The 115,343-nt window shown below is 39.3% G+C and carries 103 protein-coding genes, 6 tRNA genes, 3 rRNA genes and 8 pseudogenes (2 of these 120 cut by a window edge); 51 read left to right on the forward strand and 69 right to left on the reverse strand.

The window, feature by feature from the left end; genetic code table 11:
• The 3 genes from AB2N10_RS01025 to xylA form a co-directional block, all read left to right on the forward strand.
• Positions 1 to 262 carry the 3' end of a substrate-binding domain-containing protein gene (locus AB2N10_RS01025; protein WP_369434187.1) on the forward strand. 365 nt of this gene lie to the left of the window's left edge, so only the last 262 of its 627 coding nucleotides appear in the window; its start codon lies beyond the left edge, outside the window; the stop codon is at positions 260 to 262.
• Positions 223 to 699 carry a helix-turn-helix transcriptional regulator gene (locus tag AB2N10_RS01030; protein WP_369434188.1) on the forward strand — a complete coding sequence of 159 codons (477 nt, stop codon included), beginning with the start codon at positions 223 to 225 and terminating at the stop codon, positions 697 to 699. The genes AB2N10_RS01025 and AB2N10_RS01030 overlap by 40 nt, the downstream gene beginning before the upstream one ends.
• A 288-nt stretch (positions 700 to 987) precedes the next feature.
• Positions 988 to 2,307 carry a xylose isomerase gene (xylA, locus tag AB2N10_RS01035; RefSeq protein WP_369434189.1) on the forward strand — a complete coding sequence of 440 codons (1,320 nt, stop codon included), beginning with the start codon at positions 988 to 990 and terminating at the stop codon, positions 2,305 to 2,307.
• Positions 2,308 to 2,698: 391 nt separating this feature from the next.
• On the opposite strand, the gene AB2N10_RS01040 is transcribed toward xylA, so the two are convergent.
• The gene (locus AB2N10_RS01040; protein WP_354624707.1) at positions 2,699 to 5,893 is read right to left on the reverse strand and encodes an alpha-amylase family glycosyl hydrolase; all 3,195 of its coding nucleotides are present in this window, start codon (positions 5,891 to 5,893) and stop codon (positions 2,699 to 2,701) included.
• 575 nt (positions 5,894 to 6,468) lie between these two features.
• Positions 6,469 to 7,551 (reverse strand): beta-agarase, encoded by a 1,083-nt coding sequence (locus AB2N10_RS01045; RefSeq protein ID WP_369434190.1) that lies wholly within the window; start codon positions 7,549 to 7,551, stop codon positions 6,469 to 6,471.
• A 365-nt stretch (positions 7,552 to 7,916) separates the two neighbouring features.
• On the opposite strand from AB2N10_RS01045, the gene AB2N10_RS01050 reads away from it, so the two are divergent.
• The 3 genes from AB2N10_RS01050 (at position 7,917) to AB2N10_RS01060 (ending at position 10,211) form a co-directional block, all read left to right on the forward strand.
• A complete protein-coding gene (locus AB2N10_RS01050; protein ID WP_354624709.1) occupies positions 7,917 to 8,501 on the forward strand; it encodes an NAD(P)H-dependent oxidoreductase in 585 nt (194 codons plus the stop codon).
• Between the two features lie 196 nt (positions 8,502 to 8,697).
• Complete coding sequence (locus tag AB2N10_RS01055; RefSeq protein WP_369434191.1) at positions 8,698 to 9,315, forward strand: LysR substrate-binding domain-containing protein; 618 nt, start codon at positions 8,698 to 8,700, stop codon at positions 9,313 to 9,315.
• A 494-nt stretch (positions 9,316 to 9,809) separates the two neighbouring features.
• Positions 9,810 to 10,211, forward strand: a complete 402-nt coding sequence (locus AB2N10_RS01060) for a hypothetical protein (RefSeq protein WP_369434192.1) — start codon at positions 9,810 to 9,812, stop codon at positions 10,209 to 10,211.
• A 192-nt stretch (positions 10,212 to 10,403) separates the two neighbouring features.
• Here the strand turns inward: AB2N10_RS01060 and nth are convergent, their stop codons facing one another.
• From nth to rsxA, 8 genes are read right to left on the reverse strand one after another with little or no spacing between them, the layout of a single operon-like run.
• On the reverse strand, positions 10,404 to 11,039 hold the full coding sequence (nth, locus tag AB2N10_RS01065) for an endonuclease III (protein ID WP_354624713.1): 636 nt from the start codon (positions 11,037 to 11,039) through the stop codon (positions 10,404 to 10,406).
• Positions 11,040 to 11,048: 9 nt separating this feature from the next.
• Positions 11,049 to 11,732, reverse strand: a complete 684-nt coding sequence (locus tag AB2N10_RS01070) for an electron transport complex subunit E (protein ID WP_354624714.1) — start codon at positions 11,730 to 11,732, stop codon at positions 11,049 to 11,051.
• A gap of 2 nt (positions 11,733 to 11,734) precedes the next feature.
• The gene (gene rsxG / locus AB2N10_RS01075) at positions 11,735 to 12,361 is read right to left on the reverse strand and encodes an electron transport complex subunit RsxG (RefSeq protein ID WP_354624715.1); all 627 of its coding nucleotides are present in this window, start codon (positions 12,359 to 12,361) and stop codon (positions 11,735 to 11,737) included.
• Positions 12,361 to 13,413 carry an electron transport complex subunit RsxD gene (gene rsxD, locus AB2N10_RS01080; RefSeq protein ID WP_354624716.1) on the reverse strand — a complete coding sequence of 351 codons (1,053 nt, stop codon included), beginning with the start codon at positions 13,411 to 13,413 and terminating at the stop codon, positions 12,361 to 12,363. Before rsxD ends, rsxG begins: the two co-directional genes overlap by 1 nt.
• A 2-nt stretch (positions 13,414 to 13,415) precedes the next feature.
• A complete protein-coding gene (gene rsxC / locus AB2N10_RS01085) occupies positions 13,416 to 15,299 on the reverse strand; it encodes an electron transport complex subunit RsxC (RefSeq protein ID WP_369434193.1) in 1,884 nt (627 codons plus the stop codon).
• Positions 15,293 to 15,643, reverse strand: a complete 351-nt coding sequence (locus tag AB2N10_RS01090; RefSeq protein ID WP_369434194.1) for a hypothetical protein — start codon at positions 15,641 to 15,643, stop codon at positions 15,293 to 15,295. Before AB2N10_RS01090 ends, rsxC begins: the two co-directional genes overlap by 7 nt.
• Position 15,644: 1 nt before the next feature.
• Positions 15,645 to 16,202 carry an electron transport complex subunit RsxB gene (gene rsxB / locus AB2N10_RS01095; protein WP_354624718.1) on the reverse strand — a complete coding sequence of 186 codons (558 nt, stop codon included), beginning with the start codon at positions 16,200 to 16,202 and terminating at the stop codon, positions 15,645 to 15,647.
• Positions 16,203 to 16,216: 14 nt separating this feature from the next.
• Complete coding sequence (gene rsxA / locus AB2N10_RS01100; protein WP_354624719.1) at positions 16,217 to 16,795, reverse strand: electron transport complex subunit RsxA; 579 nt, start codon at positions 16,793 to 16,795, stop codon at positions 16,217 to 16,219.
• A gap of 358 nt (positions 16,796 to 17,153) precedes the next feature.
• Here rsxA and nrdD point away from each other — a divergent pair, with 358 nt between their 5' ends.
• From nrdD to AB2N10_RS01125, 5 genes are all read left to right on the forward strand, one after another.
• The gene (nrdD, locus tag AB2N10_RS01105) at positions 17,154 to 19,271 is read left to right on the forward strand and encodes an anaerobic ribonucleoside-triphosphate reductase (RefSeq protein ID WP_354624720.1); all 2,118 of its coding nucleotides are present in this window, start codon (positions 17,154 to 17,156) and stop codon (positions 19,269 to 19,271) included.
• A gap of 75 nt (positions 19,272 to 19,346) precedes the next feature.
• On the forward strand, positions 19,347 to 19,817 hold the full coding sequence (gene nrdG / locus AB2N10_RS01110; RefSeq protein WP_354624721.1) for an anaerobic ribonucleoside-triphosphate reductase-activating protein: 471 nt from the start codon (positions 19,347 to 19,349) through the stop codon (positions 19,815 to 19,817).
• 212 nt (positions 19,818 to 20,029) lie between these two features.
• Positions 20,030 to 21,646, forward strand: coding sequence for a methyl-accepting chemotaxis protein (locus AB2N10_RS01115; protein WP_354624722.1), 1,617 nt, complete (start codon positions 20,030 to 20,032; stop codon positions 21,644 to 21,646).
• 35 nt (positions 21,647 to 21,681) lie between these two features.
• Complete coding sequence (locus AB2N10_RS01120) at positions 21,682 to 22,848, forward strand: hypothetical protein (protein WP_369434195.1); 1,167 nt, start codon at positions 21,682 to 21,684, stop codon at positions 22,846 to 22,848.
• An 11-nt stretch (positions 22,849 to 22,859) separates the two neighbouring features.
• Positions 22,860 to 23,255, forward strand: a complete 396-nt coding sequence (locus tag AB2N10_RS01125; protein WP_354624725.1) for a phosphate ABC transporter substrate-binding protein — start codon at positions 22,860 to 22,862, stop codon at positions 23,253 to 23,255.
• A gap of 264 nt (positions 23,256 to 23,519) precedes the next feature.
• Here AB2N10_RS01125 and AB2N10_RS01130 read toward each other — a convergent pair whose 3' ends face one another.
• The 3 genes and pseudogenes from AB2N10_RS01130 to AB2N10_RS01140 all read right to left on the reverse strand — a co-directional run bounded on the left by AB2N10_RS01130 (position 23,520) and on the right by AB2N10_RS01140 (position 26,699).
• The gene (locus AB2N10_RS01130; RefSeq protein WP_354624726.1) at positions 23,520 to 24,170 is read right to left on the reverse strand and encodes a hypothetical protein; all 651 of its coding nucleotides are present in this window, start codon (positions 24,168 to 24,170) and stop codon (positions 23,520 to 23,522) included.
• Between the two features lie 18 nt (positions 24,171 to 24,188).
• Complete coding sequence (locus AB2N10_RS01135; protein ID WP_354624727.1) at positions 24,189 to 26,042, reverse strand: phosphate ABC transporter substrate-binding/OmpA family protein; 1,854 nt, start codon at positions 26,040 to 26,042, stop codon at positions 24,189 to 24,191.
• 226 nt (positions 26,043 to 26,268) lie between these two features.
• Positions 26,269 to 26,699: pseudogene (locus tag AB2N10_RS01140) on the reverse strand (Hsp20/alpha crystallin family protein).
• A 486-nt stretch (positions 26,700 to 27,185) separates the two neighbouring features.
• On the opposite strand from AB2N10_RS01140, the gene clpS reads away from it, so the two are divergent.
• The 3 genes and pseudogenes from clpS to AB2N10_RS01155 all read left to right on the forward strand — a co-directional run bounded on the left by clpS (position 27,186) and on the right by AB2N10_RS01155 (position 30,298).
• Positions 27,186 to 27,512, forward strand: coding sequence for an ATP-dependent Clp protease adapter ClpS (clpS, locus tag AB2N10_RS01145; protein WP_354624729.1), 327 nt, complete (start codon positions 27,186 to 27,188; stop codon positions 27,510 to 27,512).
• Between the two features lie 45 nt (positions 27,513 to 27,557).
• Positions 27,558 to 29,821: pseudogene (gene clpA / locus AB2N10_RS01150) on the forward strand (ATP-dependent Clp protease ATP-binding subunit ClpA).
• Between the two features lie 108 nt (positions 29,822 to 29,929).
• Positions 29,930 to 30,298: a YacL family protein gene (locus tag AB2N10_RS01155; RefSeq protein ID WP_354624731.1), complete on the forward strand. Its 369-nt coding sequence runs from the start codon at positions 29,930 to 29,932 to the stop codon at positions 30,296 to 30,298.
• A 129-nt stretch (positions 30,299 to 30,427) separates the two neighbouring features.
• Here the strand turns inward: AB2N10_RS01155 and AB2N10_RS01160 are convergent, their stop codons facing one another.
• From AB2N10_RS01160 to kdsC, 11 genes and pseudogenes are all read right to left on the reverse strand, one after another.
• Complete coding sequence (locus tag AB2N10_RS01160) at positions 30,428 to 31,159, reverse strand: sugar phosphate nucleotidyltransferase (RefSeq protein ID WP_369434196.1); 732 nt, start codon at positions 31,157 to 31,159, stop codon at positions 30,428 to 30,430.
• Complete coding sequence (locus tag AB2N10_RS01165; RefSeq protein WP_369434197.1) at positions 31,149 to 31,649, reverse strand: sugar phosphate nucleotidyltransferase; 501 nt, start codon at positions 31,647 to 31,649, stop codon at positions 31,149 to 31,151. Before AB2N10_RS01165 ends, AB2N10_RS01160 begins: the two co-directional genes overlap by 11 nt.
• Before the next feature lie 368 nt (positions 31,650 to 32,017).
• Positions 32,018 to 33,379: a magnesium transporter gene (gene mgtE, locus AB2N10_RS01170; RefSeq protein WP_354624733.1), complete on the reverse strand. Its 1,362-nt coding sequence runs from the start codon at positions 33,377 to 33,379 to the stop codon at positions 32,018 to 32,020.
• 12 nt (positions 33,380 to 33,391) lie between these two features.
• Positions 33,392 to 33,667, reverse strand: a complete 276-nt coding sequence (locus AB2N10_RS01175; protein ID WP_354624734.1) for an HPr family phosphocarrier protein — start codon at positions 33,665 to 33,667, stop codon at positions 33,392 to 33,394.
• The gene (rapZ, locus tag AB2N10_RS01180; protein ID WP_369434198.1) at positions 33,668 to 34,516 is read right to left on the reverse strand and encodes an RNase adapter RapZ; all 849 of its coding nucleotides are present in this window, start codon (positions 34,514 to 34,516) and stop codon (positions 33,668 to 33,670) included.
• Positions 34,517 to 34,554: 38 nt separating this feature from the next.
• Positions 34,555 to 35,001, reverse strand: a complete 447-nt coding sequence (gene ptsN / locus AB2N10_RS01185; protein WP_354624735.1) for a PTS IIA-like nitrogen regulatory protein PtsN — start codon at positions 34,999 to 35,001, stop codon at positions 34,555 to 34,557.
• Between the two features lie 101 nt (positions 35,002 to 35,102).
• Positions 35,103 to 36,550 (reverse strand): annotated as a pseudogene (locus AB2N10_RS01190) (RNA polymerase factor sigma-54).
• 38 nt (positions 36,551 to 36,588) lie between these two features.
• A complete protein-coding gene (gene lptB, locus AB2N10_RS01195) occupies positions 36,589 to 37,314 on the reverse strand; it encodes an LPS export ABC transporter ATP-binding protein (RefSeq protein WP_354624736.1) in 726 nt (241 codons plus the stop codon).
• A 5-nt stretch (positions 37,315 to 37,319) separates the two neighbouring features.
• On the reverse strand, positions 37,320 to 37,865 hold the full coding sequence (lptA, locus tag AB2N10_RS01200; protein WP_354624737.1) for a lipopolysaccharide transport periplasmic protein LptA: 546 nt from the start codon (positions 37,863 to 37,865) through the stop codon (positions 37,320 to 37,322).
• Positions 37,852 to 38,415, reverse strand: a complete 564-nt coding sequence (gene lptC, locus AB2N10_RS01205; protein ID WP_354624738.1) for an LPS export ABC transporter periplasmic protein LptC — start codon at positions 38,413 to 38,415, stop codon at positions 37,852 to 37,854. The genes lptA and lptC overlap by 14 nt, the downstream gene beginning before the upstream one ends.
• Positions 38,416 to 38,963, reverse strand: a pseudogene (gene kdsC / locus AB2N10_RS01210) (3-deoxy-manno-octulosonate-8-phosphatase KdsC). It lies immediately after the preceding gene.
• A 283-nt stretch (positions 38,964 to 39,246) separates the two neighbouring features.
• Between kdsC and AB2N10_RS01215 the strand changes: the two are divergent.
• From AB2N10_RS01215 to murA, 7 genes and pseudogenes are all read left to right on the forward strand, one after another.
• Positions 39,247 to 40,056, forward strand: coding sequence for an ATP-binding cassette domain-containing protein (locus tag AB2N10_RS01215; protein ID WP_369434199.1), 810 nt, complete (start codon positions 39,247 to 39,249; stop codon positions 40,054 to 40,056).
• Positions 40,053 to 40,833, forward strand: a pseudogene (gene mlaE / locus AB2N10_RS01220) (lipid asymmetry maintenance ABC transporter permease subunit MlaE). The gene AB2N10_RS01215 and the pseudogene mlaE overlap by 4 nt, the downstream one beginning before the upstream one ends.
• Positions 40,834 to 40,899: 66 nt before the next feature.
• Complete coding sequence (gene mlaD, locus AB2N10_RS01225; RefSeq protein ID WP_354624742.1) at positions 40,900 to 41,370, forward strand: outer membrane lipid asymmetry maintenance protein MlaD; 471 nt, start codon at positions 40,900 to 40,902, stop codon at positions 41,368 to 41,370.
• A gap of 2 nt (positions 41,371 to 41,372) precedes the next feature.
• The gene (locus AB2N10_RS01230; protein WP_369434200.1) at positions 41,373 to 41,987 is read left to right on the forward strand and encodes a phospholipid-binding protein MlaC; all 615 of its coding nucleotides are present in this window, start codon (positions 41,373 to 41,375) and stop codon (positions 41,985 to 41,987) included.
• Complete coding sequence (locus AB2N10_RS01235; protein WP_354624745.1) at positions 41,984 to 42,250, forward strand: hypothetical protein; 267 nt, start codon at positions 41,984 to 41,986, stop codon at positions 42,248 to 42,250. The genes AB2N10_RS01230 and AB2N10_RS01235 overlap by 4 nt, the downstream gene beginning before the upstream one ends.
• A gap of 8 nt (positions 42,251 to 42,258) precedes the next feature.
• On the forward strand, positions 42,259 to 42,507 hold the full coding sequence (locus tag AB2N10_RS01240; protein ID WP_354624746.1) for a BolA family protein: 249 nt from the start codon (positions 42,259 to 42,261) through the stop codon (positions 42,505 to 42,507).
• A 13-nt stretch (positions 42,508 to 42,520) separates the two neighbouring features.
• Positions 42,521 to 43,779 (forward strand): annotated as a pseudogene (gene murA, locus AB2N10_RS01245) (UDP-N-acetylglucosamine 1-carboxyvinyltransferase).
• Positions 43,780 to 43,868: 89 nt separating this feature from the next.
• Here the strand turns inward: murA and degS are convergent.
• Both degS and pykF read right to left on the reverse strand, forming a co-directional pair.
• On the reverse strand, positions 43,869 to 44,936 hold the full coding sequence (gene degS / locus AB2N10_RS01250; protein ID WP_354624748.1) for an outer membrane-stress sensor serine endopeptidase DegS: 1,068 nt from the start codon (positions 44,934 to 44,936) through the stop codon (positions 43,869 to 43,871).
• Between the two features lie 438 nt (positions 44,937 to 45,374).
• Positions 45,375 to 46,784 (reverse strand): pyruvate kinase PykF, encoded by a 1,410-nt coding sequence (gene pykF / locus AB2N10_RS01255; RefSeq protein ID WP_354624749.1) that lies wholly within the window; start codon positions 46,782 to 46,784, stop codon positions 45,375 to 45,377.
• Between the two features lie 358 nt (positions 46,785 to 47,142).
• Here pykF and zapE point away from each other — a divergent pair, with 358 nt between their 5' ends.
• The 8 genes and pseudogenes from zapE to AB2N10_RS01295 all read left to right on the forward strand — a co-directional run bounded on the left by zapE (position 47,143) and on the right by AB2N10_RS01295 (position 53,502).
• Positions 47,143 to 48,252 carry a cell division protein ZapE gene (gene zapE, locus AB2N10_RS01260; protein WP_354624750.1) on the forward strand — a complete coding sequence of 370 codons (1,110 nt, stop codon included), beginning with the start codon at positions 47,143 to 47,145 and terminating at the stop codon, positions 48,250 to 48,252.
• Positions 48,253 to 48,472: 220 nt separating this feature from the next.
• Entirely contained in the window at positions 48,473 to 48,901 is a 429-nt protein-coding gene (gene rplM, locus AB2N10_RS01265) for a 50S ribosomal protein L13 (protein WP_354624751.1), read from the forward strand.
• 13 nt (positions 48,902 to 48,914) lie between these two features.
• Complete coding sequence (rpsI, locus tag AB2N10_RS01270) at positions 48,915 to 49,304, forward strand: 30S ribosomal protein S9 (protein WP_354624752.1); 390 nt, start codon at positions 48,915 to 48,917, stop codon at positions 49,302 to 49,304.
• A gap of 327 nt (positions 49,305 to 49,631) precedes the next feature.
• Positions 49,632 to 50,223: pseudogene (gene petA / locus AB2N10_RS01275) on the forward strand (ubiquinol-cytochrome c reductase iron-sulfur subunit).
• The gene (locus AB2N10_RS01280; RefSeq protein ID WP_354624754.1) at positions 50,223 to 51,503 is read left to right on the forward strand and encodes a cytochrome bc complex cytochrome b subunit; all 1,281 of its coding nucleotides are present in this window, start codon (positions 50,223 to 50,225) and stop codon (positions 51,501 to 51,503) included. The pseudogene petA and the gene AB2N10_RS01280 overlap by 1 nt, the downstream one beginning before the upstream one ends.
• Entirely contained in the window at positions 51,500 to 52,234 is a 735-nt protein-coding gene (locus AB2N10_RS01285) for a cytochrome c1 (protein WP_354624755.1), read from the forward strand. Before AB2N10_RS01280 ends, AB2N10_RS01285 begins: the two co-directional genes overlap by 4 nt.
• A 104-nt stretch (positions 52,235 to 52,338) precedes the next feature.
• Positions 52,339 to 52,974 carry a stringent starvation protein SspA gene (gene sspA / locus AB2N10_RS01290; RefSeq protein ID WP_354624756.1) on the forward strand — a complete coding sequence of 212 codons (636 nt, stop codon included), beginning with the start codon at positions 52,339 to 52,341 and terminating at the stop codon, positions 52,972 to 52,974.
• Positions 52,975 to 53,088: 114 nt separating this feature from the next.
• Entirely contained in the window at positions 53,089 to 53,502 is a 414-nt protein-coding gene (locus AB2N10_RS01295; protein WP_369434642.1) for a ClpXP protease specificity-enhancing factor, read from the forward strand.
• Positions 53,503 to 53,610: 108 nt separating this feature from the next.
• Here the strand turns inward: AB2N10_RS01295 and yrfG are convergent, their stop codons facing one another.
• The 10 genes from yrfG to miaB form a co-directional block, all read right to left on the reverse strand.
• Positions 53,611 to 54,279 (reverse strand): GMP/IMP nucleotidase, encoded by a 669-nt coding sequence (gene yrfG / locus AB2N10_RS01300; protein WP_354624757.1) that lies wholly within the window; start codon positions 54,277 to 54,279, stop codon positions 53,611 to 53,613.
• Positions 54,280 to 54,565: 286 nt separating this feature from the next.
• A complete protein-coding gene (locus AB2N10_RS01305; RefSeq protein WP_354624758.1) occupies positions 54,566 to 54,742 on the reverse strand; it encodes a hypothetical protein in 177 nt (58 codons plus the stop codon).
• Positions 54,743 to 54,952: 210 nt separating this feature from the next.
• Positions 54,953 to 55,906 (reverse strand): alpha-L-glutamate ligase-like protein, encoded by a 954-nt coding sequence (locus AB2N10_RS01310; protein WP_354624759.1) that lies wholly within the window; start codon positions 55,904 to 55,906, stop codon positions 54,953 to 54,955.
• The gene (locus tag AB2N10_RS01315) at positions 55,906 to 57,435 is read right to left on the reverse strand and encodes an inactive transglutaminase family protein (protein WP_369434201.1); all 1,530 of its coding nucleotides are present in this window, start codon (positions 57,433 to 57,435) and stop codon (positions 55,906 to 55,908) included. Before AB2N10_RS01315 ends, AB2N10_RS01310 begins: the two co-directional genes overlap by 1 nt.
• An 8-nt stretch (positions 57,436 to 57,443) precedes the next feature.
• A complete protein-coding gene (locus AB2N10_RS01320; RefSeq protein ID WP_354624762.1) occupies positions 57,444 to 58,172 on the reverse strand; it encodes a RimK/LysX family protein in 729 nt (242 codons plus the stop codon).
• Between the two features lie 188 nt (positions 58,173 to 58,360).
• Entirely contained in the window at positions 58,361 to 59,803 is a 1,443-nt protein-coding gene (lnt, locus tag AB2N10_RS01325) for an apolipoprotein N-acyltransferase (RefSeq protein ID WP_354624763.1), read from the reverse strand.
• Positions 59,804 to 59,918: 115 nt separating this feature from the next.
• The gene (gene corC, locus AB2N10_RS01330; RefSeq protein WP_354624764.1) at positions 59,919 to 60,779 is read right to left on the reverse strand and encodes a CNNM family magnesium/cobalt transport protein CorC; all 861 of its coding nucleotides are present in this window, start codon (positions 60,777 to 60,779) and stop codon (positions 59,919 to 59,921) included.
• A gap of 5 nt (positions 60,780 to 60,784) precedes the next feature.
• Positions 60,785 to 61,264: an rRNA maturation RNase YbeY gene (ybeY, locus tag AB2N10_RS01335; RefSeq protein ID WP_354624765.1), complete on the reverse strand. Its 480-nt coding sequence runs from the start codon at positions 61,262 to 61,264 to the stop codon at positions 60,785 to 60,787.
• Entirely contained in the window at positions 61,264 to 62,298 is a 1,035-nt protein-coding gene (locus AB2N10_RS01340) for a PhoH family protein (RefSeq protein WP_354624766.1), read from the reverse strand. The genes ybeY and AB2N10_RS01340 overlap by 1 nt, the downstream gene beginning before the upstream one ends.
• A gap of 45 nt (positions 62,299 to 62,343) precedes the next feature.
• Positions 62,344 to 63,774: a tRNA (N6-isopentenyl adenosine(37)-C2)-methylthiotransferase MiaB gene (gene miaB / locus AB2N10_RS01345; RefSeq protein ID WP_369434202.1), complete on the reverse strand. Its 1,431-nt coding sequence runs from the start codon at positions 63,772 to 63,774 to the stop codon at positions 62,344 to 62,346.
• A 189-nt stretch (positions 63,775 to 63,963) separates the two neighbouring features.
• Between miaB and AB2N10_RS01350 the strand changes: the two genes are divergently transcribed.
• From AB2N10_RS01350 to AB2N10_RS01390, 9 genes are all read left to right on the forward strand, one after another.
• The gene (locus tag AB2N10_RS01350; protein WP_369434203.1) at positions 63,964 to 65,121 is read left to right on the forward strand and encodes an FAD-dependent monooxygenase; all 1,158 of its coding nucleotides are present in this window, start codon (positions 63,964 to 63,966) and stop codon (positions 65,119 to 65,121) included.
• Between the two features lie 182 nt (positions 65,122 to 65,303).
• The gene (locus AB2N10_RS01355) at positions 65,304 to 65,813 is read left to right on the forward strand and encodes a sigma-70 family RNA polymerase sigma factor (RefSeq protein ID WP_354625302.1); all 510 of its coding nucleotides are present in this window, start codon (positions 65,304 to 65,306) and stop codon (positions 65,811 to 65,813) included.
• Positions 65,806 to 66,519 (forward strand): DUF3379 family protein, encoded by a 714-nt coding sequence (locus tag AB2N10_RS01360; RefSeq protein ID WP_354624768.1) that lies wholly within the window; start codon positions 65,806 to 65,808, stop codon positions 66,517 to 66,519. The genes AB2N10_RS01355 and AB2N10_RS01360 overlap by 8 nt, the downstream gene beginning before the upstream one ends.
• Before the next feature lie 147 nt (positions 66,520 to 66,666).
• A tRNA-Asn gene (locus AB2N10_RS01365) sits at positions 66,667 to 66,742 on the forward strand.
• Positions 66,743 to 66,805: 63 nt separating this feature from the next.
• A tRNA-Asn gene (locus AB2N10_RS01370) sits at positions 66,806 to 66,881 on the forward strand.
• Between the two features lie 68 nt (positions 66,882 to 66,949).
• A tRNA-Asn gene (locus AB2N10_RS01375) sits at positions 66,950 to 67,025 on the forward strand.
• A gap of 68 nt (positions 67,026 to 67,093) precedes the next feature.
• A tRNA-Asn gene (locus AB2N10_RS01380) sits at positions 67,094 to 67,169 on the forward strand.
• A gap of 152 nt (positions 67,170 to 67,321) precedes the next feature.
• The gene (locus AB2N10_RS01385) at positions 67,322 to 67,735 is read left to right on the forward strand and encodes a CidA/LrgA family protein (protein ID WP_354624769.1); all 414 of its coding nucleotides are present in this window, start codon (positions 67,322 to 67,324) and stop codon (positions 67,733 to 67,735) included.
• Between the two features lies 1 nt (position 67,736).
• The gene (locus tag AB2N10_RS01390) at positions 67,737 to 68,414 is read left to right on the forward strand and encodes an LrgB family protein (RefSeq protein WP_354624770.1); all 678 of its coding nucleotides are present in this window, start codon (positions 67,737 to 67,739) and stop codon (positions 68,412 to 68,414) included.
• 73 nt (positions 68,415 to 68,487) lie between these two features.
• On the opposite strand, the gene purN is transcribed toward AB2N10_RS01390, so the two are convergent.
• The gene (gene purN / locus AB2N10_RS01395; protein ID WP_354624771.1) at positions 68,488 to 69,150 is read right to left on the reverse strand and encodes a phosphoribosylglycinamide formyltransferase; all 663 of its coding nucleotides are present in this window, start codon (positions 69,148 to 69,150) and stop codon (positions 68,488 to 68,490) included.
• A 6-nt stretch (positions 69,151 to 69,156) separates the two neighbouring features.
• Entirely contained in the window at positions 69,157 to 70,197 is a 1,041-nt protein-coding gene (purM, locus tag AB2N10_RS01400; RefSeq protein WP_354624772.1) for a phosphoribosylformylglycinamidine cyclo-ligase, read from the reverse strand.
• 283 nt (positions 70,198 to 70,480) lie between these two features.
• On the opposite strand from purM, the gene AB2N10_RS01405 reads away from it, so the two are divergent.
• Together AB2N10_RS01405 and hda are read left to right on the forward strand one after the other, a co-directional pair.
• Entirely contained in the window at positions 70,481 to 71,536 is a 1,056-nt protein-coding gene (locus tag AB2N10_RS01405; RefSeq protein ID WP_354624773.1) for a DUF2066 domain-containing protein, read from the forward strand.
• Between the two features lie 12 nt (positions 71,537 to 71,548).
• The gene (hda, locus tag AB2N10_RS01410; protein ID WP_369434204.1) at positions 71,549 to 72,277 is read left to right on the forward strand and encodes a DnaA inactivator Hda; all 729 of its coding nucleotides are present in this window, start codon (positions 71,549 to 71,551) and stop codon (positions 72,275 to 72,277) included.
• A gap of 2 nt (positions 72,278 to 72,279) precedes the next feature.
• Here the strand turns inward: hda and AB2N10_RS01415 are convergent, their stop codons facing one another.
• The 5 genes from AB2N10_RS01415 to AB2N10_RS01435 are packed head-to-tail and all read right to left on the reverse strand — an operon-like array spanning position 72,280 to position 74,864.
• On the reverse strand, positions 72,280 to 72,657 hold the full coding sequence (locus AB2N10_RS01415) for a DUF2069 domain-containing protein (protein ID WP_354624774.1): 378 nt from the start codon (positions 72,655 to 72,657) through the stop codon (positions 72,280 to 72,282).
• Positions 72,658 to 72,715: 58 nt separating this feature from the next.
• The gene (arsC, locus tag AB2N10_RS01420; RefSeq protein WP_354624775.1) at positions 72,716 to 73,066 is read right to left on the reverse strand and encodes an arsenate reductase (glutaredoxin); all 351 of its coding nucleotides are present in this window, start codon (positions 73,064 to 73,066) and stop codon (positions 72,716 to 72,718) included.
• 32 nt (positions 73,067 to 73,098) lie between these two features.
• A complete protein-coding gene (locus tag AB2N10_RS01425) occupies positions 73,099 to 73,539 on the reverse strand; it encodes a YcgN family cysteine cluster protein (RefSeq protein ID WP_354624776.1) in 441 nt (146 codons plus the stop codon).
• A 7-nt stretch (positions 73,540 to 73,546) separates the two neighbouring features.
• The gene (locus tag AB2N10_RS01430; RefSeq protein WP_354624777.1) at positions 73,547 to 74,578 is read right to left on the reverse strand and encodes a lytic murein transglycosylase; all 1,032 of its coding nucleotides are present in this window, start codon (positions 74,576 to 74,578) and stop codon (positions 73,547 to 73,549) included.
• Positions 74,565 to 74,864 (reverse strand): YcgL domain-containing protein, encoded by a 300-nt coding sequence (locus AB2N10_RS01435; protein ID WP_354624778.1) that lies wholly within the window; start codon positions 74,862 to 74,864, stop codon positions 74,565 to 74,567. The genes AB2N10_RS01430 and AB2N10_RS01435 overlap by 14 nt, the downstream gene beginning before the upstream one ends.
• 128 nt (positions 74,865 to 74,992) lie before the next feature.
• Here AB2N10_RS01435 and minC point away from each other — a divergent pair, with 128 nt between their 5' ends.
• The 3 genes from minC to minE are packed head-to-tail and all read left to right on the forward strand — an operon-like array spanning position 74,993 to position 76,831.
• Complete coding sequence (minC, locus tag AB2N10_RS01440) at positions 74,993 to 75,718, forward strand: septum site-determining protein MinC (RefSeq protein WP_369434205.1); 726 nt, start codon at positions 74,993 to 74,995, stop codon at positions 75,716 to 75,718.
• Between the two features lie 17 nt (positions 75,719 to 75,735).
• Entirely contained in the window at positions 75,736 to 76,548 is an 813-nt protein-coding gene (minD, locus tag AB2N10_RS01445; protein ID WP_354624780.1) for a septum site-determining protein MinD, read from the forward strand.
• A 1-nt stretch (position 76,549) separates the two neighbouring features.
• Positions 76,550 to 76,831 carry a cell division topological specificity factor MinE gene (gene minE, locus AB2N10_RS01450; RefSeq protein ID WP_354624781.1) on the forward strand — a complete coding sequence of 94 codons (282 nt, stop codon included), beginning with the start codon at positions 76,550 to 76,552 and terminating at the stop codon, positions 76,829 to 76,831.
• Between the two features lie 61 nt (positions 76,832 to 76,892).
• On the opposite strand, the gene AB2N10_RS01455 is transcribed toward minE, so the two are convergent.
• The 3 genes from AB2N10_RS01455 to AB2N10_RS01465 all read right to left on the reverse strand — a co-directional run bounded on the left by AB2N10_RS01455 (position 76,893) and on the right by AB2N10_RS01465 (position 80,240).
• Positions 76,893 to 77,945, reverse strand: coding sequence for an aldo/keto reductase (locus AB2N10_RS01455; protein ID WP_354624782.1), 1,053 nt, complete (start codon positions 77,943 to 77,945; stop codon positions 76,893 to 76,895).
• Positions 77,946 to 78,058: 113 nt separating this feature from the next.
• Complete coding sequence (locus tag AB2N10_RS01460; RefSeq protein WP_354624783.1) at positions 78,059 to 78,679, reverse strand: LysE family translocator; 621 nt, start codon at positions 78,677 to 78,679, stop codon at positions 78,059 to 78,061.
• Between the two features lie 115 nt (positions 78,680 to 78,794).
• Positions 78,795 to 80,240 carry a M48 family metalloprotease gene (locus tag AB2N10_RS01465; protein WP_354624784.1) on the reverse strand — a complete coding sequence of 482 codons (1,446 nt, stop codon included), beginning with the start codon at positions 80,238 to 80,240 and terminating at the stop codon, positions 78,795 to 78,797.
• A 124-nt stretch (positions 80,241 to 80,364) separates the two neighbouring features.
• Between AB2N10_RS01465 and AB2N10_RS01470 the strand changes: the two genes are divergently transcribed.
• Both AB2N10_RS01470 and AB2N10_RS01475 read left to right on the forward strand, forming a co-directional pair.
• Positions 80,365 to 80,598, forward strand: coding sequence for a sulfurtransferase TusA family protein (locus AB2N10_RS01470; protein ID WP_354624785.1), 234 nt, complete (start codon positions 80,365 to 80,367; stop codon positions 80,596 to 80,598).
• A 25-nt stretch (positions 80,599 to 80,623) separates the two neighbouring features.
• Complete coding sequence (locus AB2N10_RS01475) at positions 80,624 to 81,694, forward strand: AI-2E family transporter (RefSeq protein WP_369434206.1); 1,071 nt, start codon at positions 80,624 to 80,626, stop codon at positions 81,692 to 81,694.
• 59 nt (positions 81,695 to 81,753) lie between these two features.
• Here AB2N10_RS01475 and bcp read toward each other — a convergent pair whose 3' ends face one another.
• The 3 genes from bcp to AB2N10_RS01490 form a co-directional block, all read right to left on the reverse strand.
• Positions 81,754 to 82,218, reverse strand: a complete 465-nt coding sequence (gene bcp, locus AB2N10_RS01480) for a thioredoxin-dependent thiol peroxidase (RefSeq protein ID WP_354624788.1) — start codon at positions 82,216 to 82,218, stop codon at positions 81,754 to 81,756.
• 11 nt (positions 82,219 to 82,229) lie between these two features.
• The gene (gene uspE, locus AB2N10_RS01485) at positions 82,230 to 83,165 is read right to left on the reverse strand and encodes a universal stress protein UspE (RefSeq protein WP_354624789.1); all 936 of its coding nucleotides are present in this window, start codon (positions 83,163 to 83,165) and stop codon (positions 82,230 to 82,232) included.
• 121 nt (positions 83,166 to 83,286) lie between these two features.
• The gene (locus tag AB2N10_RS01490; RefSeq protein WP_369434207.1) at positions 83,287 to 84,036 is read right to left on the reverse strand and encodes an FNR family transcription factor; all 750 of its coding nucleotides are present in this window, start codon (positions 84,034 to 84,036) and stop codon (positions 83,287 to 83,289) included.
• A gap of 424 nt (positions 84,037 to 84,460) precedes the next feature.
• Between AB2N10_RS01490 and AB2N10_RS01495 the strand changes: the two genes are divergently transcribed.
• Complete coding sequence (locus AB2N10_RS01495) at positions 84,461 to 86,878, forward strand: hypothetical protein (protein ID WP_354624791.1); 2,418 nt, start codon at positions 84,461 to 84,463, stop codon at positions 86,876 to 86,878.
• 41 nt (positions 86,879 to 86,919) lie between these two features.
• Here AB2N10_RS01495 and AB2N10_RS01500 read toward each other — a convergent pair whose 3' ends face one another.
• From AB2N10_RS01500 to ccoN, 9 genes are all read right to left on the reverse strand, one after another.
• On the reverse strand, positions 86,920 to 87,606 hold the full coding sequence (locus tag AB2N10_RS01500) for a sulfite exporter TauE/SafE family protein (RefSeq protein WP_354624792.1): 687 nt from the start codon (positions 87,604 to 87,606) through the stop codon (positions 86,920 to 86,922).
• The gene (gene ccoS / locus AB2N10_RS01505; protein WP_354624793.1) at positions 87,596 to 87,811 is read right to left on the reverse strand and encodes a cbb3-type cytochrome oxidase assembly protein CcoS; all 216 of its coding nucleotides are present in this window, start codon (positions 87,809 to 87,811) and stop codon (positions 87,596 to 87,598) included. Before ccoS ends, AB2N10_RS01500 begins: the two co-directional genes overlap by 11 nt.
• The gene (locus AB2N10_RS01510) at positions 87,808 to 88,704 is read right to left on the reverse strand and encodes a heavy metal translocating P-type ATPase (protein ID WP_369434208.1); all 897 of its coding nucleotides are present in this window, start codon (positions 88,702 to 88,704) and stop codon (positions 87,808 to 87,810) included. The genes ccoS and AB2N10_RS01510 overlap by 4 nt, the downstream gene beginning before the upstream one ends.
• Complete coding sequence (locus AB2N10_RS01515; protein ID WP_369434209.1) at positions 88,685 to 90,199, reverse strand: heavy metal translocating P-type ATPase; 1,515 nt, start codon at positions 90,197 to 90,199, stop codon at positions 88,685 to 88,687. The genes AB2N10_RS01510 and AB2N10_RS01515 overlap by 20 nt, the downstream gene beginning before the upstream one ends.
• Positions 90,199 to 90,672 (reverse strand): FixH family protein, encoded by a 474-nt coding sequence (locus tag AB2N10_RS01520; protein ID WP_354624796.1) that lies wholly within the window; start codon positions 90,670 to 90,672, stop codon positions 90,199 to 90,201. The genes AB2N10_RS01515 and AB2N10_RS01520 overlap by 1 nt, the downstream gene beginning before the upstream one ends.
• Before the next feature lie 123 nt (positions 90,673 to 90,795).
• A complete protein-coding gene (ccoP, locus tag AB2N10_RS01525) occupies positions 90,796 to 91,752 on the reverse strand; it encodes a cytochrome-c oxidase, cbb3-type subunit III (RefSeq protein WP_354624797.1) in 957 nt (318 codons plus the stop codon).
• Positions 91,752 to 91,943 carry a cbb3-type cytochrome c oxidase subunit 3 gene (locus AB2N10_RS01530; protein WP_354624798.1) on the reverse strand — a complete coding sequence of 64 codons (192 nt, stop codon included), beginning with the start codon at positions 91,941 to 91,943 and terminating at the stop codon, positions 91,752 to 91,754. Before AB2N10_RS01530 ends, ccoP begins: the two co-directional genes overlap by 1 nt.
• A gap of 48 nt (positions 91,944 to 91,991) precedes the next feature.
• Complete coding sequence (gene ccoO / locus AB2N10_RS01535) at positions 91,992 to 92,594, reverse strand: cytochrome-c oxidase, cbb3-type subunit II (RefSeq protein ID WP_354624799.1); 603 nt, start codon at positions 92,592 to 92,594, stop codon at positions 91,992 to 91,994.
• A gap of 16 nt (positions 92,595 to 92,610) precedes the next feature.
• Complete coding sequence (gene ccoN / locus AB2N10_RS01540; protein ID WP_354624800.1) at positions 92,611 to 94,041, reverse strand: cytochrome-c oxidase, cbb3-type subunit I; 1,431 nt, start codon at positions 94,039 to 94,041, stop codon at positions 92,611 to 92,613.
• A gap of 233 nt (positions 94,042 to 94,274) precedes the next feature.
• On the opposite strand from ccoN, the gene AB2N10_RS01545 reads away from it, so the two are divergent.
• Positions 94,275 to 94,754 carry a hypothetical protein gene (locus AB2N10_RS01545; protein ID WP_354624801.1) on the forward strand — a complete coding sequence of 160 codons (480 nt, stop codon included), beginning with the start codon at positions 94,275 to 94,277 and terminating at the stop codon, positions 94,752 to 94,754.
• Between the two features lie 9 nt (positions 94,755 to 94,763).
• On the opposite strand, the gene AB2N10_RS01550 is transcribed toward AB2N10_RS01545, so the two are convergent.
• The 9 genes and pseudogenes from AB2N10_RS01550 to rapA all read right to left on the reverse strand — a co-directional run bounded on the left by AB2N10_RS01550 (position 94,764) and on the right by rapA (position 107,112).
• Positions 94,764 to 95,231, reverse strand: a complete 468-nt coding sequence (locus AB2N10_RS01550; protein WP_369434210.1) for a DoxX family protein — start codon at positions 95,229 to 95,231, stop codon at positions 94,764 to 94,766.
• Positions 95,228 to 95,977, reverse strand: coding sequence for a DNA-binding domain-containing protein (locus AB2N10_RS01555; RefSeq protein WP_354624803.1), 750 nt, complete (start codon positions 95,975 to 95,977; stop codon positions 95,228 to 95,230). Before AB2N10_RS01555 ends, AB2N10_RS01550 begins: the two co-directional genes overlap by 4 nt.
• Positions 95,977 to 96,875, reverse strand: a pseudogene (locus AB2N10_RS01560) (DUF692 domain-containing protein). The gene AB2N10_RS01555 and the pseudogene AB2N10_RS01560 overlap by 1 nt, the downstream one beginning before the upstream one ends.
• A 20-nt stretch (positions 96,876 to 96,895) precedes the next feature.
• Positions 96,896 to 97,156, reverse strand: coding sequence for a DUF2282 domain-containing protein (locus AB2N10_RS01565; RefSeq protein WP_354624805.1), 261 nt, complete (start codon positions 97,154 to 97,156; stop codon positions 96,896 to 96,898).
• 471 nt (positions 97,157 to 97,627) lie between these two features.
• Positions 97,628 to 99,751: an EAL domain-containing protein gene (locus tag AB2N10_RS01570; RefSeq protein WP_354624806.1), complete on the reverse strand. Its 2,124-nt coding sequence runs from the start codon at positions 99,749 to 99,751 to the stop codon at positions 97,628 to 97,630.
• A gap of 366 nt (positions 99,752 to 100,117) precedes the next feature.
• Positions 100,118 to 101,488: a Re/Si-specific NAD(P)(+) transhydrogenase subunit beta gene (pntB, locus tag AB2N10_RS01575; protein WP_354624807.1), complete on the reverse strand. Its 1,371-nt coding sequence runs from the start codon at positions 101,486 to 101,488 to the stop codon at positions 100,118 to 100,120.
• Positions 101,489 to 101,490: 2 nt separating this feature from the next.
• Complete coding sequence (locus AB2N10_RS01580; RefSeq protein WP_369434211.1) at positions 101,491 to 103,035, reverse strand: Re/Si-specific NAD(P)(+) transhydrogenase subunit alpha; 1,545 nt, start codon at positions 103,033 to 103,035, stop codon at positions 101,491 to 101,493.
• Positions 103,036 to 103,463: 428 nt separating this feature from the next.
• Positions 103,464 to 104,138, reverse strand: a complete 675-nt coding sequence (locus AB2N10_RS01585) for a pseudouridine synthase (RefSeq protein WP_354624808.1) — start codon at positions 104,136 to 104,138, stop codon at positions 103,464 to 103,466.
• A 61-nt stretch (positions 104,139 to 104,199) separates the two neighbouring features.
• Positions 104,200 to 107,112 (reverse strand): RNA polymerase-associated protein RapA, encoded by a 2,913-nt coding sequence (rapA, locus tag AB2N10_RS01590; protein WP_369434212.1) that lies wholly within the window; start codon positions 107,110 to 107,112, stop codon positions 104,200 to 104,202.
• A 651-nt stretch (positions 107,113 to 107,763) separates the two neighbouring features.
• Between rapA and AB2N10_RS01595 the strand changes: the two genes are divergently transcribed.
• The 4 genes from AB2N10_RS01595 (at position 107,764) to rrf (ending at position 113,119) form a co-directional block, all read left to right on the forward strand.
• Positions 107,764 to 109,308 (forward strand): 16S ribosomal RNA (locus tag AB2N10_RS01595).
• Positions 109,309 to 109,409: 101 nt separating this feature from the next.
• Positions 109,410 to 109,485, forward strand: a tRNA-Glu gene (locus AB2N10_RS01600).
• A gap of 518 nt (positions 109,486 to 110,003) precedes the next feature.
• Positions 110,004 to 112,892, forward strand: a 23S ribosomal RNA gene (locus AB2N10_RS01605).
• A 111-nt stretch (positions 112,893 to 113,003) separates the two neighbouring features.
• A 5S ribosomal RNA gene (rrf, locus tag AB2N10_RS01610) occupies positions 113,004 to 113,119 on the forward strand.
• The 16S, 23S and 5S rRNA genes sit together here with 1 tRNA gene alongside, the layout of an rRNA operon.
• 821 nt (positions 113,120 to 113,940) lie before the next feature.
• Here rrf and AB2N10_RS01615 read toward each other — a convergent pair.
• Together AB2N10_RS01615 and ilvD are read right to left on the reverse strand one after the other, a co-directional pair.
• Positions 113,941 to 114,015, reverse strand: a tRNA-Arg gene (locus AB2N10_RS01615).
• 106 nt (positions 114,016 to 114,121) lie between these two features.
• Positions 114,122 to 115,343, reverse strand: partial view of a dihydroxy-acid dehydratase gene (gene ilvD / locus AB2N10_RS01620; RefSeq protein WP_354624809.1) — the 3' portion only. It continues 617 nt past the right edge of the window; 1,222 of the gene's 1,839 nt are visible here — the last part of the coding sequence; the start codon falls outside the window, past its right edge; its stop codon occupies positions 114,122 to 114,124.

The raw sequence follows: 115,343 nt of genomic DNA on the forward strand, positions 1-115,343 counted from the left end.
GCAATATGATATGAATCGTTTAGCTGATTGGCTTCAGCGTTTACCATCACCGATTGGTATTATTGCAGTGACCGACGCTCGTGCTCGACATCTTCTTCAGGTGTGTGAGCATTTGCAATTAATCGTGCCTTATAAAATTGCGATTATAGGTATCGATAATGAAGAGCTAACACGGTATTTGACTCGTGTATCCCTTAGTTTGTCGGACAAGGGTGCAAGTCAATGGGCTATACGGCTGCAAAGATGCTACATAATCGGTTAACGAAGTTAGAGCAAGCAGCACTTAAGGGCAGTTTGGAAAACAGTTCTCCTCGTATCGTTGTCCCTGCTGTTAAGGTGTTTGAGCGACAAAGTAGTGATTTTCAAGCGATCAAAGATCCTTATGTAATTAGAGCCATGCATTATATTCGTAATAATGCTTATAACGGCATTAAAGTTGATCAGGTATTAAGTTATTTACGAATTTCTAGATCCAATTTAGAGTTGCGCTTTAAGGAAGAAAGAGGTCACTCGGTGCATTGTGAAATTCATAACGCTAAGCTCAAAAGGGCGTGTCAGTTACTGATTTCTACTACGATAACTATTGCAGACATACCAAGCCTATGTGGTTATCCATCATTGCAGTATATGTACACCGTTTTTAAAAAAGAGATAAAGATGACTCCGAAAGAATTCCGTTTAAAAAGCATGTTATCTTAATTCCATATTATTTTAAGGCACTTTACTTTGGAGGAACAAAAGTTATTTAAAATAAGAAGATGAATTCTTTGTGATTATCTGTTTAAAAATAAAGCGTACTGTTCGCGCGTTAAGTTTATTCGCATTAAATTTGACTTATATCAAGGAAATAAATGTGATATTGCGCACGTTAGTTAATTCCATGAACGCTCTTATCAAATTTCATAATTGAATGTATTACATAAAAAGAAAAAGATAGGTTGTATTGATAAACAACCGCTTTTTTAATCAAACAATGGAATCATCATTATGACTGAATTTTTTAAAAATGTATCCCCTATACAATTCGAAGGTATAACTTCGACAAATCCATTAGCATTTCGCCATTATGATGCTGACCGCATTATTATGGGTAAATCAATGAAAGATCACCTGCGTTTTGCTGCGTGTTATTGGCATAACTTCTGTTGGACTGGTTCAGATGTCTTTGGTGCAGGAACATTTGATCGTCCGTGGCATAAACCGGGTAATGTGATGGATATGGCGAAGATGAAAGCGGATGCCGCTTTTGAATTTTTTAAAAAACTGAATGTACCCTATTACTGTTTTCATGATACGGACGTAGCACCTGAAGGTAATTCTTTAAAAGAGTATCAAAATAACTTTGCTGAAATGGTTGATGTGCTAGAAGGCAAGCAAGAAGAAACAGGCCTCAAGCTCCTTTGGGGCACGGCTAATGCGTTCTCAAATCCACGTTATATGAACGGTGCAGCAACGAATCCTAATCCAGAAGTATTTGCCTATGCAGCAACGCAAATATTCAATGCAATGGCGGCAACAAAACGCCTTGGTGGGGAAAATTATGTTTTATGGGGCGGAAGAGAAGGGTATGAAACCCTGCTAAATACAGATCTACGTCAGGAAAGAGAGCAACTAGGTCGTATGATGCAAATGGTGGTTGAGCATAAACATAAGATAGGCTTTAAAGGCGCTATTCTTATTGAACCAAAACCACAAGAGCCTACTAAGCATCAATATGATTACGATACAGCAACCGTTTACGGCTTCTTAAAACAGTATGGTTTAGAGAATGAAGTAAAGGTCAATATTGAAGCGAATCATGCCACACTTGCTGGCCATAGTTTTCACCATGAAATTGCTACTGCAACATCCTTAGGCTTATTCGGATCTGTTGATGCTAATCGTGGCGATCCTCAACTAGGTTGGGATACAGACCAATTTCCAAATAGTGTAGAAGAAAATACTTTAGTAATGTATGAAATTCTTAAAGCAGGAGGCTTCAGCACTGGTGGCTTTAATTTTGACGCGCGTGTACGTCGCCCCTCTATTGATGGTGCTGATCTGTTCTTAGGGCATATCGGTGGTATGGATGTTATGGCATTATCGTTAGAACGCGCTGTTGCTATGATTGAGAATGATGTGCTTGGGAAAAATATCGCGAATCGTTATGCTGGTTGGAATAGTAAAATGGGCAAAGGTATCTTAAACGGTGACTTGTCTTTAGAATTAATCGCTAAGCAAGCCGTTGCCGATAATATTAATCCAGTGCCTGTAAGCGGTGCTCAAGAATATCTTGAAAACGTGGTTAATGGATTTATTTTTAAATAATATATTCGTTATTTTAGGGGCCGCTTAGCTTCACTATTTTTCCTGTTGAGAGTAAAAATAGTGAAGCTAAAACGGCCCTTAATATAAAATGTTAAAGTAAATGTTATTGCTAGATGAGATCATGTGAGTAACCTATTTTTAGCAATTTGACACTTCTAAATAGTATTACAAACGATCTCATTGATTCGTTTTTTCATTATGATTTCTGTAATGAGTTGGTGTTTGTTCCATTATCTCTTTGAACATTGAGTGAATTCAATTTGAAGTCATGACTGTCTTTTGCTTTTAATCCCCCTTCGGGCTTTTTATCATTAAATAAAAAAGCCCAATCGGTTTAATAACGATTGGGCTTCATCAATTAACCTTCTTATTTAATATCTTTACTTAACGATTAGTAAGTAACCGTTAATAGTGGCTCAGTTAATAAAGCCCCTTGCGTTAAGCTAAACTGGTAGCTACCATCTTCTTGATAAGTTAATGGATTATCTGTTCCCCAACCATTCATACCGCCACGAACGTATAAAGGAACTTGATAAGGGCCGAGTGGTGTAATTGTCATCAGAGGAACAGACTCTTCATTATTAGCATCAATGCTAAATTTGAAGTAACCCGTTGTCGCAACGGTTAAACTGAAGTTATTTGAGCTACCGTCATATAAAGGAAAAGCTTCTCCCCATACAATTGCATCACCATTACCACCAAAGTTAGTGCCCGCACTCCAAGCGCTATCAGCTACTTTAAACTCATGTGTTACTGGTGCGCCAGTTTCATTGTTAATAAGCATAATGACTTCATAAGTACCATTACCTAAATACTCAAATTGATCAATCGCTCCCCAACCATTCATGCCGCCACGAAGAAAGACAAGTTCAGCAAGTGGACCATTATCAGATTCAACACCCGTTGGTACCTCACAGTAGTCGATCCAACTATCAGCAACAAAACAACCAGCGCCTTCACGATAAAGGTTAGCAGTCTGGTTGCCGTTATTATCATTGAAGATTAAGTCACTTGCGTTAATTCCCGCTGGGAACGTATATGCAAACCAACCTTCACCACGGTTTTCAGCTGCATTGCCAGGCCAATCTGTATTTGATTCTCCCCAGTGATGTACATGGATATCATCAGCCCATGCCTCTGGTTTCTGGAAATAAACCGTCATTGGAGCTGCGCAGTTATCTGACCAGCTAGCATTGTCGTAGTCATAACAACCATCGCTATTGCGAGGCAGACTATCTGTTTGAGCACCATTGCCACCGTTATTAAAGATAACAGTTGCAGAAGAAACACCTTCAGGTAATGCGACACGGTACCAATCATCCCCAGCGGCTAGCATTGGTAAACCAGGCCAAGCAGGTGCTGCGATAGAAGAGTCATACCAATATGCGCTAGCTTCAGTCCAATTAGCAGGCTTCTTGAAGAATAAAGTTAAGCCTTCTACTGTATCAATAGTTAATGATTGCACAATTGAAACACTTTGACCTGCTTTATTGGTGGCTGTTGCGCGAACTTCTGCAGTCGTTCCATATTCAATGTTGCTGCTGTCCCAAAATACACGGTAATCAGGGTTTTTATCAGTTCCTAAAGAAGTCCACTCGCCATCGTCAACTTTGACTTCAAAACTCACATCGTATAAAGGTAAAACTTGTTCAACGTCACTGCTAACCGTTACTTTTAACTCAACTTGACCATTAACAATTGCGCCGTTAATTGGTGAAGCAAAGCTAAGTTGCAGTTTTTCTTCAACGACAGGCATTGCCGTTCTAGCTTTATAAATAACAAAACCAAGTGCGGGAACAGTCACATTTAAGTTACCTTGCAAATCTGTTTTTACGTAGCTCAAAGGACGATTAGGCCATATTGAGTCGTATGCTTTACTGGTTCCTGCAATCGTGAACTCTTTTTCCGTTGTTGCTGTATTAAATGCAACCAAGTATTCGCGGTTAGTGTCTGGATCAACTCGAGACATCGCATAGATACCATTACCTTCTTCTACAAAACGCTCAACTTGAACACCGCGACGTAATGCTTTGTGATACTTATAAATATGGCTGTAGTTTTTAAAGGTTTTATACAATGGATGACGACGGTCAAAGTTATTATCAGCCGTTGTTGCATCGGTACCAATTAAAGAGTCTGCATTATACTCCGCAACCAAACTTGGCATCATGTCTTGACGAGATCCTTCACCATCACCTTGGCCTGTGAAACCTTGTTCATCGCCAAAGTAAATAACAGGAATACCTCGAGCAAAATACATAATGGCATGCGCTAACTTAGTACGCGCTAATTTTTCTTCATCAGTCGCAGTAGGATTGCTAGTATTGATATGATGACCAATACGTCCCACATCATGGTTACTAACAAAGTTCATTAGCGTACTTGCATCAGAATCCGCATCGGTATAAAGGTCATCAAGGCCAAAGATATAGCTAAAGTCAGTATTGTTTGATGGCTGAGTGACACCTCGCATAGTTGGGTAATAAAGACCAAAATCTAGAACCGATTGCAATTTCCCAGTTGTAGTATAGGTAGATGTCTCATAGGCATTACCACTAAATACTTCACCAAAGATAAAGAAATCTTCTTTACCGACACTTGCTGCATATTTTTGTACTGCAGGTGACCATTGTTGCCAAAATTCCATACCCACGTGCTTAACTGTATCTACACGTAAACCGTCAATATTAAATTTATCAATCCACAATTTGCTCAGTTCAATCATGCCATCAACAACACGAGGATCTTCCGTATTCAAATCATCTAAACCATAAAAATCGCCATTGAGTGAGTTTTCACCAGAGAAGCTACTGTCACCTTGGTTATGATACATGCTTGGATCATTCAACCATGACGGTGTTTTATATTCTTCTTTTCCTGCGGGAATGAAAGGCGTGTAAGCATTGGTTAAGCTTTCTTCGATAGTTCGGTATGCGCAGTTTGATAGGCCATCCAACAGTGTGCCATCTGCGTTATGACATTCATCATATGCAATAACGTCAGCAGTGTGATTAAGCACCACATCTAAATACACTTTCATACCACGGCGATGTGCCGCTTTTACTAAACGTTCTAATGCTGCATTGCCACCTAAGTGTGCATCCACGTTAGTGTAATCAGTTATCCAGTAACCATGGTAACCAGCAGAAGCTGTCTCACCAGAGCCTTGTACAGGTTGATTTTCAAATACAGGCGTTAACCAAATAGAAGTGATACCCATACCTTGAAGATAACTTAACTGTTTACGTACCCCGTCTAAATCACCACCATGGTAATATTTACGGTTAGTTGGATCAAAACCATCTTCGCTGAATTTGCTATCTATGCTGGTGTCATTACCAGGGTTACCATTATAAAAACGGTCGGGTAAGACAAAATAAAAGACTTCATCTCTGACATCACTTTTACGTTTTGGAAGATGCCAGTGAAATGGTGGATTAGACGCTGAAAATTGCTCAAATTTTTGTTTAATATCATTTAAAAAATTTGAAAAGTCGTAGGGTTTTGCTTGTACAGCTTGAACATTTAATAAGCTACAGCAAAGTACACTACTTGTGAGAATGGCCTTTTTAAAGGTCGACTTCATTACTATGTTCCTTATAGTTATGTAGGGAGATGGAAAAAATAATACTAAATATATTAAGTATGCGGTCTAAAATTTGTGTAGAAAAAGCATCTAAATTCAATGCGTTAGTTACAGTAAGTGGTAATTTTCTTTACAAAACTGACAACGCAGAATTGAGCTGTTTTAACAAAGTTGGCAATCATACAATGCTAAATTTATAAATTTACTGTTTCACTTCAAACAATTGAAAAATATCAAATACAATGCAACTTAAAGTCAAGGTAGCTTTGTGAAGCCGTAAGAAAAGGAGCGATGCAATTATACTGAGAAGAATAGGTGTGTGATGAAGAGTTTGACAGGAGCTAACTAATGGATGGCCTTAATGGCACTTCTCAAAATAGATATTTTTCGACCATTTCCACGGGAAGTAATGTGATAAAGTGCACCAGCAAACTCTAATCGTAAAGGGCGGCTCATAAGATCCCTTGTCAATCATTGAACATATATAAAAGGTAGTCCAACGTCATTGGGAATCAGAATTAAAGACCTGCCCCTAATGGCACTATAGTCTGAGCTAATACACTTAAGTAACAACTTTATTCGTCAACTAACGTCCAAGTACGGATCCAGTCCACTTTCATTGTATTGTTATTATCATTTAATAAATCATTCTTCGCAGGTAGACCACCAATCCAATTTGAATCCTGTGTCCACAAATCCCAGATAATAGACTGTTCAAGTGAGAAAGCTGTGATTGTTTGCACACTACCAACAGGTTCGCCATTGAGGTAAAACTGTACATTGTGTTCATCTTTCCACCACATACCAAATACATGGTAATCATCGATCCAACGCACGCCATGTAATGTATTGTTAGCCGATAAGTCACTGTCATCAGGCTTGTTAATCGAGTTACCTTTATCACGTTCAGTATTTACTTCTCCACCTTGCACAATGAAATACTGAGAATGCATTTCCCATGGGTAGTCCGCATATACGTATTCACCTCGGGTGCCTGTATAGGTTGGCGCTGGATTAATTTCAATGATGTCAATCTCATCACGATTGTTAATGTCACCATTATTTAACCAGTAGGTGCTGTAAGCTGAAATATTTGCTACTTTAATGCGGCTTTCTGTATACATCGGGAACTTTATTTTAGCTTTAGAGCGCACTCGAGAGGATTCAAACCATTGATCAGCAGTTTTTCCGATTGCGTCATTACTTTCTTCGTTTAACGTAGCTTTAATCCAAAGATTACCGGCTGTCACTCCTGAATTTTGATTCTGCATAAATACAGGGGTATTACCATAATTCCAAGTTGTCTTTTGCCATTTTGATGCATCCCAAGATGCAAATTCATCGGATAAGTTTTCAACTTTTTGCCATTTTTTACCAGCAGGCGTTGTATCATTAAAGGTCGTAAAAGAAGGCCAAGCAGGATTGGCATTATTCACATTAATCTCGTCGCCTTCATATTCAAAGTCGCAACCGGTTTCATCTACGACTGTACCAGCAACTGTATCAGGACACTGATCAAGTGCATCACTGATTCCATCATTATCGGCATCAGGTCCCTTAACGACTTCAGAAGGACTTGACGTACCACCACTACCACATGCTGTTAAAACAGATCCAAATAGTAGAACGATGGATGTTTTTTTAAGGTTTGTTAACATATTAGCTGTATCCATGTATTAAATAACTGCTAATTCCATTTAATATTAGAAGTTATTTTGATTATTATAAAAATGAAAGAATGAAACGAACAGGATTATAGCATTTTAGTAGACAAAAAATTTCATTGTGTCAAATTTACAGTTGTAATGTGAGTCGAAGCACAGTAAAGGCTGTCAGTGCCCGTTAACTTTTGCTAGTAAAACGCTAACCCCCTTGACGCATCCTAATCAGTTAAGTTAGATTTTACTGAAGTCTACAGACAGATAAAAAAGTGATCGCATCAAATGTTATCCGAGCTGCATCATGTTAATACGCAGTCTTACCCTAAATTTGAAAATAACAAGCTTAAACAAGGTCGATAACAATGAAAAACATCTTAATTATAAATGGCGCTAAAACCTTTGAGCACTCGAAAGGTGCGCTCAACAAAACAATGGCAGATACCGCACACCAGCATCTCTCACAGCTAGGTCATAATATTCAAATAACGACAATTGAAGATGGTTATGATATTGAAGAGGAAATACAAAAGTGGGTTTGGGCAGATACTGTTATTCAACAAACACCCGCATGGTGGATGGGGGCTCCGTGGATTGTAAAAAAATATATCGACGAAGTATTCACTAATGGGCATGGTCGTTTGTACCAAAGTGATGGCAGAACACGTAAAAACAGTGATCACAAATATGGCTCTGGTGGTTTACTACAGGGGAAAGAGTATATGCTTTCAGTTACTTGGAATGCGCCCGCAGAATCATTTACTGATCCTAAGCAGTTTTTTGAAGGTGCTGGTGTCGATGGTGTTTATATGGCAATGCATAAAGCACATCAATTTTTAGGCATGTCACCGCTTGAAACTTTTATGAGCAATGATGTTATTAAAAACCCAAGCATCGAGGGCGACGTAGCGCGATATAAAGCGCATTTAGATACACAATTTATACGTTAAAAAGTAGCAGGAGATAATTTAATTGCAGTATATAAGTATGATAAAAAATAGATTGTTTAACGTCATACTTGTCACTGCAATTTAGACAAAACTGTATTAATTAAGCACATGGTTTGTAAATGCAACCAATGTGCTTATACAGAAGCTTTATTTTGAGTAGCGCTTCATATTCATTGTTGAAGCATCTATATGACCCATGAATTCAGCGGCAGCCGGAGCACTCATAAAGTGTATTAGTTCAGAAAGTAAATTACATATTCGCTTATTAAATAGAACGACACGTAAAGTCAGCTTAACTGAAGCGGGGATGGAGTATTACCACCGTTGCCAACAAATTTTAGATGATATTGAAGAGATGGAGGGGGCATTAACTAACCTACACCAAAATATTTCTGGTCTATTAACAATCAGTGCCCCTCCAGAATACCTCGCAAAAAATGGCACACCGAATACGGCAGCGGAACTTCAGGGACATAGCTACCTAAAATACAGTGGTTCAGACCAAGATATGATCTTTTCTAAATTTGATATTGAATATAAGAAACTGAGATTAAAAGAGAAGATAGTGACCAATAATGGGGATTTCTTAGTCAATGCCGCTATTTATGGGGGAGGCTTCATCATACAACCTACTTTTATTACAGGTGAAGCAATGGCAGAGGGTAAATTACAACAGATATTAATCGGTTACGAACCCCCACCTTTGGCACTTTATGCGCTTTATGCCAACAGAACTTTTCTAGCAGGGAAAGTACGTAGTTTTATTGATTTTGCCAGTCAATTTTATGGTGATACCCCCTATTGGGATGACTAACGGGCTTTGCATCTAATTACTATTTTTGGATTTCAGCTGATTAAAATATTCAGGCAAACTAATATTCTCACGGCCTGCTGCTTGGTAGTAGTGGCTAGTATAATCAGTAAGTTCATATTGCGATATTGTTTGTCCATGTAAACGGTCAGAGCTTGATCTTTAATTTTGATATTATTTTGGGCTGATACGCGCAGTACGGTCAGGGCATGATCCCGTTAACTTACAGTTGTACCATTAAATAAATCTTATAGAGAAAGAGTTTGGTTCAACGTGGGTTTTTCGTAAATGGTTATTCTCTTCACGAAAAATTTAATGAAAAAATAAATTATTTTAAACAAAAATAGATTAGCCTATTATTGTAATTGATATTAGGCTTCAGAAAGAAAGTGATAGAGGTCTCTTTTTATATATAGCGCTTTCCTTTTGTATAAGGCTGAGGTGGCAAATTGTCTTTGGGGTTATTTAAGAAGATGTTTTTGTATCGAAAAGGGTAAATGATGAAAGAGCATGGAAGTTATAAAATTGAGCTATATGAGCAAGTGATTATTGTCCGTTTTATATCGAGTTGGAATAGAGAAACCTCTGAAAATATGTGCAAGGAATTTATGCAAATTGCATCAACAATTACGGATAACCCCTGGGCCTGCTTAATTGACTTAACGCAGTGGGGATTAGGTGGTCCGGAAGTATGGGGACCCATTTTGGATACTAATCACTGGTGTGCAAAAAACAACCAAATGCACGAAGCCGTTGTTTGCTCTCAAGTTATCCAAGAGCATATTTTAAGAGAGTTACAAACGGCGCTTCCTACTACTAAGAGTGGGTTTTTTAAAACAGAAGCCGATGCCGAAATTTGGCTAAATAGTAAAGGTTATAAAATCCTCAAAGAAGCTTAAATTAAGTGATGTCTAGTAACATGGGTATAGTATAGGCTGCCCACAATAAGCAAAACAGTCAGGTTCAACTCTTCAATTTTTGATTTGAGATAGGCATGATACTCGCACTATGCGGATTGAAGTACAGCCCCTAATCCTCGACCTTACAACCATATTTCATCGCTTAATGCGATGTGGCAGGGGAGTTATTTTTTACTCTTCTGTTTTATCTTTGTATTCGCATAAATCTTCTATCAGGCAAGAACTACAACGCGGTTTACGCGCAATGCAGGTATAGCGCCCATGTAGTATTAGCCAGTGGTGTACGTCCACTTTAAACTCTCTAGGAATGACCTTTAGTAGTTTTTCTTCAACTTGGTCGACATTTTGTCCCATCGCCAGCTTAGTGCGATTGCTAACGCGGAAAATATGGGTATCAACGGCAATGGTGGGCCAGCCAAAGGCGGTATTGAGTACTACGTTGGCGGTCTTTCGTCCGACACCGGGTAGCGCTTCTAGAGCTTCGCGATTTTCGGGTACTTCACTGTTATGCAGTGCTATTAACATTTCACAGGCTTTAATAACATTGGTTGCTTTACTGTTAAATAGGCCAATGGTTTTAATGTAGTTTTTCAGCCCATCGACCCCTAATGCGGCAATCGCTTCAGGGGTATTGGCGACGGGGTAGAGTTTATCCGTGGCTTTATTGACGCTAACATCGGTTGCCTGTGCTGATAAGATAACCGCGATCAATAATTCAAAGGGCGAGCTGTAATTGAGCTCTGTTTTTGGATGCGGATTGGCATCTCGCAGGCGTGTTAATATTTCTAGGCGTTTTATTTTGTTCATTTATAATACTTATTTATCGATAAAATTTTTCAGCGCAATAATTAACCCCATGATCATAAAGGCACCCGGTGGTAAAGCGGCCAGTAAAAAATGGCTATCGCTATGATAAACCTGAAGTGTCATAAAGGTAGCCCACTCGCCAAGCAGTGTTTCAATACCATCAAAGAGTGTCCCCTGAGCGAGCAGTTCACGGCTCGCACCTAATAGTAGCAAAACGGCTGCAAAACCTAATCCCATCATTAAACCATCAAAGGCGGCATGTTTTACGCTATTTTTCGAGGCGAAGGATTCGGCGCGGCCAATGATGATGCAGTTGGTGACGATTAATGGGATAAAAATACCCAAAGATAAATAGAGTTCATAGGTAAAGGCATTCATTAGTAATTGCACACAGGTGACTAGGGAGGCAATGATCATGACAAAAATCGGAATTCGGATCGCTTTCGGAACATGCGCACGGATCAAGGAGATCAAGCTGTTTGATGCCACTAAGACGCACAGTGTTGCAAGCGCTAAACCTAAGGCGTTAGTTGCGGTATTGGTTACTGCCAGTAGTGGACAGAGCCCTAATAATTGCACGATACCGGGATTGTTCTTCCATAAACCTTGTAGCATCAGCTCTTTGTAGCTGGGGGCTGTGTTTGCGGCTGCGTTGCTTTCTGTGTCGGCAGGGGATGTTAACGGTTCACTCATTATTATGCTCCACAGTTTGCTGGTTGATTTAACAAATTGACTTTGTTTTTATCGAAGTAGATCAAGGCATCCTTGACCGCTAAGACAACGGCTCTGGGGGTGATCGATGCACCTGTAAAGGCATCAAAGTTACCGCCATTTTTGCTTACTTCCCACTGCTTATCGTCGCTAGGAGTGTAGATCGTGTCATCAAAGGAATAGATCCATTTGGATTTGTTAGTTTGAATTTTGTCGCCAAGTCCGGGGGTTTCTGAGTGGCGAATAACGCGTACACCCGCGACTTTGCCATTAGTATAAACACCGAGGACTAATTTGATTTCACCTGAATAACCACGGAAGGTGGTGGTCTCTAAGATGGCTGCGACGGGCACGTTATTTTTTTTGGCAATAAATACCTGCTGCTGCTCGCCTGCACCTAGTAAATCATCACTGACGTTAAAACAAGTGCTGAATACATCGTTATTGTAGCTGCTTTCAGGGATGATTTGGTTAATGATTTTGATCAATGCTTTTTGCTCCTGAACCGCAATAATCGGGGTAGTAAAGGCATTTACAATGGCAACGCATGCTGTACAAACGATGGCAAACGCCGCTAATAAAAAACCGTTACGAGTGATAGTTGGAATCATTAGCGAACTCTCCCATAGGCTTTGGGTTGTGTGTAATAGTCGATGAGTGGGACACACATATTACCCAGTAAAACGGCAAAGGCAACGGCATCGGGGTAGCCCCCGATATTACGGATAACAACGACAATTAGCGCAATTAGCAGGGCATATAAAACTCGCCCCTTTGCGGTGGTGGATGCCGTGACTGGATCGGTCAAGATAAAGAAAGCGCCGAGCATGGTGGCACCTGAAAAAAGATGGTACATGGGGGATATGTTAAGATCCGGATTATAAGCAAAGGCGATAAATGAAAATACGCATATACCCGCTAGAAAACTGATTGGGATATGCCAATGGATCACACGTTTGCTGAGCATGATTAATCCACCTACTAAAAAGGCCACATTAACCCATTGAATCGCTTGCCATGAGGCGTGTTTATACTCGGCGCTATGCAGTAATTCAGTGATGGTATGCCCTGAGTTGAGTGCTGTGCGCGCGGTATCAAGGGGGGTTGCCATGGTTAAACCATCAACACTAATGCTAAGTTGTTTGACGGAATAGCCATCGAGTGTAAACCCGCTAATAAAGGTGTTTATTTGATCCATAAAGCTTAACGTAAATGGATGTAGCGATTGTACTGGGATCCAAGATGTCATCTGCACGGGAAATGAGATAAGTAACAGCACGTAAGCTGCCATCGCAGGATTAAATAGGTTATTACCTAGCCCCCCATATAGCTGTTTGACAAAAATTATCGCAAATAGGGTGCCGATAACGACTATCCACCAAGGTGCTAAAGGCGGAATGGAAATGGCAATTAAAATGGCGGTGACCAAGGCACTGCCATCCTTTAGGGTATGAATAATAGCGCGTTTGCGGAGCTTTAATACGAATGCTTCACTTAGCAATGCCACTAAACAGGCTAAGGCTATTTGCAATAGGTTACCTATACCAAAGAGATAGCTTTGCGTGGCTATGCCGGGTAATAAACATAAGGTGACTAACCCCATTATTTGCGAGGTGCTACGGCGAATACGTTGGTGTGGTGAACTGGAATTAATAAATGCCATCTCTAAAGATCCTCTGCTGCGGCTTTTTTCGCTTTTGCACGAGCAATAGCGGCTGCGATTTTTGCTTTACGACTATCATCGGGCGTTTTTTCTGCGTGGCTCTCTTGCTCATCGGACGATGCTGGTGCTATTGCTGGCTCCATATTCTGGTCCGATTGTTCCGCTTGTTTTTGTTGTTTTTTTAAACGAGCTTGCTCTTTACGTTGTTGACGTGCAGTGATTGCCGCTTGGTTTTGAGCAATGATTTGCTGTTCATCAACTGCGCTGTTATTACGATCTTGGGAAGCGGCCTCCACATTCGCCGCTTTTTTTGCTTTAGCGCGGGCGACAGCCGCTGCCACGGCATCTTTTCGGGTATCGCTTGTTGGTGTTGAGGAGCCTTCGTTACTCGCTGCTTTTTTCGCTTTCGCACGGGCTACAGCCGCTGCCACGGCATCTTTGCGGGTATCGATTGTTGGTGTTGCGGAGCCTTCGTTACTCGCTTCTTTTTTCGCTTTCGCACGGGCTACAGCCGTTGCCACGGCATCTTTGCGGGTATCGATTGTTGGTGTTGCGGAGCCTTCGTTACTCGCTTCTTTTTTCGCTTTCGCACGGGCTACAGCCGCTGCCACGGCATCTTTGCGGGTATCGCCTGTTGGCGCTTCAGTGCCTTCGTTGCTTGCTTCTTTTTTCGCTTTAGCGCGAGCCAATGCAGCTGCGATAAGGTCTTCCCCACCATTTTGCTGTTTAAGTTGCTGTTGACGTTTCTGCGCCGCTTCTTTGTGTTTTGCTTGGCGATCTCTTTTTTCTTGCTCTAATCGTGCCGCGCGTTTTTCAAAACGTAGACGGGCTTTTTCTGATTTTTGTGCTTCCTCTTTTGCCGTTTTTATTTCAGCTTTGGCGACGCGATAATATTCCACTAAGGGAATATTGCTTGGGCAAACAAAGGCGCAGGCACCACACTCGATACAGGCTGACAGGTTATATTCCGCTAAATTGCCATGATCTTTGCTCTTTGCGTACCAAAAAAGTTGCTGTGGTAATAGTTGAACTGGGCAGACTTGTGCACATTCCCCACAGCGAATACAGGCTCGCTCTGGCGGTGGAGCAGGAAGCTCTTTTGTCGTTGCTGCAAGAATGCAGTTACATATTTTGCTGACGGGAATGTTGCTATGGCTAATCGAAAAGCCCATCATCGGCCCGCCAATAATTAATTGTTCTGCCTGTTTCTCATCAAATTTATTTCTATCGAGTAAATATTGGATAGGGGTACCGATGCGGACACTCAAATTGCCTTTTTGAGAAAATGCATCGCCGGTTAAGGTGACAATACGGGAAATAAGTGGTTTACCATCAATGATTGCCTCTTTAATCGCAAACACGGTGCCAACGTTTTGCATGACAATGCCAAGGTCAGTCGGGTGCTTATCATGGGGCGTTTGTTGACCGGTAATAATTTCGATTAGCTGTTTTTCACTGCCTGAAGGATAGCGTGTCGCAATGGTCCGAATGATTATGTTACTTTCTTGTTCAACTGCGACTTTTTGCACTGCTTCATTTAATGCCAATGTTGCTTGTGGTTTATTATCTTCAATGGCGATAACGGTCAGTGTTGGTTTGAGTATATGCTGTAATATTTGTATCCCCTTGATGATCTCGTCACTATGCTCTTGCATTAGTCGATCATCTGCGGTGATATAAGGCTCACATTCGACTGCGTTAATAATAAGCAGTTTGATACCTTCTTTATGAAACAGTTTTAAATGCGTTGGAAAACCCGCGCCACCTAAACCCACAATGCCAGCTTGATAAATTTTTTCAATGAGTTGGACATTGGCTTGTGCTTGGTAATCCTCACATCTCTCATAATTTACATGCCTATCTAAACCATCGGTGGCGATCACCACTGAGAAACGGGGAGTCCCGATGGATGTAAATCAGTACGTTTTTCTATTGCATGCACGGTTCCTGAGCTAGAGGCATGTTGTGTCACCATTGCGCCATAGACTTTGGTTAATGGTTGCCCCTTTAAAACCGGATCGCCAACTTTTACTAATAACTCAGGAGTGTGGCCCTTATGCTCAACGGCAATGATTAAAAAGGGAGGAATACCCGCATCTTCAATGGCAGTTTGGTTACTTTGTTGTTTATTTTCTTGAGGATGAATCCCCCCATGAAATGACCACTGTTTGCCAGAGGAAATTAGTGCGAGTTGATCGTCGCTAAGTAGATTGATAGGCATTATTGACATACTAAGACTCAATACTGTTTTTAGTTGGAATACGGTTGAGATCCCATTGCCAATTTTGTGTAGTTAAAGCAATTGGAATCATATCAATACAATCAGTTGGACAGGGAGCAACGCAGAGTTCACAGCCTGTACATTCATCGCTGATCACGGTATGCATCTGCCGAGTTGCGCCTAAAATGGCATCGACAGGGCAAGCTTGAATACATTTCGTGCAACCAATGCATTCATCTTCACGAATAAAGGCAACCAATTTCGGTTTTTCTTCACCTTCTAACTCTTTCGGTTCAACGCCCATACGCGCAGCAAGTTGACGCATAACAGCATCACCGCCCGGGGGGCACTTATTAATATCATCGCCATTTGCGATGGCTTGCGCATAGGGTTTACAACCGGGATAACCACATTGGCCACACTGTGTTTGTGGTAAGATGGCATCGAGTTCTTCAACGATAGGATCTTCTTTAACTTTAAATCGTAATGATGAATATCCCAGTAGCACGCCAAAAATGGCTCCGAGTACCCCCAATGACAAAATAGCGATAGCAATGTTTGTTATCATTATATCTTTCTCTATTACTTAATTAGGCCTGTAAAGCCCATAAAGGCAAGTGACATTAACCCTGCGGTGATCATTGCTATCGATGCGCCCTTAAAAGGTAAAGGAACATCGGCCGCAGCGAGGCGCTCGCGCATGGATGAAAATAGCACCAAGACCAAGGAGAAACCAACCCCAGCACTAAAACCATAAATAATGGATTGCACAAAATTGTGTTGCTCATTTATGTTTAGTAACGCGAGACCTAAAATAGCGCAGTTGGTGGTGATTAAGGGCAAAAATATGCCTAATAAACGGTATAGCGTTGGGCTAGTTTTATGCATTACCATTTCTGTAAATTGCACAATCACTGCGATCACTAATATGAAGCTTAACGTTTGTAGATAGAGTAAGTCGAGTGGTATCAGTAAATAAGTATTGACGACATAGGACAATGCTGCTGTTAATGTTAAAACAAAGGTCGTCGCAAAGGACATGCCAACGGCAGTTTCAACTTTATTTGAGACACCCATAAAAGGGCATAAGCCAAGAAACTTTACTAAAACAAAGTTATTAACTAACACTGTGCCAAAAAAAAGTAAAAAATAATCGTTCATAACAATTTAATTCCACTGGAAAAATAGGGGTAATGCGTGGTTAACTCTAACTTGTTATAATAGCAATAAAATACCTTCTGGTCAGTGTCTAAATAGTGCATTTTATAAAGTTAATCGTTACGCTTTTATTGTTATCACTTATACAGCGATAGTGGCTACTATCAGCCTTTTATTTTATCTAAAAGCCTTCTTAAAATAGCAACAAAAAATCATCAAAAATGTAGTCGATGAGCAATTTTAAGATACTAAATTATCACCTGAATTGAAAATTGATTTATATCAAGGCTCAATATCTAGTGTTATGTATCATGCGCACCCACAATATATAGTATGTTGCTGGTGATTTTGGAGCGTTGTGATGAAACCTGTTGTAATTAAACGAGATGGAAGTCAAGTACCATTTAATTCCTTGCGTATAGCGGAAGCTATCTTAAAAGCATCGGGCGCAGCGCGTTGTAAAGGCGTTGACGCTTTTGCCATTGCAGCGGAAGTCGAGTTGCAATTGCAGGGGCAGGTTGAAGTAGATATTCATGATATTCAAGATGCCGTTGAAGTTTGTTTAATGAAAAGTGGGCATAGTGAATTAGCCCGTGTTTACATTGAATATCGTCACGATAGAGACATTGCCCGTGAACGTAAAAGTCACTTAAATAGTGAGATTTATGGGTTGATTGAGCAAAGCAATGCCGCATTACTAAATGAAAACGCCAATAAAGATAGTAAAGTTATCCCGACCCAGCGCGACCTCTTAGCGGGGATTGTCGCTAAGCATTATGCTAAATCTTATATATTACCTCGCGATGTGGTGCGTGCGCACGATAAAGGTGAATTACATTATCACGATTTAGATTATGCGCCTTTTTTCCCAATGTTTAACTGTATGTTGATCGATATAAAGGGGATGTTTACGCAGGGCTTTAAAATGGGCAATGCTGAAATTGAGGAGCCAAAATCAATTTCAACGGCGACGGCTGTTACGGCACAAATTATTGCACAGGTGGCTAGCCACATTTATGGTGGAACCACTATTAATGGGATTGATACTACGCTCGCACCCTATGTCAGCATGAGTTATAAAAAACATCTTGTGATAGCTAATAAGTGGAATATTGCCGAGCCGCAAAACTATGCTGCTGAACAGACAGAAAAAGAGTGCTATGACGCCTTCCAGTCACTCGAGTATGAGGTGAATACCTTACATACGGCTAATGGTCAAACGCCTTTTGTTACCTTTGGTTTAGGATTGGGCACCAGTTGGGAAGCGCGTTTAATTCAAGAGTCAATCTTTAAAATTCGTATCGCTGGTTTGGGTAAAAATCGCAAAACCGCCATTTTCCCTAAATTGGTATTTGCGATTAAAGAGGGGGTTAACCATAAACAGGGCGATCCCAACTACGATATTAAACAATTGGCATTGGAATGTGCCTCAAAACGGATGTACCCAGATATTTTGAATTTCGATAAAGTGGTGGAAGTCACTGGGTCATTTAAAACCCCAATGGGATGCCGCAGTTTCTTGGATGCCTATAAAGAAAATGATGAGCTGATCCATGATGGTCGTAATAATCTTGGCGTTGTAAGTGTTAACTTACCTCGTGTTGCTCTTGAATCTGGCTGTGATGAAGAACAGTTCTACAAATTATTAGATAGTCGTTTAGCCTTGGCGAAAAAAGCATTAGATACGCGTATTGAAAGGTTGTCGGAAGTGAAAGCCAGTGTTGCTCCTATCCTTTATATGGAAGGTGCCTGTGGGGTACGTTTAAAAGCCAATGATTGTGTTGCCGATATATTTAAAAATGGCCGCGCTTCTATTTCATTGGGCTACATCGGTTTACATGAAACAATTAATGCATTGTACGGTACAGATGATCACCTATTTGATAACACTGAAAAACAACAAAAAGCACTTGCTGTCATTAGTTATTTAAAAGAGGCGACTAAACGTTGGACTGCGGAAACTGGCTATGGCTTTAGTCTATACTCAACGCCTTCAGAAAATTTATGTGACCGTTTCTGCCGCTTAGATGCGAAGCAATTTGGTGTTTTAGATGGGGTGACCGATAAAGGCTATTATACAAATAGTTACCATTTGGATGTTGAAAAAATCGCGAATCCATATGATAAACTTGATTTTGAGATGCCATACCCTGCGATTGCTAGCGGTGGATTCATCTGTTATGGCGAATATCCAAATATGCAACATAACCTTAAAGCGTTAGAAGACGTTTGGGATTACAGCTATTCACGCGTCCCTTATTACGGTACTAACACCCCCATTGATGAGTGTTATGAGTGTGGATTCCATGGCGAATTTGACTGTACCAGTAAAGGGTTTGTATGCCCTAGTTGTGGTAACTCCGACTCTGAAAAAGTGGCGGTAACACGCCGTGTATGTGGCTACCTAGGTAGCCCCGATGCGCGCCCATTTAATGAAGGCAAGCAAGAAGAAGTGAAGCGTCGCGTTAAACACCTTTAAATTTTATATTTAATAACAGCAAGATAAAAACACCTCGCTTAACGTGGGGTGTTTTGCTTTTAGGAATTCGCCGGTATGAATTACAGTAAATATTATCCGCTTGATGTACTCAATGGTGAAGGTACGCGTTGTACACTATTTGTCTCTGGGTGTATTCATCACTGTAAAGGTTGTTATAATCAGTCAACCCTCTCGCCCGACGCTGGGGAGTTGTTTACCGAGCAGTTGGCTGATCAGATAATTCAAGACCTTAATGACACACGCATAAAAAGAGCGGGGTTAACCCTCTCCGGTGGTGATCCTCTGCATCCAGCAAATATCGAACAGGTTTTGGCATTGATTAAGCGTGTTAAAAATGAGTGTGTCGATAAAAATATATGGCTATGGACTGGCTATACATTAGCGGAACTTAATCCACAACAGCAAGAAATTATTGCGCTGATTGATGTGCTGGTAGATGGTAAGTTTATTAAGGAGCTTGCCGATCCAAACTTGCAGTGGCGAGGCAGTAGTAATCAAGTCGTACATCGCTTTGAGAAAGTATAAACCTTAAAGATGAGGGGAGCTATGTAAGTCATTAGGTATTCGTGTTTGAAATTCCGCTGGCTTGGTCAACGAATGCTAACTTACATATCATAAATTCTAATTTACATGTCATAAATTCTCTATAGCACGGTTTTTTTTTACCTCTAACTTCCTAAAAAATGATTTATACATTACAGTACCCTCATATTTTATGGACGAAGTAATGGTGAAAAATGAAAATTTCAAATTTAAAAATTAAACACCGTATTAACATGATAACGTTTGTTGCATTAGCCTCCTTTATCATTTCAGTCATTATTAATAACATGACTACTGCAAATAATGCAGCTAGGTTAAACGCTCTGCAAAATCAACTTTATCCGGTGCTCAATCTTGCGACGATCAATGAAGGGTTACTCATTCAATTAGATCAGATTATTCAGTCAACGGTAACGACGGGTGAAGAAGAAAATTTACAAACCGTAAAAAAAATGGTCGATCAGATTAGTACTAACTTAGATCAAATTGGTCAGTTATTGCCAGAAAAAACCAATACCATGCAGCAAGTAAAAAAAGACGTAGTAACTTACCATAAAAATGCAGAATTATTAGTTAGTGCTTTTTTAGCTGATGACGTGGATTTTAATGCGATTAAAGCACAAGCAGCTAGTAATGCAGAGCGCTACCAGAGTTTGGTTAAAAACTTTGCGAGTAATCTAAGAGAGTTTCAAGACCTTTTTACTCAAAGTATTGAAATTACCAATACTGAATCTGATAGTGCGCAAATGTCCATGATGATAATTGCTGTTATCGCTACGTTATTAATGATTTTAGTGGGATTTTTAGTTAATCGCTCAATTACCTCTACACTGTCAAGTGTCACTATGTCATTACAAAATATATCCGAAGGTGAGGGTGATTTACGTTCGCGTATTCAGTATGACGGTAAAGATGAAATAGCTGAATTAGTGCGTTGGTTTAATCAGTTTGTATCAAAATTGCAATCTTCAATCGCCGATACTAAAAATACGACTGATAGCCTTAGTGAGGTATCAAATACCTTATTAAAGGGGACAAAAAATAGTGAGTTGAGCGTAAATGAGCAAAATATCGCTATTGAAAAAATATCGCATGCGATGAATGAAATGTTTATTAGTGTTACGCATATCGCGGAGTACGCCGCCAATGCTTCTAATGAGGCGAATGAGGCCCATAAAGAAGCACAAAATGGCTCCGTAGTGGTTAATGAAGCGGTGGCTACAATTAAGCAACTCGCAGGTGAAGTACAAACTACCGCTGCAGTCGTCAATAAACTCGATGCTTTTACGAACAATGTTAATGATATTTTAGACACTATCAGAGGCATTGCGGATCAAACTAATCTGCTTGCATTAAACGCCGCAATTGAAGCTGCTAGAGCGGGTGAACAGGGGCGCGGTTTTGCTGTCGTTGCTGATGAGGTGAGAACATTGGCTTCTCGTACTCAAGCGTCGACTCAAGAGATTCAGCAGGTGTTACAGGAACTTAGAACATCATCGAAGCAAGCTGTTCAAGCCATGCAGCATGGTGTGATAACTGCAAATGATGGCGTTGAATCAACGATGCGAGCAGGAACAGCATTAACCAGCATTAACATGAAAGTCAGTGCGATAAGCGAAGTTAACGAACAGATTGCAGCTGCCACTGAAGAGCAAAATAATACCTCTGTGTTAATTCAAAAATATGTTGCTGACATTCAATCTAATTCACAAAAAGTACAAACAACCACTAAAGATATGGGAGGGATTAGTTTCGATATTCAAAATGTAAGTCAACAGCTACAAATTATCACCAATCAATTTAAAGTATAAGAAAAATAATAATTAATATTACAGGGAGTTACATAATGAAGTTTAATTTGAAAACGTTACCACTGGCGATTTCTATTGCCTTCGTGCCAGTCTCAGGGATGGCTGACGAAATGATGGATGCAAAAGTTGCACAATTAGAGCAACAAGTTAAGGCATTACAAGCGCACCAAACCAATAGTTTAGTCGATAGATTTAATTTTAATGGATTTATCAGTGGTGCTTATATCAGTTCAAATAATCGAGCCAGTTATAACGGCGCAACCTCCAGTGCCGATTTTTCTCAAGATAGTAAAATGGGCTTTCAAGGCTCTTTTAATATCAATAATCAAACTCAGGCTGTTTTGCAGCTTCTGATGAAAGGTGAAGATGATTGGGATGTTAAAGCGGAATGGGCGTATTTATCGTACCGTTTGGATAATGGTGTAAAGGTACGAGGTGGTAAGTTGCGTGTGCCTCTATTTATGTATTCTGATTACTTAGATGTTGGCTACGCTCAACCCTTTGCCCGTCCACCAAAAGAAGTTTATGACCATGTCATTTTTACTTCATATACAGGTGGTGATATTGCTTATGATATCGAATTTGACGATTCAACCTTAACATTGCAAGCCTTTGGTGGTGAATCGAATGTTAATGAAGATAGTATTAATGTAGATTTTTCTAACTTAATAGGGGGGAGTGCAGCCTGGACTGATCTCACCTGGACTGTCCGCGCTGTATATGGACAAGCTGATGTAGATGGCGCTGTCTTCGGTGGGGCTTTACCTGTCGAAGATGAGCAAGCTACATTTACAGGAATCGGTGGTAGTTACGATAATGGTTCATTCCTTGCTGTTACAGAATGGACAAAAGTAAAAGTTGATGGCTTGCTTGCCGATCATGAGTCAGGATATTTGACATTAGGTTATCGTATTGATGTATTTACGCCCTATACAACGGTCGCTTACATGAAAACTACCGACAACGACAAAAGAACCTCAATGCCGCTAAATCTTGCATTAAATGATAAAAGAACAGCTTATAGCGCAGGTGTTCGTTGGGATGCTATTGATAATGTGGCTATTAAATTTGATTTAACCTATGCCACTGATTTTGGTGATACCTCCGGTGGTTTATCTGGTAATGAATATAATCCTGCGACTGGTTCATTCATGCTCGATGATACATTTGTCTACACAGTTAAGTTCGACGCGGTATTTTAAGGGGCGATAAAATGAAACAATTATTATTAGTATTAACGCTCGTATTTGGCGTTGTTTTCTCTGTTTCAGCAGGGGTGGTGGTTATAGGTAATCCAGCCGCGAGTGATATATCATTAGGTGAAGCCAAAAAATTGTTCTTAGGAAAAGGGGATACTTCACTGGTGATTTATGAACTAGATGAAGGTGATGCAACTCGTACTGAATTCCACTCTGTGGTAACGGGGAAATCAGAGTCTCAGTTAAAAGCCTTCTGGTCGAAGCAAGTTTTTACCGGTAAGGGAAATCCGCCTGCAACGGTCTCATCAGCGTCTGCGATGAAAGCGGCTGTCGCTGCAAATCCTAATGCGATAGGTTATATTGATGAGGCTGATCTTGATAGTTCAGTTAAGGTTATTTTAAAGCCTTAGGTCTATTAATTAGTTCATTTCTCATAATAAAAAGAGGTCGCCCCTATAAGGTGTTACCTCTTTTTTTTAATCATCCCGTAGGTAATTGCATTATTCTGCATAATATTGTGATCTGGGCTTGTTGAAGAAAAATGATGGAGAGTAAGGCGCATAATTGAGTAATCGTTAGCTATTGCGATTGAATGCAATGCAGCTTTCTATTATTTTAACCAACAAGATAGATCAGATCTTAAGCTTATTGGTATAAGTATCTGTTCTCACTTTCTACTGCATTATCGCCTTTTTTTGACGCGATCCGTTCACTAGCTGCTGTGCCGTTAGTTGTTGTAACGGTGATAACTCGCTATATAGCAGCATCGGTTTTTGATACTTATTGGGATCGGTCACGAGTGCTAGCTCTCCCTGATGAAGTTGATAAAAATAATCCCGATAGCTTTCATTGTCATTGCTCTCTAAAAACTGTTTTAGATTTATAATTTTTTCTACCTCAGCGATAGATAATGGTTTTTTATAATGGCTAAATTCCACGATATGCGTTTGTTGTAACTGTGTCGATTGCTTGTTTTGTTGAGCAATTTGTTGTGCCGTGTGAATTTTATTGTTGAGCACATGCGCTTCGACAAGGGGAATGCGGTTAAAAAAATCATATAATTTATCTGCGCATAAAAAAAGTGCTTGCTGTTTCGCTAATGGAGCGTCTTGAAAATCGATAATTGGCTGGCATTTGCTAGATAAAAAAGGTTCATAGCCAATCTCTTTTTGTTGCATAAAGAGTAGTAGTTGTTGTACTGCATCACTCAATTTTCGTTGTGATGCCATAATGTTTTGCTTACTAATCTCTAATTGTTGCCCGTCAAAGCTCATAAATAGGGTGATCAGTGTTACTTCTATTTTTTGCATAATATGGCTGTCCATCTTGATCTCCTGTTAATTTTAAAAAAACCAAACTTCCACGCGTCGATTTTTACTTCGACCTAATGCGTTGCTATTTGAGGCTATGGGCATTTGTTCACCAAAGCCTTCGACAGCGACGACACTAATTCCTCTTGCCAATAACTCATTTTCAATCATTTTAGCGCGTGCAAGTGAAAGTTTGATATTTTTAGCGCTATCGCCTAAAGCATCAGAAAAGCCCATTAAGGCGATGCGTCTACCCGGATTGTTTTCCATATATTGTACTAATCGCGGTAGATCCCGTTTGCTCTTATTGTCAAGCTCGTCACTGCTAGTTTGAAAACGGAAGTTGACTGAAAGACGTTTAGCAATATCGGTATAATTGTTGTAAACATCGGGGGCACTTTTAATGGGATAGACACTCTCTAGTTTAATGTTTTGTGAAATTAACCCTTCATTTTCAACGATTATTTGCCCGTCATGGGAGGCAGCAAAGTCCGCAAAGCCCTTTGCCAAATCACTGCCATTGACCGGAAGATAGAGGTATAAGCGTCGCGCAAGGGGGTAATCTTCTGTGCTGATTGTAAAGTGTGTTGGGTAGATGGAAATACTTCCTTGCGACTCGGCGATGGCGAGGCTTTTGCTATTATTAACATAGGGTAAACCAATAAATCCAATCGCACTGGTATCTCCGGCGACTTGTTCGGAAAGTTCATTGCTAGATTCATAGCGTCGTGCGTTATCGGCTAATTTTTGTTGATTGGGTTTTAATACTAAATTTTTAAATGTATCCCATGTCCCTGAATTTTCATCGCGAGCATAGAGGTTAATTGGGCTATCTGCACCGCCTAACTCAGACCAATTCGTTATTTCACCTGAAAATATTTTAGCTAATTTATCATTTGTCAGCCCAGTTATAGGGTTCGTTGGGTTGACTATAATCGCTAATCCGTCTAAACCGATAATATATTCTTGGCTTGCTAATCCTAGGTCGCCGTTGTTAGGGCGTAATGCTACTCTCTCTTTCTCTTTGATTTTTCGTGATGACATAGCGATATCAGCTTGTCGTTGAAATAAATCTTTGAAGCCAGTGGTTGAACCATGTGCATGTAATTGAATTGCTTTAATCTTATTATCTTCAATATATTGCAGCTCTCGTTCAACTTGAGCTTCACCTTGCACCCAATGCATCTCTTTAACGCCCTTATTTTTTAAATAGGCTTCCAGTAGGGCTGGCGCTAGGTTTTCACCAATGGTGTTGGAACCATGTAATCGTAAACTGATCGTTCGTTCTTCACTGGGCAGGGTCAGTTTCTCAGGCTGCGGTTGAGGTTCGTTGACATGACTTATCGCCGCACTAGTGAGCTGATCTGCGATTAAATGTGCACCTTGAACTGTGGTTAATGCGCTTGAATATGAGTGGTTAAGTGGTAATTCGCTTTGTCTATGTAAACCGTTTTGTTGTTTTAGTGAAATATGTAAATAGCCCTGTTGCCAAGCAATGAACGTGATTAAAAATAAGAGTGAAATAGCGATTAACACCTTAATGTTAAAGGGTTTTTCATCAATGTTTTCAGAACTGAGTGGTTTCTTACTTGGCTTGTTTTTGGCGGGCATGACTGGGCTGAGTGAAGGTAATTCATGTAAAGAAAATGCTTTTTTTGCTTTTTTTATGTAAACCGGGGTACGTTGCAGAACATGGATATATTGATTTAGTGTTGCATTATTTAGTTCACTTAACTCATCTAATACAGTCTGCCGATAATTTGGGTCGTGTATCATTTTATCGACAGAAAGCTGTATATTGTATGCGCTTTTAGTGGCGCTTTGTAATAAACCTAATTGTTCTTTAAATAGCGGGTTTAAAGCTAGTTCTTCTGTTTGTTCTGACATTAAATATCCTGATTGATATTACTTTGCAACTACTCTGTCAATAAGCCCTCATTGGCAGAGCGATTGGTTTTCGCTGATGAAATAAAAAAAACGGTTGATTAGCCCCATTATAGGGATCAAGATGACACGGTCATGTCACCTTTGTGACGGTTTTGTTACACGAAGTTTTTTGCCTGAGGATGTTTGATAAAAAGAGGAATCTCCTTTTCCTCTTTTCATTCGGTGATTATGAAATAGCTATTTTAACGGTATCCTTTGATTGTTTCTGTTGTTTAGGCGCAGTCACTTTCAATACGCCATTAAGAAACTCTGCGCTTATTTGTCCAGAATCGATATTATCACCTAAGTTAATAGTACGGCTAAAGGAGCCATTCTTCTCTCTTTGCGGATGATTTTATCCGTTTCGGAATTGCTTTCTTCGCTTATTTTCGCTTCCATTGTTAATAGGCCATTATTAAATTGCACATTAACATCTTCTTTTGCGACACCGGGAAGGTCTGCAATAAATACGTAGTGATCCTCTTTATCAATGATATCAACGCGTGGTTCAAAGAAACCATTTTTGTGAGACAATTGATTATGTTCAAATAAATCATCAAAGAAGTGATTCATATTAAACCATTGCTCTCTTGGTATAATGTTCATAATGCCTCCCATTGGTTATTAGTTAATACTAATCCGCATAAGTACCGGATCTATCTTGTTGGTTCAAATAATAGATAACAGCGTTGCATTCAATCGTAATAGCCTGCGCTATTACTCAACCATGTGCTTTGCTCTCTATCATTTTTCCTCAACAATCGATGACCATAATATTATGCGAATTGGTATAAGGTCATAGGAATAGGTCTTCCCATACAATATTTAGTATTAAACATAGGAAATAAAAAGTGCTTTTGATTAAAATTTACACATTTTTTGATTGCAGACAAATGCTTTCTATTTAGTTATTATTTTTAAGCGATAGGGCATAAAAAATGCTGAAAATATTAAGTTTGCTTAGGGGCAAATATTCGATTTTTGTGATTTAACCATCGCTACTATTTGCACATTGGCAAAGTAACGATTAACCTGTGATTTAAATCGTTTTTTGACGAGATATTAATTTTCACCTAACTTTAGTAAATAAGACTAGACTTAAACATGAGCGATAAAAATAGTACTAAAACAGGCCATGAATCGGCAACGATAGAGCGTTCTAAAACAGAATTAGTTCCTCCATCAAAATATAATGTGTTGCTGCATAATGACGACTACACGCCAATGGATTTTGTGATTGAGGTATTGCAACGTTTTTTCCGTTTGAACCATGAAAAGGCAACTGAAGTTATGCTTAATGTTCATTATAAAGGTGTCGGTGTTTGTGGCATTTTTACAGCTGAGATAGCAGAAACAAAAGTTGCTCAGGTCAGCCGTTACGCGCAACAAAATGAACATCCTTTACGTTGTTCAATGGAAAAAGAGTCATGAGTATACAGGTTATAGGAATAGTCATCCCCTATTTAGGAGATTTTTATGTTAGATAAAGCGTTAGAAAATAGTTTAGATTTGGCTTTCCATTTTGCTTTTGAAAAATCTCATGAGTTTATGACGGTTGAGCATTTATTACTTGCGTTATTAGAGAATGGCGAGATAAAAACGTTGTTAACGGCCTGCTCTGTGGATCTAGTGTCACTGAATATCGAAATTAATAGTTTTCTTGAAACACTGCCTGCGATCCCTGAGGTGCAATTACAGCAAATTGAAATTCAACCAACGATCGCCTTTGAGCGGGTGTTGCAACGTGCCATTTTTCATGTCCAGTCATCGGGAAATAACGAGGTTTCAGCTGCGAGTGTGTTAGTTGCTATTTTTAGTGAACAAGAGTCACAGGCTGTCTATTATTTAAAAAAAGCCCATTTATCTCGTTTAGATGTTGTCAACTTTATTGCCCATGGTATAAGCAAATCAGGAGTGCCAAGCATAGAGCCAATACGCGAAGAAGATAATCTAGAGAGCGTGGTTGCCGAAAGCAATGACGAAATGCCCTTCACGATCAATTTAAATGAACAGGTGGCCGCTGGCAGTATTGATCCGCTTATTGGTCGGGATGCCGAGGTTGAGCGCTGTGTGCAAATTCTTTGCCGCCGACGTAAAAATAACCCTTTATTGGTCGGGGAAAGCCGGTGTCGGTAAAACAGCTATAGCAGAAGGATTAGCTTACCGTATTGTTAATCAGAATGTTCCTGATGTTATTGAAGATAATATTATATACGCACTAGATATGGGGGCGTTGCTAGCTGGTACCAAATATAGAGGGGAGTTTGAACAGCGTTTTAAAACGGTTTTAGGCAAATTAGAAAAACAGGATAATGCTATTCTGTTTATTGATGAGATCCATACCATTATTGGGGCGGGGGCGGCGACGGGGGGGCAACTTGATGCGGCTAATCTATTAAAACCGTTGTTGAGCGGTGGCAAGTTACGCTGCATTGGCTCTACTACCTATAAAGAGTTCGGACAAATTTTTGAAAAAGAGCATGCATTAAGTCGACGCTTCCAAAAAGTCGATGTGCTTGAGCCCTCGGTCGAAGAGACGGCTCTTATCCTACTAGGTTTACGGTCTCGTTATGAAGAGCATCATCAGATTCGTTACACTAACAAAGCATTAAAAGCGGCTGCTGAACTTAGTGCAAAATATATTAATGATCGTCACCTTCCCGATAAAGCGATAGATGTGATTGATGAGGCAGGGTCACAAATGCGTTTGTTGCCTGCGAGTAAGCGAAAAAAAACAATTGGTGTATTCGAAATTGAAAATATCGTTGCTAAAATTGCCCGTATTCCACAAAAATCGGTCAATAGCTCAGATAAAAGATCAATTAGCCAAATTACCAGAGCGTTTAAAAATGACCGTGTTTGGTCAAGATGATGCGATTGACGCATTAACTAATGCTATTCACTTAAATCGTTCTGGTCTTTCTGAAGAGTCAAAACCAATTGGTTCTTTCCTTTTTGCTGGGCCCACGGGGGTTGGTAAAACCGAAGTAACGCAACAATTAGCGAAAGCGATGGGAGTACAGCTATTACGTTTTGATATGTCAGAATATATGGAAAAACATACGATTTCACGTTTAATAGGGGCGCCTCCTGGTTATGTTGGCTATGAGCAAGCTGGGTTATTAACCGATGCGGTGGTCAAACATCCTTATGCGGTATTGCTATTAGATGAGATAGAAAAAGCCCACTCTGATATTTACAACATTCTATTGCAGGTAATGGATCATGGTACGTTAACGGATAGTAATGGCCGTAAAGCTGATTTTAGAAATATTGTTTTGGTGATGACCACCAATGCCGGTGCGCGCGAATCCATCAAACAGAATATAGGTTTTAAAACTCAACAAGATAATCATCAAGCAATGGATGAAATTAAAAAAGTCTTTTCTCCTGAATTCCGTAATCGTCTTGATAATGTTATCTGGTTTAACCATCTTGAAATTGAAGTTATCTATCAAGTTGTGGATAAATTTATAGTTCAGTTGCAAGCTCAGTTAGATAAAAAGCATATCTCTTTAGAGGTCAGTGAAAGTGCCCGTAAATGGCTGGCGGAACAAGGTTACAATCGTGCCATGGGTGCTCGTCCAATGGCTCGATTGATTCAAGAAAAATTGAAAAAACCACTGGCAAATGAGATCTTATTTGGAGAGTTACAAGATGGTGGTAGCGTGGTTGTTTCATATGATAATGGCTCAGGTGGTATTATCTTCGATTATGTAAAATCACTCGCATTAAGCTGATAAATGATAGTTGCAAAGGTTCTTCCATTTCCACTTTATCTTTGTTTTTTGAGATAGAGTGGAACTGTTGAAAGTGATTTTTAAACGCCACAATTAGATCGGGATGGTATGGAATTCGAATTTAGAAAAGATTTTATTAGTGAACAGGCAACCGTTAAAATATCCATGGGTCATGAGGCTTTTGCTACTTGGCTAGAACAAGAAGGGCAGTCATTAAATTGGGTGGATGCTTTGTTGCTAAAATTATCGGCTTTACAGCAACGCCAGATAAGTGAATATAAACTTACGGGAAGTGAGTTTATATTACTGCTTACACAGGATGAAGCCTTGGTTATCAATCACAGTCTATTAAATGATCACGATGATGTTGATTTGGAAGGGGACTTACATTTTTATGATGCTGAAATAGAAGCCGCCTGTGGTTTAGAAGACTTCCTTGCTTTGATTGAATCATGGCAGTCCTTTTTAAAGGATTAATCCCTTTTTCCCCATGCTACTTCAATGTGCAATGTTAGCAAGAAAAAGCGTACCACCATGCTAGTTTAAGTTTAAATAGATATTTTATAACAACGAAAATGGGTGCTATTTTCTTGCCTTACCATGGTGCTACAGTGTAAATTGATACTCCTCTGGCACGACCACAATTCCTTTTTCTGATATTTTGTAACGTTTTTTATCCCCTGCCGTATCAAAGCCAATACGAGTTCCGGCTGGAATTTTTACATTTTTATCAATAATACAGTTTTGAATTTGGCATCCTTTGCCGATTTCTACATTATCAAAGACAATGCTATTGGAAATACTGCAGTTATCAAAAATGCGTACATTGGATGATAGGATTGAGTGATATACAGAAGCATCGGAAATGATGACGCCATTTGAGATGATTGAGTTTATCAATTGACCTGAATTTTTTGTCGTCGAAGAGACTGTTCGTGCGGGGGGAAGTTGTTGTTCATAGGTGCGAATAGCCCAATCTTGTTGATATAAATCCAGAGGAGGAATGGGCTGTAATAGATCCATGTTAGCTTGATAAAAAGAGTCAATAGTGCCTACATCGCGCCAGTAAACATCTTGGCTTACTCGGCCACTTTCTTCACCAAAACGGTATGCGTAAACGCTTTCTCGTTGGATTAATTTTGGAATAATGTCATGGCCAAAATCATTTTTTGAATTTATATCTGCTGCATTCTTTTCTAGGGCATCAATTAGCGCATCCATGGTAAAGATATAAATCCCCATTGAGGCAAGGCTCTTAGTTGAGTCGATCGGAGAGATTGGAGGGGTGCTTGGTTTTTCTACAAAATCAATGATACGTTTGTCACTATTAATTTCCATGATGCCATAGGAACTTGCTTCTTCTCCCAGGTACATCCATACAGGCAATGGTTAAATCGGCGTTGTTTAAGCGATGCTGTGCAAGCATTGGAGCATAGTCCATGCGGTAGATATGATCCCCTGACAGTACAACGACGTATTTAGCATTACTACGTGAAAGTAGCCATATATTTTGATAAATGGCATCTGCCGTTCCGCCATACCATTGTTCACCTTTACGCATTTGCGGTGGAATAGAGGTGACATATTCTCCAAGTTCAGGATTAAAAACAGACCAGCCATCACGAAGATGTTTTTGCAGTGAATGGGATTTATATTGTGTTAAAACCAGTATACGCCTTAATCCAGAGTGGAGGCAGTTTGTTAATGTAAAGTCAATAATGCGATATTTTCCACCAAAAGGGACTGCAGGCTTGGCTCTATTATCCGTTAGTGGTGATAATCTTGAGCCCATTCCACCCGCTAAAACTACTGTTAAGACATTTTGCATTGCACACTCTCCTTGGTTATTAGCGTCATTAAATAATATATTAATCGGAAACTGATGTTGTGCCGATTAGAATAGATAGCTGATCTGTTTTACTGCTTAAATTAACTGAGTTTTTCATTTTCTGTGTCGCAAAGGGAACGTTTGATTTTTATATACGTGTTATTTAATTATTTATTATTAATAGTTTTCAACTTCAAGCTTTATGCCAGTTGTTAATGTATTGAAAAATAAGGGATAAAATAAAAATAGAATCTATTAAGCACCACTTTGAGGCAAGTGTATAAATCCTTGCACTATAAAGGTTATAGATTAGATGGGAAAAGTGATCATAGTAATGCTCGTGAAGAACCATGAGCATTACTGGGGGGTTAATGTCGTAGTACTAATGTTGCCATGCCGAGGAAGGAGAATAACCCGATGACATCGGTAACGGTTGTTAATGCCATTCCGCCTGCTAATGCCGGATCAATTTTATATTTATGCATTAATAGAGGGATCGTCACGCCAGCGATACCGGCTACAGAGAGATTAATGAACATTGCGCCAGCAATGATAAAGGCAACACGTATATCATCTTTCCAAATAGCGACGGCAGAAGCGACTAAAATTGCCCAAACAATACCATTAAGCAATCCGATAGCGGCTTCTTTGCCAATTAGCCAGCGCGTGTTATTGTCACTTATATGGCCAACGGCAATACCACGGATAACCAATGCTAATGTTTGATTACCCGCGATCCCCCCCATGCTAGGGACAATCGTCATTAAGACGGCAAGAGTGGCCATTTGTTCTAAGGTCGCTTCAAACATATTAGATACGGAAGCGGCAACAAAGGCGGCCATTAGATTAACCGATAACCAAACAGTACGTCGTTTAGCACTGGGAATTATCGCGGCAAATGTATCTTCATCATCGTCCATACCAGCCATACCCATCATCGAGTGTTCGGCATTTTCACGAATAATATCAACAACATCATCGATAGTGATTCGACCAAGAAGGTGTTTGTTGGCATCGATAACAGGCGCGGATATCCAGTCATGACGTTCGAATAATTTAGCTATTTCACCTTCATCGAGTTCTACCGATAACGCTTCGGTTTGATCATTCATTACCTGTTCAACAGACAGACTTGGATCAACGGTAAGTAGAGTCGATAGTGGTACATCACCAATTAATTGGTCGTCTTCATTGACCACATATAAGGTGTCGGTTGCTTCTGGTAATTCCCCTTTGAGGCGTAAATAACGTAAAACAACATCAATAGAGACATCCGCTCTTAGCGTGATCGTGTCGGTGTTCATTAACGAACCAGCGGTATCCTCAGGGTAAGCCAATGCTTGTTCTACACGGTGTCTATCTTGCTTGTCCATCTTCTGTAAGACGGCTTGATAGAGGCTATCTGGAATGCCCCTTAGTATGTAGGCGAGATCATCGGTATCCATCCCTTCTGTGGCGGCTACAAGATTAGCGGCACCCATTAAATTGATAATGCCATCTTTAGCATCTTCATTTAATTCTTCTAAAATTTCACCATGTTGGTCATGGTCGGTTAAATTCCAAAGCACTTTACGGTGGGAAGGAGGGGAGGACTCCAGTAGTAAAGCGATGTCACAGGCAGCCATTTTATCAAGGATGCTGCGTGCACGGACAAACATGCCACTTTCTACTGCTTGATTAACTTCTTGAAGGCGTTGCTGAGCATTTTGTACATCTGTATTTTCCAGCATTGCCTAACTCCTTTATTCTTCTTCGAAAAATTTATCTTCTATTAACTTTGTAACTGCACTCATTGCTTGCTCTGCTTGATTACCTTGGGCAATAATCTCTATCTCTTGACCATAACAGGTTTCTAACACCAACAATCCCAACACACTATCAGCATCGGCCTGTTTTCCTTGATGCTTAATGGTGATGGTGGCATCAAAAGAGTTTACTAATTCAACCAATTTTATGGTTGCTCGTGTATGCAGGCCAAGTTTATTCTGTATTGTAATTGTTTGATTAATGATAGCCATTTATTTATTGCCTTTTAAACATTTATGTTCAATTTGCACTTGGTAGTGAGGTTTAAAACGTGCCGCTATTTGCTCAGTGACATAGACGGAACGGTGTTTCCCTCCAGTACAACCAATCGCAATCGTGACGTAATTTCGGTTATTCGTTTCAAGGTAGGGTAACCAAGAGTGGAATAGATTTTCTATTTGATTGATGGTCTGCTCGACCATAGGCTGGCTACGCAGGTAATCTTTAACTGGCTTTTCAAGGCCAGTGTGTTCTTGCAGTTCTGGTATCCAATGAGGGTTGGGTAAAAAGCGTACATCAAACATATAATCAGCATCTTCCGGGACCTTATATTTAAAGCCAAAAGATTGGAAAATAATCAATAAGTTACTTTTAGTTGAACCTTGTAAGTGAAGTTTTAGATGTTCGTTGAGATTGTGAATCGATAACGTTGTGGTATCAATCGTTAATGAGGCTATATTCTTTATGGGAAGTAGTAGCTCTTGTTCTAGGTCTAGCGCTTGCGATAAGGATAATTTGCGTTTAGATAATGGATGCAGGCGCCTTGTTTCACTATAACGGCGGATTAAAGCGCTGGTCATGGCATCGAGATAAATTATTTCTACTTCAATTTTATTCTGTAATGCAGCAAGCAACGTTTCTATAGCGGCTATGTCGTGAGGCAAGTTGCGAATATCTAAGCTGATCGCAACTTTATTATTGCTGGGATCAACGCTATCAAGTAATTGTTCAAGGAGTTGGTATGGGACACCATCGATGCAGTTATAACCTAAATCTTCAAGTACATGTAACGCGATCGTTTTTCCTGAGCCTGAGCGTCCACTAATAATTATTAATTTCATGCTAATCCCAACTAGTTATTGACTCTGTCCTATGTTAACTACTCTGATTGTAGTAATTTAAACAAGGCTTCGTCTGAATCTGCCGTTCTCAATTGACGCAGAAATGGTTTATCTAATAATTTTTTGCTAATTTCAGAGAGTGCAACTAGGTACTCTTGGCATTTATCTTCAGGAACAAAAATAGCAAATAAAAGGTCGACATTATTACCATCGTAAGCATCGTAATCAATGGCTGTATCACATTGTAAAAAAACGGCTGTAGCGGGCAACGATGTATCAATTTTTACATGTGGGATTGCAATGCCGCTTCCGACCCCCGTTGACCCTATTTTTTCACGCGCAATTAAATCGTTAAATAACGTTTGTGCGTCAATGCCTAGTTTTTCAGCCGCGATATGGCTAATTTTTTCTAGTGCGCCTTTTTTACTTGTACAGTTTACCTTGCTGAAAACGGAGTCTTGAGTTAATAAAGTCGATATTTTCATATTATATATTCTGTTTACGATCCATAAAATTAGCGCGCAATTCTAGCAGGTTCTTCTTGAATGACTATTAACAAATAGTCATTTTTTAATCTTAATCAAGTCTATAGCAACTGTTTACGCTGATTTGATGGCGGTATACCTAATGATTCTCTATATTTTGCAATGGTTCTACGTGCGACTTTAATACCTTGCTCTTCGAGTAACTGAGTTATTTTATTATCACTTAAAGGTTTATTTGGTGATTCTGCTGTTACTAGCTTCTTGATTAATGCGCGAATGGCTGTCGATGAACACTCTCCACCACTTTCAGTGGCGACATGGCTAGAAAAGAAAAATTTGAGCTCATAAATCCCTCTAGGGGTGTGCATAAACTTCTGCGTAGTCACCCGAGAAATCGTTGATTCATGCATTTCAACCTCTAGTGCTACATCATTTAACACCATCGGTTTCATTGCTTCATCACCATACTCGAAAAAAGCTTGCTGTTGTTGGACGATACAATTGGAAACCTTTAGCAGTGTCTCATTTCGACTCTCTAAGCTTTTAATGAACCATTTAGCTTCTTGTAAGTGACCTTTAATAAATTGTGAATCTGTTTTACTGATATTAGATTTACATAAATCGGCATATTGCTGATTAATCGATAAGTGTGGATCGCAATCAGGGTTTAAAGAAACACGCCACTGCCCTGCAATTTTTTTAACGTAAACATCGGGTACGATATATTGTGCTTTACTCTCTTCGAGTTGATTGCCAGGACGAGGCTCTAGACTCTGAATAAGGCGCATTACTTCACCTAATTCACTCTCTTTTAGTTTAGTTTTTCTTGCTAATGTTCGGTAATCTCGATTAGCCAGTAAATCCATATGCAAATCAAGAATCATTAATGCTTCGCTGCGCCATTGTGTTTGTTCTGACAGATGTTTTAGTTGTATTTGCAAACACTCTTGTGTGGACCGAGCTGCCACACCAAGCGGATCAAAATGTTGGATACGTTTTAGTACCGCTTCCACTTCATCTAACTCTAGATCCGTTAGTTCATCATTTAAACTTTCTAAGATATCTCTGCAGCTAGTGGTTAAATAGCCGGATTCATCAATGGAATCGATAATTGCGGTAGCAATGAGCTGGTCTGTATCTGTAAATGGCGTCAACTGCATCTGCCAGATTAAGTGGTCTTGTAATGTATCTGAAGATTCGCCTTGATAGACAGTATCTTCACCTTCATAATTGACTGTGCCAGAGGAGACTGACGTTGTTGGTGGTGCAGTGAATGACTCTTCCCAGCTATTTTCAATAGGCAAATCATCGGAGAATCCTGTTGAGTTAACGCCTCCGATGTGTCCATGTCGCTACTATCTTTTTGTTCGCTACTTACCTCTGCAATACCACTTTCATCGTCTTGTTGAAGTAGCGGATTTTCATCCAGCACATTTTGAATTTCTTGCTGTAAATCAAGTGTAGAGAGTTGTAATAATTTAATAGCTTGTTGTAATTGAGGGGTCATAGCAAGCTGCTGACCCATTTTCAATTGTAAACCCTGTTTTATCAAAGTATCTCTTCCTCTTACGCAAATAAGGTGATTAATTAAAGTCTAAACTCTTCACCCAAGTAGACCTGTTTTACATGGTCATTCTCTAATATTTCTTGCTGTGTGCCAACTGCAATAATTTCACCATGACTAACAATGTACGAGTGTTGGCAGACATCTAAGGTTTCTCGAACGTTATGGTCGGTAATTAATACGCCCAAACCGCGGTCACGCAACTGCTGAATAATATTTTTTATGTCGATAACTGAAATGGGATCCACACCGGCAAAGGGTTCATCTAGTAATATGAATTTTGGCTCTGTAGCAAGCGCTCGGGCTATCTCTACCCTGCGACGCTCACCACCGGATAAGCTCATCCCTTTGCTGTGGCGAATGTGGGTGATATGAAACTCTTGTAATAGGGTCTCTAGCTTATCTTCGCGCTGTGCTGCCGTTAACTCTTTACGAATTTGTAAAATGCCCATGATATTTTCGCTTACCGTTAAACGACGAAATATAGAGGCCTCCTGAGGGAGGTAACCGATCCCTTTTTGTGCTCGAATATGCATGGGATGATGAGAAATATCTTCATCATCAATGGTTATTTTACCTTCATCTTGTTTTACTAAACCCACCACCATGTAAAAAGAGGTTGTTTTACCCGCGCCGTTAGGGCCAAGTAAACCGACAATTTCACCTGTTTTCACGGTTAAGCTAACACCATTAACTACCGTGCGACCTTTGTAGCTTTTCACTAAACCTTGTGCAATTAATTCTGCCATTCTATCTATTCTTCTTTTTCTATGGTTTTGTCGTCCGAGGTCGATGTGTTTTTATTTTCAAATTGTGCGGGTAAAAATACCGTGTTAACACGATCAGTTGCAGCTTGACCCGTGCTCACCGTTAACTCTTCATTATTGATGGAGTACACGATTTTTTCACCATTAACTTCACTATCTAGTTGTTTTACTTGAGCATTGTCCTGTAGCGTGATGGTGCTTTCTGCTAGATCATAGCGAATGGTGTTGGCTTGGGCATCAAAGGGTTTGCCATCATCTTGTGTTTGATAAAATGTCGCTAAATTGCCTTCTGCTATCATTATTTCTTGGTTTGCTTTTTCACCACGAATGACCGTTAGTTTGTCTGCGGTAATTTTGATCGTTCCCTGAGTTAATATCACATTGTCAATAAATACAACCGTATTTTCCTTCATTTTTGCATGTTGACTGACGGAGCTAACATGGATCGGCTGTTCATAATCAGACTCAATGGAAAAGCAGGAAAATGTGATGATTAACGTGCTGATTGCTATGCTAAATTTAATTTTTTTCATTGAGATATACCGTTTCAATTTTATCTTTGACAACAAATTCTTCAGACTCTAATGACCCCCATAGTCCGACGCCTTGTTGCTTCATTTGCGGCCCAGTCCAATTAACAAAAAGATCGCTGGTCACTTCTTTTTTATCTAATAGTATCGTTAGCTCTTGTGTGTGCATCGTTTGCACTAATTGATCCAAGCTCAGATTTTTTAGCCATACATCATCATTTAACGTTAGTGTGTCTTGATTGTAAAGCACCCCTTTTTTACTGCTTAGTTGCCAAATGGAGGGGACATTGTCGTCTGTTTTTCTAGCGTATATAATAACCCTTGGATTTTCAAAAAGGGTTTTATTGGTTGCATTAAAATTAATTACTTTATCTGCATATAATTTATAATCGCTTCGTCCCGCAATATCAAAATGAGTATTAGTGACATTATAGGCTATATAGCTAGGTTGGTGTTTTGATGTTTCCGGTAGCTCTTTTTGTGGTTTCAAGTATAGCCACGTTAAAAATGCCACTAATAATATGATAAATGGAATGCTTTGCCGCTTATTCATTTATTCACTTTTGCCTTGTGTTGTATGCAACTGATTATTGCATTGTAGTAATAGGTCACATACCTCTCGTACAGCTCCAAAACCACCTTTTGTATAAGTAATTAAATCAGCATGTTGCAGCACTAAAGGATGGGCATCGTTTACTGCAATACCTAGCCCACATGCTTGCATGACGGGTAAATCGACAACATCATCACCAATATAGGCAACTTCTTGTGCTGTTAATTTTTGTTTTATTAATAGTGATTGATAGGCACTTATCTTGTCTTCTTGCCCTTGAAATATATAGGTACGCCAAGTGCTTGCATTCTGTCAGAGACAATTTTAGATTGTCGTCCAGTTATCACCGCTACATCTATACCAGCTTTTAATATCGCTTTTATACCGAAGCCGTCTTTGGTATGGAATGCTTTTAACTCTTCACCTTGGTTACCTAAATAAATTCGGCCATCTGAAAACACACCATCGACATCGCAGATAAGCATTTTTATTTTTTCTGCTTTGCGATAGTTTAATTGGCTAATTTTTCCATAGGGTGTTGTGACCATGATTTTCCCGATATTTAGATCGATAACTGGATACTATATAAAATGAATATAGTAATCTCATTAATTTTAATTCGTTATGTGGTGATGCTACATTGTTACGGTTATTGTCAGAAAAATAAAGTGTTAACGTGTAATTGTTATTTGTTTTTCAACAATATACCATTATTACATAAATAGGTCATACCAGTGCTATGATAATTTATGTTCAGGCTATTAAATAATTGTATAAAAATGCTCATAACCTTACACTGTACCTTTCTATCCATAAAGATAACGGTTGTACATGAAACATTCAAATCATCTTGTTATTAAAAACCTCTGTTTCTCTCGAAATGATAGATTATTGTTTGATAATTTAAATTTTGAATTTAAACGTGGAAAAATAACAGCTATTTTAGGGCCAAGTGGTATCGGTAAAACGACGCTATTAAAACTTATTGGTGGCCAACTTGCGTTAGATAGCGGTGAAATAATTTTTAATGGCAAGGAAATTCATAACTGTTCTGATAACTCTTTGTACGAAGCAAGAAAAAAGATGGGCATGTTATTTCAAAGTGGTGCATTGTTTAATGAAATGTCTGTATTTGAAAATGTTGCATTTCCACTGCGAGAACATTGTAAGCTCGATGAGTCGCTACTCACTATCTTAGTGTTGATGAAATTAGAGGCCGTTGGTTTACGTGGCGCAAGAGATTTAAAACCAATAGAGCTCTCTGGTGGAATGGCTCGTCGTGTTGCTTTAGCACGAGCTATCGCCTTAGATCCGGAAATGATTATGTACGATGAGCCCTTTACAGGGCAAGATCCTATTTCTATGAATGTATTGCTAAACTTAGTTAAGCAATTGAATCAATCGTTGGGATTAACATCGATAATTGTTTCCCATGATGTGCATGAAGTCTTGTCTATTGCCGATGAGGTTTATGTTCTGGCAGGGCAAAAGATCATAGCGCAGGGACCAACGCATTCTGTACTTGAACAAAAGGATAATCCATTATTGCAACAATTTATTCATGGTAGAAGTGAAGGACCCGTGCCTTTTCATTTCAAGAGTGATGATTTTGCTGTTGATATAAAAAAGGTGAACTTATGATAAATACGTATATAAGTTCGATTGGCAGAGGCAGCATAGCAATTACGCGTACGATTGGTCGTAGTTGTTTGATGTTTTGGGATACATTTCGTGGCAGGCCTCATAGCAAGCTATTTTCGCTTGTTGTCGCACAGATATATCAGCTTGGGATCTTGTCCCTACCTATTATTTTAACGTCAGGTTTATTTATAGGGATGGTATTAAGCTTACAAGGTTACTATGTATTAGTCGACTATGCCGCAGAAACAGAGCTTAGGTAGCATGGTGGCGCTCTCTCTATTACGAGAGTTAGCTCCTGTTGTTGGTGCTCTGCTTTTCGCTGGTCGTGCTGGCTCTGCGTTAACGGCTGAAATTGGTTTAATGCAGAGCACTGAGCAGCTAGCTAGCATGGAAATGATGGCGGTTTCACCTTTAAAACGTGTCATTGCACCACGCTTGATCGCAGGGATTATTACCTTACCTTTACTTGTCTTGTTTTTTAATGTTGTCGCCATTTGGGGGGGGTATTTAATTGGTGTTAGCTGGATGGGGATCGATGGTGGTTCCTATTGGTCAGTGATGCAAGGTAGCGTTGATTATTATCCTGATGTTGTTGATAGTATAATAAAAAGTGTTTTTTTTGCCGTACTGATAACTTGGGTGGCACTTTATAATGGTTACCATGTTATACCCAATGCGCAGGGAATTAGTAAGGCGACAACGCAAACGGTTGTTGTTTCATCATTGCTAGTGCTTGCGATGGACTTTGTATTAACAATATTTATGTTTGGCACTTAAAATAGATTATTGTTATAAGTGTTAAGCGATTAATTTACTCGGATTTTTATATGTTTGGAATATATTATGTCTAAGAATAAACTGGAATTATGGGTTGGTAGCTTCGTTGTTGCTTCGATATTATGTTTAGCCATACTCGTATTTAGTGTTGCTGGTGTTTCGCTACGTGGTGAGGGGAATAGTTATACCTTATATGCGACTTTTTCTAACGTTGGTGGATTGAAGGTCAGAGCTCCCGTTAAACTCGGTGGCGTTGTTGTTGGGCGCGTGGAAAATATAAAGTTAGATGTTAAAAATTATCGCCCAATTGTGGAGCTCTCTATGTATGAAAGAAGTGGTTTCTATCCAGAAACATCGTCACTGTCGATATTGACATCGGGTTTGCTCGGTGAGCAGTACATTGGTATTCAACCTGGGTTTATTGATGATGATATTGCTATGTTAGCAGACGGGGATCGCATTGAGGATACTAAATCTGCATTGATCCTAGAAGATTTAATCGGCCAATTCATTTACTCTATTAATAAGGATAAATAATAATGAAGCGTTTATTACCTATTTTAGCCTTAATTTTTGTCAGCTGTTCTTATGCCAAAATAGCAGAGATAAGTGATCCAAATGAAGTTATCCGCTCCGTTGCAATTAAAACGTCGGAACGTATAGACCTTGATGCTGAACGTTTAAAGCGTGAACCGAGTTATATTAAGGTGGTCATTGATGAAGAATTAATGCCTTATATCGATTATAAGTATGCAGCCTACAAAGTGATGGGTACACATCTTAAGGACACAACCGAAAAGCAGCGTGATGAATTTGTTGAAACATTTAAAACTTATCTAGTGAATGTCTATGGCCACATGTTACTTGAGTATGACCAACAAGAAATCAAAGTGCTCGATAATAGAAATTATGAAGATAGCTCGATTATATCGGTTGCCGTGCATGTTACAGATAAAAATGGCAAACTGACAAAACTAGCGTTTAAGCTGCGAAAAAATAAAAGAACGTTAGAATGGAAAGTATTTGACGTAGTAGCTGAAGGCATTAGCATGTTATCCACCAAGCAGTCTGAGATTAATGAATTAATCGAAAAAAATGGCATAGACCATGTTATTAAGCTGCTCAATGAAAAAAATAGTGAGTTGTCATCGTGATAGATAATGATGATGGTACAACCGTAATATTAACGGGAAATTTATTATTAAGTGAAATATCAGAGAGAAAGTTTCCTGCTATTGATAGCTATAAAAGTATAAAAACCGTTGATTTACATAAATTAGATAATATTGATTCGGCTGGCATTGCCTATCTGGCACAAATTAAAAGTAATTATTCTGATTTGAATTATATCGGATTGTCAGATAAAGCATCAGTATTAGCTCATTTATATGGGCTAGGTTTCATTTTTAAAATGTAAGGTATTTAATGGATATTACAATAATTAAAGAAAAGCTAGAGCAAGCGTTGACGCTTGATCAATGTATTGTAAAAGGTGAAAGTGGTCATTTTCAAGTTATCGTGGTGGGAGCGCTTTTTAGCGACTTAAGTCGAGTGAAAAGACAGCAGGTTATTTATGAACCGTTAACTGAATACATAGCGAGTAATGCAATTCATGCCTTAACGATTAAAGCACTAACGCCAGACGAATGGCAGAAACAAAAACATTTTATTTAGTAAGGGACATTTCATGGGTCAGTTTTTAATTCAAGGTGGTTGCCAATTAAAAGGTGAGGTTGCTATCTCCGGCGCAAAAAATGCCGCATTGCCAATTCTTTTTGCGACATTATTATCCAAAGGAGATATTCACTTAAGTAATGTTCCTTTATTAAAAGATATATCGACAACGTTAGAGCTATTATGTGAACTTGGTGCAGAGGCATCTCAAGATGGTCACAAAGTACATATTAATGCATCAACAGTCAAAAATTATACGGCATCCTATGAGTTAGTACGCAGTATGCGTGCATCTATTTTAGCCTTAGGGCCACTTGTTGCTCGATTTGGTGAAGCTGATATCTCTTTACCTGGAGGCTGTGCTATTGGTGCACGTCCTGTTAATTTGCATATCCATGGACTTGAGCAAATGGGGGCTGTTATTAAGGTTGAAGAGGGCTTTATCAAGGCGCGTGTTGATGGCCGTTTAAAAGGTGCACATATTTATATGGATATGGTCAGCGTAACTGGCACCGGTAATTTAATGATGGCTGCTGCTTTGGCGGATGGTAAAACTATTATTGAGAATGCGGCTAAAGAGCCGGAAATAGTCGATTTAGCGAATTTTATTAATGCAATGGGTGGGCAGATCAAAGGCGCGGGCAGTGATACATTAACGATTGAAGGTGTTGAATCACTAGGTGATTGCCATTATCAAGTACAACCTGATCGTATTGAAACAGGTACATTTTTGGTCGCCGGCGTTGTTAGTGGTGGTAAAGTTAAATGTATAAATACGGATCCAACACTATTATCGGCGGTGCTTTCTAAACTTGAAGAGGCCGGCGCATTGGTAACGACAGGAGAAGATTGGATTGAAGTAGATATGATTGATCGTCAATTAAAATCAGTCAATATTACTACTGCACCATATCCTGCGTTTCCAACTGATATGCAAGCGCAATTTACAGTGCTTAATACCGTTGCTCCTGGAACGGGCGAATTAAAGAAAATATCTTTGAAAATCGTTTTATGCATGTGCCTGAATTACAACGCATGGGGGCTAATATCGAATTAGAAGGGAATTTGGCTATCTGTGGTGATCATGACCTGTTAAGTGGCGCCAAAGTGATGGCAACGGATTTACGTGCTTCAGCAAGTTTAGTGATTGCTGGCTTGATTGCTGAGGGGGAAACGATTGTTGATGAAATTTATCATATTGATCGCGGTTATGAAGCGATTGAAGATAAGCTGATTGCATTAGGTGCCAAAATAAAACGTGTCGAAGGATAGCGACCTTACCCCATTGCCAACAATGGTAGTGGGGATTTTACGCTAATTAATCGCAGGCATAGCATACCATTCAATTTTTTATTATTACCTTATTGAATAGAATCTAATTCGCCTATTTCTACTTCCACTTCAATTTCCTTACCTTTGCGTAATAGCGTAAGTTTGGTTTTTGTTCCTGGTGGAATTTCTGCGACATCATCCATCGCTTCGACAAGATTACTGACCTTCTGAGAATCTATTTTTAATAGAATATCATCGACTTCAATGCCTGCTTTTGCAGCTGGTCCTTGGGCATGTACTTTTTTAATGATAATACTGTTTTGTGCTTTTAATCCCCATAACCTTGCAATTAAAGGATCTAAATTTTCAGCTACTAGGCCAAGGGAGCCTCGAATAACTCGGCCGTGTGCTATTAAACTATTTGCTATCCGTTGCGAGAGTTTATAGGGCACAGCAAAACTGATTCCATTGCTCATATTGGTATTACTTGTGTAAAACTCCGAAGTGTTAATTCCTACTAACTCTCCATTACTATTGATTAAAGCTCCGCCAGAGTTGCCTGCATTAATAGCCGCATCTGTTTGCAGAAAATCTTGGCGGCCCGAGGAACTCATACCATTTCTGCCTGTGGCGCTGATAATGCCTTGGGTAATGGTCTGTCCCAAATTGTAAGGGTTTCCTATGGCCAGAACAATGTCCCCGACCTGTGGTTTGTAGTGTTGATTTTGTGGGATAACAGGTAAGTTATCACCATTTATTTTTAATACAGCTAAATCAGTGACGATATCACTACCAACAACCAAGGCAGTAAATAGACGGCCATCTTGTAGTGCGATTAAAATTTGATCTGCTTTAGCAACGACATGGAAGTTAGTTAAAATATGACCTTCACCATCAATAATGATTCCAGATCCTAGACCCGTTGGTTGAATGTGTTGCTCATTGTCAAGGCTAGAGTCGATATATTGCTGCGAGTATATATTAACCACGGCTGGAGATGCTTTCTTTACTGCTTCACTATAACTTGCAACTCGATTATCTTTTTCGAGTAAGGTCATTAGATTATTTAATTTGTGAGCATAAATAATTGCCGTTGCCGCGAGCAGCCCCCAAAAAATGGGTTTAAAGAAATATAGAAATGAAGATTTAAAATTCATGTTATTAAATGCCAGTATCAAATAGAGCAAAGTGATTAGTATATATATAAAAATAAAAGTGCAGGGCGGCTTTATTATCGTTTCTTGAATTAGAACAAGTAATTATGGAAATAATCTATTTTTATGATGATCATACTTCAAGATGCAAAGTCAGCAAGGATAAATATACAGAAATGCTAGGAATAAAATGTAAGTAATACCAATTGGATTAAGTATGTGATCTAAATTTTGCGCAGGAAAAAAGGCTTAATTTGAGGCGTAAGTTGACATAAATGGTTGCCTCTTTACGAAACTTACAACAAAAAAGTAAGTTATTTTAACCAGCAAAATAGATCCGCTATTTACTCCGATTGGTATAATATGGGTATAGACATAAAAAAGCATCACGCAAAGGTGATGCTTTTTATTGAACAATTATCTAATCTGTTAGTTATTCAATTAAGCAATAACGTGTACAGAAGAGGTATTTGTTGTGCCTGAGTCAACTAGCGCACCAGATACCATAACAACTTTATCACCCGCAGCAACAAGGCCAAGCTCTTTAGCCATATCCATACCTAGTTGATAAAAATCTTCTGTGGTTTTTTGCTCATCGATAACTTTAGCTGAAACGCCTTTAGTTAACGCTAATTGTTGGCGAGTCTTTGGATTGCTCGTTAGTGCTAAAATTGGCGTCGTTGGGAAGTATTTACGTAGTGAACGAGCTGATTTACCTGCACCTGTTGCAACAATGATTAGTTTAGCATCAAGTTGCTCTGCATTTTTAACTGCAGTGCTACAAACCGCTTCAGTAATACGTAAATCTTTTTCTTTAATGTTTGTTTTAGTTGGCATAACTTTATCTGTACGCTCACAGATAGTTGCCATGATCTCTACTGCTTCAGCTGGGTATTTACCTTTAGCACTTTCACCTGAAAGCATTACCGCATCTGTTCCATCTAGGATAGCGTTGGCAACATCGCCTGCTTCAGCACGAGTTGGACGAGGGTTTTTGATCATTGAATCAAGCATTTGTGTTGCAGTGATAACTGGTTTACGTGCTTTATTTGCTTTCTCAATCATCATTTTTTGAGCAAAGATAACTTCTTCAACTGCAATTTCAACACCTAAGTCACCACGTGCAACCATGATTGCATCCGAAACGGCTAGGATCTCATCAAAGTTGTCCACACCTTCTTGGTTTTCAATTTTCGAAATAATTTGGATGTTTTCACCACCGTGAGCTTTTAAGTGCTCACGCATTTCAAGAACATCTTCTTTTTTACGAATAAATGATGCAGCAATAAAGTCAACTTGTTGTTCACAACCAAATACTAAATCGCCTTTATCTTTAGCAGAAAGTGCTGGAAGCTGTACTTTAACGCCAGGTAAGTTAACACCTTTGTTTTCACCAAGTTCACCAGTATTAACTACTTCACAGATTACATCTGTATCTGTAACACGTTTAACTGTCATTTCAATTAAACCGTCATCAAGTAATACGGTATTGCCAATTACTAGGTCTTTAGTTAAACCTTCATAAGTTACAGCTACTTTAGTATTGTCACCAACAATAGTTTGGTCTGTTGTTAGGGTAAACTCTTGACCAGCAGTAAGTAGTACATCTGCACCATTTTCAAGCTTAACGGTACGGATTTCTGGACCTTTAGTATCTAGTAAGATCGCAACATTTTTACCTGTTTCTTGGCAAACTTCACGAATAGTTGCAATTCGAGCTCCGTGCTCGGCAAAATTACCATGAGAAAAGTTAAGACGCATGACATTCATGCCGTTGTTCACTAACTTAGTTAGCATCTCTTTTGATTCTGATTTTGGCCCAATAGTACAAACTATTTTTGTTTTTCTCACAGTTTTTCTCCAATAATGTGTTTGATTTTTGCTATAGTTTAAAAAAAATTTAATCTGGTTATTTAACTGGCGCACATTTTACAATAAATACAGCAATAAAAAATGATTTATTCCAGTATATTGTCATTTAATTGGATTTTTTTTCATTTTACTATTGTAATTTATTGTAAAATTTTGTGCGTTAGCTGTAATTTTTTGTAACTACTAATGATTATATGTTGATCTGCTTCTCATTAATACAGCTCTTTAGATGCTAACTGGTGTTCTTGCCATGCGGGGATATAAATGTCGTTGGACAATCAACTGATAGTAGTTTGAATTACAATATATACAATATTTCACCTATATCGAGCGCTATGTGACACCATCTTCCTTATATCAAACCGATTTGAAAAATAAAAAAATTGTGCATGATCCCGTTCAGGCGGATGCAATTAATCATTTGCAATGCTTATATGACCAGTTGATATCGAGAGAGTCTAGTAAGCCTGTGACAAGGGGATTAATTGATCGTATCAAAAATAAATTATTAAATACCGTTGAACAACGTCCTTTTATTAATGGGCTCTATTTATATGGTGGTGTGGGACGAGGTAAGACCTATTTAATGGATCTCTTTTTTCAAAGTTTACCGACCAAGCGAAAATTACGATTACATTTTCATCATTTTATGCTGCGTGTGCACAAGGAGTTGACTCAACTACAAGGAGAAGTTAATCCATTGACAAAAATTGCGAAAAAATTTGCTAAAGAAACCGATATATTGTGTTTCGACGAATTTTTTGTTGAGGATATTACGGATGCAATGATTATCTCCGGTGTATTAAATGCTTTTTTTGCCGAGGGGATAACCTTATTAGCTACTTCTAATCTTCACCCTGATGATCTCTATAAAAATGGTTTACAAAGAGCTCGATTCTTACCAACGATAGCCTTAATTAACCAGCATTGTGATATTTTTAATCTTGATGGTGGGCGAGATTATCGATTAGGACGGTTAACTGAAAGTGAAATTTACCAATACCCATTAGATGAGAAGGCGCAATTACAAAATAAAGCGCATTTTGAAAATCTAGCTCAAGGAGATAAACATTATGGACAAGAAATAGTGGTGAATAATCGTTCTATAAAAACCATTGCCTATAGCGCCAATACGTTAAGTATTGAATTTATCGCTTTGTGTGACGGCCCTAGAAGTGTTTTAGATTATATTGAAATTGCTATCATCTATCGCACTATTATTGTTGCTAATGTTAAACAGATGGACGCGGCGAATGATGATTTAGCACGGCGTTTCATTGCCATGGTTGATGAATTTTATGATCATAATGTTGCATTAATTATTTCTGCAGAAGTACAAATTGAGCAGTTATATATCGGTGAGCGCTTATCTTTTGAATTCAACCGTTGTATATCTAGGCTATTGGAAATGCAAAGCAAATCATACCTTCATCAGGCACATCATTAATCTAATTTGTTTATTGTTATTTTTATTACAATATTTACGTGATCTCTGCTCTCTTTTTCTGTACAATGTCGCCGCCCACGTTATCCACCTCCCCAATATATTACATGGTGGATCTATTGTTTACGCTTGACGTATTCGAAGGGATACGGAATGGCAAAATACATTTCTGATTATCAAATTTGATAATTGTTTTTTAAATCATTAATTTGGGTATAACTTAATGAAAACTTTTGTTGCTAAACCAGCTGAAGTCACACGCGACTGGTTTGTTGTCGATGCTGAAGGTAAAACCTTAGGCCGTCTGGCTACTGAAATTGCTCTACGTTTACGTGGTAAACATAAAGCAGAATACACTCCTCATGTTGATACTGGTGATTACATCATCGTTATTAATGCTGAGAAAATTACTGTAACAGGTAATAAAGCTAAAAATAAAATTTACTACCATCACACTGGTTTCATCGGTGGTATTAAATCAATTAGCTTTGAAAAACTAATCGATCGTGCACCTGAACGTGTTATTGAGACTGCTGTAAAAGGTATGTTGCCAAAAGGTCCTTTAGGACGCGCAATGTATCGTAAATTGAAAGTTTATGCTGGTACTGAGCATCAACATTCTGCACAGCAACCACAAGTTTTAGACATCTAATAGGATTAAAACAATGGCAAATCAATACTACGGCACTGGTCGTCGAAAAAGCTCAACAGCTCGTGTATTCATGAAGGCTGGTAGCGGTAATATCACTATCAATAAACGCAATCTTGACGAATATTTTGGTCGTGAAACTGCGTGTATGGTTGTTCGTCAACCATTAGTACTTATTGACAGTCTTGAAAAATTTGACTTAAACATCACTGTTAAAGGTGGTGGTAATACAGGTCAGTCGGGTGCAATCCGTTTAGGTATCACTCGTGCTTTAATGCAATATGACGAAACTCTACGTGCGGAATTACGTACAGCTGGCTTTGTTACACGTGATGCTCGTAAAGTTGAACGTAAGAAAGTGGGTCTACATAAAGCTCGTAAACGTCCACAATTCTCAAAACGTTAATATTTACGTTATCAGAATTGCCAAAGCCCAGTGTTTACTGGGCTTTTTTTTATCTAAATTTCCCCCCTCTATTATCGATATTCTTCTCATAACAGTTATTGCCCTTAAAAATAAAGGGATAAACTCGGTAAATTAATGTACTAATGAGAGCATTATCAATTAAGCAGTGATTTTATGTGGTTGCATTCTTAAAAATAATGTTAATAGCTTGTAAATTTATCCCTGTTTCTTTAAAATTCAAGCAGTTTATGCACCCACCAAATTTGTAATTTACACGCAATGATGTGCATCCTCACTATTTTAGTAGCTCACAATGGAGATGGTTAAATGAGCAATGCGCCTGTCAGTACTGGTCGCCGTAAGTTTCTAACATTAACAACAGGTGTTGTTGGTGCTGTAGGAGCCGCTGCAGTGGCGGTACCTTTCGTGAAATCTTGGAGCCCGAGTGAAAAAGCAAAAGCAGCTGGAGCCCCAGTTTCTGTCGATATTAGCAAGATACAACCGGGACAATTGATCCGCGTTGAGTGGCGAGGAAAACCTGTTTGGGTAGTATCACGTACTAAAAAGGTGATAGATGAGCTAGCGACTTTAGATGAGCAGCTGCGCGATCCTAATTCAGAAGAGCCTCAACAGCCAGTCTATGCAACAAATGCGTTGCGCTCCTTAAAATCTGATATCTTTATTGCCGTGGGTATTTGTACACATCTAGGGTGTTCACCGAGTTATCTGCCTGACAGTTTTTTCTGAGCAAGTAGAAGGTGTCGAATCAGGCTTCTTTTGCCCCTGCCATGGTTCCAAATTTGATATGGCTGGACGCGTTTTTCAAAATGTACCTGCACCATTGAATTTAGTTATTCCACCACACCATTACGTGAGTGATAGTGTGGTGTTAATCGGCTTAGATAAGGGAGATGCCTAATGCTTAATAAATTAGTCACGGGCACCATAGAGTGGATTGATGCTCGTATTCCTATGACGGAAACATGGAATAAACACTTAGCGCAATATCCGACACCCGTTAATTTTAACTTTTGGTATTTTTTTGGTTCACTGGCGATGCTGGTGTTGGTCAATCAAATATTAACGGGTATCTGGTTAACCATGCATTATAATCCATCAGCAGAGGGCGCCTTCGCTTCCGTTGAATATATTATGCGAGATGTACCATACGGTTGGTTGTTACGTTATATGCACTCAACGGGGGCATCCGCCTTCTTTGTGGTTATTTACCTACATATGTTTCGTGGATTAATCTATGGTTCATATCAAAAACCTCGTGAATTGATCTGGATTTTTGGTATGTTAATCTTTCTCGCTTTAATGGCAGAAGCATTTATGGGATACCTACTTCCTTGGGGGCAAATGTCCTTTTGGGGAGCGCAAGTGATTATCTCGTTGTTTGGTGCAATTCCTATTGTCGGTGATGATTTAACACTGTGGATCCGCGGTGATTATGTTATATCTGGTGCGACATTGACACGTTTTTTTGCGCTGCATGTTGTCGCATTGCCTTTATCTATTGTAGCTCTTGTATTTTTACATATTGTTGCTTTGCATGAGGTTGGCTCAAATAACCCAGATGGAGTTGAAATTAAACAGAAAAAGGGCAGTGCCTCTACTGAAGCGAAAGGAAAATTTACTTTTCATCCTCAGTATAGCGGTAAGAAGGATATTATTGATGCTGTGCCTTTCCATCCCTACTTCACTGTCAAAGATATTATGGGGGTTGCAGGTTTTCTTATTTTGTTCTGTGCCATTATCTTCTTTCTGCCAGAAGGTGGCGGTTATTTCTTAGAAGCGCCCAATTTTGAGCCTGCTAATAGCCTAAAAACACCCGCCCATATTGCACCTGTTTGGTATTACACGCCATTCTATGCCATTTTACGTGCTATCCCTGATAAATTAATTGGTGTTGTCTTTTTTGGTGGTTCAATTGTTATTCTATTTTTCTTGCCGTGGTTAGACCGTTGTAAAGTTAAATCAATACGCTACCGTAGTTTGATACACAAAGTGAATATTGCACAGTTTACCGTGAGCTTTATCGTTTTAGGTATTCTTGGAGCCTTACCTGCAACCCCGTTACTCACCATCATTGCACGTGTCGGTACGATCGGTTATTTCGGTTTCTTTATTGCGCTCTGGTTATACAGTAAAAATGAAAGAACTAAGCCATTACCAACGAGGTTAACATTCAAATGAAAAAATTAATGATAGCCTTAATGGCATTACTACCAGTGCTGGCCTTTGCATCCGCTGGCAATGTTCATTTAGATAAAGCAAATAATGATTTGCACGATAGAGCATCCTTGCAAAGTGGTGCAAAATTATTTATGAATTACTGTTTTGCTTGTCATTCAACGGGATACCAACGTTATCAACGTGTTGCTACAGACCTTGGGATTTCCGATGAGTTAATGCAAGAAAATCTCATCTTTACAGATAGCAAAATTGGTGAGTTGATGGTTAATAGTATGGACAAGAAGGATGCGACTAAATGGTTTGGTAGTCCACCTCCTGATTTGACATTAGTTGCTCGACTTCGTGGTACAGATTGGATTTATACCTATTTACGTTCTTTCTACCGTGATGAAAATAGACCTTTTGCTGTAAATAATGTAATTTTTCCTGATGTTGCTATGCCACATGTACTTGAAGAGTTGCAGGGTATTCCCACTGCTATTTATGAAACAGAGATGATTGATGGGGTGGAGCATAAGCGTATTGTCAGTTTAGAAAGCAATGGCCAAGGGGAAATGTCATCGGATGAGTATGACAAAGCCGTATTAGATCTGGTAAACTTCTTGGCCTATTCTGGTGAGCCAAATAAACTCGAGCGTGAAAGTATGGGGGTATGGGTAATTGCTTTCCTACTCGTATTATTTATCCTTAGTTACTTGCTGAAGAAAGAGTACTGGCGAGACGTGCACTAACGTCACCATTATTCGTAATTCATTATTGGCAATGATGATATTGATCGTCATTGCCTTTTTTGCTTTTAAACCGAACAATTTAATTTAAATATTAGGGGTTTTCCATGGCTGTAGCCGCAAATAAACGTTCTATCATGACACTCTTTTCTGGTGCATCTGACTTATATAGTCATCAAACGCGTATCGTATTAGCAGAGAAAGGAGTTAGTGTTGAGATAACTTTTGTTTCTGAAGATAACTGGCCAGAAGAGTTAACTGAACTTAATCCTTATAATAACGTGCCTACATTAGTAGACCGTGAACTGGTTTTATATAATTCACGTATTATCATGGAATACTTAGATGAGCGTTTCCCTCATCCACCATTGATGCCTGTTTATCCAGTTGAACGCAGTAAAAGTCGTTTAATGATGGAGCGTATTGAAAGTGATTGGTATCCGCTTGTAGACCGTATTTTAGGTAATGATGAAGCTGATGCAGAAGTAGCTCGTGTAAAACTACGTGATGCTATTTTATTAATCGCGCCTGTTTTTGACCATTTTGCTTACTTTATGTCAGAAGAGTTTACTCTAGTTGACTGTTATATGGCTCCGCTACTATGGCGTCTTCCTGAATTGAAAATTGATCTTGGTTTTGACAATGTTGCAGGTCTGAAAAGTTACATGGTTAAGGTCTTTGAACGTGAGTCTTTCCAAGCGTCTATGACTGAAACTGAGCGTGAAATCCGTGTTGGTGGATAATAGGCAAATTAATTGTTGTTAATCTATTAACGTGAGTAAAATTAGTTATGGAGTGGTAATATACATTCCGTAACTTTCAATTGCTAATCAAATAGGATCTCTATTATGAATAATATGTTGGTACAACGACCATACCTTTTACGTGCATTCTATGATTGGATAGTCGATAGCGAATGTACGCCACATATTATTGTCGATGCCACTCAAACGGGTGTTGAGGTACCATTACAGTTTATTGAAGATGGAAAAATTGTCTTAAATATCGCCCCTCGATCTGTGATGCAATTTTCTATGAATGATGATGCAGTTGCATTTAATGCGCGATTTTCAGGTGTTCCAATGCAAGTATATGTGCCTTTGTATGCTATTGAAGGAATTTATGCGAGAGAAAATGGTGCGGGTACTATTTTCCCTTCAGAGCCTGCCTATGAAGCGCTTGATAAAGATAGCAATAAAGATAATAGTGCAGACCATTCTTTGCAAAAAGAGACTAAACATAAACGCCCTAGCTTGACGATAGTTAAATAATAAATCATACCGTTAAGCATTTAAGAAGTTATTGATATGATGGCAAAGTGATCATTTTGCCATTTACAAAGCTTTATTATCATAACCGTTACGTAAATGAATAGGTAATTATTCTATTTCTGTTAACTGCTTAGTTAATATCCCGTAGTCATCAATTGATAGGCAATCATTAAATAGTTGCATTGGTTTAGTTGAGTCTGGGTTTTTAATTCCAAGTACATGACGTATTCCAAATTGACGAGCGACTAGCAGTAGATCTTCATTGTCATCAATAAATAAGGTCCTTTCTGGATTAAAAGGATGATGTGCTTGTAAGCGCTGCCAAAGCGTTAAAGATTCCTTACAGTGGCCAAATTGATGCGTAGAATAGAGATGGTCAAGATGTTGATCTAGTCCTGTTTGCTCCATTTTAAGGCTTAAACTATCTGGATGTGCATTTGTTAGCAATACTCTTTCAATATTACGTTCCTGCAATGCAATTAAAAAGGCAATAACATCGATACGTATGCTAATGTTTTTTGCATTGCTGCGTTTTAATTGACGAATATCTATACCCGTTTGCTTACTCCAGTAATCAATACAATACCAATCAAGCGTTCCTTTTACTGCATTGTATTGGCTTGTTATTTTTGTTTTAGCAACTTCTATAGATATGTTATTTTTACGGGCAATGGCAACGGGTAATTGTTCTAGCCAAAATTGGTTATCAAAGCGTAAATCTAATAATGTGCCGTCCATATCTAACAGTACGGTATCTACGTTATTCCAGTCAAACATAGTTGTCTCTTGTTTAATTCAATAATGTAAGTATACCTTCTTATTCTGATGGGTATACCAGTTATACCAGTTATACCTGTTATGCCATTATAGCAATTTGCATAATATTATGGTCATAGCTTGCTGAGGAAAAATAAGGGAGAGCAGGAGGGCGCGAGATTCAATAGTAATCGCAGTCTATTCTTTTAACAAACAAGATAGAGTAGATACTTATGCGGATTAGTGTTATCTACTCTAAAATATATGCGCACTGTTATTGATTTATTCTTCTACCTAAATAGATCATCTAATTAATGGAATTGGCATTATTATTTAACTGTTTTATTTTATTTTGCATTGCTTTTGCTTTACTAACTATTGGGTGATGATTTTCACAGCCACGAAGCTCTAATTCTAAAATCATTGCTTCTAATAATAGTGGCACTTCCATCAGTAACGCTGTTGAATTTTCGTGATTACTCATTTTCGTTCCCCCCTTTTATCTACAGATTAATATAGGCACTAAGCTAGTAAATTTGCGATTAGTTCATTATCTCAATTAACTACTCTTAGTATATAACTGCTTATTAAAAGCTGCCTGTTTGGCCAGAATAAAATATAAGTTAGAACAAGATAGCAAACCCGTCATTATTGCATCTCAGTTACGATATGAACGAATGACGGGTTTGTTTATTTAGCGCGAGGGAGTAAAGTGTTGTTTACAAAAATCAATGCGCTCCTGAACACTCATTGTACTTGTGTCTCCTAAGCTTTCGATAAGCTTTAATCGAGGTAAAATGCCTGTTCCATTGGCTATTTGAATTGCAAGTCCGGGGCGAGCATTGAGCTCCAATAACATAGGCCCTTGCTCGCGATCTAATACCATATCAGTGCCAAGATAACCCATTCCACACATTTCATAGCAACTAGCAGCAAGATAAATAAGCCTTTCCCAATGTGGTACTTCTAATGTTTTTAACTCTTTATTGGTATCAGGATGAAATTTAATTGATTGATCAAACTGCACTGCATGTAACGCTCTGCCGGATGTTATATCAACACCAACTCCAACAGCACCTTGATGCAAATTAGCTTTACCATTGGATGCTGCGGTTGAAAGTCGCATCATCGCCATTATAGGAAAGCCTTTAAAGACGATTACGCGAACATCGGGAACACCTTCAAAACTAAATCCATCAAAGGCATTATCAAACTGGATAAGTCCTTCAATAACGGCAACATCAGCGCCTCCCCCTAAACTAAACAATCCTGCAAGAATATCTGTAACATGGCGTTTAATTTCCGATAGGCTTTCTTCGCTACCACTGGCTTTAAAATAGCGACCATTCTCAATTTTAGTAATAACTAAAATACCTTTACCACCACTACCTTTTGCAGGCTTAATAACAAAACCAGGCGCATCTTTAATATATTTTTCAACGCCGTCAACTTCAGCTTGTACGGATATAACACCTAATAAAGCGGGTGTTGTGACATTGGCCTTTTGGGCTATTATTTTAGTTTGTAACTTATTATCAACTAAAGGATAAAGCCTACGTGGATTATAACGGCCAATATAGCGACCGTTACGTTGGTTCATGCCAAGCACTCCATTAGCCTTTAGTGTAAATGGATTCGCAAATAACATTATTTTTCCTTGTTAGCTAAGGGTCTAAATCTGCGTAGCTCTAATAAACGGTAACCCGTATAGCTTCCGAGTACGAGTACTAATGACATAACAACAAACTGTAATCCAATAAAGTTAAACATTAAATAGCGAGTGACCACGTTGCTCATGGCGAAATAGGCGAGCACTGCAACAATTAAGCTTCCACCACCTTGTAGCATAACCTGTTTAGGGCCTTCTTCTTCCCATAGAACCGACATACGTTCAATGGTCCATGAAAGAATGATCATTGGGAAGAATGTTATTTTTAATCCTTCAGTGAGACCTAGCTTATAAGCTAGGACACTAAACATAGCGATCAACAAAATAACCATGATGATAACAGTCGATATTCGTGCCACCAGTAATAAATTGAGGTGTGAAAGATATGAACGGATAAATAAGCCAACCGCTACGAGTAGCAGAAAACCTAAAATCCCGGTTATCAGACTGGTTTGAATAAATGCCATGGCGATTAAAACAGGCATGAATGTACCTGATGTTTTAAGTCCAATTAGTACGCGCATAATAACAACAATTAGCACACCTAATGGAATCATTAAAATATTTTTAAAGGTTGATTGGTCTTCAATAGGTAGGCTATGTATTGAAAAATTGAACAAATGGTCGTTATCTGATTTTTGTAGCAAGGCGGATAAAGCAGGGTGTTCTTGTTTGATCATAGAAAAACTGATGCGAGAGTTTTCTCCGCCAGTCAGCTCAATAACGGCCTTGCCGCTTTGATCCCAAAGCAATAAATTATCACGATTGACTGCTTGCAGGTTTTCAGGGTTGAATAGTTTTGATGTAATATCGCCATCTTTTTCTTCAAACACTTCAACGAAATACGATAATTGCTGTTGTCTAAAACCATCCTCTAATTCAAGCGCTGCAATTTTTTTGCTTGGTATTTCAGCTTCATTTAGCAGTGAGATCAGTAAGTCTGCTTTTGAAGTGGCTCGTGATAATAGCAATGTCACATTTTGGTTTGGATTTTGGTCATTAAGTTGCTTGATTATTTCACGAGCGAAACTATATGCATCGGCACTTGTTGCCATGGCATCTTTAATGAGATCTTTTCCTGCTGTATATGCTGAGGCTTCATATTCTTTTTCAAATAAAGGTGGCAGGGCGGTTATTTGTGGGGCATCAATTTTATCACTCACAAGCATTTGTACATTATAGTAGAGTGTTTGTGTGCCATTGGCTTCACGTTTAGTCCATTGTGCCAACGCGTGTCCATTTTCATCTAAAAATGATAGCCCATAGCCAGGCGATGAAGCTGTTTGTGATATTTGATTATATCCAGCTTGCTGAGTCGGGATAGATAATGAAGCGATAATAGGCTCACCATTCGCTTCAAAACTAACCTTAGCATCAATATTCCAAATAGTACGAGTTTCTCCTGGTAACCAAGGAATATCAAAGGCAATGTGTCGTTGTACTGTTTGAAATATACCAATGCTAAACAGCCCTGCAACTAATGCATAAAATAAAATACGAGCCTTCATAGGATTCCTTACTCTTTAGTTTTTGATTTATATTTGGGGTGAATATATTCTTGGCTAATATCAACAAGTACAAGATCTTGCATGAATGTACGGCCAATTAAAACGGGGTATTCCATATGTGAACGGTCAGCAAGAGTGAACTCTGTCAAGGTTGAAATACCACCAAGGTGAATACGTAACTTAACTACGATACGTTCATTTTCTACACCAGGATTGCTTGATTGTACAATTTTAGCGATACGGTCAATTTTTGCTTCTATTGGTGTGCCTTTCTCTTCATTTACATGGGGTAGTGTAAAACGAACCCATTTTTGACCATCGCGTTCAAATCTTTGGATATCTTGGGCATTAAGTGAAGAGGTGGTCGCTCCGGTATCAATTCTCCCTTTAAAATTACTTTTTGCTGAAGAGATGTATACCCATTCAGTCTGTCCAAGAATCGTTTTATTACCAATTTTTTCTACACTGTTATTGGTTGCTGCATTTGCTGTTTTAACTTCTGCTTTTAATGTATTTGTTAGCGTTGTTAATTGAGCAACTTTTGTTTTGCTTTTTGCTAGTTCAGTTTCTTTTTCAACTAGTTTGCTTTGTAATGCTTTATTTTGTTGTTGATTTTCTTGTAAAGATGTTTGTAAATCATTTAATTGTTTTTCTTGTACTTCATTACTTGTTACTGCACACCCTGAAAGGAGAAAAAAAGTGAGTAAAAGTGTCATTGTACATTTATTTAATGGCATAAAAATTCCTTAACTACTATTTGATAACCTAATAAATTATAAAATATATTTTATATAATGGTAATAGTAGCATTTTTATTGTGTTGTTATCTGTAACTTATTAATTTTTTATAGTGTGTAGTTAATTTTTATTACGCAACGAACCATTGGTTTAGCTTTTGATAGTCGTTTCATGTGATGGATAAGTGCTAATTGTGAGTTTTTACTTTTCGGTATATAAACACGCCTAGCAATATCAATGTGCAGTAGATTTGTAATGGTATTGAGCCATAGTTTTGATAAGGTGTTTTGCCTATCGCAGGCTTAAATAAATGGCTCAATACCGCCGCTTTATCGCGTTCTAGCCGAGCGATTTCATCGCCATTCCTATCAAACATAGCCGTAACACCATTATTTGTGACGCGTAGTAGTGGGCGAGCAAATTCAATGGCGCGCATTCTTGCAATTTGTAAATGCTGGTCGGGACCGATTGAGTTGCCAAACCATGCATCATTACTAATTGTTAAGATTGTGCCTGTGGTTGCTGTTATGTTTTGTCTTAATAGTTCTGGGAATGCGATTTCATAACATAATGCAGCGGCTATTGCTGACTCTGGAGATTGTAAGTTATTTTGTACCTCCGAACCTCGAGCAAAGCTTGACATCGGTAGGTTGAAATAAGGGGCAAGTGGACGTAATAGGTTTTCGAAGGGAACAAATTCACCGATCGGTAACAGATGATGTTTTTGATAGCGATTACCGCCCGTTAAAGAATAATCACTCCCAGCGGGTAACTTACCCAGTGCAATGATGGTATTATAATATTGATCCGTTTTACGTGTATAACCAATTATTCCAGTGATCAGTGTTTTGTTGCGAATGGCTAGGCTTTCTGAAAGTGGTTGTAAGAAATTTTGCATATCTAGTTCAAGTGCTGCAATGGCTGACTCAGGCCAGATGATCAGCTCTGGTTGGTCATCTAAACCTGTCTCACTAAGGTCAAGGTATTTAAACAGCGAGGGGTAGAGCTGTTCTGGTAACCACTTTTCCTTTTGCGCTATATTTCCCTGTACTAAAGAGGCCATTTGCGCAGGTTGTTGATCTGTATATTCCTTTGTTTTTAATGCACTGCCCGTTATGAATAAAATACAGATAAGGGTAATATTTAAGAATATTTTTTCTCTTTGTAGCAGTAATGCCAGTGCACCACAGATAATCATAATTGCGAGGGTTACACCTTGAACACCTAAAATAGGCGCATAACCAACGAGAGGGGTATCTGCATGGCTATAACCTAAATAGGCCCATGGGAATCCTGTTAAAACAAATCCTCTTAACCAATCAGATATTAACCACAAAACGGGTGTTAATAAAAGATAGCGAATGCTTTTATTAAGCCAGAAAAAGCGGGCATTTAGCCATAATGCTAAGGTTGGAAAAAGCGCTAAATAGGCACATAAAATAAGGATGAGTAATAGATTGACTAACATTGGCATGCCACCAAATAGGTCCATGCTCACATAGACCCAGTGGATGGTACCGATAAAAAAGGCAATGCTAAAAGTAAAACTCACTAAAAAATAGTGTTTAGTGGTCTTGTGTAGATGGTCAAATAATAGAAAAAAGCGACCAAAGAGGGATAAATGACCCATTCGTGTTGATATGGTGCAAATGCAAAAATTTGTACGACACCCAAAACAAAGGCAACAATCAGTTGCCCCCAAATCTGTCCTATAAATCGGCGCAGATGACTGAATATACTATTTATCAATCGGTTTTTCGCTCTTTAGGAATACGTACTTGCAATTGTATTAAACGACGGCTATCAGCTTTAGTTACCTTAAACTTGTAGCCATCAATGACTGCAATTTCTTCTCTTGCTGGTAAATGGCCAAGTTTATGTGTGATTAATCCACCTATCGTATCTTGCTCTTCATTACTATATTTTGTTAAAAAATAATCATTAAAGTCTTCGATAGAGGTGAGTGCATTGACCGCATAGGTTCTTTTGCCTATTTTGCGTATTTCAGCAATATCGACATCATCATATTCATCTTCTATTTCACCCACAATTACTTCGAGAATATCTTCAATAGTGACCAACCCTGATACACCACCATATTCATCAACAACAATGGCCATGTGGTAGCGTTGGCTGCGAAACTCTTTTAGCAGTGTATCGAGACGTTTACTTTCTGGGACAACAACCGCTTCACGAAGAATATCTTCAATTTTAAAATCGTGTGCCTCGCTGCTGAAGCCGTATACAAGTAAGTCTTTGGCCAAAAGCAAACCGACTATATGGTCTTTATCCTCGGTTATCACCGGGAAACGCGAGTGTGATGATTCGATAAGCTGAGGAAGAAATTCTTGTACACTTTGATGTAAACCAAGCGTTATCATTTGCGCTCGCGGTATCATGATATCACGAACGCGTAATTTAGAGACATCAAGCACGCCTTTGATCATATCTTTGGTTTTTTGATCGATGATCTCACGTTGTTTTGCACCTTGAATAATTTCTAATAACTCTTTTTTATTTTTTGGAACGCCATTAAAAAGGTTACCAATTTTATCAAATAATCCAGGTTTAGGCTCGTCTAGTTGCTCTTGCTTGTCATCAGACATTAATTTTATTTACTCTTTTCACTTAAATAGGGATCTGCAAAATCAAGTTTGATTAACAGCTCTGTTTCGATTGATTCCATTTTTTCAGCTTGCTCATCAATGATATGATCATAACCTAAAAGGTGCAAGGTACCATGAATGAGCATATGTGCCCAGTGAGCAGTTAGCTCTTTTTTTTGTGCTATTGCTTCACTTTCAACAACTTCCTTACAAATAATAAGATCCCCAAGTAGTGGTAATGTTAACCCTGGGGGATTTTGAAAAGGAAATGAAAGGACATTGGTTGGCTTGTCTTGAGCTCTATATTGATTATTTAATTGCTGACTCTCAATGAGTTCAACAATACGTACCGTGACTTCTGCTCTTTTGCGTAGCGATTTTGAACCCGCAGTGATTGCTGCACTAACCCATTCTTGCATCATTGCTAATGAGGGTAATGATTGTTGATTAATAGTCGCTATTTGTAAATCAATATAAAGTCGCATTATTTTTTCTCCATATGCTCCGCTGCTAATTCAGTTTTTCGGTCAAAGGCTTCATAGGCCTTGACGATGCGAGCCACAACTGGATGTCGAACAACATCATCAGCGACAAAGAAGCTAAAACTGATTCCATCATCGATTTCACCCAGTACTTCAATCGCATGACGTAATCCTGATTTCTGATGCCGAGGTAAATCGATCTGTGTAATGTCGCCGGTGATAACCGCGGTCGAATTAAAACCGATGCGGGTTAGAAACATTTTCATCTGTTCAACAGTTGTATTTTGGCTCTCATCTAAAATGACAAATGCATCATTTAACGTGCGTCCTCGCATATAGGCAAGAGGTGCAATTTCTATTACATTGCGTTCGATTAATTTCTCAACTTTCTCAAAGCCTAGCATTTCGAAAAGGGCATCATACAAAGGTCGTAAATAGGGATCAACTTTTTGCGATAAATCCCCGGGTAAAAAACCTAATTTTTCACCCGCTTCAACGGCTGGACGAGTCAATAATATACGGCGAACTTCTTGCCGTTCCAACGCTTCAATGGCGCATGCCACGGCTAGATAGGTTTTACCTGTGCCAGCAGGCCCGATACCAAAGCTAATATCATTGGTGAGCATGTTATTGACATATTTTGTTTGATTTTCCCCACGAGGTTTAATGATGCCACGTTTTGTTTTAATTGATAACGTTTGGTAGGCCGTTTGCTGTTCGTTACTCTTCACTTCTAATAAATGATGATTATTAATGAGCGCTTGCAGGGCGAGATGGATATCAGAATCATTTAAGGTTGCCCTTTTTCCTTTTACGGTCAATGTTTCGATATAAAGATCTTTTAATAAATCACTACAAGCTTGTGCATAGCGATGTTCACCAAGAATTTGGAAATGTGCACCCTTATAGACGATTTCAACACCTAAACGACGTTCAATTTGTTTTAAATTGTCATCAAAGGCACCGCACAAGATCGCTAATCGGCTGGTATCGGCTGGTACTAAATCAAGATGAACTGTAGTTAACTTTGTAGTCAAAATTATCAAACCTCATTATATGGGGATTTATACCCCTTATTATATTTATGCATTTAATTCAGGCGTAAAAGTTTCAACACCTAATTTATTTTCATGTTTATTAACAATATCACTTGGGCGAATTGATTCGCGTAAATTCATTTCAGATTCACCCCGAATGAATTTTCCTCGAATGGAGTTGGTATGCACTTCGGTTATTTCAACATCAACGAATCCACCAATTGAGCGATGGTCACCTTCAAAATTGACTATGCGATTGTTCTCTGTGCGTCCGTACAGTTCCATGATATTTTTTCGTGAAGGTCCCTCAACTAATATACGCTGTACCGTGCCGACCATTTTACGACCAATAAGCTGAGAGTTTTGATGAATTCTATCTTGTAAAATAGCTAAACGCTGTTTTTTAGTTTCAGGGCTTACATCATCAGGCATATCAGCTGCCGGCGTGCCTGGGCGTTGACTATAAATGAAGCTATAGCTGGTATCAAAACCAATATAATTAATTAGATCCATTGTTTGTTGGAAATCGTCATCGCTTTCATTAGGGAAACCAACAATAAAATCACTACTGATGGTTAAATTGGGGCGAACGGCTTTGAGTTGTGCAATTTTTTCTTTGTACTGAGCTACGCTATGGCCGCGTTTCATGGCACTTAAAATGCGATCTGAACCAGCTTGTACTGGTAGATGTAAAAAATCCACTAGTTCTGGGGTATCTCTATAAACATCAATAATCTCTTCCGTAAAGTCAATTGGATTACTGGTGGTGTAACGTAAACGATCAATGCCATCAATCGAGGCGACATAACGCAATAACTCTGCAAAACTACAGGTATCGCCATCATGTGTTGCACCAATGTATGAATTTACATTTTGTCCCAGCAGATTAACTTCACGCACACCTTGTTCTGCAAGTTGTGCAATTTCTAACAGTACATCGTCTAGAGGGCGACTGACTTCTTCACCTCGAGTATAAGGAACAACACAGAAAGTACAGTACTTAGAGCAGCCTTCCATAATTGAAACAAAAGCCGTAGCTCCTTCCGCTCTTGGCTCTGGCAAGGAATCGAACTTTTCTATTTCAGGGAAGCTAACATCGACCACAGCCCCTTTATTTTCTCTTATCTCTTTTATCATGTCAGGTAGGCGATGTAATGTTTGTGGTCCAAATACAATATCCACATAGGGCGCACGAGTACGGATAGCTTTGCCTTCTTGTGATGCAACACAGCCCCCGACACCAATAATTAGGTCTGGCTTGTTATCTTTTAATTTTTTCCAGCGTCCAAGTTGATGGAATACTTTTTCTTGCGCTTTTTCTCGAATAGAGCAAGTATTCAGTAGAATAACGTCGGCATCTTCGGCACTATCGGTCGCGATATAACCATTAGTTGAATTTAATAGATCGGCCATTTTAGATGAATCGTATTCATTCATCTGACAACCCCAAGTTTTGACGTGTAACTTCATACTCATAATTTCTTGCTCATTCGTGCTTATAAAAAAATAGAGGTGGCATTTTACGCACATCAACGCGATCTTGCTACTGTTTGTTTAGATCTTAGTTGATCCCTCCCTAAGTTCAGTATAAAGAAAGATAGTTGCTTATAATAAGCTTTGTTATAGTAACGCTATTAATTGAAATACCTAGTTGAGGAAGGTTTAGTGCAAAATAGAGAAGTTATTGTTGTTGGCGGTGGGATGGTCGGTGCGCTTACTGCTTTGCTATTGGCACAGCTAGGTAATAAGGTTAAGTTGATCGAAAAGTCTCCCTGTATCAGACCTATGGAAAATGATGGTTTTGATTTACGTGTTTCTGCTTTTAGTGCGCAAAGTAAAAATATACTCGTAGCAGCGGGTATTTGGGATGATCTACCCAAATCGCGGTTATGTGCCTATCAGAGATTACAAACCTGGGAGAAAAGTAGTGAAAAATTGTGCTTTGATAGTCAAGCTGTTGGTCTCGAGGCTTTAGGGTATATCGCCGAAAATAGGCTTATTCAATCTGCTTTGTGGGATAAATTAAAACAGCTTGATAATGTCTGTTTGTACGAAAAAAGGCAGGTAAAAAAAATTGTCAATGGTTATGCAGAGGTCTCTCTCCTATTAGATGACGAGCAGAGTCTGAGAGCTGACTTATTAATTGCCTGTGACGGTGGGAATTCAGCGGTTCGGCAATTATTGCAGATCGGTATTACGGCTTGGGATTATCGCCAACAATGCCTGCTCATCACAATTAAAACAGATATTGCGCAGCAAAATATCACTTGGCAAGAGTTTCGAGAGAGCGGCCCCTGCGCCTTTTTACCCTTAGCGAATAACAATGCCTGTTTAGTTTGGTACCATAAACCACAAAAAATAAAACAGTTACAATCACTTTCTAATGAGCAACTTAAGCTCGCTATCTTACAAGAATTTCCTGCTCTATCCTTTGATTTTTCAGTACAAGATAAAGGTGGCTTTCCGTTAACTCGTCGTCATGCTCAGCGTTATTATCAAGGCCGTTGTGTGTTATTAGGTGATGCTGCACATACCATTAACCCTTTAGCTGGGCAGGGGGTTAACTTAGGTTTTAAAGATGTGCAATGCCTCGTTGATTTATTGCAACATTGTGCTGATTTACCTATCAATAATATATTACAACGCTATCAATCAATGCGTAAACCCGCTAACTTAGTGATGCAGACTGCGATGGATCTGTTTTACAAAAGCAGTAAATCAGAGTTACCACTATTACGTATTTTACGTAAAGGGGTGTTATCGGCAGCTCAGCATAGTGGTGGGTTAAAAAATAAAGTAATGAAATATGCGATGGGATTGTAAGGCTTGAAGATAGGCGAAGCATGGTAAAGCGCATTACTTAGTATATAAAATGGGTGTTCGCTCGTGTACTGCAATGTTAGTATTTGTTTCTACATATTTAAAAATTTTACAAAGGGACACTGTTATTGAATTTATTTACTCGCCAGCGCAATAAAAAAGTGGTGTCAACGGTCTTGTTAGATATGAATAGAAAACAAAAGCGTTACGAAGCACTCGTACATATCTACAGCCCAGACCTTTATCGCTATGCATATTGGATTTGTCATGATCCTGACGTTGCGCAAGATTTGGTGCAAGAGACATGTTTACGTGCATGGAAGAATTTAGATAGCTTACAAGATGATAAGTCTGCTAAAGGCTGGCTGTTTACCATCTTGCGTCGGGAAAATGCCCGTCGTTTTGAGCGAAAGCAGTTGCCGTTGGTTGATATCGATGATTATGAGGTGGCTGGACCATCTGATTCAGATCGTGATATGGATAATGAGCTATTAATACGTAAAATATCTATGTTATCGGTTGAATATAAAGAGCCTTTATTGTTGCAACTTATTGCTGGTTTTAGTGCTGAGGAGATCGCTGTACAGTTGGACCTCAATAAAAACACCGTATTAACAAGATTGTTTAGAGCAAAAAATTTATTAAAATCATCACTGGAAACAGTGCAAGAAGAAGGTGAAAAAGCAAATGGATGATATCTTATTTCGTCATACAGCCGTTGCCACACCAAACGATAAAAGTGAAGCATTTTTGCAGCGCCAAGAAGCCGTAGAACAAGATAAAGCCTTGGTCAAAGAAGCTAAGCTGTTTGACGCGAAGTTACAGTCTTTATTGAAAGTAGATGTACCTGAAGAGCTAAGTAATAAAATTTTGCTAGAACAAAGTTTTGTTGTTGAACATGAAAGGGTATTAAGCAGTCGTTGGCATGTCGCTATCGCGGCATCCATTGCATTTATAATAGGCATTAGTTTACCCTTATTAAATAACATTAAGTTGGCACCTGCCGATATAGGGCAGGTAGCGCTGCAGCATGTTCAAGAAGAGTACTATTTTACTGACAAACTTAATGAACAAGCGTCCATCACCACAGTTAACGCCAAATTGGCGAGCTATGGCGCGCAATTGCAAAGTGACATTGGTGAAGTGTTATATGTTAATTACTGCTCATTTGAAGGGATACCGGCTTTGCACATGATTGTTCAAGGTGAAAAGGGAAAAGTGACCGTCTTTGTTGTCCCTGAAGATGCGCAGTTTACAGAAACAGCAAAATTTAATAATCAGCATTTAAAAGGTATTACGGAAAAAATGGGGCGTGCCAATGTCGTTATCGTTGGTGAAAAAAATGAACCCCTAGAAAAAATGCAGCATAAGCTTGAAACAAATGTTGTTTGGAATATTTAAATTCGTTTATGGGAAGCGACGAATAAATATCAACTAAAGGTGTTATTTTGTGATTGGTTGCTTGAAATATCAGCAACCAATTTTTTTATCTCTGTTTTCGGTTGACAGAAAGAAACGCAAAAAATATACTGCGCCCGTCTTAACGATTCCTCTTTAGCTCAGTTGGTAGAGCAACGGACTGTTAATCCGTGTGTCGCTGGTTCAAGCCCAGCAAGAGGAGCCACTTTCTTCAGTTTGATTCGCATCAGGCTGAACGTGTGAAACCACGTAAAAATAAATAAACAATTCCTCTTTAGCTCAGTTGGTAGAGCAACGGACTGTTAATCCGTGTGTCGCTGGTTCAAGCCCAGCAAGAGGAGCCACTTTCTTCAGTTTGATTCGCATCAGGCTGAACGTGCGAAACCACGTAAAAATAAATAAAATAAACAATTCCTCTTTAGCTCAGTTGGTAGAGCAACGGACTGTTAATCCGTGTGTCGCTGGTTCAAGCCCAGCAAGAGGAGCCACTTTCTTTAGTTTGATTCGCATCAGGCTGAACGTGTGAAACCACGTAAAAATAAATAAAATAAACAATTCCTCTTTAGCTCAGTTGGTAGAGCAACGGACTGTTAATCCGTGTGTCGCTGGTTCAAGCCCAGCAAGAGGAGCCACTTTGAAACCTAAGCTTAGTTGATAAGCTTAGGTTTTTTTTTACTTCTAATTTTTTGTCGCTATTAGCAATTACTGTAAACTGCTAACGAATAAGTGTTTTTATTTCTGTGTACTGCTATTATTTAGAGATTATTTTTTAAAAACATTCACTATGATTAATAACAATAAAAAAATACATATTACTGCTCGTTTGTCCGCTTTTATCCATGCAAGCATTGATTTTTTGCGTGGATTTCTGCTTATTCTACTGTTCTTAATCATTGGTAAAGTTATTAGTGCTTATCTACCTATTCCTTTTCCTGGTAGTATTATCGGCTTAGTTTTACTCTTTATTGGGCTATCTACCTCACTTGTTAAAAGTAAATGGATCATGATGTCCGGTAATTTTATTTTAAAATATATGGCATTGCTCTTTATCCCTATTGGAGTCGGTTTGTTAAATTACTTTGAACTGATTCTTGATAATTGGCTTGTTATTGTTTGCTCTTTATTGTTTACCACTTTTCTTATTTTGTTTGTTATTGGCCATTTTTATCAATTTTTGAATAAAGAAAAGGATATGTAGTTTGTTTTTTTATCTTGCATTACCGTTAACATTATTAGTTTTTTTTGCATGCCGACATTTACATGCAAAAAGAGCATGGCCCATTTTTAATCCCGTACTATTGTCAATCGCTTCTCTAATTGCTATTCATTATCTGTTTGCTTTGGATTTTCGTGATTATGAACGCGGAGCCTATCCATTGACCGCTTTATTAGAGCCTGCAGTCGTTGCGTTAGCATTGCCGCTCTATTTACAGCTTCATTTGATTAAGGCGAAATTAAAGGGGATTTTGCTCGCCTGTTTATTATCGGTGGTGAGTGCTTTTTGCTGTGCTTTTTATATTATGCCATTGCTTGGTGCCGATCTCGTTACGTCGGCATCTGTTGCCGCTCAGTCAGTTACTACGCCGATTGCAATGGAAATTAGCCGAAGTTTAGGTGGGATAATTTCATTAACGGCTGCGATGGTTATCTTTGCTGGTATTATTGGGGCTAGTGTTGGTCTGGGCTTTCTAAGTTTGGTGGGGGTTCACGATAAGCAGGCGCAGGGGGTTGCCATTGGCTGCGCTTCGCATGCGTTGGGGACAGCAAAAGTACTTGAGGTGGATCAAGTGTCAGGGGCTTTTTCTTCGGTAGCGTTAATACTTTGTGCGATATTGTCCGCGCTACTAATGCCTGTTTTTTACGTAATACTTTTTTAAAATATTTTAAAAATGCCAATCAAAAAAATAGCCGAGTAAAACCTCGGCTATTTATTACCTATGACATTAAACATTAATCTGCGGCATAGCCACTGCTAGGAAGGATATTACCATCCAGCACCGCTTGCCCATTAATCATGGATAAGCGGCCTGTTATAAACCACTGTACAACTAAGGGATAGATTAAGTGTTCTTGTGTTAACACCCGTTCAGCTAAGTCTGTGATTTCATCTTCAGGAAATACAGGCACTTTGGCCTGTAATACCGTCGGTCCACTGTCTAACTCTGGTGTAACAAAATGCACACTTGCTCCGTGCTCTTTATCTCCTGCTTCAATTGCTCTTTGATGTGTTTTTACACCAGTATATTTGGGCAGTAATGAAGGGTGGATGTTAAGCATTTTGCCAAAGTATTTATTTACAAATGCAGCACTTAAAATGCGCATAAAGCCAGCCATTACAATCAAATCAGGCTGTAGAGTATCAATTGTTTCGCTTAATAGCGCATCGTACTCTTCGCGTAGCATGCCTGGCACACTTTCAATGATTTTAGTGGGAATGTTGGCTTCTTGAGCTAGCTGTAAACCATAAGCATCAGCTTTATTGCTAATAACGGCAACGAGCTCAGCAGTTTGCTGAGCAAATGTTTTGTTATGCACTTTATCGATGATAGCTTGCAGATTACTGCCATTTCCAGAAATAAGTACGACTATCTTTTTAGTTGTTAAAGTTGTCATAAATACCTAGTTTATCTCTACCTGCGCTTCATTTTCAGCTGCGTTTTCTATGTGTCCTAATACCCAAGCGTTTTCGCCTTGTGCTGACAAAATCTCAACTGCTTTCTCTTTTTCACTATCAGGTACAACGATCATTAAGCCAACACCACAGTTAAATGTGCGATACATCTCTTCTGTTTCAACATTGCCATTTTCTTGTAACCAATTAAATATTTCAGGCCATTGCCAACTTTTCCCATCGATAACAGCTTTGCTACCGGCAGGTAATACGCGTGGAATATTTTCCCAAAAACCACCGCCAGTGATGTGTGAGATCGCATGTACTGGACAGTTTTTAATGAGTTCTAAGGTTGATTTTACGTAAATTTTAGTCGGCGTTAATAGCGTTTCACCAAGGGTTGACTCACCAAATGCCGCGCTTGTGTCTGCTTCCGAGACTTCTAAAATTTTACGAATTAAAGAGTAGCCATTTGAATGAGGGCCACTTGAAGCAACCGCGATTAATGCATCACCAGCAGCCACTTTTGTCCCATCGATGACTTCTGATTTTTCAACAACGCCAACACAAAAGCCGGCTATATCATAATCATCACCTTCATACATACCTGGCATTTCAGCTGTTTCACCACCGATAAGTGAGCAATTTGAAAGCTCACAACCCGCGCCAATACCTGTTACTACATCTGCTGCTACGTCAACATCAAGTTTACCTGTTGCATAGTAGTCTAAGAAAAATAGTGGCTCGGCACCTTGTACAATAAGGTCGTTAACACACATGGCCACGAGATCGATACCAACGGTATCATGTTTTTTTAAATCAATTGCCAGACGCAGTTTTGTACCTACACCATCGGTACCTGCAACTAATAAAGGCTCTTTATACCCGGTTGGTAGCTGACACAAAGCACCAAAACCACCTAAACCTCCCATTACTTCTGGGCGTTTAGTGCGTTTTGCTACACTTTTAATACGTTCAACTAATGCTGTACCCGCGTCAATATCAACGCCAGCGTCTTTATAGCTTAAAGAGGTTTTTTCCTTGCTCACTTGCAATCCCCGCAGAATTTAAAAGCGATTGTCGCTTTTATTGAATTTATGACCGGGGGTATTTTAGCATTTATATGAGCAGGATCTAATGATTTATCAATTGATTTTAAATTTGATTATGAATTTATTCTATTTTCGATGAAATTAGCCGTTTTTTCCGTTGAGATAGAAGCTGTTTTAGGGGAATTGATAAGTTTGACCATTTTATTGTTATTATCACCTTGCAATACAATTAGATCTGCTTATGATCTAATTTTGTCCCTTGCTATTGGTAGTTAGATTAATGAGAGTAATTGTTGTGTTACGCAGTTTATGTATTTTACTTTTTTTATTTAGTTGTTTAATTAATGCCACTCAATTTGACGACCCTTATCAAGGGTATATTGTTGTCGAAAATCAAAATGAAGCGCAATTAAAGTCATTAGCACTTAAGCAAGTGTTGATAAAAGTTTCTGGTAATAAGGAAATAACAGCGCTTAGCGATAGTAATAGCTTATTTCAAAATATCAATACCATGCTTTCTCAATATGGTTATGTGAACTTAGGTAGCACACGTTATTTTACGGCTGTCTTTGATAAACATAAAATTAATCAAGCGCTAACAGATATGCAGCAATCTATTTGGGGAGATACCCGACCAATAACGCTAGTCTGGTTAATTAGTGATGGACAAGGTGAGCGAAAGCTTGTTTCCGACAATGTGATCACCAGTGCGAGCGATAATGTCTTGTCACAAACGTTGCAAAATGAACAGCTAAATCGTGGTATTAAATTACAGTTTCCTTTGATGGATCTTGATGATAATTTGGCTATCTCTGTTTCCGATGTTTCTGGGCGTTTTTATGGGCAAATAGCCTCAGCCTCAATGCGCTACAATACGAATCATTTTGTGGTCGCTCAATGGCAGGAAGATAGTACCTCGATGGGGACGTTAACATGGCAGCTAGTGACTTATAATGAGCAAAATAAACAGAGTAGAGTACTTATAAACGAAGAGTCTCGCGGTAGTAAAGAGTCATTGATAACTGCGATGATTGATAAAGTCGCTGATTATTATGCCGGTCAATATGCGATTTCTATTAATCCAGATGGAGAGTTGAGTCAGACGATTACCGTTAATGGTATTACGTCTCTTGCCCAGCTCACCGAATTGACGGCCTTATTGGGGAATTTATTATCAGTATCAAGTTATTCAATTGCGCATGTGGATGTTTCTACCGTCACTATAGATATACAAGTAAATGGTGGACTAGATAGTTTCAAAAATGGCCTTCTTGCTCAGCCTCATTTACAAGCAGAACTATCAGATAGTAACGAATTTAACTTTAATTGGCGTTAATTGGGGAGCAATATGCCGCAGGATGAATTGCGCTTTCAATATCCATTACTAGCACTAAAATTACCCGATGATGAAACATTTGCTAGTTTTTACCCGGGACAAAATGCAGATCTATTAACGCAACTAAAAAACAGTGTCGTTGGACTAGGTGTTCCTGTCTTATATATGTGGGGGGAGTCTGGAAGTGGACGTTCACACCTGTTACATGCCCTTTGCTCTGAAGTTGATGAACGGGGCGATAGTGTAGCCTATATCCCCTTGCATCATTATCAGGGGATGACCTTAGATATTTTTGAGAATATGGAGTCAGTCACACTGCTGTGTATTGATAATATTGATGCGATAGCGGGTAATGCCAAATGGGAAAAAGCGCTATTTGATTTTTATAATCGTTGGTCCGATAGTGAAAAAAGTCGTCCAGCAGGTTCAAGTTTGGTATTGTGTGCGAGTAATTTACCTAAAAAATTGGGGATTAAGCTTGACGATTTAGTATCTAGGCTTGAGTGGGGGGCCTGTTATCACTTAGCCTCTTTGAGCGATGAAGAGAAACTTGGTGCATTGCAACTTCGTGCGCAATTAAAAGGAATGAAATTGCCCGTAGATGTTGGGCGGTTCTTATTAAATCGTCTATCGAGGGAAATGAAAACATTATTAACAACTCTTGACCGTCTTGATAACGCGTCCTTGGTGGCCAAGCGTAAGTTGACCATTCCATTTGTAAAAGAGGTGTTAGACCTTTAATTTTATTGTTTTTTTTTCCGGATACTTAACCCTAACTCTTGCCCTTTATATTTTGCATAATAGATACCCCCAATTAAAAAGAGAAGGGTTAATAATAACTCAATACCTGCCAGTATTCTTTCCGTCTCAGAGCTAATTAAAATCACAATCCCATGCATTAGGTAAAATAGCGCAATAAAGCCACTCCATGCATAAGTATAGGGGGAACCCTTGATTATTCCCTTCAAGGGAAATAAGAGAGGAATAAGCCAAATTGCACTAACAAGCCATCCAGAAAGGTTTAATGTAGGTGGTGATAACCATAGATGCCAACAAGGTATGAGGAGCAATAGCCCAAAATAGCCTATTTTTGCTGACAATCGGTAATGTTCTATTTTCATGTTGGTAACTTAATCAATAATAGATGTTATTAAAGGGGATTGTTGCCCCTTTAACCATTTAGATAATAGCAAGAACCGTTTCTGGTGGGCGACCAATTGCAGCTTTGCCATTGGCAATAACAATGGGACGTTCAATTAGCTTAGGGTTATTTATCATTGCCGTCAGTAAAACCGATTCGTCTTTCTCATCTTGTAAAGCTAATGTACTATATAACGCTTCTTTAGTGCGCATCAGTTGTCGCGCAGAAGTGAAGCCTAACTGTGAGATAATTTGCTGTAATGTCGCCTTCGTTGGTGGCGTATCAAGGTATTTTATTATTTCGATCGAATCACTTTTACCTTCAATAAGGGCTAAGGTTTCGCGACTTTTCGAACAACGGGGATTATGGTAAATGATAATATCTGTCATGGTTACTCCTTATTTAGTGTATCTTTCTTATATTATTCAGCAGGCCAAAGCACAATGTAATCTTCCAGGTTTTCCGGATCAATCGTTGTCTCTGAGATAATTTTTCCACGAATGGATGCACCTGCTTTATGCATGGCTGATTTACTGCCTGTGAGTAAGGGGTGCCATGCCGGTAATGCTTTACCTTCAACGAGTAAGCGATAAGCACAGCTGCCTGGTAGCCAATGAAATTGGTTAATATCATCTAGCGAAATTTTGACGCAATCTTTGACTAATTTAAAACGTTGATCATATTTTTTACATTGACATGATTTAGTATTTAATAAATGACAAGCTACATTGGTAAAATATAGCTCTTCTGTATCATCATCAATTATTTTATTTAGACAACACTTCCCGCATCCATCGCATAATGATTCCCATTCACTGGTAGTCATCTGAGAAAGTGTTTTTTCTTGCCAAAATTTAGCCATGTTGATCCTATTGTAATGGTGGTGCTATGCGAGGGTAGTTAATTCGTTCTGATAGATAGCTGACTGCCGTTGCAAAGTAGTAAGAACGATTCCAGTGCATTAATACACGGTAATTATTGTAAGCGAGGTAGACTCGACCGCTAGCATCATCCGGAATAACAATGGAGGCCATGATATCGACTTTTGGTAATGCGCTACCATCAAAGCGACGAATCCCTAGCGCTTGCCATTCGGGTAACGATTTTTGTTTGTCGAGTCCCGCTAACGTTACATCAAAATTTTCGGGCAATAAAATTTGTCGGCCCCACGTTTCTGTGGAATCCCAACCTTCTGTTTTTAAATAATTGGCCGCTGAAGCAAACACATCGGCATAATTATTCCAAATATCTTTTTTGCCATCACCATCGTAATCAACCGCATAATTTAAATAAGAGGTTGGCATAAATTGTACTTGCCCCATGGCGCCAGCCCATGAACCTAAAAAGTTATCTTGGCTAACATGGCCCTGTTGCAATATGGTTAATGCAGCAAATAATTGTTTTTTGAATAATGCTTCTCGACGTCCATCATAGGCCATGGTGGTTAAAGCGGAGATAATATAATGGTTACCCGTTAGTTTGCCGAAATTTGTTTCGATTCCCCATAGTGCAACGATAAAGCGGGGTTGTACGCCGTACTCTTTACCTATTTTGTGTAGTAGATGATAATGTTTTTTATAAGCTTCCCGAGCTTGTTCTATTTTCCAATTTGGTACAGCACGAGGAATATAAGTATCCAAGGTGAGTTTAAATTCTGGCTGTGCTTTATCTGATTTAATGCTGCGTTGAAGAAACTCTACGTTTTGAAATGCATTATCGACAACATTGGCATCAATACCTGCTGCCTTGGCTTCGCTCTTTAGTTGCTCAACATATTGTTCAAATGGTATTTTCTGCTGTTCCTCGGCCTGCACGAGTGATGTGCCAAATAAAAGTACTAATCCCGAAATATATAACTTTTTTAGTAAGGTGCAGCGATGTGCTGAGTTAATCAATTTCATTACTGTGTCCTTGTTGTTTTTTTTGCCATTTTTTGTGCTCAGCTAAATGGTCAATGGGTGGGGGAGGTAGTTGTAAATAATAACCAGTTTTTGTGATCGCAGAAAGGACATTTTTTGCCTCTGTTAACGCAAGTTTGGTTTCTTCTTTAATATTGAGTAAAGAGACTAGCTGTGGTGGACCAAATTGTGTAAGTAGCGCATCTGGTACCATCGAAAAGTCATCTCTTTTGGCGATAAAAAGATAAGTCTGTTGTTTACGAATACTTTTATATACAGCACATAACATAATAGTAATATAGCCCTTTACTTGCCTATTGTTATAGCAAACTATAACATGCCTAGATAATTAATTTTTATAGAAAATTACTGATTTTTTACGTCAGGCACTTACAATATTTTAAATATAGGATGATTATGGCATTGAAATCTTTAAATTTCACCTTGTTGGTGGTGGATATTGACAGTGAAGATCTGTCTGTTTTTTCTGATGTGCTTATTAAAAAACGGGCTATGGCACCAGATTTCTTTAATGGTGCACCGATTGTTATTAAAGTTGATAATGAAGCAATTAGCATCGATTTTGCCCAGTTACAAGCAATAGTGCATGAGCAGGCATTTATTTTAGTGGGGGTGACCGGAGAGCTTTCTGTATCACAAAAAGAGCAGTTAAAAGCAGCAAAAATTGCTATATTGAGCAGTTCTAAGCATAGTCCTCGTCGTGATAAAGTAGAAAAAGAAGTTGAAAGTGATATTGAAAGCAGTGGTGAGGTTGTCGTTGAACCCAGTGCATTTATTCCGCCGAGCATAAAAACAACAATTTATAGTGGACGTGTACGATCAGGGCAGCAGATTTATGCAAAGGAAAGTGATTTAGTCATCAATGGTGACGTTGGCGCAGGAGCCGAAGTGATTGCCGATGGAAGTGTTCACATATATGGTGCATTACGCGGTAAAGCATTGGCTGGTGCTATGGGCAATAAAAGTGCAGCAATATTCTGTCAAATATTGAGCCCTGAGCTTGTTTCTATTGCTGGTGTATATAAATTAAGTGATGATCTTGATACTCATTTTGTAGGTGGGAATTGTATGGTTTCATTACAAGATGAACAAATCGTATTAAACAAGTTAACTCAAATTTAATTAGTTAAGGAATGAAAATGGCAAAAGTTATTGTCGTAACATCTGGTAAGGGTGGGGTTGGAAAAACGACGAGTAGTGCTGCAATTGGCTGTGGCCTTGCAAAGAGTGGTGCTAAAACTGTCGTAATTGATTTTGATATAGGCTTACGTAATCTTGATTTAATTATGGGATGTGAACGCCGTGTTGTTTATGATCTTATCAATGTGATTAATGGTGAAGCAAATCTACAACAAGCATTAGTTAAAGATAAACGTATTAATGATTTGTATATACTGCCGGCATCACAAACAAGAAATAAAGATGCATTGACTAAAGAGGGTGTTGATAAAGTTATTTCCACCTTAAAAGAGGAAGGCTTTGAATATATTATTTGTGATTCCCCCGCTGGCATAGAGCAGGGGGCTATGATGGCTTTATACTTTGCTGATGAAGCGATTGTCACGACTAATCCAGAAGTATCCTCAGTACGAGATTCTGATCGTATAACGGGTATGTTATCTAGTAAATCATATCGTTCAGAACAACAACTTTCGCCAGTTAAAGTCCATTTGCTCATTACTCGCTACAGTCCTGAGCGTGTTGAAAGAGAGGAAATGCTAAGTATAGAGGATATTGATGATTTACTCGGTATTGAGTTGATAGGGGTTATTCCTGAATCTCAAGATGTGCTAAATGCATCAAATTTAGGTGAGCCAATTATTTTGAATCAAGAGTGCGATGCAGGAAAAGCATACCAAGATACGGTTGATCGTTTAATGGGTATTGAACGAGAGTTTCGTTTTATTACTCACCAGAAGAAAAGTTTTTTAAGCCGTATATTTGGAGGGTAAAATGGGAATATTACAGTACTTTAGACAAGAAAAACCAAAGAAAGGTAGTGCTAAACTTGCCAAAGATCGTTTGCAAATTATTGTTGCACATGAACATTCAAATGCCATTAGACCCGCTTATTTACCTGAAATGCAGCAAGAAATTATTGCAGTTATACGTAAATATATGGACATATCGAGTAATGATGTGACCTGTGAATTTACAGATAAAGCTGATGATGACATGTCTGTATTGGAAGTGAATGTGGCATTGCCTAAACACGCTCAAGAATTAATAAAGTAAGCGTGGCTAAGATGAATAAAAAGCTGTTCATTAAATTACAGCTTTTTATTCGGCAGGGTAATTAAAACGGTTGTGGATAAAGTTTAAGCACGTTATTAATATCACCAAGTGTTTGTGTACTCAATGGTTTAGAGAAGGCTTCTATATCCTCTTTCAATTGGTCCATTCTTGTCGCACCGATGATAGTCGAAGTGACGCCATCAACTTGATTGCACCATGCTAACGCGAGTTGTGCCGTTGTCATATTGTTTTGCTGTGCAATTTCGCCATAAGCTTTGATTGCTTGGTGCGCTGTGGCTGTGTCTCTGAATAAACTATTGCGTTGTGCAAAAGTCCAACGGCTCCCTGCTGGGCGTGCATTATTTTGATACTTGCCACTTAACATACCTCCAGCAAGAGGGGACCAAGGCAAGTAGGCGATATCTTCATGCACACAATTTTCTATTAAATAGGGCCAATCTTTAGTGTGTAGCAAGTTAAATTCATTTTGAATGGATACCATTCGGGGTAAATCGTGTTTTGCACTTAACTTCAGGTAGGTATTTATTCCCCACGGAGAATCGTCCGATAGTCCACAAAAGCGAATTTTACCAGCCGCTATGCAGCGTTGTAGACCCTTTAAAATATCTAGCATTTGGGCATTTTGGTCTGCGCTTTTAGCATCACTGAATTTAAACTGATTAGGCCAGTGCTTGCCGAAATGTGGTGAAGTGCGGTTCGGCCAATGCAACTGAAATAGGTCGATATAATCAGTTTTTAAACGTTTAAGTGATGCCTCGACCGCTTTCTCAACGGCCGCGCCCGTTATTGGGCCTCCATCACGCACCCAAGGGAGTCCTGCTCCTGCAATTTTGCTGGCAAGAATAATTTTTTTTCTCTCTGTTTTGTTGGCATCCAACCAGTTACCAATAATCGTTTCTGTTTTGCCATAAGTTTCAGGTGAGGGCGGCACGGCATACATTTCTGCAGTATCAATAAAGTTGATGCCCTGTGCAAGAGCGTGTTCTATCTGCGTATTGGCTTCTTGTTGATTATTTTGTAATCCCCAAGTCATGCTGCCTAAGCAGATGCGTGAAACGGAAAGGCCACTGCTGCCTAATGTCGAATATTCCATGGTAATTCCTCAATAAATCAAAAATAACTATACTTCAATTTTTTGCCTCGCATCTCGGTACTCTTTTTCTTGCTGACTTTGCATCTTGAACTCTCATGGGTATAAAGATAGCCTTAAATTACCACTAACCAAAGTGCAATACCTATCATAAGAGTACCTGCTATTCTATTCATTAATATGATATTACCGCGTTGTTGTAGTAAGTGACGTAAGGTTCTTCCTCCGGTTGCGTAAAGTAGCAAACAAATAAGTTCAAAGCATAATATAATAGCAATTAAAATCGTTGCTTGCGGATGTAGAGGTTGGCTAGAGTCAATAAATGGGGGAAGCAATGAAATGATAAACGCCCATCCCTTAGGATTGGCAATAGCGGTGATAAAGCCTTGCATTGCTAATGCTGGAGCAGATGTTTTTTGTGGGATGGAAAAATCCTCTTGGAGAGCCATTTTTCCACGTGATAACCATAGTTGAATGCCTAAATAACCAAGGTAGCTGCCACCAATATATTTAAGTGTTAAGAACAGCCCAGGGTTAGTTAACAAAATAGTGGCAACACCTATTAGCGCGGAAATACAAACGAGCGCGACCCCTGCTAATTCACCTACAATCATCCATAAACAGCGGCGAACGCCAATAGTCATGCCAAGCGTCATCGCTAGCGTCATGCACATACCTGGCGTTGCTGATACGGCAAAAAATGTAGGGGCAAAGATAAGTAAAACGGAAAGTTCCATTACAGCTCCATAGGATGCTATCTAAAGTTAGCATCGTCATCCATCATGTTGGTTCATTGAAATTAATTAAGTGGGGCCATTATAGCAATGGGAATCATCCAATAAATTAGTATTGTTACTTTTGTAAGGATCTTAATTTTAAATCATCTTTTTTATAATTTTCAATTTGAGCCGCATAACGAGCTTGATCTAACTTATTATCGGCATAAATAAGTGCGCTGCCCATTTCTTGACTTGCTTCTCTAAATTGACCTAATAAAGCTAAGTATTGCGCTTTACTCGCATGCTCTTTTGCCGGTTTTTTCATTTGACGATATAAATCTATTGCTAATTGATGTGCCAATATATTATTCGGATGTGTGCGAATAAACAGTGCTAGTTTTTCTTCTGCTTCTTGGTACTGTTTCGTCATTTGCAATATATTAACTAAATTCAGAGTGTAAACCGGGTTTTCAGGTGATTGCTTATAATAGGCTTGTAATACCTTAATTGCCTCTTCGGGTTTCTTTACGCTGATCGCCGTGTCGGCTAAAAGGTCGATGAAAAATAGGTTGCTGGGATTGTTTTTTAACAAAGCTAAAGTCATTTCATGAGCTTTTTCATAATCTTTATTTTGCAAATAAGCAAGAGTGAGACCATATTCAGCAGCTTCTTCAAGTTGATAGCTTTTATTTTTTAATTGATTTTGATAAAAGTTAATCGATGTTTGTGCAGGGGCATCATTGTAACGAACGATGATTCGTGCTTTGCTCAGCTGATAAGCTAAATTGTTTTTCACTTTTTTTACGGGAAATTGGCTTGCCCGAAGGCGAGATTCAGCCAGTCGTGTTTCTGGTATTGGGTGAGTTAATAGCATTTGTGGTGGCATGGTCGCGTATTTATATTTTTCTGCTAATTTAGAAAAAAAGTTAGCCATTCCATAGGGGTCATAACCTGCGTTTGCCAAGGTTTGTATGCCTATCCTGTCCGCCTCATATTCATTTTGGCGTGTATAATTTATTTGTGATTGCATGGATACTGCCATGCTTGTACTGAGTGCGGCTATACCTGCTGCAGGATTCACTAACGTAAGTAATACTGAGCCAGCTAATGCGGCTAGTGTCGTCGGGCTATTAATAGACTGCTGTTCTAACATACGCGCTAAATGACGTTGCGTAATATGTGCGATTTCGTGTGCGAGAACACTTGCCAATTCACTTTCATTTTTTGCATAGAGAAATAATCCAGTATGAATTTTTACATTTCCACCTAAAAATGCAGCAGCATTGATCTCTTTATCTTGGATAAGAAAAAAGTGAAAGGGTAATTTTACTGAATCGGCATGCGCGACAAGGTTATCGCCTAAATCATCAATATATTTATTCAGCACTGGATCATGGATAATAGGAAGTGCTTGATTTGCCATCATTCGAAAGGCCCAACCATATTCTTTTTCTTTATCTATGGTTAATGCAGAAGATCCTACGGTACCAATATCAGGCAGCTCTTGAGAGGCCGTTGCAATTGAACACCATAAAATAGAAAAAAGATAAAGTGAAAACGGGAATGATTTCTTAAACACGGTAACCACAAGCTAATAGAAAGATGATAAAAGAATAAACAAGCTGTAATATATTGCAAGCGATGATTGTCTTATATCAGTGGAAAGGTAATAATTATTAGTCGTTTTTAACCAGTAAAGAGATATGAAAATAATAGATTTACAATCAATGCGTTGTCCTATGTCTTTAATCATTGTTAAACAGTTTTTATTAGCGCAAAAAAAGGTAATATCAATCACTGAAAGCCACTCAGCTTGTTTACTGTTTGATAATTATCGAAGCCTGCAAGATATTAAAGACTATTTTGATAAAAAGGGCTATCAATATGTGATTAATGAGCACGAGAATATAATAAAGTTAGTTATTCATTTTAGTTAGTTTTTGAGTAGAGGTGCAAGGATTTATGTTTGGTCAATTAACACAATGGTACAAAAATCGCTTTGAAGATCCTAATTTAAGTGCTTTATTCCTATTACTTGCATTCGCTATTTTGATTTTTTATTTCTTGGGAAATATTCTTGTTCCTGTTTTCGTTGCTTTGGTACTTGCATACCTTCTTGATTGGCCTGTTAATTATCTTGTGCGTTGCAGATTAAACCGGACAGTTGCAACATTTTTAGTGATGCTTTTGTTTGTATCTGTTGCCATTTTTGCTTTCCTTGGGGTACTGCCAACAGTATTTAAACAAGGTGCTGAGTTAATCAAAGATTTACCTGCTATGTTTAATCAAATACAAGGTTATGTTTCAACTTTACCTGCACAATACCCGGATGTCATTGATCCTAATACCATTAACCAAATCGTTGTAAAGGTGCGTTCATATATATTAGAGAGTGGTGGATTTTTATTATCACAATCTTTTGCTTCTCTGTTAAATATTGCCGCGTTAATAATTTATGCTGTATTAGTGCCTATGATGATGGTTTTCATGCTTAAAGATAAAACATTTCTGATTGCTAGCTTTGTAAAATTCTTACCGCGTAACCGTAAATTGACCGATCAAGTTTGGGTGGAAATGAATGGTCAAATAATGAATTACATTCAAGGCAAAATCATAGAAATATTGATTGTTGGTGGTAGCACTTATATTACCTTTTTACTGATGGACTTACGTTACTCTGCGCTGCTAGCCTTGTTGGTTGGTTTGTCGGTTCTGATTCCTTATATAGGTGCTGCAGCTGTTACTATCCCGGTTGCGCTTGTTGCTCTTTTTCAATGGGGGGTGACCGCCGACTTTATTTACTTAATGGTCGCCTATGGATTAATTCAAGTTATTGATGGTAATTTAATTGTGCCTATTTTATTTTCAGAAGCCGTTAATTTACATCCCGTTGTCATTATTATGTCGGTGTTGGTTTTTGGTGGTTTGTGGGGATTTTGGGGGGTATTTTTTGCGATCCCCTTGGCGACTTTAGTTAAAGCAGTATTGAATGCTTGGCCCACTCAAGAACATTTAGAGCAATTAGATCAATAAATGGTTAATTGAGAATAGAGAAAAAGGGCATAATGCCCTTTTTATGTTAGGTAATGAGGCTATTTTTGTAGGTAATCTAACACGACTTGATGGTGTTCCTTGGTTTTGAATTTATCAAATACCTTTTCAATGACTCCCTGCTCATTAATTAAAAAACTGATTCGATGGATTCCATCATAGATTTTCCCCATAAATTTTTTCTCGCCCCATACGCCAAATGCCTCTGCAATGGCATGGTCTGGATCTGAAAGTAAGGGGAAATTCAGTGATTTTTTTTCAACGAAACTCGCTAATTTTTTCACTGGATCAGGGCTTACACCATAAACCACGGTATTGAATGCGGCAAGCTCCTCTTTGACATCACGTAAGCCACATGCCTGAGTAGTGCAGCCCGGTGTTAAGGCCCTTGGGTAAAAATAGATGAGTACTTTTTTACCTGATAAATCGGCTAGTGAGATGTTATTTTCTTGGTCATCTTGTAATGTAAATAGTGGTGCAGCATCACCTGCAATCAATCGTTTCATTGCTATTCCTGTTAAAGTGTAATTGGGCTTATAAAACCTTCTGGTTTCAAAGCGAGTAGATCACAATTCAAGTTATCAATAACTTGTTCGGCTGTATGCCCTAGTAATGTTGCGCTTAGTCCTGAACGACCTACCGTACCTAGAATAACAAGCTCAGCATCGATTTCTTTGGCAACCTCGCTGATAACATCCTCAGGTAAGCCTTGCATAAGGTGAGTACGTTGTTTTGATATTTTGTACTCCTGTGCATATTCATTAAGTGTTGTTTCATGAAATTTTTTTAAACCATCTTCATAGTTAACAGGATCAAATTCGGGAAGTTCTAACATGATATTCATCGGTGGGCTAGGATAGGCATTGACAATATGCACTTCTGCATTAATCACGTTTGCCATCGTTTTAGCTTCCGATAAAATTAGTTTATTGAGCTGGTTATGCTCATCGTCTTGAATGCTTTTGCAAGAAATTGCACAAAGGATTTTACCTTTTTCTGGCCATTTGTGATGTTTGACTAATAGTACGGGAACCGGGCATTTACGTAATAAATTCCAATCAGTTGGGGTAAATAAAATAGCGCTAAGCTTTGAGTGTTGATGTGTAGATTTTATGACTAAATCATAGTTGTTTTTTAAAACTTCAATAATTGCAGCTTGAAAAGGACGATTATGCCAGATAACTTCACAGGCAATATTGAGTCCTTTTTCTTGGTAGGGGAGAGCCACTGTTTCTAACCAGTCTTTGTTTTCTTTAATCACAATATTACGCATCGCTTGTCGTTCTTCTATTGAACTTAACGATGTCATTTCATAACTCAGGTCATAGCAGCATAAAAATAAAGTTATCTTGACGTTTTCTACTTTTTCAGCAATATCTGCGGCTCGTTCAAGCGCGGCTTGTTGCATTTTAGTTGGGTCAATAAATACTAAAAGATTATGATAATTAAACATAGTAAGCCTCATTAAATAGAAACAAGATACTTATAATTTAGATCAAATGTATTGAAACTGATAGCCTTTTGATCACGAAAAGGCTATTTATTAGATAAGATTCTTAATTGTGCTGATTGAATTAATCTTTTTTCTTTTCACCGGCAAGTTCAGCAAGCATCTGCTCGTTTAACACGCTAATATATTTGCCTTTTACTGAAATTATCTCATTTTTTTGGAAACGCCCTAACAGCCGACTTATGGTTTCAACGGTTAACCCTAAATAGTTGCCGATGTCTCCACGCGTCATGGATAAACGAAACTCTCTTGGAGAAAATCCGCGATTACCAAATCGTACCGATAAATTATGAATGAAAGAGGCGAGACGTTCCTCTGCATTTTTCTTTGATAATAATAAAATCATATTTTGATCCCCAACAATTTCACTACTCATTAAACGCAAAATCTGTTGTCTTAGTTTTGGCATTGATGTTGATAGGGTATCAAGCGTGTCATAGGGTATTTCACAAATCATGGCTGTTTCTAGGGCCTGTGCAAAGCTAGGATGTGTCCCCGTACTAATGCCATCAAAACCAACTAAATCACCAGCAAGATGAAATGCCGTGATCTGCTCATCTCCTTGCTCGGTGATGGTGTATGATTTTAATGTACCGGAACGAATTGCATAAAGACACTTCATCTCTTGGCCTGCTTTAAATATCTCCTGCCCTTTTTGAATCGGTTTTTTACGTTCTATAATGCTGTCTAAACGATCTAATTCTGTTTCATTAAGTGAATAAGGAATACATAATTGATTGATACTACAGTCTTGACAACGTATGGCACAGGCACCATTTTGAATTCGATTGGTGTTGGTATGGCTTTTTTCCATAGATATTTAGTTTCCAGAATTGACTTGAATCAATATTAACACTATTTTTGACTGCTTTGAATACTTTATCGTTAATTGTCTTTTGCGGTTTGTCTTTTCATAACTTAAGTTATTTTTCAGTTAAAGATCGTCGTTTAACTATTTCATAATATCGCTTTTGTGTTCTGCTGCCTATTATTCACTGCAAAGGGTTAACGTCGTTGCATATAATCAATAAATAAAGGGTGTTGATTCATATAAAAGCAGCCCAACCTGTCTGATTTATCCATTATAAATATGTCCCAGATCTAAAAAGTAAGCGCTTTCTGTTGTCTGCTGTGATTATGTTTTGTACATTCATTGATATTAACGAATGATAACTATTTTTTTGTTATTTATTCTGGGTTCTAGCTGCTATTTAATAATTAACCATTTAAGTGAGATCATGGATACATCGCTTGCGAACAATGATATGGATATCATTACTGAGTTACGACATAAATATAATTCACCTGTTTTAGAAGATGAGATCGCGAATTTAGCGCCAACAGAAAACGCATCTAAGCGTTTTCTGATTAAAATGGAAATAATGAATCTTTCTAGAAGTGTTTCTCGGGTTATTGATTTACGTGCTTATTTTAGCAATGCCTGTGATAAATATCAGTACAATGGAATATCTCACTTTTTAGATCAGATTGCGATGAAAGAATTCGAAACAGAGATTAGCAAATATCGAGGTGTTTATACTCTCGGTGTTTACGAATACGTAATATCGCAAGCAAAAAAACGACACAAATTAAACAGCAACACCACGACGTTCCCTACGACTAAATCAATTCACCTCACTAAATTTATCCAGCGTAAAGAGCTACAACTCGATTTTAATAAACCAGTTAGCTTGTTTTTTAATAGCCCAGAAAAAATGAGTTCGGTTGCGTTTACAAATTTTGCTATTTGCGCTTTCGCAAAAGTGCTTACTAATAACACTTTAACCATTAAGGTGCCGACAGATAAAATTATACGTGCCACAGGTTTAGTCTATGTGTGGATGCATGGCATTGAAAATGAATATGATTTTTCTGAACGCGTGATTATTACCTACAAAATAGAGCATACATATACAGAAAAAAGTGATACTTATTTAAATCTTAATTATCACTATCAACAATTCTGTAATGTAACAGAGCAATTTTTGGCTTACGCCAGTCAGTATGTAGAAATACAAAAAAAACTTGCTGATATTCCTAACCAGAATACTTTTAATGCAGTTATGAGCAAAGCAGCGGAACAGTTCATTATCTCTCGTTTAAATTCTCTGCCTGTATTTTTATCATCTGAAAGGGGATATTGGTTACCTAGTGCACAATTTAAAACACAAAATAATGGTGATATTGGTTTATTCGAAAATTCAAAAGATAATAATGATTTTTTACGAGCCTGCTGTGCTTTGCCTTATATTCAAACTAAGCTTTCTATTGGAGAACGATTTATTGAGTATATTTTCATTCTACCAATTACCGATAAACAGGGTAAAACATACTACATTGCTCTTCCACACTCCGTTCTTCTCGTTAATAATTTCATTAAAAAAATAGCACGTGGGGCAAAACAAAAAAAGCAACTACGCTTATATCGCATTGATGGGGGGACAACGTCGCCTGAATCTGAGTGTTATGTACCAAGTTGTTTGCCTTTACCTGCTAGTGAATTATTTGAAAACATAAATCAAGCTCCTTTCGAATATGTTAAATCACTGGTAAAAAAACTTAAACGTATGCTAGTTATTAGTGATTTTTCGGATGCCATTGATTACCTAAATTTATTAGATGAATGTTGTGATAATAGCCATAAAAGCATTCATTTACCCGAATATATATTACAAAAGCCGGGACAACAGAGTGAGCTATTTAGTGTAAATGCAGAAACAAGTGATTTTAGAATAGAAGATAGGTTCTTTGATACTATCAGTATTCATCTTAAGAAACGTACTGAGATCGTGGATGAATTTATTGATGGCGTAACAATGAATATTTCTACTCGTGGATTAAAAATTAAACTCACAAGCCCTATTGATTTAAACATTGGTAATCATGTTCTTATCCGTTTTCCTGAACTGTTGAGTAAAGATAGTGGCAATAGCAAATATCACCCCTATCATGTTGTAGGCCAAGATAGTGCACTTGAATATCGGTTGTATATTGAGGGAAATACAGCGCATCATTCAGGGCGAAAATTATTACGTTCCTACATAAGTAAAAATATAAATAATTTACGTGCAATGAGTAATGAACATGAAATTTATGGTCTTTCTCGCGCGTTAAGAAATATCTTTGCAAATAATATTCATGTTCCATATGGACTTACCGCAAGATATGGGGCAGGCCGATATATCCAGAATATAGCGCTATCAAGCCATTCTGATTTACCTCCTGTTAAAAGTGATACCCCCTTAGAAATATTGAATTTAATGAATACTGATTCATTTCGTAGTTTGGTTGTTCAGCAGCTAGATATTATTAATAAGGAAAATCCCTATAATATTTTTTACTGTGTTGTTATGCCAAGAATAAAGAGTAATGGTGATAAATATTTTTTCATAAAACAAATTCAATGCGCAGATAAAAATGTTGAGTTAACAAAATTATTGGATGTGCTTCGTTGTATTGGTGAGCCGAGAGTATTGCGCATAAGTAGTACTAAGAAAGGGCGTGTTTTTAACAAATATTTTCGTGATGAAATAGCCTATTTAGAAAGATTTTCTGCAACGAAAATTAAAGACATTGATGCATTGTTACGTAATGTACAGGGCATATTCGAGATGGTAGATATAACTGATATTATCCATAATGGTAATGGATCTTGATGTGTTGCCATATCTACGTTACCTAAACTTATTTCGCACCTTTACAATATGAGTTGTTTGTATGCCACGTAAAAAGTGTGTAATGCAAAGCTTGCGAGTAGTAAGCCACTTGCATACCTAAAAAGGTGATGATTCAAATAGTATTTGAGTTTGTGGCTTAATGTGCCAACACTTAGCATTGCTGGCATGGTACCTAAACCAAAACCGAACATGATCAGAGCTCCATTGCTCATACCGCCACTGCTTGCTGCCCAAGATAGTGTTGAGTACACCAAGCCACAGGGCAGCCAACCCCATAAAAAACCTAATGGCAATGCGTAGAGTGGATGTTTCAAGGGAATGAATAATTGCGCAACGGGTTTTATAAATCGCCAAAGCAATTGACCTGCTTGTTCTAGTTTTTGTAACGCAAACCAAATACGCGAGATATATAGCGCCAACAGTAGCATTAAAATAGCGGCGACCATGCGCAGGTAAATTAACGCTTCTTTGCCACCGAAAAAAACAATTAATGCGCCACTGCTTCCTGCAAATATTGCTCCCGCTAAGGTGTAACTACTTACTCTCCCAAGGTTATATAAGATTAATGCGAAGAGTGATGTGGATTTTTTTTGCTTATCGTGAATCGAAAAGGTAATCGCACCAGCAATTCCAGAACACATTCCGAGGCAGTGTCCTGCACCTAACAAGCCAATTAAGAGTGCCGCGATAAAATCATTATTGATCATGTTGCTTAGTCAAACTGTTAGCTTTATGTATAGATGGTTTATTATTATCGCTATCTGTTAATGGCTGATCTTCATCGAATAGAATATTGACACCTTCTCTGTCAAGGTCGTCGTATTGATTTGATTTCACTGCCCAAAAAAAGACCATGACAGCGATTGCTACGAAGAGCATGGCGATAGGAATTAAGACATAGATAATACTCATTTTAATAACCTTAGTGAGTTACTCACTACAATCAGAGAACTAAAAGACATACCAATAACTGCGATGTATGGCGGAACATAACCAAGAATAGCTAGCGGCATAATGAGTAGATTATAACCTAATGCCCAGGCAAGGTTTTGCTTAATAATCGTGCGTGTTTTCTGTGCTAGTTGTCGTAGTGTAATTATTTTCTGTAGATCTTCACCAAGTAGAATAACATCGGCACTGTTTTTAGCTATATCGGTTCCTGTTGCTAGTGCAACAGAGATATGGGCAGCGGCTAAAACTGGGGCATCGTTTATGCCATCGCCAACCATTAACACTTTATCTTTTTTCTGTGCTTGTTGCAGGTGGTGCAGTTTTCCTTGCGGTGTTACCCCTTTAATAACATGATTAATATGCAGTAATTCAGCTACTTCTTCGCTTTTTAAGGAGATATCGCCAGTTAACAATGTTGTCTCTATTTTTTCATTGTGACAGTAATCGCTAATTTCAGTGGCACTTTCTCTAAGTTTATCACCTAGTTCAAAAGCGGCGAGTAATTGGCTACCTTGAGTGAGATAAATAACTTGTTCGCCACTTTTTAGCGGCGTTTCTACCTGACAAAATAGCGCATTGCCGAGTTTCACTACATGCCCTTGATATTGCGCCTGTAACCCTTGACTAGGCATGTTTTTTACAGCACTTAAATTGAGATGGGCCTGCTGTTGTTGATGAAAAGCTTGTGCGATGGGGTGCTCGGAATATTGCTCTAATTGCGCGGCTAAGTTAATGCATTCCGCTTCTGAATAGGAACCATAGGTTATACATTTTAATAAAGAAAAATCACCTTGAGTGAGTGTTCCCGTTTTATCAAAAAACATATGATTGATTTTACAGAGTGTCTGAAGCATGGTGCTGTTTGATTAAAATACCTTGTTTATTAAGCTGTGCGGTGGCGCAGGTTAGTGCGGTCGGTGTTGCTAATGAAAGCGCGCAGGGACAAGTTGCCACTAATACCGATAAGGTTATCCAAAAAGCCTGCTCTGGTGCGATAACACTCCAACCGATATAGGTTAACGCTGAGATAATTAATAAGGTTGCTACAAAATAACGAGATACTTTATCGGCAAGGATTTCAATCCGAGGCTTATTGAGTTGGGCAACATCTTGCAAGTGAATAATATCAGCGATGAGGGTATTCTCTGCTAATTTATCAACACGTACTGTTAATGGGCTGCTAACATTCACTGTGCCTGCATAAACCTGTGCATTTTTACCTTTGTTGACCGGAATGTGTTCACCCGTTAGCATCGATTCTTCAATATGACTCTCTCCAGTTAATATGATGCCATCAATGGGGATTGTCTCACCGGCTTTGATTAAAATGGTCTCGCCGATTTGTAGTGTTTTAGCTGGAATAATAGATTGTTTTTCAGGGTGCTGAATATCTTCTAATCTTGTCGCCATTGCGGGTAATAAGCGTAATAAATTACTACTTGTTTCCGACGCCTTGCGTCTTGCTCGAAGTTCTAGCAAACGGCCAAGCAAGAGTAAAAAAGTGAACATGGAAATGGATTCAAAATAGACTTCACCTCGGCCTACAACAGTTGCATAAGCGGAGGCGCAATAGGCACCTAAAAGGGCGATAGAAATTGGCACATCCATGCCAAGGCTAACGTTGCGTAGATTACGCCACGCATTTATATAAAAGGGCTGGGCACTATAGAGCAATACTGGCGTGGCTAAAATTAAACTTACCCAGCGGAAATAGTTAATAAACTCCGTCTCCATATCGGAAAAAAAATCAGCATATAAAGCGATAGCAAACATCATCACTTGCATGGTCGCAAGGCCTGCTAAGCCGAGGCGGCGCAGGTAAGATTTAGATTGCTCTGTATATAATGCTTCCTGCTTGTTAACTTGAAAAGGGTAGGCTTTATAGCCTATTTTTTGTATTTCTTTTAAAATAGTACTCAGCTTAAGTTGGCTATTATCCCATTTTATTAAGGCGCGATGTTGTGTGGTATTAACATTAATGAATTGTAAACCTGGCAGGAAGCGTAGTTTCTTTTCAATTAACCATGCACAGGCTGCACAGGTTATGCCTTCTATCGTTAGTGTTATTTCGTTTATTTTTTCGTGGTGTTCGACAAAGTCTGCTTGAATCTGATCAATATCATAATATTCAAGTTGTTGTAATTCTTCTGGAATTAAAGAAGGGGATTTTTCTGCCGTTGCGCTGCGGTGGCTATAATAAGAGGTTAAACCACTATCGACAATGGTCTGTGCTATCGCCTCGCAACCGGGGCAGCACATATCTTGTGGTTGCCCATTAATGGTCACTTGATATGGCGTATTTTGAGGATTTGGCTCTCCACAATGAAAGCAGGTTGCGATTTTTACCATTATAAATTAATAGTGGTAGCTGGCAGTTGTACGGTTTGTTGTAAACGCCAACTTTTATCAAAGGGCTCAATGCGTAGCAGCCACTTACCTTTTAACTCACTGCCTGTATCAAAATGATAACGTCCTTGCGCATCTGCTGTTAGTAATGTGGTGATATCTTGATCGGCGAGCGTTGAATGAAACAGCGAAAAATATATCGAGCTATTATCTTTCACACCACCTAAGCTGATCACTATTTGATCATTAACTTGTTGGATCTCTGCTTTAATATTTAAACGCTGTGCATTTTTAAGCTGGCTTAAATCGCTATTGATTGCTTTTCCTTTTATATAGTAATCATCGGCGACCATATTGGGTTTATTGTTGTTGGCAATAATCAGCGTGCTAATACCGCCGACAACGGCTGCCATTGGAAGTAGGATGAGAAACCAGGGCCAAAATTGTTTAAACCAAATTTTATTCATTTTTTGCATGGGAAGCCTAAAAGGGGGAATATGATAGCCATAAATTTAACATTTAGTGCTCGTTAATACCACAAAAAAGCCCCGAAAACGAGGCTTAAAATGGGGCTGTTATTATTTTCTTAATGGCGGTTATTACTGAGCCGAAAGTGCGTAAACATAAGCTGCGATAAGGTGTACTTTATCTTCACCTAAAATGCTGTCCCAAGCAGGCATAACACCATTACGACCATAGCTAATTGTTGCTTCAACGGCTTTTCTCGACCCACCATATAACCAGATATTATCGGTTAAATTTGGTGCGCCAAGGGCATGATTACCTTTACCATCTGCGCCATGACAGGCGGCGCACATAACAAAATGCTTTTCGCCAGCTTGAGCCTCAACGGCGTTAACGCGTCGACCACTCAGTTTTAGTGCATAGGTAGCCACTTCTTTGACGCCTTGCTCACCGAGAATCTCTTTCCATGGCGTCATTACGCCATTACGACCAGCCATGATGGTTTTTTTAATCGTTTCAGGTTCTCCACCATATAACCAATCATCATCGGTTAAATTTGGAAAACCTAAACTGCCACGCGCATCTGAACCATGACATTGTGCGCAGTTTTGTAAAAATAGTCGTTGTCCAACTTTAACCGCTTCAGGATCTTTCGCTACTAACGTTAAATCCTTATAAACACCATTTTCATCATAGGCTAGCTGTTTGAATACTTCACCGTATTTTTCTTCGGCCGCATTCATTTCTCGTTGATACTGAGAGTGTGACGTTTCCGATAAGGCTTGCGATTCCTCTATTGACATAACGCTCTGTTCTGAACTCGTCCAGTCAAGTAACCCATTCCAGTTGGCTGTATAGGTTGGAAAGGCAAAGCTATATACTAACCCAACCGCGATGGTGAACCAAAATAGACCTGTCCACCATTTAGGTAATGGGTTATTCAATTCTTGAATGCCATCAAAAGTATGTGGCATTGGTTCACCTTCTTTAACACCAGTACTATTCTTTGATGTTGCGCGTAACAATACAGCACAACCAATAATAACGATGAGTGTGATCACTGTGATCCATATTGTCCAAAAAATGCTCATTATTTTTTAGCTCCCGTATGTTTGTTTTTATCGTTGCCATACGTTGTTGAGTCTTGAGGCTCGTCGAGTATCGAGTTCGCGATATCCTCAAATGACTTTTTATGTTTTTTACTGTACGCCCATAAAATCAATGCAACGAAAATAATAATTAAGAACAGTGTGTATAGTCCATTAAATGTTGCGTAATCCATAAGCCCTCCAGTAGTCCGAAATCAAAGCTCAATCACTGAGCTTTGTCATTATTTAAATGCGTGTCCAAGTGATTGTAAATAAGCAATTAGCGCCTGCATTTCTGTTTTTCCTTGTACAGCTGCTTTTGCTCCTGCTATATCTTGATCGCTATAGGGCACGCCAAAATTATCTTTAAATATGGTTAGTTTACGCGCAGTATCTTCACCCGTTAAGGTGCTCTCTGCTAACCATGGGAAACCAGGCATATTTGATTGTGGTACTACATCACGAGGGTTAAGTAGATGTACTTCATGCCAAGCATCGGAGTAACGTTGACCAACACGCGCAAGGTCGGGGCCTGTTCGTTTTGAACCCCATAGGAATGGATGTTCCCAAACATGTTCTCCAGCCACACTATAGTGCCCATAACGTTCTGTTTCAGCCCTAAATGGACGGATCATTTGGCTATGACAAACACTACAACCTTCACGGATATAGATATCACGACCTTCCATTTCGAGTGCAGTGTAAGGGCGTAACGTATCAACAGGTTCGTTAGTCTCTTTTTGGAATAATAGTGGCGTGATCTGAGCTAAACCACCAAAGCTAATGGCTATGATGATAAATATTGCTAGTAAACCCACATTTTTTTCAATAAATTCGTGCTTCATTATCTCACTCCCTGACTTAACCAAGTTCTTGAGGCTTGATAGAGCCTTCTTCAGCAACAACTGTTTTATAGGTATTGTAAGCCATTACCAACATTCCCGATAAGAAGACCAATCCTCCAACAAAACGGATGGTATAGAAAGGATAGGATTTTTCTAATGACTCGACGAAGGTATAGGTTAATGTGCCATCATCGTTGACGGCACGCCACATCAAGCCTTGCATTACACCCGATATCCACATTGCAACAATGTATAAAACTGTGCCTATAGTTGCTAACCAAAAATGTAGGTTGATCATAGCAACGCTATACATCCCTTTTTGACCGAATAATTTTGGTACAAGGTGGTATAATGCCCCAATAGAAACCATCGCTACCCAACCTAAAGCTCCAGAGTGAACGTGACCGACAGTCCAATCGGTATAATGGGATAAAGCATTCACGGTTTTGATCGCCATCATTGGCCCTTCAAAGGTAGACATACCATAGAAAGACAATGAAACAACTAAGAAACGCAGAATAGGATCGGTACGTAATTTATGCCAAGCTCCTGATAAGGTCATGATCCCATTGATCATGCCGCCCCACGAAGGTGCAAATAGGATTAATGACATCACCATACCTAATGATTGAGCCCAATCAGGTAGTGCTGTGTAATGAAGATGATGAGGTCCAGCCCAGATATAAACAGCAATAAGCGCCCAGAAATGGACAATCGAAAGGCGATAGGAGTAAACAGGGCGGTTTGCTTGCTTAGGCACAAAATAGTACATCATCCCTAAGAAACCAGCGGTTAATAAAAAACCAACTGCATTGTGTCCGTACCACCATTGTACCATCGCATCAACGGCCCCAGAGTAAACGGAGTAAGACTTCATGCTGCCCATTGATACAGGAATTGCTAAGCTATTAACAATATGTAATACCGCAACAGTCAAAATGAATGCACCAAAGAACCAGTTAGCAACATAAATATGAGATGTTTTTCTAATGGCTAGTGTGCCAAAAAAAACAATCGCATAAACAACCCAAACGGCAGTGATAAGCAAGTCTATCGGCCATTCCAGTTCAGCATACTCTTTTGATGTTGTATAACCCAAAGGCAATGAGATCGCTGCACTGAGTATAACTAATTGCCATCCCCAGAATACAATGGATGCCAATGGTCCACCAAATAGTCGAGTTTGGCAGGTGCGTTGTACAACATAAAATGATGTAGCCATCAACGCCGAGGTACCAAATGCAAAAATCACGGCATTAGTATGGAGTGGACGTAGGCGGCTGTAGGTTAACCAAGGAGTATCAAAATTTAGTGCAGGCCAGATCAGTTGTGCTGCTATTAGCACGCCGACTGCCATCCCTATAATACCCCAGAAGATGGTGGTAAGTGTAAACTGACGAACAACTTTGAAGTCGTAGTCAGGTTGAGTTATCGTTGCGGTTGTCATTGTTTTGATTCCATGCATGTATTTACAATGTACGTGTTGATGAAGTGTTAATATCCTGCTTCATTTTTGAACAATAAATTGTATTTATAGTGAAAGCACTAAAATATATTTATTTTCAATAGAGTTTACGTGAAGTCGTTTTAAATGAACAGAAATTGGTTATTTAATTGTTAATAAATTGACGATTTATGTTAAAAATCACACCTTACTCACTATTTTTATAGGGATTTTAAATGTTAAACAAAATGAGAGTGTTACAGCTATTACTATTATTAATTATTCTTGTGTCTCTTTTTAGTTGGCGAACGCTAATGTCTCTTGCGGATAAAACTAAACAAGTGGAAGTTTTAGGGGAGCAAACGTCACAAACAAGCATGGTTCGTTGTGATTACTTTTCCCCCTGTGAATATATTACTGAACAAGGGGTGTTTTGGCTGAAGGTCAACAACCCGCCAATTAAAGCAGAGCAATGGATCCAGTTTGGTTTGCAATCGGAAGTGGAGCATTGGCAAGTGATCGAGGCTAAAATAGAAGGAAAAAGTATGTTCATGGGACGAATACCTGTCACTTTTATTGCCGCTAACGACCACCACTATGTAGCTAAAACCCTGGTGGGGGCATGTACAACTGAAAACATGATTTGGCAGTTGCAAATTTTGCTACAAGTGAATGGTCAAGAACAATGGTTACATTTTGATTTTATGGTTCAATAGTCTTTATAGTTAGTTCACTATTGTGACACCCTGTTTATTAAAAAAGTGCCTTCTCAATGGGTGGTCTAAGGATAATATTCCTGCCCCCCAGATCACATTAATCAGGAGCATTAACCCCCACAATTGGTGATCGTAGAAACCGCTCTCCCATAGTATTGGATAAGAGATAACGGCGATTATATTAAACATAAATAAGATGGCAGCCATGGGGCGAGTAAACAGCCCTAAAATTAAAAATATTGGTAAAATTAATTCTGCAGCTGTTGCTAAATATGCGGCGGCTTGCCATGGTATAATAGGTACTTGATACTCCTCTTCGAAAAGATATAACGTGCTATCCCATGTCGTTATTTTTAAATATCCTGACTTAAAAAAGATTAATGCGACCCAAATTCGCGTAAATAGTAATATTAATGGTGTAGAGAAACAGATCATTTTATTGACCGTTAAATTATATAACTGCAGTAATTTTGTCATAATGATTTCCTAATGGTAAACCCGTTGAGTAATTTTTGTTCGATTAATGAGGGTAATAGCGCATGAAATTCAGAGGGGATCTCTGCTAATGTCCGCTGCTGAGTTATTTGTTGTAACAATAAAAATTGTGCTTTTTGTAAAGGGATCAGGGCAACCGTAAAATCAATCTCTTTTTTTAAGGCAAGATAGCAATTGCTATTTAAATCGCTATGTTTTACTTGATCCTTAATGATCATATTATATAACTGGTAAATATCTTGTTCGCTTGAGAATAGGGTAACCTGCGTTGGAACTTGCAAGATAATATCACCTAATTGTGTTTCTGGTAGTTTTACTAGTTTTTCAAAATCGAATGATTGCGGCTCTATCTGTTTATTACTTGTCTGCTCAAGCAACCATTCAAAGCGCGCCATTTCTGCAATATAAGGTAGCGTTTGTAATTGTGGTAAATGACTTAAAAAGGTAGCAAAACCATCACCATAATTGATAATGTTATTTTCATGGGGGGGCTGTTCTAATATAAAATTTCTTGCCGCTATATTAAAAAAATCTTCACCCACTAATGCTAGACAGTGTTGATAGGTTGCTGATAGTGCTTCCGTTACCCCCATAACAAAATTATTTCGGTATATTTGTAATAAATCATCTTGTTTAAAGGATGCCGACTCCTTGATTTGTGTCGTGATGAGCGACTCTTTATAGCGCAGTGTGTCGCTAAATTGTTGTTGAACTATTTTTAATTCCATTAATAGCTCCCCTCTACTTTTTTGCGAATATTTTGCGCTTTATTTTGTTCGCCAAGCAATGTATTTAAACAGGGGATCTCTTGATCCCACTCAATCAAGCTCACCGCTTCAGTTTTCGTCTTTTTGATATAGAGCTCATAAAGAGCCCATACATCAGGACTGACAAAGGTACTGTGGGTATCGATTAAAATAGTGCTGCCTTGGATTTCTTTTTTGGTAAAGCCTGCTAAATGTATCTCCTCTACTTTGCTATGGTTAATGGCATGCAAATATTTTTCTGCGGAAAACTGATGATTCGTTGCGCTAACAAATACATTATTAATATCAAGTAGTATTCCACATCCTGTTTGCTCTGCAATTTCATTGATGAATTCTGCTTCACTGAAATCACCGTCGAGATATTGTAGATAAGATGAGGGATTTTCAATAATTATCTCTCTTTGTAAATAATCTTGGACTTGATTGACATTATTTACAAAGTAAGACAAAGAGTCATTCGTATAGGGAATAGGTAATAATCGTTAAAATATGTGCCTTGTAGGGAGCTCCAACTTAAATGGTCGGAAACTAAAGCGGGCTGAAATCGATCGACAAGTTGTTTTAAATTCTGCAAGTGGTTAATGCTTATTGCTTCTGCGCTGCCCAAGGATAAACCAATGCCGTGAAAACTCAGCGGATATAAACTGGCCGCTTGCTCAAGGTAATAATGATTTTTACTATGCGCATTAAAATAATTTTCACTATGTATTTCCACAAAACCCAATGATGGTTGTTCAGTCATTAATGCTTGATGATGGATGGGGCGTAATCCTATACCGAATGCACTTTTGTTTATTTTTTTCACAACAGCCTCTTTACATTGACGACGGCTAGCTTGATATCGACTAACCATCGTCATGATAGTTACTAACAATTATCTTACATTTTCGGTGTTAAACTGCCACCTGCTAATTTTTCGCATAGCCCTTTGGGTACAGCGATAAAGGCATCACCTTGACGATCCATTTTTGCTGTGCCTGCACATGAGCTAGTTTTAGTCGCGCAATCATTTTGTCCTGCTGCTGCAACGCCATAACATTTCTCTTTACCAGCGGCCATTGCTGGTGCTGAAATCATTGAACTACCCACTGCAATTAATGTAGAAACTGTCGCTGCTAAAGCCATATTAGATTTTTTCATAATGGATACCCTGTATGTTTATTAAATGAAATGCGTACCATGTACGCTTTGTTGTTGTATTCAATAATAGATACCGTGGTAATGTGAAAAAAATTTCAAACATTTTAACTTTTTTTTAACAAAAGAGCGTTGGGGTAGTTGATATGTTGTTTTAAGGTGGAGAAAATCAGTAATATGGGGAATGATTAAGCAGTATGCAAATCACGTTTTTTACTTATAGCAAGCTGCATAAGTATCAGATCTATTCTGTTGCTTAAAATAATAGATAACAGCATTGCATTCAATCGTAATAGCCTGTTATTACACAATTATACCAATCGGAGTAAATAGCTGATCTATTTTGCTGGTTAAAATAACTTACTTTATGTTGTAATTTTCGTAAAGGCAATAACCATTTACATTAATGGCTTCCTCTAATTAATTGCAACAGAATAGTGTACGTTTTGTATGGAGGTAGATCAGTTGTTAAATTTATTTTTTGCTTTGCCAATTAAGATCTGCTTTCCAGTTGTTAATCCATGCGGGAATATCGCTTGCTGGCATTGGTCTGGCTATGCCGTAACCTTGTGCTAATTCACATCCTAATCGCAATAGGGTTGTACCATGCTCTATAGTTTCAACACCTTCAGCAATCACCTCCCGTTTGAAGGACTTCGCTAAGGCGATTACCCCTTCAACAATGGCTAAATCATCGGCATCATCTAACATATCTCGGACAAAGCTCTGGTCGATTTTAATTAATTTAGTGGGGAGTCGCCTCAGGTAAGTTAAAGATGAGTACCCAGTGCCAAAATCATCTAAAGCAAAATTCACCCCCAGTGCGATACAGGCATTCATTATTTCGGATACATGATGTAAATCATTCAAGGCACTGGTTTCTAAAACTTCTAACTCTAAATAGCAAGGCTCTACATCGGGATGGGCCGCTAACAATGAAGCGAGTCTATTAACAAAATCAGAGCGCTGTAATTGTACCGCTGCAATGTTGATACTGGTACTAACGGTAAAATTTAGCCCCATTTTTTGCCACAGACTTATTTGGGTTAATACTTTATCAATCACCCATTCGCCCATCTCTATATTCATCGGGTTATTTTCAATGGCGGGCAAAAATTCAATTGGGCTGAGTAGTCCTCGTGTTGGGTGTTGCCAGCGGATGAGTGCTTCAACACCGATAACAGCCCCCGTTTTCATATTAACTTTAGGTTGATAATGGAGTATAAATTGATGGTTATCTAATGCGCCGCGAATAGCCTCTAAGGATGCTCGTTGCATTTTTACTGCATCATCTTGAGTCGTATCAAACAGGTGATAACGATTCTTGCCTAAAGCTTTGGCCATATACATTGCTTGATCGGCATGACGAATAAGTTGCTCTGCATCGACATTATCCTGCGGGTAAATAGTCACGCCAAGACTGGCCGATACATTGAGTATGACATCATTGACAGTAATGGGTTCCGACGAAGCTAATAGCAACCTTTCCAGAACCGGTTCACAATCTTCAACTTTAACTAAGTCAGCAAGTACAGCAACAAACTCATCTCCACCAATGCGTGCTAAGCTATCTCCTTCACGCAATGATTGTTGCATTCGCTTAGACAGTGCAATCAGCAGTGCATCCCCCACATCATGCCCATAGTTATCATTGACCGCTTTAAAACCATCTAAATCTAAAAAGACAACTGCAAGTGATTTATTGTGGCGGCTACACTGCAGCATAGATTGAATTAACCTGTCGGTAAGTAATGAACGATTTGGCAGGTTAGTGAGTGTGTCATACTGAGCAACGTGCTCTAATTGCTCTTGATGCTTTTTTAAGGTGGTGATATCACTACCTACGGAGACATAATGGGTCGTGTTTCCTTGCTTATCATATATAGCACTGATGGTTTTCATTACCGCATATACTTCACCATTTTTGCGCTTATTCCACATTTCACCTGACCAATGCCCTTTCTTGCGTAGCGACTTCCACATATTACGATAGAAATCGGGGGATTGTCGGCCTGATTTTAATATACGAGGATTTTGACCAATCGCTTCTTCACGGCTATATCCCGTGTTATCTGTAAAGGCGTCATTAATTTCGATAATCGTAGCGTAATTGTCGGTGATAGCAATTTCTTCTCGAGCGTGGGAGAAGACGCTTGCAGCCAGTTTTAATTTTTCTTCGACTTGTTTACGTGCACTAATGTCATGTATGACACCGACTAAAAAATAGCTACCTTTGGGATCTACAAATCGATTTTTTCTAGTCAGTATCGTTTTAGTTTTTTGCCCTGCAGTTGTTATTGTTTCTTCGCATAAGCACTCTTCTCCTGTTTCCATCACTTGTCTATCGATAGATAAAAAATGTTCTAGCTCGTTTGCTGGTACTTTTTCAGCGAGTGTTTTTCCGATTATTTGCTCTCTCGGTAATTTAAATATATTGCAAAAGGCGTCATTAACAAGCAGTAATCTGGAGTGTTCATCTTTTACGAATATAGGATCGCCTGCATTATTGAAAACTGCATCTAAATACATTTCAAGAGTGGGGGACTTTACCTCAAAAGAAGCTAAAGACGCTGTCGGATTGCTCTTATTCGAGACCATTTAATACACTTCCTTGTTAAAGGCTGAAAGCAAAATATAGCGTAATAATTTAGTTATCACTGTTTGCTATGCTAAGGATAATAATTACAGTTAATCTATTCGCTCGTACTTGAAATTATTAGGCTGTTAAGATCCATTTTTACTATCCAAAGACTCTTTAACTATAGGAAGGAGTAACTAGAGTTTCAAGTTGAGTTAATAAAGTTATTTTTATTTAATAAAGTGTAATAGGCTGTTTTTGTAAAGGGGGAATAAAATGGGTAAGGCGAGTTTTCTCTTATCAAGAGAAATAAAAAAGGCAGGTAGATTGAATCTACCTGCCTCGATGTTTTCTAAGCTTGTTTATTGCTTATGGAAACAAAGTAATTAAAGAGCTGAAAGTATCGCATCAACCGATGATTTCGCATCGCCTAATAGCATATCTGAATTCTCTTTAAAGAACAGTGGATTTTGTACGCCAGCATAGCCCGCACCCATTGAACGTTTAAATACGATCACTTTTTCAGCTTCCCAAACATGCAATACAGGCATACCAGAAATTGGTGTACCAGGCTCATTCGCAGCAGGGTTGACGGTATCATTTGCACCAATGACCAATACAACATCAGTCTCAGGAAAATCTTCATTGATTTCATCCATCTCTAATACAATATCGTAAGGCACTTTAGATTCAGCTAATAATACATTCATGTGGCCAGGTAAACGCCCTGCAACTGGGTGAATACCAAAACGTACGTTTTTGCCTTTAGCACGTAAACGTTTGGTTAAATCTGCAACTGGATACTGTGCTTGTGCCACCGCCATACCATAACCCGGTACGATAATGATGTTTTTAGCTGCATTTAACATTTCAGCGACATCCTGAGCACTCGCTTCTGTATGCTCACCATACTCTTGATCTTCTTGGCTAAACTCTTCATTACCAAAGCCGCCTAAAATCACGCTGATAAAAGAGCGGTTCATTGCTTTACACATAATGTAAGAGAGGATTGCACCACTTGAACCAACTAATGCACCAGTAATGATTAATAGGTCATTTGCGAGCATGAAACCTGTTGCAGCAGCAGCCCAACCAGAATAGGAGTTAAGCATGGAAACAACAACTGGCATATCAGCACCACCGATTGATGCCACTAAGTGCCATCCGAAAGCTAATGCAATAAGTGTCATAATAATCAGAGCCGATAGACCCAAATCACCACTGACAAAGGCAACTAGTAAGAATGCCGATGCTGCAACGGCAACGATGTTGATCCAGTTTTTACCTGGTAATGATAATGCGGCACTGTTGATTTTTCCGCTTAATTTGCCATAAGCAACAATCGAACCTGTGAAGGTAACTGCACCAATAAATATACCGAGGAATATTTCTACATCGTGAATCGTTTTTTCAACCCCTAACAACACGCCATGGTCAAGGTATGAATTAAAGCCGATAAAGGCGGCTGCAAGGCCTACAAAGCTGTGTAAAACGGCAATTAATTCAGGCATTGAAGTCATTTCAACTTTTAACGCTAAACGAACACCAACACCTGCACCAACCGCCATTGCCACGGTGATATAACCTAACCCAGAAACCTGTGCACTGGCGATAGTCGCAAAAATTGCGATTATCATACCGATAATACCAAACAGGTTGCCACGTTTGGCACTTTCTTGGCTACTTAAGCCGTTAAGACTGCCGATAAAGAGAATAGCTGCAACAATATAAGCCGCTGTAATTAATCCTTGAGACATGATTATTTATCCTTCTGGAACATTTTCAACATACGGTGCGTGACAGTAAAACCGCCCACTATGTTGATGGTTGCGATTAATATTGCAATCGTAGAGAGAATGGTGACCACCGCGTTATCACTACCTACTTGCAGTAGTGCACCGATGATAATGATGCCACTGATAGCGTTAGTTACACTCATTAGTGGAGTATGTAGAGAATGAGCTACATTCCAAACAACCCCGTAACCCACGATACAGGCTAATATGAACACAGTGAAATGTGCTAAAAAGTCTGTTGGCGCAGCATCTGCAAGCCATCCAAAGAGACCTGCAACGACAATTGCGGCAACTGGTTTAATCCACTTGTTTGGTGCTTTTTCTTCAACAACCACAGTTTCTTTTGTTTCTACTGGTTTGGCTGCTGGCGCGGCACTAACACTGATTGCTGGTGGTGGCCAAGAAATTTCACCATCTTTAACGACAGTAGCGCCACGTAGTACTTCATCCTCAAAGTCAATGTCAATTTGACCATCTTTATTTTTACAAAGTAGCTTCATTAAGTTAACTAAATTAGTTGCATATAGTTGACTTGATTGAGTTGGTAGACGACTTGGTAAATCGGTGTAACCAATTATTTTCACACCATTTTCGGTTTGGAATATTTCATCTTTAACCGTAAGTGCGGCATTGCCTCCAGCTTGTGCTGCTAAATCAACAATAACACTACCAGGTTTCATTGAAGCAATCATCTCTTCAGTTATCAGTAGTGGGGCTGGTTTACCGGGAATAAGCGCGGTGGTAATAATAATATCAACATCTTTTGCTTGTTCAGCCATCATCAATGCTTGTGCTTGTTGATAACCTTCCGACATGGTTTTTGCGTAACCTGTGCTGCTAACTTCTACCTCTTCGGTATAATCAACTTCGAGGAACTCCGCACCCATACTTTCAACTTGTTCTTTAACTTCTGGACGGGTATCAAATGCGCGTACAATTGCACCTAAACTTCCCGCTGCACCTAAAGCAGCCAGTCCCGCAACACCTGCGCCAATAATTAACACCTTGGCTGGTGGCACTTTACCAGCAGCTGTAATTTGCCCTGTAAAAAATCGACCAAATTGATTTGCAGCTTCAATTACCGCACGGTAACCTGCGATATTTGCCATAGAACTTAAGGCATCAAGAGCTTGAGCGCGAGATGTTCGAGGCACACTGTCCATTGCTATTACGCTAATTTTTTTAGCTTCTAGCTTGGTTAATAATGTAGGGTTTTGTGCAGGCCAAATGAAACTAACGAGCGTTGCCCCTTCTTTCATTTTTGCAATTTCACTGTCCGTCGGCGCATTAACTTTAAAGATAATATCGGATTGCCATACTAGATCGGTATCAGTGCCGATTTCAGCACCAGAATCTTGGTAAGCTTGATCGGAAAAGCTAGCAGCTGCTCCGGCGTTTTTTTCTACAAGAAAGTTAAAACCTTGTTTGATCAGTAACTCCACTGTTTTAGGAGTCGCTGCAACGCGGTTTTCATTTTCTTGGATCTCTTTAGGTATACCTATTTGCATAGTTAAGTCCATGATCGCTTGTTATTATGAATAGTCGATTTTACGTACAATAAAAAGGGAAAAATAGATCTGGATCATATTCATCATCTATTTATACGTCTTTGTATTTATTTATTTTAATACCTTTGTCAGCCTTTGTCGGTGTCCCTACACCTTGGTGTTATTTTGTCATTTTCTGAACGACAAAATAGCCATTCCTTGAAAATCAGTGATTATTTATTGTTATAAAAAACCAGCGCTGAATATTAGAGAATTTATACCTTTACGGCTACTATTTTGAACACTTATATAGAAGTTTTTTGCAATAAAATCGTTACTTGATATAGCAAATCGCTATATCAAGTTAATAATATGCAAAAAAACAATTTTTGGGTAATTAATTTATTCTGTTCACCTATGTTTATTCCTATGCGATTAATAGAGCTCGCCTATTTTACTAATTCCGTAAACGGTGGTGGGCAATCGAAGGTGATTTTTTCTTCGCTAGTAGGATGAGTCAATGTAATACTTGCTGCATGCAGAGCAAGTCTATTTGGAGATAAATTAATGCCCAATGGGCTTGCATAAAAATCGTCTCCAATAATGGCATGACCTATCGCTTGCATGTGCACGCGTAATTGATGGGTTCGGCCTGTCAATGGTGTTAAGCAGACGAGCGTTGTTTGTTTGCCTCGTGCAACAACTTGCCATTGTGTTTGTGAACTTTTTCCCTGTTCAAAGTCAACAATTTGTCGTGGTCTATTTTCCCAATCACAGCGTAAAGGGAGGTCAATCAACCCTGAATCTTCTTTCATAACGCCTTCAACGCAAGCATAGTAAGTTTTTGCTATTATTTTCTGTTGAAATTGTCGTCCAATATGGCTTTGAGCAGATTTACGCATGGCTAAAATAAGAATACCTGAGGTTGCCAAATCGAGACGATGTACAACGCAAGCGTTCGGCCATATTCTTAAAATACGCAGTGCGATACTATCGCGATGTTTTTTCTCTCTGCCAGGTACACTTAACAACCCATAGGGTTTATTTAATACAACAATATCTTCATCTTGATAAAGAATATCCAAATAGGGGGCTTGCGGTGGGTAGTAAACAAAATTGGGCATAGTATTTCTTATTAATGAATTAAGTTAAAGCTGACAGCATTCGCTGTCAGCACACAACATTTTATGATGGTGTTGAGACGATAAAGCGGATAGCGTCTAACTTCAACTGTGTTTGATTTAGAATCTGCTCAAAATTTGTCTGTTGATCGCGTAGATATTGGATCTCTTCTTCACGAATATTGGCATTAATCGCTTGCAGAGCTTGTAAACGACTACGTTCTTGTTGCAACGTCTGCTGCATATTTTGGCGAGCATCAACTAAGATATCATTCATCAAAGTCTGAGCGCTAGGTAACGACTCTTTAATAAGTTGATGTATTAATGTCTGTGAGGTATTTACAATCTTACGGCTTATATGTCGATTAATAGGAGTCAATTGACGATCAAAGCTTGAAAATGTCACACTTTCGCCTAAATTTTTGCCATTTTTATCTACCAAAAGACGAATTGGCGTTGTCGGCAAGAAACGACTTAGCTGTGCATTATCGGTATTTAATGCTTCAACGACATAAATTAATTCCAAAAACGTGGAAGCGGGTGGTAATGAGTTATTTTTCAAAATTGCAACGGATGTTGTGCCAGTATCCGCGCTTAGAATCATTTCCATACCTGCGGTTATCATTGGATGCTCCCAAGTTAAATACTGGACGTCATCACGGCTTAATGCTGTTTGGCGATTAAAAGTAACCGTAATACCATCTTCTGGTAATCCCGGGAAATCAGAGGTCAACATGTGCCCTGTCGGTTTAAGTACGATACAATGTGCGCTTTGGTCTTCTTGTTGTATTCCTATCACATCAAACAATTGCAACGCGAATTGAGTGAAATCGGGTTTTTGATCGACCTCAATCAGGTCATCGAGTAAATCACTTGGTTGTAGCACGCCACTTGAATTTATTTCCAATAGTCTATCTCGGCCTTGTTCTAGCTGAAGTTTCAGTGCTTCATTAAGCTGTCGCGTATGTTGAATTAATTTATTAAATTCATTGTTATCATTGTTACCCGATGCTAATAGTGCTAGTAACTCCGTTTTAACGGCTTCATAAATAGTATGACCCGTTGGGGCCGTCTGTGTAAAAGCTGATAACCCCTGCTCATACCAAGATTGTAGAAATTGTTGCGCGGTATCTTTTAGATAAGGTGTATAGATTTGAATGTCACAACGCTGCCCGATGCGATCTAAACGGCCTATACGTTGCTCTAATAGATCCGGATTAATAGGTAGATCAAATAGCACAAGATGATGTGCGAATTGAAAGTTACGACCTTCAGAACCAATTTCAGAACAGACCATCACTTGGGCACCGTATTCCCCATCGGCAAAGTAGGCGGCAGCTTTATCTCGCTCGATCAGCGATAATCCCTCATGAAAAACCGCAACTTTAATTGCTTCACGTGTACGTAGCGCTTCTTCAATCGCTAGAGCTGTTTCAGCTTGTGCGGCGATAATTAATATCTTTTGATCTTTTAATTGTAATACGAGGTCAATAAGCCAACTGATACGTGGATCAAATGCACACCAAGAGTTACTTTTTGAACCTTCAAAGGATTGGTAAATTTGCTCGGGGTAAAGCGCATTAAATGCTTGTTGTTCAAGCGTACCCGATGGCATCATTTTTGACACTTTAATTGCCGTTTTATACTGTTCCGGTAAAGGCATGGCAACAGATTTTAAACAACGCTTGGGAAAACCTTGAATAGCCGTACGGGTATTTCGGAAAAGCAAGCGTCCAGTACCATGTCTATCTAGTAAATTGCGGATCAACTCATGCTGCGCAAGTTGTCGCTGATCCGCATCAATCGATAGATCGCCAATGATTTTTAATAATGGTTGTATGTCTTGTTCACTTAAAAGCTCAGTAATGGTGTTTTTAGCTTCATCAGATAATTGTTGTTTATCAAGTAATTGATTTACCGCTGTTACGACAGGTTTATAGCTAGCCTCCTCGTTAACGAAGGTTTGATAATCGAAAAAGCGATTAGGGTCGAGCAAGCGCAAACGTGCAAAGTGGCTTTCATGTCCTAATTGATCAGGCGTTGCTGTCAGTAGTAGAACACCTGGAATATCCTTTGCTAAGGCTTCCACAACTTGATATTCGCGACTTGGTTTCTCTTTATCCCAAGCTAAATGGTGTGCCTCATCAACAATAAGTAAATCCCAATCAGCCTCTAAGGCATGTTCAAAATGTTGTTTTTTACATAATAATTTAATACTACATAACACTAATTGTTCAGTTTCAAATGGGTTGATTGCATCTAGGTAGGCTTCATTACAACGAGCATCATCGAAGATACTAAAATGTAAATTAAAGCGGCGCACCATTTCAACTAACCATTGATGTTGCAAATTTTCTGGTAATACGATGAGTACTCGCTTAGCTCTGCCTGTAATTAATTGTTGATGCAGAATTAATCCTGCTTCAATCGTTTTTCCCAACCCCACTTCATCGGCTAATAAAATACGAGGTGCGTGACGTTTACCGACTTCTTCTGCAATATAAAATTGATGGGGAATAAGATCGACTCGGGCGCCGAGTAAACCTCGTAATTTAGATTTTTGTTGTTGATGTTGGTGGGACAGTGCTTTATAACGTAAAACAAAACGTTCAAATTTGTCGATTTGTCCTGCAAACATTTTATCTTGTGGTTTATTAAACTTAATAAAGTTGTTTAAAAAAGTTTCTTTTAATTGGCATTCTTCATTAGTATCGATACGAATCCCGTGATAGGTGATTAAGTTATCAATTTCGCTAATTTCTTTTACTAGTAACTTCCATTCCTGATGACTAAGAATTTCGTCACCAACATTAAAGCGGACACGTGTGATGGGAGCTTCTTCACGTGAATAAAGGCGCTGTTCGCCAGAAGCTGCAAAAAGTAAGGTTAACATACGACCTTCAATGGATACTATAGTGCCTAAGCCTAATTCTGATTCTGCATCACTAATCCAACGCTGGCCTAAAGAAAATGTCATAAAATACCACTCAAAAAAATACGGGAAAATAAAAGAGTATATGTTACCTAAATCACATGGCTAGATGCTAATCATAAAACTATGAATTTAACCATAATTTAAAATTAGCATATAAATGAAAGAAATTAGTACGTTGGTTGTAAAATAAGCAATCAGTTAAGTGTTGTTAATAAATGCTTGCCAATGTGATCTGAATCCCTATAATGCGCATCCACAGACACGGGGCGTAACGCAAGTTAGCCGCCGGTTTGAGAATAAAACAAACGCATTTATCGCTTCGTAAGAAATGTAAAATAAGACGTTGACATTGTTCGAAAGGCGCGTAATATACGCACCTCGCCGCAAGGCAGCTCTTTAACAATTTAATCAAACAATCTGTGTGGGCACTTATTGTTGATGTGATTTCAAATAATCAAAAAGTAACGCTTCTGCTTGCAGAAAGTTACACCTAACTTGTTTAGGTAACATCAATAGAAGTGACACACGAATTAATTCATTTACATTGAAAGATTTATCTTTCAATGATTAACAGGCCAAATATTTATGTTTGGTGATTAATTCAGAATAACAAGTACTTCGGTACTTAGTTTTAGTCAGTAATATTGAGCTTGGTTAAATTCTACTTCGTAGAAAATAACCTAATTAAACTTTAAATTGAAGAGTTTGATCATGGCTCAGATTGAACGCTGGCGGCAGGCTTAACACATGCAAGTCGAACGGTAACAGAGAATAGCTTGCTATTTTGCTGACGAGTGGCGGACGGGTGAGTAATGCTTGGGAATTTACCTTGTTGTGGGGGACAACAGTTGGAAACGACTGCTAATACCGCATAATGTCTTTTGACCAAAGGTGGCCTCTATTTATAAGCTATCGCGACAAGATGAGCCCAAGTGGGATTAGCTAGTTGGTAGGGTAAAGGCCTACCAAGGCGACGATCCCTAGCTGGTCTTAGAGGATGACCAGCCACACTGGAACTGAGACACGGTCCAGACTCCTACGGGAGGCAGCAGTGGGGAATATTGCACAATGGGGGAAACCCTGATGCAGCCATGCCGCGTGTGTGAAGAAGGCTTTCGGGTTGTAAAGCACTTTCAGCGAGGAGGAAAGGGTGCAGGTTAATACCCTGTATCTGTGACGTTACTCGCAGAAGAAGCACCGGCTAACTCCGTGCCAGCAGCCGCGGTAATACGGAGGGTGCGAGCGTTAATCGGAATTACTGGGCGTAAAGCGCGCGTAGGTGGTTAATTAAGTCAGATGTGAAAGCCCAGGGCTCAACCTTGGAACTGCATTTGAAACTGGTTAACTAGAGTTTTGTAGAGGGTGGTAGAATTTCAGGTGTAGCGGTGAAATGCGTAGAGATCTGAAGGAATACCAGTGGCGAAGGCGGCCACCTGGACAGAGACTGACACTGAGGCGCGAAGGCGTGGGGAGCAAACGGGATTAGATACCCCGGTAGTCCACGCAGTAAACGATGTCTATTAGAAGTTTGTGGCTATATGCCGTGGGTTTCAAAGCTAACGCATTAAATAGACCGCCTGGGGAGTACGGCCGCAAGGTTAAAACTCAAATGAATTGACGGGGGCCCGCACAAGCGGTGGAGCATGTGGTTTAATTCGATGCAACGCGAAGAACCTTACCATCCCTTGACATCCAGAGAATCACCAAGAGATTGATGAGTGCCTTCGGGAGCTCTGAGACAGGTGCTGCATGGCTGTCGTCAGCTCGTGTTGTGAAATGTTGGGTTAAGTCCCGCAACGAGCGCAACCCCTATCCTTATTTGCCAGCGGGTCAAGCCGGGAACTCTAGGGAGACTGCCGGTGATAAACCGGAGGAAGGTGGGGACGACGTCAAGTCATCATGGCCCTTACGGGATGGGCTACACACGTGCTACAATGGCAAATACAAAGGGTTGCTAACCTGCGAGGGTATGCGAATCTCATAAAGTTTGTCGTAGTCCGGATCGGAGTCTGCAACTCGACTCCGTGAAGTTGGAATCGCTAGTAATCGTGGATCAGAATGCCACGGTGAATACGTTCCCGGGCCTTGTACACACCGCCCGTCACACCATGGGAGTGGGCTGCACCAGAAGTCATTAGCTTAACCTTCGGGATGGCGATGACCACGGTGTGGTTCATGACTGGGGTGAAGTCGTAACAAGGTAGCCCTAGGGGAACCTGGGGCTGGATCACCTCCTTACGTATCGAGACACATCTTTTGTACTTAGGTGCATTAGCGCAAGTAACAATGAGTACCTACACAGATTGTTTGATTAGACTGAAGAAGTGCAGAAGTTCTATGTCCCCATCGTCTAGAGGCCTAGGACACCGCCCTTTCACGGCGGTAACAGGGGTTCAAATCCCCTTGGGGATACCAATACGATAAAAAAGATAGGTGATCTTTTTTAACCATCCTTTGGTAGGAACTAAGTTTACGTTTTAAGTGAAAAGTACTTTATAAGCAACAATGCTTATAAAGTGTTTTTTAACACTGCTCTTTAACAATTAGGAAAGCTGATAAAGTTCTGTTTGAACGTATCGATATTAATATCAATATGTTTAAACGAAACGAAATTGTTCTCAATGATTAGAATTTATTCTAGTTATTGTAATCAAGCAAAAATAAAAAGTTCATTTTTCACGTAGTGAAATGTGAACAGTACGTATCTACTCAATCATATGATTGATAGGTGCACGAAAAACGAATGTTGTTTTTTGTATTGTAAAATATGAGAAATCGCAAGCGTCTTGGAAACGACATACAAAACAAAAATCAGTATTAAGTAGTGATGCCAAATGGTGTTGCCCACTCAGACATTGACAAAAAGACGTCAATCTCTTGTTGGGAACAACACCTAAAACGCGTCACTGCGTGACACTTTTTAGGTGTTGTATGGTTAAGTGAATAAGCGTGCACGGTGGATGCCTAGGCAATTAGAGGCGATGAAGGACGTGGTAATCTGCGATAAGTCCAGGGGAGTTGATAACAAGCGTTATATCCTGGAATTTCCGAATGGGGCAACCCGGCACTTAGTGTCATCGTTAAGTGAATACATAGCTTAACGAAGCGAACGAGGGGAACTGAAACATCTAAGTACCCTTAGGAAAAGAAATCAACCGAGATTCCGAAAGTAGCGGCGAGCGAAATTGGAACAGCCCTTAAGCTGTTTAGAAGTTAGTAGAATGGTCTGGAAAGTCCGACGATACAGGGTGATAGTCCCGTATATGACAACTTCTTTACAGTGAAAACGAGTAAGACGGGACACGAGAAATCCTGTTTGAATATGGGGGGACCATCCTCCAAGGCTAAATACTCCTAATTGACCGATAGTGAACCAGTACCGTGAGGGAAAGGCGAAAAGAACCCCTGTGAGGGGAGTGAAATAGAACCTGAAACCGTGTACGTACAAGCAGTAGGAGCCGACTTAGTTCGGTGACTGCGTACCTTTTGTATAATGGGTCAACGACTTAATTTCAGTAGCAAGGTTAACCGTATAGGGGAGCCGTAGGGAAACCGAGTCTTAACTGGGCGAATAGTTGCTGGGATTAGACCCGAAACTTGGTGATCTAGCCATGAGCAGGTTGAAGGTTGAGTAACATCAACTGGAGGACCGAACCCACTAATGTTGAAAAATTAGGGGATGACTTGTGGCTGGGGGTGAAAGGCCAATCAAACCAAGAGATAGCTGGTTCTCCTCGAAAGCTATTTAGGTAGCGCCTCGTGTATCACTGTTGGGGGTAGAGCACTGTTTGGGCTAGGGGGTCATCCCGACTTACCAACCCCATGCAAACTCCGAATACCAACAAGTGCAATCACGGGAGACACACGGCGGGTGCTAACGTCCGTCGTGGAAAGGGAAACAACCCAGACCGCCAGCTAAGGTCCCAAAGTATATGTTAAGTGGGAAACGATGTGGGAAGGCTTAGACAGCTAGGAAGTTGGCTTAGAAGCAGCCATCTTTTAAAGAAAGCGTAATAGCTCACTAGTCGAGTCGGCCTGCGCGGAAGATTTAACGGGGCTAAACATATCACCGAAGCTGCGGATGCTTATTTATAGGCATGGTAGAGGAGCGTTCTGTAAGCCGTCGAAGGGAAAGCTGTAAGGCATCCTGGAGGTATCAGAAGTGCGAATGTTGACATGAGTAACGATAAGGGGGGTGAAAAACCTCCCCGCCGGAAGACCAAGGGTTCCTGTCCAACGTTAATCGGGGCAGGGTGAGTCGACCCCTAAGGCGAGGCCGAAAGGCGTAGTCGATGGGAAACGGGTTAATATTCCCGTACCCTTATATTTTGCGATGGGAGGACGGAGAAGGCTAGGTGGGCCTGGCGATGGTTGTCCAGGTTCAAGTATGTAGGTGGAAGACTTAGGTAAATCCGGGTTTTCTTAACACTGAGATACGATGTCGAGTCACTAAGGTGATGAAGTCATTGATGCCATGCTTCCAGGAAAAGTCTCTAAGCTTCAGAAATATAAGGATCGTACCCCAAACCGACACAGGTGGTCAGGTAGAGAATACCAAGGCGCTTGAGAGAACTCGGGTGAAGGAACTAGGCAAAATGGTACCGTAACTTCGGGAGAAGGTACGCCGCTGACGGTGAAGTCCCTTGCGGATGGAGCTATTGGCGGCCGAAGATACCAGATGGCTGCAACTGTTTATTAAAAACACAGCACTGTGCTAAATCGCAAGATGACGTATACGGTGTGACGCCTGCCCGGTGCCGGAAGGTTAATTGATGGGGTTAGACTTAGGTCGAAGCTCTTGATCGAAGCCCCGGTAAACGGCGGCCGTAACTATAACGGTCCTAAGGTAGCGAAATTCCTTGTCGGGTAAGTTCCGACCTGCACGAATGGCGTAATGATGGCCATGCTGTCTCCACCCGAGACTCAGTGAAGTTGAAATCGCTGTGAAGATGCAGTGTACCCGCGGCTAGACGGAAAGACCCCGTGAACCTTTACTACAGCTTAGCAGTGAACTTAGAGCCTACATGTGTAGGATAGGTGGGAGGCTATGAAGCGTTGTCGCCAGATGACGTGGAGCCAACCTTGAAATACCACCCTTGTATGTTTTGAGTTCTAACCATGGCCCCTGAATCGGGGTTTGGGACATTGTTTGGTGGGTAGTTTGACTGGGGCGGTCTCCTCCCAAAGAGTAACGGAGGAGTACGAAGGTTGGCTAATCACGGTCGGACATCGTGAGGTTAGTACAATGGTATAAGCCAGCTTAACTGCGAGACAGACACGTCGAGCAGGTACGAAAGTAGGTCATAGTGATCCGGTGGTTCTGAATGGAAGGGCCATCGCTCAACGGATAAAAGGTACTCCGGGGATAACAGGCTGATACCGCCCAAGAGTTCATATCGACGGCGGTGTTTGGCACCTCGATGTCGGCTCATCACATCCTGGGGCTGAAGTCGGTCCCAAGGGTATGGCTGTTCGCCATTTAAAGTGGTACGCGAGCTGGGTTTAGAACGTCGTGAGACAGTTCGGTCCCTATCTGCCGTGGGCGTTTGAGAATTGAGAGGAGCTGCTCCTAGTACGAGAGGACCGGAGTGGACGAACCGCTGGTGTTTGGGTTGTCATGCCAATGGCATTGCCCAGTAGCTACGTTCGGAATCGATAACCGCTGAAAGCATCTAAGCGGGAAGCGAGCCTCAAGATGAGTTCTCACTGGGACTTTAAGTCCCCTAAAGGGCCGTTGGAGACTACAACGTTGATAGGCAAGGTGTGTAAGTGCGGTAACGTATTGAGCTAACTTGTACTAATTACCCGTGAGGCTTAACCATACAACACCTAAGACGTGTTGATGTAACCAAGAAAAAGTACGTTTGCGACAATATATTTTACAACTTGCAAGATTAAAGAATAATAGACAGCTTTTCTAATTAACTTTTTAGCTTGGCGAACATAGCGCTGTGGTCCCACCTGATCCCATTCCGAACTCAGAAGTGAAACGCAGCTGCGCCGATGGTAGTGTGGGGTCTCCCCATGTGAGAGTAGGTCATCGCCAAGCGCCTAATAAACGAAAAATCCCTGTTGACGATGTCAGCAGGGATTTTTTCTTTTTAGGGTACTGACGAGGATGACCTGCTCGAGAGTAGGGCGAGTATCGCGATAGCGATGTGTCACGAGCTTCGGTGCTCTGCGACGACTTTCCATTGCTAGACACCTATTTAGAAGAAGCCCTGATAGAAATATCAGGGCTTTTTTGCTTTTTAGAGACGATAAAAGTGGCCCATCAACGTCAAGTAAGGACTAATGGACCTTGCTCTCCTTCCCATTCCGAACTCAGAAGTGAAACGCAGCTGCGCTGATGGTACTTAGTTGCTCCTTGTTTCCTTGAACCTCGTTCAAGTATTTCTGTTTATTTATGAGCTACTCGAATATTGGCTATAAAATAGATCTACGCAGTGGCATTCAAATCATGTGATAGATAGGGCAGAATGATGCGACAGCATCTTGTCATGAGCGGGTGAGTACTGCTACCCCTGTTCCGCCAGCGCCCTTCTTTGCCTATAATACCAATTCCGATAAATAGCTGATCTATTTTACTGGTTAAAACAACTTACTGCTGCGTTGTAATTTTCGCAAAGGGAATAACCATTTACGTCAAATTACGCCTTGAATTAAGCTGTTTTTCCTGCGCAAAATCTAGATCACATACTTATCGGAATTGGTATAAATAATAAGATAGCCCCAGTCCGTCTTTAAGGGTTGTTTTTTTTATTACTGGCGTTTGATTGCGATGAATACTGGAACATTGGATATAGAGTGTAGTTACGTGTGGCATTCCATTATGGCGAGTGTAGCGAAATACTATTCCGTATTATTAATTGGTGTCCCCTACAAGAATCGAACTTGTATCTAAAACTTAGGAGGTTTTTGTTTTATCCATTAAACTAAGGGGACATCATGATAATATGCTGATTTTATAGGTGTAATGACATTATTACAATTAAAAAGCCCGTTGATAGTGATATCAACGGGCTTTATTATATGCGATTTACTATCGTACTTACTTAATTTTGCTTAAGTCTCGTACCGCACCTTTATCTGCAGAAGTTGCCATCGATGCATAAACTTTCAGTGCTGTTGAGACGTAACGTTGACGATCTCGTGGTTTCCAGCCATGCGCATCCATTTTGATACGACGCTCTGCTAGGAGTTCTTCAGAAACTTGCAGCGTAATATCACGAGTAGGGATATTTATAGCAATGATATCGCCATTTTCGATTAAACCAATTACACCGCCTGCCGCTGCCTCCGGGGAAACGTGACCGATAGAGAGTCCCGATGTTCCTCCAGAGAAACGTCCATCAGTAATTAATGCACATTTTTTACCAAGCCCCATGGATTTTAAGTAACTGGTTGGATAGAGCATTTCTTGCATGCCTGGTCCACCCTGTGGGCCTTCATAGCGTATAACTACGACGTCACCTTCGACTACATCGCCACCTAGAATTGCGGCAACAGCATCATCCTGGCTTTCATATATTTTAGCTGGACCTGTAAAGGTAAGATTGTCATCATCAACGCCAGCTGTTTTGACAACGGCACCATCAATAGCCATATTACCAAATAATACAGCGAGACCACCTTCGCGGCTAAAAGCATGGTCGATTGAGCGTATACAACCTGCTTCACGATCGTTATCCACAGTGTCCCAACGACATGATTGACTGAATGCTTGCGTTGTGCGAATACCTGCAGGGCCTGCACGATAAAAATCAATTATTTGTTGATCTGTCGTTTGCATAATATCATATTTGGCCAATTGCTCTTTCATTGTTGGGCTTATGATCGTAGGTATATCGCTGTTCAATAAGCCTGCACGATCTAACTCACCAAGGATAGCCATTACACCACCCGCGCGGTGTACATCTTCCATATGATACAGTGGTGTAGAAGGAGCGACTTTACAAAGTTGTGGTATACGGCGCGACATTTCATCCATGTCAGCGACGGTATAATCTAGTTCTGCTTCCTGTGCACAGGCCAATAAATGTAGAATGGTATTGGTTGAACCACCCATTGCAATATCGAGTGCCATCGCATTCTCAAATGCTGGTCTGCTTGCTATTGCGCGCGGTAATACAGAGTAGTCATCTTGTTCATAGTGGCGACGTGTAATATCGACAATATGACGCCCTGCATCTAAAAATAGTTGTTCGCGATCTGCATGAGTAGCAAGCATTGAACCATTACCTGGTAAAGATAGCCCTAATGCTTCCGTTAAA

Source organism: Psychromonas sp. MME1 (assembly GCF_041080865.1).
In the GTDB taxonomy this organism is placed as follows: Bacteria; Pseudomonadota; Gammaproteobacteria; order Enterobacterales; family Psychromonadaceae; genus Psychromonas.

Coding starts and splice junctions, on each gene's coding strand:
- mlaD (WP_354624742.1), top strand. CDS start 40,900: ATGTCTAAGAATAAACTGGAATTATGGGTTGGTAGCTTCGTTGTTGCT.
- AB2N10_RS01360 (WP_354624768.1), top strand. CDS start 65,806: ATGGATGATATCTTATTTCGTCATACAGCCGTTGCCACACCAAACGAT.
- AB2N10_RS01165 (WP_369434197.1), bottom strand. CDS start 31,649: ATGCAAAATGTCTTAACAGTAGTTTTAGCGGGTGGAATGGGCTCAAGA.
- ccoS (WP_354624793.1), bottom strand. CDS start 87,811: ATGAGTATTATCTATGTCTTAATTCCTATCGCCATGCTCTTCGTAGCA.
- AB2N10_RS01555 (WP_354624803.1), bottom strand. CDS start 95,977: ATGGAATTAAAAATAGTTCAACAACAATTTAGCGACACACTGCGCTAT.
- AB2N10_RS01435 (WP_354624778.1), bottom strand. CDS start 74,864: ATGTTATGTGCTGTATATAAAAGTATTCGTAAACAACAGACTTATCTT.
- ptsN (WP_354624735.1), bottom strand. CDS start 35,001: ATGAAAATATCGACTTTATTAACTCAAGACTCCGTTTTCAGCAAGGTA.
- AB2N10_RS01490 (WP_369434207.1), bottom strand. CDS start 84,036: ATGGAAAAAAGCCATACCAACACCAATCGAATTCAAAATGGTGCCTGT.
- AB2N10_RS01495 (WP_354624791.1), top strand. CDS start 84,461: ATGGATACATCGCTTGCGAACAATGATATGGATATCATTACTGAGTTA.
- AB2N10_RS01580 (WP_369434211.1), bottom strand. CDS start 103,035: ATGCAAATAGGTATACCTAAAGAGATCCAAGAAAATGAAAACCGCGTT.
- rsxB (WP_354624718.1), bottom strand. CDS start 16,202: ATGATAACAAACATTGCTATCGCTATTTTGTCATTGGGGGTACTCGGA.
- rapA (WP_369434212.1), bottom strand. CDS start 107,112: ATGACATTTTCTTTAGGCCAGCGTTGGATTAGTGATGCAGAATCAGAA.
- AB2N10_RS01230 (WP_369434200.1), top strand. CDS start 41,373: ATGAAGCGTTTATTACCTATTTTAGCCTTAATTTTTGTCAGCTGTTCT.
- corC (WP_354624764.1), bottom strand. CDS start 60,779: ATGTCTGATGACAAGCAAGAGCAACTAGACGAGCCTAAACCTGGATTA.
- AB2N10_RS01455 (WP_354624782.1), bottom strand. CDS start 77,945: ATGGAATATTCGACATTAGGCAGCAGTGGCCTTTCCGTTTCACGCATC.
- minC (WP_369434205.1), top strand. CDS start 74,993: ATGGCATTGAAATCTTTAAATTTCACCTTGTTGGTGGTGGATATTGAC.
- AB2N10_RS01565 (WP_354624805.1), bottom strand. CDS start 97,156: ATGAAAAAATCTAATATGGCTTTAGCAGCGACAGTTTCTACATTAATT.
- sspA (WP_354624756.1), top strand. CDS start 52,339: ATGGCTGTAGCCGCAAATAAACGTTCTATCATGACACTCTTTTCTGGT.
- bcp (WP_354624788.1), bottom strand. CDS start 82,218: ATGAAACGATTGATTGCAGGTGATGCTGCACCACTATTTACATTACAA.
- AB2N10_RS01285 (WP_354624755.1), top strand. CDS start 51,500: ATGAAAAAATTAATGATAGCCTTAATGGCATTACTACCAGTGCTGGCC.
- AB2N10_RS01050 (WP_354624709.1), top strand. CDS start 7,917: ATGAAAAACATCTTAATTATAAATGGCGCTAAAACCTTTGAGCACTCG.
- minD (WP_354624780.1), top strand. CDS start 75,736: ATGGCAAAAGTTATTGTCGTAACATCTGGTAAGGGTGGGGTTGGAAAA.
- miaB (WP_369434202.1), bottom strand. CDS start 63,774: ATGAGTATGAAGTTACACGTCAAAACTTGGGGTTGTCAGATGAATGAA.
- AB2N10_RS01585 (WP_354624808.1), bottom strand. CDS start 104,138: ATGCCCAATTTTGTTTACTACCCACCGCAAGCCCCCTATTTGGATATT.
- AB2N10_RS01070 (WP_354624714.1), bottom strand. CDS start 11,732: ATGAGTGAACCGTTAACATCCCCTGCCGACACAGAAAGCAACGCAGCC.
- yrfG (WP_354624757.1), bottom strand. CDS start 54,279: ATGTTTGACTGGAATAACGTAGATACCGTACTGTTAGATATGGACGGC.
- AB2N10_RS01090 (WP_369434194.1), bottom strand. CDS start 15,643: ATGTCAATAATGCCTATCAATCTACTTAGCGACGATCAACTCGCACTA.
- AB2N10_RS01520 (WP_354624796.1), bottom strand. CDS start 90,672: ATGCAAAAAATGAATAAAATTTGGTTTAAACAATTTTGGCCCTGGTTT.
- AB2N10_RS01215 (WP_369434199.1), top strand. CDS start 39,247: ATGAAACATTCAAATCATCTTGTTATTAAAAACCTCTGTTTCTCTCGA.
- nrdG (WP_354624721.1), top strand. CDS start 19,347: ATGAATTACAGTAAATATTATCCGCTTGATGTACTCAATGGTGAAGGT.
- rsxG (WP_354624715.1), bottom strand. CDS start 12,361: ATGATTCCAACTATCACTCGTAACGGTTTTTTATTAGCGGCGTTTGCC.
- AB2N10_RS01550 (WP_369434210.1), bottom strand. CDS start 95,231: ATGACAAAATTACTGCAGTTATATAATTTAACGGTCAATAAAATGATC.
- ccoP (WP_354624797.1), bottom strand. CDS start 91,752: ATGAGCATTTTTTGGACAATATGGATCACAGTGATCACACTCATCGTT.
- AB2N10_RS01570 (WP_354624806.1), bottom strand. CDS start 99,751: ATGGTCTCGAATAAGAGCAATCCGACAGCGTCTTTAGCTTCTTTTGAG.
- arsC (WP_354624775.1), bottom strand. CDS start 73,066: ATGACAGATATTATCATTTACCATAATCCCCGTTGTTCGAAAAGTCGC.
- AB2N10_RS01120 (WP_369434195.1), top strand. CDS start 21,682: ATGAAGTTTAATTTGAAAACGTTACCACTGGCGATTTCTATTGCCTTC.
- AB2N10_RS01320 (WP_354624762.1), bottom strand. CDS start 58,172: ATGCCATTAAATAAATGTACAATGACACTTTTACTCACTTTTTTTCTC.
- nrdD (WP_354624720.1), top strand. CDS start 17,154: ATGAAACCTGTTGTAATTAAACGAGATGGAAGTCAAGTACCATTTAAT.
- AB2N10_RS01470 (WP_354624785.1), top strand. CDS start 80,365: ATGAAAATAATAGATTTACAATCAATGCGTTGTCCTATGTCTTTAATC.
- hda (WP_369434204.1), top strand. CDS start 71,549: ATGCCGCAGGATGAATTGCGCTTTCAATATCCATTACTAGCACTAAAA.
- rplM (WP_354624751.1), top strand. CDS start 48,473: ATGAAAACTTTTGTTGCTAAACCAGCTGAAGTCACACGCGACTGGTTT.
- AB2N10_RS01055 (WP_369434191.1), top strand. CDS start 8,698: ATGAATTCAGCGGCAGCCGGAGCACTCATAAAGTGTATTAGTTCAGAA.
- rsxA (WP_354624719.1), bottom strand. CDS start 16,795: ATGAACGATTATTTTTTACTTTTTTTTGGCACAGTGTTAGTTAATAAC.
- AB2N10_RS01305 (WP_354624758.1), bottom strand. CDS start 54,742: ATGAGTAATCACGAAAATTCAACAGCGTTACTGATGGAAGTGCCACTA.
- AB2N10_RS01475 (WP_369434206.1), top strand. CDS start 80,624: ATGTTTGGTCAATTAACACAATGGTACAAAAATCGCTTTGAAGATCCT.
- AB2N10_RS01385 (WP_354624769.1), top strand. CDS start 67,322: ATGATTAATAACAATAAAAAAATACATATTACTGCTCGTTTGTCCGCT.
- AB2N10_RS01060 (WP_369434192.1), top strand. CDS start 9,810: ATGATGAAAGAGCATGGAAGTTATAAAATTGAGCTATATGAGCAAGTG.
- AB2N10_RS01405 (WP_354624773.1), top strand. CDS start 70,481: ATGAGAGTAATTGTTGTGTTACGCAGTTTATGTATTTTACTTTTTTTA.
- AB2N10_RS01155 (WP_354624731.1), top strand. CDS start 29,930: ATGGAATTCGAATTTAGAAAAGATTTTATTAGTGAACAGGCAACCGTT.
- AB2N10_RS01135 (WP_354624727.1), bottom strand. CDS start 26,042: ATGTCAGAACAAACAGAAGAACTAGCTTTAAACCCGCTATTTAAAGAA.
- AB2N10_RS01115 (WP_354624722.1), top strand. CDS start 20,030: ATGAAAATTTCAAATTTAAAAATTAAACACCGTATTAACATGATAACG.
- minE (WP_354624781.1), top strand. CDS start 76,550: ATGGGAATATTACAGTACTTTAGACAAGAAAAACCAAAGAAAGGTAGT.
- AB2N10_RS01310 (WP_354624759.1), bottom strand. CDS start 55,906: ATGTTATTTGCGAATCCATTTACACTAAAGGCTAATGGAGTGCTTGGC.
- lptA (WP_354624737.1), bottom strand. CDS start 37,865: ATGAAAAAAATTAAATTTAGCATAGCAATCAGCACGTTAATCATCACA.
- lptC (WP_354624738.1), bottom strand. CDS start 38,415: ATGAATAAGCGGCAAAGCATTCCATTTATCATATTATTAGTGGCATTT.
- AB2N10_RS01415 (WP_354624774.1), bottom strand. CDS start 72,657: ATGAAAATAGAACATTACCGATTGTCAGCAAAAATAGGCTATTTTGGG.
- AB2N10_RS01545 (WP_354624801.1), top strand. CDS start 94,275: ATGTTAAACAAAATGAGAGTGTTACAGCTATTACTATTATTAATTATT.
- ybeY (WP_354624765.1), bottom strand. CDS start 61,264: ATGCGACTTTATATTGATTTACAAATAGCGACTATTAATCAACAATCA.
- lptB (WP_354624736.1), bottom strand. CDS start 37,314: ATGGCAGAATTAATTGCACAAGGTTTAGTGAAAAGCTACAAAGGTCGC.
- AB2N10_RS01460 (WP_354624783.1), bottom strand. CDS start 78,679: ATGGAACTTTCCGTTTTACTTATCTTTGCCCCTACATTTTTTGCCGTA.
- clpS (WP_354624729.1), top strand. CDS start 27,186: ATGAGCGATAAAAATAGTACTAAAACAGGCCATGAATCGGCAACGATA.
- purN (WP_354624771.1), bottom strand. CDS start 69,150: ATGACAACTTTAACAACTAAAAAGATAGTCGTACTTATTTCTGGAAAT.
- AB2N10_RS01040 (WP_354624707.1), bottom strand. CDS start 5,893: ATGAAGTCGACCTTTAAAAAGGCCATTCTCACAAGTAGTGTACTTTGC.
- AB2N10_RS01295 (WP_369434642.1), top strand. CDS start 53,089: ATGTTGGTACAACGACCATACCTTTTACGTGCATTCTATGATTGGATA.
- rpsI (WP_354624752.1), top strand. CDS start 48,915: ATGGCAAATCAATACTACGGCACTGGTCGTCGAAAAAGCTCAACAGCT.
- AB2N10_RS01515 (WP_369434209.1), bottom strand. CDS start 90,199: ATGGTAAAAATCGCAACCTGCTTTCATTGTGGAGAGCCAAATCCTCAA.
- AB2N10_RS01280 (WP_354624754.1), top strand. CDS start 50,223: ATGCTTAATAAATTAGTCACGGGCACCATAGAGTGGATTGATGCTCGT.
- rapZ (WP_369434198.1), bottom strand. CDS start 34,516: ATGAAATTAATAATTATTAGTGGACGCTCAGGCTCAGGAAAAACGATC.
- AB2N10_RS01175 (WP_354624734.1), bottom strand. CDS start 33,667: ATGGCTATCATTAATCAAACAATTACAATACAGAATAAACTTGGCCTG.
- AB2N10_RS01355 (WP_354625302.1), top strand. CDS start 65,304: ATGAATAGAAAACAAAAGCGTTACGAAGCACTCGTACATATCTACAGC.
- AB2N10_RS01130 (WP_354624726.1), bottom strand. CDS start 24,170: ATGGACAGCCATATTATGCAAAAAATAGAAGTAACACTGATCACCCTA.
- AB2N10_RS01510 (WP_369434208.1), bottom strand. CDS start 88,704: ATGCTTCAGACACTCTGTAAAATCAATCATATGTTTTTTGATAAAACG.
- AB2N10_RS01530 (WP_354624798.1), bottom strand. CDS start 91,943: ATGGATTACGCAACATTTAATGGACTATACACACTGTTCTTAATTATT.
- uspE (WP_354624789.1), bottom strand. CDS start 83,165: ATGTTTAATTATCATAATCTTTTAGTATTTATTGACCCAACTAAAATG.
- AB2N10_RS01315 (WP_369434201.1), bottom strand. CDS start 57,435: ATGAAGGCTCGTATTTTATTTTATGCATTAGTTGCAGGGCTGTTTAGC.
- mgtE (WP_354624733.1), bottom strand. CDS start 33,379: ATGCTGGAAAATACAGATGTACAAAATGCTCAGCAACGCCTTCAAGAA.
- AB2N10_RS01125 (WP_354624725.1), top strand. CDS start 22,860: ATGAAACAATTATTATTAGTATTAACGCTCGTATTTGGCGTTGTTTTC.
- AB2N10_RS01240 (WP_354624746.1), top strand. CDS start 42,259: ATGGATATTACAATAATTAAAGAAAAGCTAGAGCAAGCGTTGACGCTT.
- AB2N10_RS01425 (WP_354624776.1), bottom strand. CDS start 73,539: ATGGCTAAATTTTGGCAAGAAAAAACACTTTCTCAGATGACTACCAGT.
- AB2N10_RS01160 (WP_369434196.1), bottom strand. CDS start 31,159: ATGGAAATTAATAGTGACAAACGTATCATTGATTTTGTAGAAAAACCA.
- degS (WP_354624748.1), bottom strand. CDS start 44,936: ATGAATTTTAAATCTTCATTTCTATATTTCTTTAAACCCATTTTTTGG.
- rsxD (WP_354624716.1), bottom strand. CDS start 13,413: ATGGCATTTATTAATTCCAGTTCACCACACCAACGTATTCGCCGTAGC.
- pntB (WP_354624807.1), bottom strand. CDS start 101,488: ATGTCTCAAGGATTAATTACAGCGGCTTATATTGTTGCAGCTATTCTC.
- lnt (WP_354624763.1), bottom strand. CDS start 59,803: ATGGGTCATTTATCCCTCTTTGGTCGCTTTTTTCTATTATTTGACCAT.
- xylA (WP_369434189.1), top strand. CDS start 988: ATGACTGAATTTTTTAAAAATGTATCCCCTATACAATTCGAAGGTATA.
- AB2N10_RS01030 (WP_369434188.1), top strand. CDS start 223: ATGGGCTATACGGCTGCAAAGATGCTACATAATCGGTTAACGAAGTTA.
- AB2N10_RS01430 (WP_354624777.1), bottom strand. CDS start 74,578: ATGAAATTGATTAACTCAGCACATCGCTGCACCTTACTAAAAAAGTTA.
- AB2N10_RS01500 (WP_354624792.1), bottom strand. CDS start 87,606: ATGATCAATAATGATTTTATCGCGGCACTCTTAATTGGCTTGTTAGGT.
- ccoO (WP_354624799.1), bottom strand. CDS start 92,594: ATGAAGCACGAATTTATTGAAAAAAATGTGGGTTTACTAGCAATATTT.
- ccoN (WP_354624800.1), bottom strand. CDS start 94,041: ATGACAACCGCAACGATAACTCAACCTGACTACGACTTCAAAGTTGTT.
- AB2N10_RS01045 (WP_369434190.1), bottom strand. CDS start 7,551: ATGTTAACAAACCTTAAAAAAACATCCATCGTTCTACTATTTGGATCT.
- nth (WP_354624713.1), bottom strand. CDS start 11,039: ATGAACAAAATAAAACGCCTAGAAATATTAACACGCCTGCGAGATGCC.